This is a genomic window from Amycolatopsis sp. cg9 (assembly GCF_041346945.1).
Lineage (GTDB): Bacteria > Actinomycetota > Actinomycetes > Mycobacteriales > Pseudonocardiaceae > Amycolatopsis.
Genome location: NZ_CP166850.1, coordinates 6,015,006 through 6,130,348 on the forward strand (window position 1 = coordinate 6,015,006; position 115,343 = coordinate 6,130,348).

The 115,343-nt window shown below is 75.0% G+C and carries 32 protein-coding genes and 1 pseudogene (2 of these 33 cut by a window edge); 21 read left to right on the forward strand and 12 right to left on the reverse strand.

The genetic code is table 11. The features are described 5' to 3' along the window. Positions 1-270, reverse strand: the 5' end (the start) of a protein-coding gene (locus AB5J73_RS28360) for an ATP-binding cassette domain-containing protein (protein WP_370961712.1). It extends 702 nt beyond the left edge of the window; 270 of the gene's 972 nt are visible here — the first part of the coding sequence; the start codon lies at positions 268-270; its stop codon lies off the left edge, out of view. Next, entirely contained in the window at positions 267-1,664 is a 1,398-nt protein-coding gene (locus AB5J73_RS28365; protein WP_370961713.1) for a glycosyltransferase, read from the reverse strand. The genes AB5J73_RS28360 and AB5J73_RS28365 overlap by 4 nt, the downstream gene beginning before the upstream one ends. Positions 1,665-1,874: 210 nt before the next feature. Here AB5J73_RS28365 and AB5J73_RS28370 point away from each other — a divergent pair, with 210 nt between their 5' ends. The 5 genes and pseudogenes from AB5J73_RS28370 to AB5J73_RS28390 all read left to right on the forward strand — a co-directional run bounded on the left by AB5J73_RS28370 (position 1,875) and on the right by AB5J73_RS28390 (position 56,764). Further along, on the forward strand, positions 1,875-10,214 hold the full coding sequence (locus tag AB5J73_RS28370) for a type I polyketide synthase (protein ID WP_370961714.1): 8,340 nt from the start codon (positions 1,875-1,877) through the stop codon (positions 10,212-10,214). Further along, a complete protein-coding gene (locus AB5J73_RS28375) occupies positions 10,211-30,349 on the forward strand; it encodes a type I polyketide synthase (protein WP_370961715.1) in 20,139 nt (6,712 codons plus the stop codon). The genes AB5J73_RS28370 and AB5J73_RS28375 overlap by 4 nt, the downstream gene beginning before the upstream one ends. A 306-nt stretch (positions 30,350-30,655) precedes the next feature. After that, positions 30,656-50,203 (forward strand): type I polyketide synthase, encoded by a 19,548-nt coding sequence (locus AB5J73_RS28380; RefSeq protein WP_370961716.1) that lies wholly within the window; start codon positions 30,656-30,658, stop codon positions 50,201-50,203. A gap of 15 nt (positions 50,204-50,218) precedes the next feature. Next, positions 50,219-56,338: pseudogene (locus AB5J73_RS28385) on the forward strand (SDR family NAD(P)-dependent oxidoreductase); the annotation flags it as partial. 9 nt (positions 56,339-56,347) lie between these two features. Continuing rightward, positions 56,348-56,764 carry a hypothetical protein gene (locus AB5J73_RS28390; protein ID WP_370961717.1) on the forward strand — a complete coding sequence of 139 codons (417 nt, stop codon included), beginning with the start codon at positions 56,348-56,350 and terminating at the stop codon, positions 56,762-56,764. Between the two features lie 68 nt (positions 56,765-56,832). Here the strand turns inward: AB5J73_RS28390 and AB5J73_RS28395 are convergent, their stop codons facing one another. Further along, positions 56,833-57,612, reverse strand: a complete 780-nt coding sequence (locus AB5J73_RS28395) for a DUF2306 domain-containing protein (RefSeq protein ID WP_370961718.1) — start codon at positions 57,610-57,612, stop codon at positions 56,833-56,835. A gap of 521 nt (positions 57,613-58,133) precedes the next feature. Here AB5J73_RS28395 and AB5J73_RS28400 point away from each other — a divergent pair. The 3 genes from AB5J73_RS28400 to AB5J73_RS28410 all read left to right on the forward strand — a co-directional run bounded on the left by AB5J73_RS28400 (position 58,134) and on the right by AB5J73_RS28410 (position 87,535). Continuing rightward, entirely contained in the window at positions 58,134-85,241 is a 27,108-nt protein-coding gene (locus AB5J73_RS28400) for an SDR family NAD(P)-dependent oxidoreductase (RefSeq protein WP_370961719.1), read from the forward strand. Positions 85,242-85,340: 99 nt separating this feature from the next. Continuing rightward, positions 85,341-87,338, forward strand: a complete 1,998-nt coding sequence (locus AB5J73_RS28405) for a carbamoyltransferase (RefSeq protein ID WP_370961720.1) — start codon at positions 85,341-85,343, stop codon at positions 87,336-87,338. Continuing rightward, positions 87,335-87,535, forward strand: coding sequence for a hypothetical protein (locus AB5J73_RS28410; RefSeq protein ID WP_370961721.1), 201 nt, complete (start codon positions 87,335-87,337; stop codon positions 87,533-87,535). Before AB5J73_RS28405 ends, AB5J73_RS28410 begins: the two co-directional genes overlap by 4 nt. 33 nt (positions 87,536-87,568) lie before the next feature. Here AB5J73_RS28410 and AB5J73_RS28415 read toward each other — a convergent pair whose 3' ends face one another. The 3 genes from AB5J73_RS28415 to AB5J73_RS28425 all read right to left on the reverse strand — a co-directional run bounded on the left by AB5J73_RS28415 (position 87,569) and on the right by AB5J73_RS28425 (position 96,349). Further along, complete coding sequence (locus AB5J73_RS28415; protein ID WP_370961722.1) at positions 87,569-90,268, reverse strand: AAA family ATPase; 2,700 nt, start codon at positions 90,266-90,268, stop codon at positions 87,569-87,571. A gap of 5 nt (positions 90,269-90,273) precedes the next feature. Next, positions 90,274-93,384: an AAA family ATPase gene (locus AB5J73_RS28420; RefSeq protein WP_370961723.1), complete on the reverse strand. Its 3,111-nt coding sequence runs from the start codon at positions 93,382-93,384 to the stop codon at positions 90,274-90,276. Positions 93,385-93,544: 160 nt separating this feature from the next. Then, positions 93,545-96,349, reverse strand: a complete 2,805-nt coding sequence (locus tag AB5J73_RS28425; RefSeq protein ID WP_370961724.1) for an AAA family ATPase — start codon at positions 96,347-96,349, stop codon at positions 93,545-93,547. 318 nt (positions 96,350-96,667) lie between these two features. Here AB5J73_RS28425 and AB5J73_RS28430 point away from each other — a divergent pair, with 318 nt between their 5' ends. Then, entirely contained in the window at positions 96,668-97,108 is a 441-nt protein-coding gene (locus tag AB5J73_RS28430) for a PTS sugar transporter subunit IIA (protein WP_370961725.1), read from the forward strand. A 7-nt stretch (positions 97,109-97,115) separates the two neighbouring features. Here the strand turns inward: AB5J73_RS28430 and fbaA are convergent, their stop codons facing one another. Then, positions 97,116-98,147 carry a class II fructose-bisphosphate aldolase gene (gene fbaA, locus AB5J73_RS28435; RefSeq protein WP_370961726.1) on the reverse strand — a complete coding sequence of 344 codons (1,032 nt, stop codon included), beginning with the start codon at positions 98,145-98,147 and terminating at the stop codon, positions 97,116-97,118. A gap of 204 nt (positions 98,148-98,351) precedes the next feature. Between fbaA and eno the strand changes: the two genes are divergently transcribed. Continuing rightward, positions 98,352-99,635, forward strand: coding sequence for a phosphopyruvate hydratase (gene eno / locus AB5J73_RS28440; protein WP_370961727.1), 1,284 nt, complete (start codon positions 98,352-98,354; stop codon positions 99,633-99,635). Positions 99,636-99,765: 130 nt separating this feature from the next. On the opposite strand, the gene AB5J73_RS28445 is transcribed toward eno, so the two are convergent. After that, on the reverse strand, positions 99,766-100,374 hold the full coding sequence (locus AB5J73_RS28445; protein WP_370961728.1) for a MerR family transcriptional regulator: 609 nt from the start codon (positions 100,372-100,374) through the stop codon (positions 99,766-99,768). Between the two features lie 192 nt (positions 100,375-100,566). On the opposite strand from AB5J73_RS28445, the gene AB5J73_RS28450 reads away from it, so the two are divergent. The 5 genes from AB5J73_RS28450 to AB5J73_RS28470 all read left to right on the forward strand — a co-directional run bounded on the left by AB5J73_RS28450 (position 100,567) and on the right by AB5J73_RS28470 (position 105,339). Next, a complete protein-coding gene (locus AB5J73_RS28450; RefSeq protein ID WP_370961729.1) occupies positions 100,567-101,298 on the forward strand; it encodes an alpha/beta hydrolase in 732 nt (243 codons plus the stop codon). Beyond that, a complete protein-coding gene (locus AB5J73_RS28455; RefSeq protein ID WP_370961730.1) occupies positions 101,295-101,837 on the forward strand; it encodes a TetR/AcrR family transcriptional regulator in 543 nt (180 codons plus the stop codon). Before AB5J73_RS28450 ends, AB5J73_RS28455 begins: the two co-directional genes overlap by 4 nt. An 85-nt stretch (positions 101,838-101,922) precedes the next feature. Next, entirely contained in the window at positions 101,923-103,059 is a 1,137-nt protein-coding gene (locus AB5J73_RS28460; RefSeq protein ID WP_370961731.1) for an LLM class flavin-dependent oxidoreductase, read from the forward strand. Continuing rightward, positions 103,056-104,345 (forward strand): NtaA/DmoA family FMN-dependent monooxygenase, encoded by a 1,290-nt coding sequence (locus AB5J73_RS28465; RefSeq protein WP_370961732.1) that lies wholly within the window; start codon positions 103,056-103,058, stop codon positions 104,343-104,345. The genes AB5J73_RS28460 and AB5J73_RS28465 overlap by 4 nt, the downstream gene beginning before the upstream one ends. 76 nt (positions 104,346-104,421) lie before the next feature. Beyond that, positions 104,422-105,339, forward strand: a complete 918-nt coding sequence (locus AB5J73_RS28470; RefSeq protein ID WP_370973369.1) for an ABC transporter substrate-binding protein — start codon at positions 104,422-104,424, stop codon at positions 105,337-105,339. Between the two features lie 6 nt (positions 105,340-105,345). Here the strand turns inward: AB5J73_RS28470 and AB5J73_RS28475 are convergent, their stop codons facing one another. Continuing rightward, positions 105,346-106,161 (reverse strand): alpha/beta fold hydrolase, encoded by an 816-nt coding sequence (locus AB5J73_RS28475; RefSeq protein ID WP_370961733.1) that lies wholly within the window; start codon positions 106,159-106,161, stop codon positions 105,346-105,348. A 100-nt stretch (positions 106,162-106,261) separates the two neighbouring features. Here AB5J73_RS28475 and AB5J73_RS28480 point away from each other — a divergent pair, with 100 nt between their 5' ends. Together AB5J73_RS28480 and AB5J73_RS28485 are read left to right on the forward strand one after the other, a co-directional pair. After that, on the forward strand, positions 106,262-106,642 hold the full coding sequence (locus AB5J73_RS28480; protein ID WP_370961734.1) for a winged helix-turn-helix transcriptional regulator: 381 nt from the start codon (positions 106,262-106,264) through the stop codon (positions 106,640-106,642). A gap of 208 nt (positions 106,643-106,850) precedes the next feature. Then, on the forward strand, positions 106,851-109,871 hold the full coding sequence (locus AB5J73_RS28485) for a P-loop NTPase fold protein (protein WP_370961735.1): 3,021 nt from the start codon (positions 106,851-106,853) through the stop codon (positions 109,869-109,871). On the opposite strand, the gene AB5J73_RS28490 is transcribed toward AB5J73_RS28485, so the two are convergent. After that, complete coding sequence (locus AB5J73_RS28490; RefSeq protein ID WP_370961736.1) at positions 109,861-110,463, reverse strand: TetR/AcrR family transcriptional regulator; 603 nt, start codon at positions 110,461-110,463, stop codon at positions 109,861-109,863. The genes AB5J73_RS28485 and AB5J73_RS28490 overlap by 11 nt on opposite strands. Positions 110,464-110,548: 85 nt before the next feature. Between AB5J73_RS28490 and AB5J73_RS28495 the strand changes: the two genes are divergently transcribed. Beyond that, positions 110,549-112,018: an FAD-dependent oxidoreductase gene (locus AB5J73_RS28495; protein ID WP_370961737.1), complete on the forward strand. Its 1,470-nt coding sequence runs from the start codon at positions 110,549-110,551 to the stop codon at positions 112,016-112,018. On the opposite strand, the gene AB5J73_RS28500 is transcribed toward AB5J73_RS28495, so the two are convergent. After that, positions 112,015-112,647, reverse strand: a complete 633-nt coding sequence (locus tag AB5J73_RS28500) for a lytic polysaccharide monooxygenase (RefSeq protein WP_370961738.1) — start codon at positions 112,645-112,647, stop codon at positions 112,015-112,017. The two genes, AB5J73_RS28495 and AB5J73_RS28500, sit on opposite strands and share 4 nt — an antisense overlap. A gap of 158 nt (positions 112,648-112,805) precedes the next feature. Here AB5J73_RS28500 and AB5J73_RS28505 point away from each other — a divergent pair, with 158 nt between their 5' ends. Further along, complete coding sequence (locus AB5J73_RS28505) at positions 112,806-113,261, forward strand: MarR family winged helix-turn-helix transcriptional regulator (protein ID WP_370961739.1); 456 nt, start codon at positions 112,806-112,808, stop codon at positions 113,259-113,261. On the opposite strand, the gene AB5J73_RS28510 is transcribed toward AB5J73_RS28505, so the two are convergent. Beyond that, complete coding sequence (locus AB5J73_RS28510; protein ID WP_370961740.1) at positions 113,233-114,387, reverse strand: alpha/beta fold hydrolase; 1,155 nt, start codon at positions 114,385-114,387, stop codon at positions 113,233-113,235. The two genes, AB5J73_RS28505 and AB5J73_RS28510, sit on opposite strands and share 29 nt — an antisense overlap. A 186-nt stretch (positions 114,388-114,573) precedes the next feature. Here AB5J73_RS28510 and AB5J73_RS28515 point away from each other — a divergent pair, with 186 nt between their 5' ends. Both AB5J73_RS28515 and AB5J73_RS28520 read left to right on the forward strand, forming a co-directional pair. Then, positions 114,574-115,224, forward strand: coding sequence for an FG-GAP-like repeat-containing protein (locus AB5J73_RS28515; RefSeq protein ID WP_370961741.1), 651 nt, complete (start codon positions 114,574-114,576; stop codon positions 115,222-115,224). A gap of 67 nt (positions 115,225-115,291) precedes the next feature. After that, positions 115,292-115,343 carry the beginning of an RIP homotypic interaction motif-containing protein gene (locus AB5J73_RS28520; protein WP_370961742.1) on the forward strand. 341 nt of this gene lie beyond the right edge of the window, so only the first 52 of its 393 coding nucleotides appear in the window; its start codon is at positions 115,292-115,294; its stop codon lies off the right edge, out of view.

A 115,343-nucleotide genomic window follows, 5' to 3' on the forward strand; every position in this document is an offset into this window, starting at 1 on the left:
GACCGTGCCGCCGCCCTGGGCGACGTACCCGATGTGCCGCCGCACGCGCTTCTGCTCGGTGAGCAGGTCGGCGCCGGCGATCCGGGCCCGCCCGGCCGTCGGGCGCAGCAACGTCGTGAGCATCCGCATGGTCGTGGTCTTGCCGGCGCCGTTCGGGCCGAGGAACGCGACGATCTCCCCGGCCTCGACCCGCAGGTCGACGCCGCGGACCGCGGCGACTTCCCGGCCGTCGGCGGTGAAGGTGCGGGCCAGGCCCGCGGCCTCGATCACCGGGCCGGCTCGGTCGCGGCCGGCGTCCCGGCGGCGAGCGCGAGCAGCGCGTCGGCGGCCCCCGCCCGGCCGCGGCCCGGCTCGTGCTGCAGCCGGGCCATTTCCCGCGCCCGCGTGGTGAACGACGGGTTTTCCAGGACCTCGGTCAGCTTCGCGGTGACGTCGTCGGCGTCGATGCCGTGCGAGGAGTCGACCACCAGGCCGACGCCGGTGTCGCGCGCGCGGACGGCCTGGTCGTAGCCGTCGACGAACAGCGGCCGCAGCAGCAGCGGCTTGCCGAAGTAGAGACTTTCGATGTAGCCGTTGCCGCCGCCGTGGGTGAAGTGGGCGCGCACGTGCGGGTGGGCGAGGACGTCCAGCTGCGAGGGCAGCCACTTCTCGGCCCGCAGGTTCGACGGCAGCTCGTCGGCCGGTGGCAGCAGGTGCCACGACTGGGCGGGCAGCCGCCAGAGCACGGCGTGCTTGCCTTCGAGCCGCCGCGCTACCTCGACCAGGCCCTTGATCTCGGCTTCGCTCATCCGCACGACCGTGCCGAACCCGATGTACACCACCGATTCGTGCCGGTCGAGCCAGCCCTTGACGTCCTGCTCGTCGGGCAGTTCCGGCAGCGGCGGCACGATCGCGCCGAGCATCCGGAAGTGCGCCGGGATGTCGACCGGGTACTCCAGCTCGGCCAGCGAATAGACCAGCACGAGCGCGGCTTCGTCGATCCGGGAGGTGTACTTCGCGGCGAGCCGCGAGACGCCGAGCTCCTTGTTGGACTTCACGTACTCCACGACCCGCTTGCGCAGCAGGGAATCGGTGAAGTACAGCGCCTTGCGGCGGAACCCGAACCACGCGTTCGCCAAGCGCTGCCCGGCGGTCATTTCCAGCGGCAGCCCGGAGTGCGGGACGGGGAAGCCCGGCGGCAGCTTCGTCAGGTGGTTGCTCACCGAGAAGGGCACGCTCACGACGTGCGGGATCCGCTGCGTCACGGCCAGCTCGAACCCGGCGTGCAGCAGCGAGTCGATCACCATCGCGGCCGGCTCGACCTCGCGGACGACCTCGGTGAGCGCGCGGTAGGCCTGGTCGCGGAAGCGCGTGTCGAAGGTGTGCCGCATCAGCGCTTTGTGCGCTTTCCAGCGGGACTTCTGGGTGACCGCGTGGTAGGTCTCGTCGTCCCACTCCCCGGAGGACAGCTCGGGGATCGGTGCCCCGAGCGACCGGAACCCGACGCGGCTGCCGGTGCCGTCGGCGCCGATGGCTTCGACCTCGGCGCGGCGGTTGTCGAAGGTGGCGAAGTACAGGTCCGGGACCCCGCGCCGGGACAGTTCCGCCGCCAGCACGAGCAGGGAGTTGACCAGCCCGCTGTCGGGTGAGCTGACGAACAGGATCGGACGCCGTTCTCGGCTCATGGAGAAGCACCTTTCCTCGGCGGGAGCACACGACCGCCGCGACCGTAACAACGCCTTTTCCGTGAATCACCTAAATTCCGCCGCGGCTCCGCCCGGCCCGGGGTGCGAAGACTAAGGGTTTGCGGGCACCGGACGCGGTTGACTCCAGCGATGCGGAACCCCGGACCCGCGGTGCCGCGAGTCCCGGCCGGACGACACCGAGAGGCGAGGATGGCCAGCGAGAGCCAGCTGCGTGACTACCTCAAGCGCGTCACCGCCGACCTGCACCGGTCGCGCCGGCGCGTGCGGGAGATGGAAGCCGCCGCCGCCGAGCCGGTGGCGGTCGTCGGGATCGGGTGCCGGTTCCCCGGTGGGGTCGCGACGCCGGACCAGCTGTGGGACCTCCTCGACGGCGGCACCGACGCGATCGGGCCGCTGCCCGCCGACCGCGGGTGGTCCGCGCTGCTGGCCGGCGTCGACCGCAGCACGATCAGCCTTGGCGACGTCGACGCGTGGCGCGGCGGTTTCGTCGAGGGGGCGGACCGGTTCGACGCCGGGTTCTTCCGCGTCTCCCCGCGCGAGGCGCTCGCCATGGACCCGCAGCAGCGGCTCCTGCTCGAAGTCACCTGGGAGGCGCTCGAACGCGCCCGGATCGTGCCCGCGAGCCTGCGCGGCAGCCGCACCGGCGTGTTCGTCGGCACCAACGGCCAGAGCTACGGCAAGCTCCTGGCCGCGTCCGGGGAGACCGTCGAAGGCCACGCCGGCACCGGCACCACCGCGGCCGTGCTCTCCGGCCGCGTCGCCTACACCTTCGGCTTCGAGGGCCCGTCGGTCACCGTCGACACCGCGTGCTCGTCCTCGTTGGTCGCCGCGCACTGGGCGACGCAGGCGCTGCGCTCCGGCGAGTGCTCCCTCGCACTCGCCGGCGGCGTCACGGTCATGGCGACCCCCGAGGCGTTCGCCGAGTTCAGCAAGCAGGGCGGGCTCGCCCCGGACGGCCGCTGCAAGGCGTTCGCCGACGGCGCGGACGGCGTCGGCTGGGCCGAAGGCGCCGGGATCCTTGTCCTGGAAAGGCTTTCCGACGCCCAGCGCCACGGCCACCCCGTCCTCGCCGTCCTCCGCGGCACGGCCGTGAACTCCGACGGTGCCAGCAGCGGCCTGACCGTCCCCAACGGACCCTCGCAGCAACGCGTGATCCAGGCCGCGCTCGCCGCGTCCGGACTGTCCACTTCGGACGTCGACGTCGTCGAGGCGCACGGCACCGGCACCCGGCTCGGCGACCCGATCGAAGCGCAGGCCCTGCTGGCCACCTACGGCCGCGACCGCGAGCACGACCTGCTGATCGGCTCGGTCAAGTCGAACTTCGGGCACACCCAGGCCGCGGCCGGCGTCGCCGGGATCATCAAGGCCGTCCTGGCCATCCGCCACGGCGAGGTGCCGCGCACCCTGCACGCCGACCGGCTCTCGTCCGAAGTGGACTGGAGGGCCGGGGCCGTCCGGCCGGTGACCGGAACGGAAGCGTGGCCGGAGACCGGCCGCCCGCGCCGCGCCGCCGTGTCGTCCTTCGGGGTCAGCGGCACCAACGCGCACACGATCGTCGAGCAGGCCCCCGAATCCGAGCCGGCCGATCGCGGCCCGCGCGCCGCCGGACCGGTGCCGTGGTTCGTCTCCGCCCGGTCGGAACCCGCGCTGCGCGCCCAGGCCGAAGCGCTGCTGGCCGCCACCGCCGACGACGCCGACCCGGCCGACATCGCCTTGTCGACCGCGACCACCCGCACGGCGTTCGAGCACCGCCTCGCGGTCGCCGGAACGGGCACCGCGGCCCTGCGCGAAGGCTTGCGTTCCTGGCTCGAGCAGGGTGCCGCCGCGACCGTGACCACCGGAACGGCGTCGCGCGGCGAGACCGCGTTCCTCTTCTCCGGCCAGGGCGCGCAGCGGAGCGGGATGGGCACCGGGCTCGCCGAGGCCCACCCGGTGTTCGCCGAGACGCTCGCCGACCTCTCGGCACGCCTCGGCGTGGTCACGGACGACCGGCTCGACCGGACCGAGTACGCGCAGCCCGCGCTGTTCGCCTACGAAGTCGCCCTGTACCGGCTGCTGGAGTCGTGGGGCGTGCGCCCGGCGTTCCTGGCCGGGCACTCGGTCGGCGAGATCGCGGCCGCGCACGTCGCCGGGGTGCTCTCGCTCGACGACGCCTGCGCCCTCGTTTCGGCCCGCGCGAAGCTGATGGGTGCGCTGCCCGGGGGCGGCGCGATGATCTCGGTCCGGGCGTCCGAAGCGGACGTCGCCGCCGAGGGCGTCGACGTCGCCGCCGTGAACGGCCCGGAGTCGGTGGTGCTCTCCGGTCCCGAAGCCGCCGTCACCGCGGTCGCCGCGCGGTTCCCCGGGGCCCGGCGGCTCAAGGTGTCCCACGCGTTCCATTCGCGCCTGATGGACCCGATGCTCGACGACTTCCGTTCCGTGGTCACGAAGCTTTCCTTCGCCGAGCCGCAGATCCCGGTCGTTGCGGGTGGGGACGTCACCGACCCGGAGTACTGGGTGCGGCAGGTCCGCGACACCGTCCGCTTCGGCGACGCCGTCGACCGGCTCACCGGGGCCGGGGTGACGCGGTTCGCCGAACTGGGCCCGTCGGCCGTCCTTTCCGGACTCGTCGCGGGAGCGATCCCCCTCGCGCGGAAGGACCACGACGAAGCCACCGCGCTGATCGCCGGGCTGGCCGCGCTGCACGTCGCGGGCGGCACCGTCGACTGGGCGGCCGTGCACCCCGGTGCCCGCCCGGTCGACCTGCCCACCTACGCGTTCCAGCGCGAGCGCTACTGGCCCACGCTCACCCCGCGCACCGGCGACGCGGCCGGGCTCGGCCTCACCCCCGTCCGGCACGCGCTGCTCGGCGCCGCCCTCGACGTCGCCGCGAGCACCGAGACCGTGCTCACCGGCACCGTGTCCCCGGCCACCCAGCCCTGGCTCGCCGGCCGGACCTCGTTCCCCGGCACGGGTTTCCTCGAACTGGCCCTGCGCGCGGCCCGCAACCTCGGCTGCCCGGAGCTCGCCGAGTTCACCCTCACCGCACCGCTCGCCCTGGCCCCGAAGGACGTCGTCGCACTCCAGGTCCGCGTGGGCCCACCCGACGCCGACGGCCGCCGCCCCATCGACGTCCACTCCGCGAACGCCGCACTTTCACGTGAAAGTGCCGACCAGGGGTCCGCACTTTCACGTGAAAGTGCGGCCTTCGAGGCGGGCTGGACGCACCACGCCGGGGGCACCCTGGCCGCGGTCGCCGGGCCGGAACCCGCCGTGCTGGCCGAAGGCGCGTACCTGACCGACGTCACGCTCGACGGGGACGCGGGCGCCTTCGACCTCCACCCCCTCCTGCTCGCCGAAGCAGTGCAAGCGTGCGGCGAGGAACCGGTGACCTGGCGCGGGGTTTCCCTGCACGCGCGGGGACTGACCCGGCTACGGCTGCGCGTCGCCCCGCTCGGCGGCACCACGGTGAGCCTCGCCCTGCTCGACTCCGCGGACCGGCCCGTGTTCGCCGCCGCCGAGGTCGAGTTCGGCGGCCCCGTCACCGAGGTCGAAGCCGCGCCGGCCACGCCGGTGCGGGTCCCGGCGAGCCCGGTGGCCGGCGACTGGGCGGCGCTCGGTGAGGCCGACCGCGTCCGTGCGGCCGAAGACCTCGTCCGCACCACCGTCGCCGCCGTGCTCGGCCACGGCGACACCGGCGCGGTCGGCACCGGCGACCCCTTCACCGACCTCGGCTTCGACTCGATGATGTCGGTCGAGCTGCGCAACCGGCTCACCGCCGCCACCGCGCTCGACCTGCCGGCCACGCTCGTGTTCGACCACCCGACCCCGGCCGCCGTCGCCCGGCTGCTGCTGGCCGGGCTCTTCGGCGGCGACGAGCGCACCGGCCCGGCCCGCCGGCCCCGGGCACGCACCGACGACCCGGTCGTGATCGTCGGCATGAGCTGCCGGTACCCGGGCGGCGTCCGTTCGCCGGACGACCTCTGGACGATGGTCGCGAACGGCCACGACGCCGTCGGCCCGTTCCCGGCTGACCGCGGCTGGGACCTCGCGACGCTCGCCGCGGGCGCGTCCGCCACCACCTACGGCGGCTTCCTCGACGGCATCGACCGCTTCGACGCCGCGTTCTTCGGCATCTCCCCGCGCGAGGCCCTCGCGATGGACCCGCAGCAGCGCCAGGTCCTGGAAACGTCGTGGGAAGCCCTCGAGGACGCCGGGATCGACCCGCTCGGCCTGCGCGCCACCCCGACCGGCGTGTTCGTCGGCACCAACGGCCAGGACTACGCGAGCGTGCTGGCGGGCAGCGACGCCGACGTCGGGGCGCACGCCGGGCTCGGCAACGCCGCCAGCGCGGTGTCCGGGCGGGTGTCCTACGTGCTCGGTCTCGAAGGCCCGTCGCTGACCGTCGACACGGCGTGCTCCTCGTCGCTGGTCGCGCTGCACCTGGCGGCGCAAGCGCTGCGGGCGGGGGAGTGCGAGCTCGCGCTCGTCGGCGGCGTGCTCGTGATGTCGAGCCCGAACTACTTCCTCGGGACCAGCCAGCAGGGCGGCCTCGCGCCGGACGGGCGCTGCAAGGCGTTCGCCGAAGCCGCCGACGGCACCGGCTGGGCCGAGGGCGTCGGGATGCTCGTCGTGGAACGGCTTTCCGACGCCCGCCGCAACGGGCACGAGGTCCTGGCGGTGGTGCGCGGCTCCGCGGTCAACTCCGACGGCGCGTCCAACGGCATCACCGCGCCCAACGGCCCGTCGCAGCGCCGGGTGATCCGGGCCGCGCTGGCCGACGCCGGACTGTCCACTTCGGACGTCGACGTCGTGGAAGCGCACGGCACCGGCACCACCCTGGGTGACCCGATCGAAGCCCAGGCGCTGCTGGCGACGTACGGGCAGGACCGCGAAACGCCGTTGCTGCTGGGGTCGTTCAAGTCGAACATCGGCCACACCCAGGCCGCCGCCGGCGTCGGCGGGGTGATCAAGGTCGTGCAGGCGATGCGGCACGGCCTGGTGCCGCCGACCTTGCACGTCGACGCGCCTTCGTCCCATGTGGACTGGACGGCCGGGTCGATCGGCCTGGTCACCGAAGCGACGCCGTGGCCGGAGGTGGACCGGCCGCGCCGGGCCGGGGTGTCCGCGTTCGGCGTCAGCGGGACCAACGCGCACGTCGTGCTCGAAGAGGCTCCCGAAGCGCCCGCCCCGGCGCCGGAACCGCCGGCCGCCGTGGTGCCGTGGGTGCTTTCGGCCCGCAGCCGGACCGCGCTGCACGCCCAGGCCGCTCGCCTGGCCGGCGCCCGGTCGCCGCTCGCCGCCACCGGGCTCGCCCTCGCCACCCGCCGGGCCGCGCTGGAGCACCGCGCGGTCGTCGTCGGGGCCGACGTCGAGGAGATGCGCTCGGCGCTGGCCGGGAACCTCCTCGAGGGCACTGTGCGCGACGGTGGCACGGCGCTGCTGTGCACCGGCCAGGGCTCGCAACGGCTCGGCATGGGCCGCGGGTTGTACGACCGGTTCCCCGAGTACCGCGAGGCCTTCGACGAGGTCTGCGCCGAGTTCGGCGCCGGGCTGGAGGACGTCGTCTTCGGCGACGACGCGGCGCTGCTCGACACCACCGGCTGGGCGCAGCCGGCGATCTTCGCGGTCGAGGTCGCGCTGCTGCGGCTGCTGGACGCCTGGGGGGTCCGGGCCGACCACCTGGCCGGGCACTCGATCGGCGAGATCGCCGCCGCCCACGCGGCCGGGGTGCTCTCGCTGACGGACGCGTGCGCGCTCGTCGCGGCGCGCGCCCGGCTGATGCAGGAACTGCCGGCGGGCGGGGCGATGTTCGCCCTGCGCGCGAGCGCCGCCGACGTCGAGCCGCTGCTCGGCCCGGATGTCGCGCTCGCCGCCGTCAACGGGCCGTCGTCGGTGGTGATCGCCGGGACCGAAGCCGCCACGCTCGCGGTGGCGGACCGGTTCGAGAGGGCGCGCCGGCTCACCGTCAGCCACGCGTTCCACTCGCCGCTGGTGGAGCCGATGCTGGAGGACTTCGCCAAGGTCGTCGCCGGGCTGGACCTGCGGCCGCCGCGCCGGTCGCTGCTCTCCGCGGTGACCGGCCGGCCGGAACACGAGCTGTTCGCCACCGCCGGGTACTGGGTGGACCACGTGCGCCGGACCGTCCGCTTCGGCGAGGTCGTCGCGGACCTGGCCGGGCGCGGGGTCACGCGGTTCGTCGAGGTCGGCCCGGACGCCGTGCTGTGCGGGATGGCCGCCGAGACCGTCGAAGCCACGTTCGTGCCGCTGCTGCGCGCGGGCCGCGACGAGGAGACCACGATCGTCACCGCGCTGGGCCGGCTGCACGTCGACGGCCTCGAGATCGACTGGCACCGCTTCTTCGCCGGGGCCGACGCGCGCGGGGTCCGGCTGCCGACGTACCCGTTCGACGGCGAGCGGTTCTGGCCGGAGCCCGCGGCCGCGGTGCCCGTCGAGCCCGCGGACGGGTTCTGGGCCGCGATCGAGGGCACCGACGTCACCTCGCTGGCCGCGGAACTCGGCACCGACGCGGCCGAGCTGGCCCGGGTGCTGCCCGCGCTTTCCGCGCACCGCAAGGGACACGTCGACCGGACCACGACCGACGGCTGGCGGTACCGCGTCGACTGGCAGCCCTTCACGGGCACGGCCGCGCCACGCCGGGAGGACTGGCTGATCGCGGTCCCGGCGTCGCTCGACGGCGACGAACGCGTCGAGGTGCTGGTCGACGTGCTGGGCGCGGACACCGTCCGGCTGGTGGTGGACGGGCCGGACCGCGTGCCCCTCGCGGAGCGGATCACGGCGCTGCTGGAGACGTTCCCGAGCCCGGCGGGGGTGCTTTCGCTGCTCGCGCTCGACGAGACGCCCGCAGCGGAGGCGCCGTCGGTGCCCGCCGGCCTCGCGACCACGGCGGCCCTGGTGCAGGCCCTCGGCGACGCGGGTGTCGACGCACCGCTGTGGTGCCTGACCACGGGCGGCGTGCGGACCGGCCCGGCCGACGCGGCGGGCAGTCTCGCGCAGGCCGCGGTGTGGGGCCTGGGCCGGGTGGCCGCGATGGAGTACCCCGGCCGCTGGGGCGGGCTCATCGACGTACCGCCGGACTTCGAACCCCGCGCACTGACCCGCCTGCCGGGAGCGCTCGCGGCGGCGGGGGAGGAGGACCAGCTCGCCCTGCGCGCGACCGGCGCGCTGGTGCGGCGGCTCGTGCCCGATCCTGCGGGACCACCCGCCGGGCACGGGGGCGAGGTGCCCGCCGACGGCACGGTGCTCGTCACCGGTGGTACCGGCGCCCTCGGCGGCAAGCTCGCGCACTGGCTCGCCGACTCCGGTGCCGCCCACATCGTCCTCACCAGCCGCCGGGGGCTCGACGCGCCCGGGGCCTGCGAACTGGCCGACGAGCTCACCGCCACGGGCGCCCGCGTGACCGTCGCCGCTTGCGATGTCTCCGATCGGGACGGTCTGCGGCGGCTCATCGAGAGCCTGCCGCCCGAATTCCCCCTCCGCGGGGTCGTGCACGCGGCCGGTGTCCTCGACGACTGCGTGGTCGACGCCGTCGACCCGGGCCGGTTCGAAACGGTCCTGCGGCCCAAGACCACCGCCGCCGTGAACCTGCACGAACTGACCGCCGACCTCGATCTCGGCCTCTTCGTGCTCTTCGCCTCGATCGCGGGCACCGTCGGCGGGCCCGGGCAGGGCAGCTACGCCGCCGCGAACGCCGTGCTCGACGCGCTCGCCGAGCAGCGGGCCGCCGCCGGGTTGCCCGCGCTGTCGGTCGCGTGGGGGGCCTGGGGTGAGGTCGGCATGGCGGCCGACCCCGCCATCCAGGAACGCATGCGCCGCAGCGGGGCCGCCGCCCTCGCCCCGCGCCGGGCGCTGCTGGCCCTCACCGAAGCGCTGCGCCGCGGGGACACCTCGGTGACCGTCGCCGACATCGACTGGACGCGGTACGCGCCCGGCATGGCGCTCATGCGGCCGACGCACCTGCTCGACGGCATCCCCAGCGCCCGCACCGCCATCGAAGCCGCGCGCGAAGCCCCGGAGACCGCCGAGGCGCCGCTGGCCGAGCAGCTGGCCGGGATGCCGGAACCCGAGCGCGTCAGCACGCTGTCGAAGGCGGTGCGGACGGCCGCCGCGATGATCCTCGGGCACGCCTCGGGGGACGCGATCGAGCCCGAGGCGAAGTTCGGCCTGCTCGGCTTCGACTCGCTGAGCGCGGTCGAGTTCCGCAACCTCCTGGCCCGGCGCACCGGGCTGAACCTGCCGCAGGGCCTGGTCTTCGACCACCCGACGCCGCTCGCGCTCGCGCAGTACCTGCGTGCCGAGCTGGTGCCGGCCGACCGGCCCGCGGCCGATCCACTGGACGCCGAGCTGGCCGGCCTGGAACGGGCGGTGGCGGCCGGTGACCTCGACGAAACCCGCCGGGACGCGGTGTCCCGGCGGCTGCACCGCCTGCTCGACGGGCTGCGGCCCGACCGCGCGGCCGGCGAAGACGTCTTCGCGGCTTCGGACGACGAAATGTTCGACCTGCTCGGCAAGGAGTTCGGGATCTCGTGAGCACGCAGGATGGGCGAGCGCTGATGGACAACGAAGAGAAGCTCCGGCACTTCCTCAAGCGCGTCACCGTGGAGCTGCAGGAGACGCGCGAGAAGCTGCGGGAGGCCGAGACGGCCGACCAGGAACCGATCGCGATCGTCGGTCTGGGCTGCCGCTTCCCGGGTGGCGCGTCGACCCCGGAAGCGTTGTGGGACCTGCTGTCCGCCGGGCGGGACGCGATCACCGAGTTCCCCGAGGACCGCGGCTGGGACGTCGACCGGCTGCACGACCCGGACGGCGCCGCGCGCGGTACGTCCTACGTGCGCCACGGCGGGTTCCTGCACGACGCCGGCGACTTCGACCCGGCGTTCTTCGGCATCTCCCCGCGCGAGGCGCTGGTCATGGACCCGCAGCAGCGGCTGATGCTCGAAATCTCGTGGGAGGCGATCGAGCGCGCGGGCATCGACCCGGCGTCGCTGCGCGGCTCCTCGACCGGGGTGTTCACCGGCACGAACTTCCAGGACTACATCCACCTCGCCGCCGGCGCGGCCGAAGGCGCCGAGGACTACCTCTCGACGGCCAACGCCTCCAGTGTCCTTTCCGGACGCGTGGCCTACGCGCTCGGCTTGGAGGGGCCCGCGATCACCGTCGACACCGCGTGCTCGGCGTCGCTGGTCGCGATGCACCTGGCCGCGCACGCGCTGCGCCGCGGGGACTGCTCGCTGGCACTGGCCGGCGGCGCGACCGTGATGGCCACCCCGACGTTGTTCATCGCCTTCAGCCGCCAGCGCGGGCTCGCCCCCGACGGCCGCTGCCGCTCGTTCGCCGAAGGCGCGGCGGGCACCGGCTGGGGTGAAGGCGCGGGCGTGCTCGTGCTGGAGCGGCTGTCCGACGCCGAGCGCCACGGCCACCGGGTCCTCGCCGTGCTGCGGGGCAGCGCGGTCAACCAGGACGGTGCCTCCAACGGCCTGACCGCCCCGAGCGGCCCGGCGCAGGAACGCGTCATCCGCGCGGCGCTCACCGGTGCCGGGCTGACCCCGGCCGACGTCGACGCCGTCGAGGCGCACGGGACCGGGACCACGCTCGGCGACCCGATCGAGGCCCGCGCGCTGGCCGCCACCTACGGCCGGGACCGCGGCGGCGAACCGCTGTGGCTCGGCTCGGTGAAGTCGAACCTGGGCCACACCCAGGCCGCCGCCGGCGTGGCCGGGGTGCTGAAGATGGTCCTCGCACTGCAGCACGGCGTCCTGCCGGAGACCCTGGGCGTCGACGCGCCGACGTCGGCGCTCGACTGGGACAGCAGCGGGCTCGCGCTGGTCACCGGGACCCGGCCGTGGCCGGAGACCGGGCGGCCGCGCCGGGCGGGCGTCTCGTCGTTCGGGCTGAGCGGGACCAACGCGCACGTCATCCTGGAGCAGGCGCCCGCGGTCGAGGCCGTCGCCGAGCCGGCGCCGCGGGTACCGGGGGTGCTGAACTGGCCGGTGTCCGGCAAGAACGCCGCCGGGCTGCGCGGGCAGGCCGCCCGCTTGCTGTCCGTTGTGGACACGGAGACCCGGCTGCTGGACCTGGCTTACTCATTGGGTGTTTCGCGGGCCGCGCTGCCGCACCGCGCCGTCGTCACCGGGTCCACTGTGGACGACCTCCGGGCCGGGCTCGCGGCGCTGGCGGACTGGACTTCCGAGGCCGCGGCTTCGGGCGCGGTCGCGTTCCTGTTCACCGGGCAGGGCTCGCAGCGCGCCGGGATGGGCCTCGAACTGCGGGCCGCGTTCCCGGTGTTCGCCGAAGCGTGGGACGCCGTGTGCGCCCACCTCGACCCGGCGCTCGACGAGGTCGTGCGCACCGGTACCGGGCTCGACGACACGAAGAACGCGCAGGCCGCGTTGTTCGCGTTGGAGGTCGCGCTCTTCCGGCTCGCGGAGTCGTGGGGGCTGCGGCCCGACTACCTGCTCGGGCACTCCGTCGGCGAGCTGGCCGCGGCGCACGTCGCCGGCGTGTTCTCGCTGGAAGACGCCTGCGCGCTGGTCACCGCCCGCGGCCGGCTCATGCAGGAGCTGCCGGCCGGCGGTGCGATGCTCGCCGCCGAGCTCACCGAAGCCGAAGCCCTCGCCCTGATCACCGGCCCCGGGGTCTCGCTGGCCGCGGTCAACGGGCCGGACTCCGTGGTGTTCTCCGGGGACGCGGCGGCCATCGACGCCCTCGAGGCCGCGCTGAGCGAGCGCCGGACCAAGCGGCTGCGGGTCAGCCACGCCTTCCACTCGGCGCGGATGGAGCCGATGCTCGGCGAGTTCGCCGCCGTCGCGCGCCGGATTTCCTACGGCGAAGCGACTTTGCCGATCGTTTCGAACCGCACCGGCCGGGTCGCGACCGCCGGGGAGCTGCAGGACCCGGCCTACTGGGTTTCGCACGTGCGGGACACCGTCCGCTTCGGCGACGGCGTGCGGTGGCTGGCCGAGCGGGACGTCACCCGGTTCGTCGAACTGGGTCCCGACGGCGTGCTGTCCGCCATGGCGAGCGGCGCCGGTGACGACGTCAAGGGCGTGCCGCTGCTGCGAGCCGGGCGGCCGGAGGAGCAGTGCATCGCGGCCGCGCTCGGCACCCTGCACGTCGCGGGAGTCCCCGTGGACTGGGCCGGGTTCTACGCCGGCACCGGCGCGCGGCTGATCGACCTGCCGACGTACGCCTTCCAGCACCAGCGCTACTGGCCCGAGGCGACACCGCCGGGCGCGGTGGCGACCGATCCGGGCGGGCTCGGCCTGACCGCGGCCGGGCACCCGCTGCTCGGCGCGGCCACCGGCCTGGCCGACGGCGAGGGCCACCTGTTCACCGGCCGGCTCTCCGCGGCGGCGACGCCGTGGCTGGCCGACCACGTCGTCCTGGGCTCGATCCTGTTGCCCGGCACGGCTTTCCTGGAGCTGGCGATGCGGGCAGGCGACAGCGTCGGCTGCCCGCGGGTGGCCGAGCTGACCCTGGAAGCGCCGCTGGTCCTGTCCGCACGCGGCGGCGTCCGGCTGCAGCTGCTCGTCGGGGCCCCGGACCACGCCGGGCGGCGCGCGTTCACCGTCCACTCGCGACTCGAGGACGAACCCGATGACACGGCCTGGGAGCGCCACGCCGGCGGCGTGCTCGCCCCCGGGGCCGCGGAACCGGTGCCGCTGCCGTGGCCGCCCGAGGCCGCCGAGGAGGTCGACCTCACCGGCTTCTACGACGGCCTGGCGTCGGCCGGGTTCGGCTACGGCCCGGCCTTCCAGGGCCTGGAGCGCGTCTGGCGCCGGGGCACCGAGGTGTTCGCCGAGGTGACCGCCCCGCGGCCGGCGGGCGCAACCGACGCCTACGGCCTCCACCCGGCGGTCCTCGACGCGGCCTTGCACGCCTTGGGCGCGGCGGACCGCGGCGAGGACGCCGACCGGCTGCTGCCGTTCGCGTGGACGGGCGTGACGCTGCACGCCCCGGGCGCCTCGGCGCTGCGGGTCCGGATCGACGCGGCCGACCCGGTGTCGGTGGCGCTCGAGGTCACCGACACCGCGGGCGAACCGGTGGCGTCGGTGGAGGCGCTCGCGCTGCGCCCGGTCGCCGCGGGCACCGGCGCGGGCCGGAAGGCGCGGCACGAGTCGCTGTTCACCGTGGACTGGGTCCCGGTCCCAGCCCCAGCGCCCGCCGAGCTGAAGGGGACGTTCCCCGCATCTGGTGAGCTGAAGGGGACTTTCCTCGCAGCAGGTGAGACGAACGTCCCCTTCAGCCTGTACCGGCCGGAGGTACGCGGCGAAACCCCCGAAGCCGTCCGCGAGACCCTGCGTGAGGTCCTCGAGACCGTGCAGAACTGGCTGGAAGACGAGCGTTTCGCCGACTCCCACCTGGTCGTCGTGGCCAGTTCCACCGACCTCGCCACCGCGCCGATCTGGGGGCTCCTCGGCTCAGCGCAGGCCGAACAGCCCGGCCGCATCACGCTCGTCGACACCGGCGACGACGCGCTGCTCGCCGCCGCCGTCGCGCTGGGGGAGCCGAAGGTCGCCGTCCGCGAGGGAAAGCTGCACGTCCCGCGGCTCGGCCGGGCCGCCGTCGCGCCCGCGGCCGAAGGCCGCTTCGACGGCACCGTCCTCATCACCGGCGGCCTCGGCGGCCTCGGCTCGCACCTCGCCCGGCACCTGGTCGCCGAGCACGGCGCCCGCCGCCTGCTGCTGCTCGGCCGCCGCGGCCCGGACACCCCGGGCGCGGCCGAGCTGATCGCCGGGCTGGGGGTCGAAGCCACCGCCATCGCCTGCGACGTCACCGACCGCGAAGCCCTGGCCGCGGTCTTCGCCGAGCACGAGATCACCGCCGTCGTGCACACCGCGGGAGTCCTCGACGACGCCACCTTCGGCACGCTCACCCCGGAGCAGCTCGACGCCGTCCTGCGGCCCAAGGTCGACGCGGCCTGGCACCTCCACGAACTCGCCGAGCACGCCGAGACGTTCGTGCTCTTCTCCTCCGTGGCCGGGGTGTTCGGCGCGGCCGGGCAGGGCAACTACGCAGCCGGCAACGCCTTCCTCGACGCCCTCGCCGCCCACCGGCGCGCGCACGGCCGCCCCGCCGTCAGCCTCGCCTGGGGCGCGTGGGAGACCGGCATGGCCGGCACCCTCACCGACGCCGACGTCGACCGGATGACCCGGGCGGGCACCCCGCCGCTGGCCCTGGGCCAGGGCCTCAGCCTGTTCGACGCCGCCCTCGGCGCGGACGACGCCCTCCTCGCGCCGGTCCGGCTCGACCTCGACACGCTGTCCGCCGCGCCCGAGGTGCCGCCGCTGCTGCGCCGCCTGGTCCGCGGCACCGCCCGTCGCCGGGCCCGCGCAGACTCCGGCCTCACCGCCCGGCTCGCCGGGCTGGGCCCGGCGGACCGGCAGCGCGCGCTCGTCGACCTCGTCCGCACGCACGTCGTCGGCCTGCTCGGCTACAGCTCGATCGGCCAGGTCGAGCCCGGGCAGTCCTTTGCGGACCTCGGCTTCGACTCGCTGTCGGCGGTCGAGCTGCGCAATGCCGTGCAGGCCGAGACCGGGCTGCGGCTGCCCGCGACGCTCGTCTTCGACTACCCGACCGTCCTGGCACTGGCCCGCCACCTGCACGACGAGCTGGTCGGCACCCTGGACGCGGTCCAGGCGCCGGCGCGGACGACACCGGTCGAGGCCGACCCGGTCGTCATCGTGTCCATGGGCTGCCGCTACCCGGGCGGCATCACCTCGCCCGACGAGCTGTGGGACTTCGTGCTCGCCGACGGCGACGGCGTCTCCCGCTTCCCGGGCGACCGCGGCTGGCCGGTCGACGCGCTCTACCACCCCGACCCCGACCACGCGGGCACCAGCTACACCCGCGAAGGCGGCTTCCTCGACGACGTCGCCGGGTTCGACCCGGGCTTCTTCGGCATCTCCCCGCGCGAGGCACTGGCGATGGACCCGCAGCAGCGCCAGCTGCTCGAGACGTCGTGGGAGGCCCTGGAGCGCGCCGGGATCCGGCCGGAAACCCTGCGCGGCAGCCGCACCGGTGTCTACGCCGGGATCATGTACCACGACTACCTCGGCGCGAACGTCGAGTTCCCGGCCGACTCGCTCGGCTACCTCGGCACCGGCAACGCGGGCAGCGTGCTCTCCGGGCGCCTGTCCTACGTGTTCGGCCTGGAGGGGCCGTCGGTCACCGTCGACACGGCGTGCTCGTCCTCGCTGGTCGCGCTGCACATGGCCGCGACCGCGCTGCAGCGCGGCGAGTGCGAGCTGGCCCTGGCCGGCGGGGTGACCGTGATGGCGACCCCGGGGACGTTCATCGACTTCAGCCGCCAGCGCGGGCTCGCCGCCGACGGCCGGTGCAAGTCCTATGCGGACGCCGCCGACGGCGTCGGCTGGTCCGAAGGCGTCGGCATCCTCGTGCTGGAACGGCTTTCCGACGCGAAACGCAACGGCCACCCGGTCTTGGCGGTGGTCCGCGGCAGCGCGGTCAACTCCGACGGCGCGTCGAACGGCTTGACGGCGCCGAACGGCCCGTCGCAGCAACGCGTGATCCGCCAGGCGCTGTCCGCCGCCGGTCTGTCCACTTCGGACGTCGACGTCGTCGAAGGTCACGGCACCGGGACCACCCTGGGCGACCCGATCGAAGCCCAGGCGCTGCTGGCCACCTACGGCCAGGACCGCGACGAGTTCCGGCCCCTGCTGCTCGGCTCGATCAAGTCGAACCTGGGACACACCCAGGCCGCCGCGGGCGTCGCGGGTGTGATCAAGTCCGTCTACGCGCTGCGGTCCGGCGTCGTGCCGAAGACCCTGCACGTCGACACCCCCTCGTCCCATGTGGACTGGACGGCCGGCGACATCGAGCTGGTCACCGCGACCCGGCCGTGGCCGGAGACCGGACGCCCGCGCCGCGCGGCGGTGTCGTCGTTCGGCATCAGCGGCACCAACGCCCACGTCGTGCTGGAACAGCCCCCGGCCGCCGAGCCGGAAGCCGCTTTCGCCGGCCGGCCGGCGCCGTGGCTGCTGTCGGCGCGCACCCCGGAAGCCCTGCGGGCGCAGGCGAGCCGGCTCCTGGCCCTCGACCCCGGTGACGCCGCCTGGTCCTTGGCCACGACGCGCACCACGTTCGAGCACCGCGCGGTCCTGACGGGCGACCCGCTGGCCGCCCTCGCCGCACTGGCCGACGGCACCGACGCACCCGGGCTCGCGGTCGGCGAAGCGGTTTCCGGCGCCCGGACGGCGTTCCTGTTCACCGGCCAGGGCGCCCAGCGCGCCGGGGCGGGCCGCGAGCTGTACGAGCGGTTCCCCGTGTTCGCCGCCGCGCTCGACGAGGTCTGCGCGCACTTCGGCCCATCGCTGCGGGAGCGGATGTTCGACGCCGACGCGTCCCTGGAGCCGACGGACGTCGCTCAGCCCGCGCTGTTCGCGATCGAGGTCGCGCTGTACCGGCTCGTGCGCTCGTGGGGCGTCACCCCGGACCTGCTGCTCGGGCATTCGATCGGCGAGCTGGCCGCCGCGCACGTCGCCGGGGTGTTCTCCCTCGAGGACGCCTGCCGGCTCGTCGCCGCACGCGGCCGGCTGATGGCCGCGCTGCCCGCCGGTGGTGCGATGGTCGCCGTCAACGCGCCCGAAGCCGTCGTGGCGGAAGCACTGGACGACCGGGTGTCGATCGCCGCGGTGAACGGGCCGGAGTCGGTCGTCATCTCCGGTGCCGAAGCCGCCGTGACGGAAATCGCCGCCGCGTTCGCCGCGGACGGGCACCGGACCCGCCGCCTCGACGTCAGCCACGCCTTCCACTCGCCGCTGATGGACCCGATGCTCGACGAGTTCCGCGCGGTCGCGGAGACGATCGAGTACGCGCCCGCGGACCTGCCGGTGGTGTCGAACCTGACCGGCGCGGTCGCCGGGCCCGAACTGTCCACAGCGGACTACTGGGTCCGGCACGTCCGCGGCGCCGTCCGGTTCGCCGACGGCGTCACGACCCTGGCCGCCGACGGCGTCACGGCGTTCCTGGAGCTCGGCCCGGCCGGGGTGCTGAGCGCGCTGGCCGCGGAAACCCTGCCGCCGGAAGCGGTCGCCGTCCCGTGCCTGCGCCGCGACCGCGGCGAGGAGGAGTCCGCCGTCGACGCGCTCGCCGCGCTGCACCTGCACGGGGTCGCCGTCGAGTGGGCGTCCTACCTGGACGGTGGCCGGCGGGTCGAGCTGCCGACGTACCCGTTCCAGCACGAGCGGTTCTGGCCGCGGGTGGCCCTGCTGACCGGCGGCACCGGCCTCGACGCCGTCGCCCACCCGCTGCTCGGCGGCGGCATCGAGCTGCCCGAGTCCGGAGGTTTCCTCTACACCGCAAGGCTTTCCCTCGCCGCGCACCCGTGGCTGGCCGGGCACCGGATCGCCGGTTCGGTGCTGCTGCCCGGGACCGCGCTGCTGGAGCTGGCGGCCGCGGCCGGCGAGCAGGCGGGCTGCCCGGCCGTCGGCGAGCTGACCCTCGAAGCGCCGCTGGTGCTGGGGGACGAGGCCGGCACGCACGTCCAGATCGCGGTCGGTGCGCCCGGCGCGGACGGCGAGCGGCCGATCTCGATCTACTCCCGCCGTGAAGACGCGCCCGACGAGCTGTGGACCCGCCACGCCGGCGGCACGCTGCTCGTGACCGGTGAGCCGGCCGCGCCGGTCACCCGCCCGGCCGACGCCACCGGGATCGACCTCGACGGCCTCTACGACCGGTTCGCCGACCAGGGCTTCGAATACGGGCCGGCGTTCCGGGGCCTGACCGCCGCCTGGCGCCACGGCGAAGACGTCTACGCCGAAGCCGAACTGCCGGAGGACGAGCCGGCCGAGACGTACGGCCTGCACCCGGCGCTGCTCGACGCGTGCCTGCACGCGACCTCGTTCAGCCCGGCCGTGCGGCCCGGCGCCCTGCCGTTCTCGTGGGCGGGCGTCACCGTGCACGCCGCGAGCGCGACCGCGGTGCGGCTGCGCGTCTCGCCCGCCGGGGACGACGCCGTGTCCTTGCACCTGACCGACCCTGGCGGCGAGCCGGTCGCGACCGTGCGTTCGCTGGTGCTGCGGCCGCAGTCCGCGACCCCGGCGCTCGACCGCGACGCGCTGTTCCAGCTCGACTGGACCCCGATCGCCGTCGGCGCCCCGGAAACGGCCGCGGTGTCGGTCGCCGGCGTCGACCCGCTCGGCTTGTCCGCCGGTTTCCCCGCCGCCACCCGGCTTTCCGGCCCCCTTGACGCCACCGAGGGTGTCGTCCTGTGGCCGATCGCCGGTACCGAGCACGCCGATGTCGTCCGGGAGACGCACGAACTGACCACGCACGTCCTGGGCCTGCTGCAGGACTGGCTGGCCGAGGAGCGGCCCGCGCGGCTCGTGCTCGTGACCCGGGGCGCGACGACCGGCGCCGACCTGCCCGCGGCGGCCGTCTGGGGCCTGGTCCGCACCGCGCAGGTCGAGCACCCGGGCCGCGTCGCGCTCGTCGACCTCGACGGCACCGACGCGTCCCTGGCCGCCCTCCCGAACGCCCTCACCACCGGCGAACCGCAGCTCACGCTGGTGGCCGGCGAACCCCGCGCGGCCCGCCTCGCCCGCGCCGACCCCGCACTTTCACGTGAAAGTGCCGACCAGGGAGCCGCACTTTCACGTGAAAGTGCGGGGTGGGATCCGGACGGGACCGTGCTGATCACCGGGGGGACCGGGGGGCTCGGCGGGTTGTTGGCGCGGCACCTGGTCGCCGAGCACGGTGCCCGGCACCTGCTGCTGGTCAGCCGCCGCGGGCCGGCCGCCGAGGGCGCGGCCGAGCTGGTCGCCGACCTGACCGCCGCCGGTGCCCAGGTCGACGTGCGGGCCTGCGACATCGCCGACCGCGACGCGCTGCGGGCCCTGCTCGGCGGCGTCTCGCCGGAGCACCCGCTGACCGCGGTCGTGCAGACCGCCGGCGTCCTCGACGACGGCGTCCTCGGCTCGCTCACGCCCGAGCGGCTGGCGACCGTGCTGCGGCCCAAGGTCGACGCGGCCTGGAACCTGCACGAGCTGACCCGCGACCTCCCGCTGGCCGCGTTCGTCTCGTTCTCCTCGGTCGCCGGCACGTTCGGCGGCGCCGGGCAGGCGAACTACGCGGCCGCCAACGCCTTCCTCGACGCGCTCGCCCTGCGCCGCACCGCCGGCGGGCTACCGGCGCAGTCGCTGGGCTGGGGCCCGTGGGCCGCGGCGACCGGGATGACCCGGACGCTCAGCGACGCCGACTTCGAGCGGATGGCCCGGCTCGGCATGCCCGTGCTGCAGCCCGAGCAGAGCATCCGCCTGTTCGACCGGGCGCTCACCACCGAACGCGCGGTGCTGCTGCCGGTCCGCCTCGACCTCCCGGTGCTGCGCTCGCAGCCGGAGATCCCGCCGCTGCTGCGCGGGCTCGTCCGCGTCACCGGCCGCAAGCAGGCCGGCCGCGGATCCGCCGGGCTGCTCCGCCGCCTGGCCGGGCTGACGCCGGAAGAACGTGCCGAAGCGCTGCTGACGCTGGTGCGCGAACAGGTCGCGCTGGTGCTCGGGCACGCCGACGCGACGGCCGTCCCGGCCGCGAAGACGTTCCAGGAACTGGGTTTCGACTCGCTGACCGCGGTCGACCTGCGCAACAAGCTGACCGCCGCGTCCGGGGTCGCGCTGGCCGCCACCACGGTGTTCGACTACCCGACGGTGACCGCGCTGGCCCGCCACCTCGCCGAGCAGCTGGGCGACGGCGACGGCAACCGCACCGAGGCCGCCCCGGTGCGGGTCGCGGTGACCGACGAGCCGATCGCGATCGTCGCGATGAGCTGCCGCTACCCGGGCGGCGTCACCACCCCCGAACAGCTCTGGGAGCTGGTCACCGGCGGCGCCGACGCGATCACCGAGTTCCCGGCCGACCGCGGCTGGGACGTCGACGCGCTCTACGACCCCGACCCGGACCACCCGGGCACGTCCTACACACGCCACGGCGGCTTCCTGCACGACGCGGCCGAGTTCGACGCCGCGTTCTTCGGGATGAGCCCGCGCGAGGCCGTCGCCACCGACACCCAGCAGCGGCTGCTCCTGGAAGTCTCGTGGGAGGCGTTCGAGCGGGCCGGCATCGACCCGCGCAGCCTGCGCGGCAGCCGGACCGGCGTGTTCGCCGGCGTGATGTACAACGACTACAACAGCCTCGTCGCGGGCGCTGACCTGGAGGCCTACCAGGGCAACGGCAGCGCGGGCAGCGTCGCTTCCGGCCGCGTCGCCTACGTGCTCGGGCTGGAGGGCCCGGCGGTCACCGTGGACACGGCGTGTTCGTCGTCGCTGGTGGCGTTGCACTGGGCGGCGCAGGCGCTGCGCTCGGGGGAGTGCTCCCTGGCGCTGGCCGGGGGTGTCACCGTGATGTCGACGCCGGGGACGTTCGTCGGGTTCTCGCGCCAGCGCGGGCTTTCCCCGGACGGCCGCTGCAAGTCCTTCGGGAACGGCGCGGACGGTGTCGGCTGGTCCGAAGGCGCCGGAATGCTGCTGCTGGAACGGGTTTCCGACGCCAAGCGCAACGGGCACCCGATCCTGGCCGTGGTCCGAGGGAGTGCGGTCAACTCCGATGGCGCGTCGAACGGCTTGACGGCGCCGAACGGCCCGTCGCAGCAACGCGTGATCCGCCAGGCGCTGTCCGCCGCCGGTCTGTCCACTTCGGACGTCGACGTCGTCGAAGGCCACGGCACCGGGACCACCCTGGGCGACCCGATCGAGGCCCAGGCGCTGCTCGCGACCTACGGCCAGGAGCGGGAAACGCCGCTGCTGCTCGGTTCGGTGAAGTCGAACATCGGCCACACCCAAGCCGCGGCCGGTGTCGCGGGCGTGATCAAGGTGGTCACCGCGCTGCGGCACGGGATCGTCCCGCCGTCGTTGCACGCCGCGGAAGTGTCCTCGCACGTGGACTGGGCGGCCGGGGACGTCGAGGTCGTCACCGGGAACCGGCCGTGGCCGGAGACCGGGCGGGTGCGGCGCGCGGCGGTGTCGTCGTTCGGCATCAGCGGCACCAACGCCCACACGATCATCGAACAGGCGCCGGAACCCGTGCTCGCGGAGGCGCCGCCGGACGCCGGGGTCGTGCCGTGGCCGGTGTCGGCCACGACCGACCGCGCGCTGCGGGAGCAGGCCGCGCGGCTGGCCGGCCTCGACGCCAACCGCGTCGACGCCGGGTACACCCTCGCCACCGGCCGGGCCGCGTTCGACCACCGCGCGGTGGTCTTGTCGGAGCACCGCGCCGAACTGTCCGCCGCGCTGGCCGCGCTGGCGGCGGGCGAGCCGCACCCGGCCGTCGTGACCGGGCGCGTGGTCGAATCGGCGAAGCTCGCCGCGCTGTTCGCCGGTCAAGGTGCCCAGCGGCTGGGCATGGGACGGAAGCTCTACGCGCGCTACCCCGTGTTCGCGCGGGCGTGGGACGCGATCGCCGAGCAGCTGCCCGGCGAGTGGGCCGGGATCGTCTGGGGCGAAAACTCGCGGCGGCTCGCGGACACGGCCGCGGCGCAACCCGCGCTGTTCGCCCTCGAAGTCGCGCTGTACCGGCTTTTCGAGTCGTGGGGCGTGCGGCCCGACCACGTGCTGGGGCACTCGGTCGGCGAGATCGCGGCCGCGCACGTCGCGGGCGTGCTGACCCTGGCCGACGCGTGCACGCTGGTGCGGGCGCGCGCCGAGCTGATGGGTGCGCTGCCGGCCGGTGGCGCGATGGTGTCCGTGCGCGCCACCGCCGCGGAAGTCGAACCGCTGCTGGGCGACGACGTCGCGATCGCGGCGGTCAACGGCCCGGACGCCGTGGTGCTCGCCGGCGCCGAAGAAGCGGTGCTCGCGCTGGCCGAACGGTTCGAGAAGGCCAAACGGCTCGCGGTGAGCCACGCGTTCCACTCGCCGCTGATGGACCCGATGCTCGCGGACTTCCGCGCGGTCGCGGAAGGTCTCACGTACTCGGCCCCGCGGATCCCCGTGGTTTCGACGGTCACCGGAGCGCTCGTCACGGATTTCACCGCGGACCACTGGGTGGACAACGTGCGCCGGACGGTCCGTTTCGCCGACGGCGTGACGGCGCTGCACGAGCACGGCGTGCGCGTGTTCGCCGAGTTCGGCCCGGACGGCGTCCTCTCCGCGATGACGGCGGGCACCCTCGCCGACGCGGTCACGGTTCCGTTGCTGCGCAGGGAAACCCCCGAGCCGCGGGCCGCGCTGGCCGGGCTCGCCGGCCTGCACGTGGCAGGCGCGCGGGTCGACTGGCCCGCGGTGCTGCCGGGCGGCCGGCGCGTGGACCTGCCGACGTACGCGTTCCAGCGCGAACGGTTCTGGCCCCGCGGCGGGGCGTCCCCGCGCGGGGACGCGACGGCGGCCGGGCTCGGCGTCGGCGGCCACCCGATGGTCGGGGCCGTGGTGCGCCCGGCCGGGTCGGGGGAGGTGCTCCTGACGAGCCGGCTGTCGGTGTCCGGGCACCCGTGGCTGCGCGGGCACGTCGCCGGCGGCGCGGTGGTGCTGCCCGGCACGGTGTTCGCGGAGCTGGCGCTGCGGGCCGGCGACGAAGCCGGGACGCCGTGCCTGGACGACCTCACGCTGGAGGCGCCGCTGGTGCTGCCCGAGCGGGGCGGGGTCCAGCTGCAGCTGCGCGCCTCCGCGCCGCGCGAGGACGGGCGCCGGACGCTGTCCGTCCACTCGCGACCCGAGGACGGCGACGACCTGACGTGGGTTCAGCACGCCACCGGCGTGCTCGGCCCGCGCCGTGCGGCGGCGGGTGCCTTCGCGTGGCCGCCCGCCGGTCCGCCGGTCGACCTTTCCGGCCACTACGAGCGCTTGGCCGACGGCGGCTTGTCGTACGACGGCACGTTCCGCGGCCTGCGGGCGGCGTGGCAGTCCGGCGACGAGGTGTTCGCCGAGGTGGCGCTGCCCGCGGACGACGCGGGGGAGGCGGGCGCGTTCGGCCTGCACCCGGCGCTGTTCGACGCGTGCCTGCACGCGATCGGCCTGCTCGGCGGCGAGGCCGGATTGCCGTTCGCGTGGGAGGGCGTGCAGCTGCACGCCACCGGCGCGGCTTCGGTCCGGGTGCGGATCACGCGGGCGGCCGCGGGGGTGTCCCTCGCGATCGCCGACTCCGCGGGCGAGCTGGTGGCCGAGGTGGCCACACTGCGCCTGCGGCAGCCGACCGAGGTTCGACAGGTGAGCCAGGAGAACCTGTACCGGCTCACCTGGACCCCGCTGGCCGCGGCAGCCGGCGACCTGGGCTCGGCGGGGGTGCTGCTCCCGCCGGCACCGGCTTCGGCCGGTGGGCTGGGTTCCGGCGCACCGGGCGACGCTTCGCCAGCAGCGGCTTCGGCCGGCGGCCCTGGCTCCGGCGCACCGGGCGAGGCCTCCCTCGCGGCCGATGCCGGCGTTCTCGGGGCGGCGGACGTACTGCCCGGCGCCGTAACCTTCGCCGACCTCGATGCCGCCGCCACCGCCGCGCCCGATCTCGTTGTCCTCCCGCTGCTCGACCCGCCCGGTGACGACCCCGCGGCCGCGGCCCTCGACGTCACCACCTGTGTCCTGGACCTCCTCCAGCGCTGGCTCGCCGACGACCGCCTCCGCGAAACCCGCCTCGCCGTCCTCACCCGCGGGGCCACCGAGGGCAACCCGGTCGCCGCCGCGGTGTGGGGCCTGGTCCGCTCCGCCCAGGCCGAGCACCCGGGCCGGTTCACGCTCGTCGACCTCGACGACACCGGCGACCTCCTCGAAGCCGCCCTCGCGGCTGACGAACCCCAGGTCGCCGTCAAGAACGGGCGGGTGCACGGCGGGCGGCTCGCCCGCGTCGCGGTCCAGCCCGAAGCACGGGAATTCGGCGACCCCGACGGCACCGTCCTCATCACCGGCGGCACCGGCGGCCTGGGCGCGGTCTTCGCCCGCCACCTCGCCGCCGAGCACGGGATGCGGCGGCTGCTGCTCGTCAGCCGCAGCGGAGGCGATCCCGCCGAAGTCGCCACCCTCGTCGCCGAACTCGCCGCGCACGGCACCGAAGTCAGCACCGCCGCGTGCGACGTCGCCGACCGGGACGCGCTCCGGGCTCTCCTCGACGGTCTCGAGCACCCGCTCACCGCCGTCGTGCACAGCGCCGGCGTCCTCGACGACGGCGTGCTCGGCTCGCAGACCGCCGAGAGCTTCGAGCGCGTCCTGCGGCCCAAGGTCGCCGGTGCCTGGAACCTGCACGAACTGAGCGGGGACCTGCGATCGTTCGTCGTGTTCTCCTCGGTCGCCGGCACCGTCGGCACCGCCGGCCAGGCCAACTACGCCGCCGCCAACGCCTTCCTCGACGCCCTCGCGCGGCACCGCCACGTAAAGGGCCTGCCCGCCACCTCGCTCGGCTGGGGCCCGTGGGCGTCCGGCAGCGGGATGACCAGCGACCTGTCCGACGCCGACCTCGCCCGGATGGCCCGCGCGGGCACCCCGGCCATCCCCGCCGAGCTCGGCACCGCGCTGTTCGACGCCGCGCTCGCCGCCGGCGTCCCCGACGTCGCCCCGGTCCGGCTCGACCTGCCGGTGCTGCGGGCGCTGGGCGACGTCCCGCCGGTGCTGCGCGGCCTCATCCGCGTCCCGCTCAAGCGGTCCGCGGCGGGCGCCGAAGCGGCCGTCGGGCTGGTCCAGCGACTCGGCGCGCTCGACGCCGCCGGGCGCACCCGCGCCGTCCGCGAACTGGTCACCACCCAGGTCGCTCAGGTGCTCGGGCACGCCGACGGCGGCGCGATCGACGCCGGCCAGACGTTCCAGCAGCTCGGCTTCGACTCCCTGACCGCCCTCGAACTGCGCAACCGGCTCGACGGCGCGACCGGCGTCCGGCTCGGCGCCACCGCCGTGTTCGACTACCCGACCGTCGCCGCCCTGGGCGAGCACCTCCTGGAGGCGCTGCTCGGCTCCGGCGCGGTCGCCGACGAGGCACCGGCCCCGGCCGCGGTGGCCGGCGACCCGATCGTCATCGTCGGGATGAGCTGCCGCTTCCCGGGCGGCGTGGAGTCGCCCGAGGACCTGTGGCGGCTGCTCACCGAGGAACGCGACGCCATCACGGCGTTCCCGGCCAACCGCGGCTGGGACGTCGCCTCGCTCTACCACCCGGACCCGGACCACCCGGGCACGACCTACACCCGCGAAGGCGGCTTCCTGCACGACGCGGGCGACTTCGACCCCGAGTTCTTCGGCATGAACCCGCGGGAAGCGCTCGCCACCGACGCCCAGCAGCGGCTGCTGCTGGAAACGGGCTGGGAGGCCGTCGAACGCGCCGGCATCGACCCGGTGGGCCTGCGCGGCAGCCGAACCGGCGTGTTCGTCGGCGTGATGTACAACGACTACGGCCTGACGCTCAACCACCTCGCCGACACCGACGGCTACGAAAGCAACGGCAGTTCCCCGAGCGTCGCCTCGGGCCGCGTCGCCTACACGTTCGGCTTCGAAGGCCCGACGCTGACCGTCGACACGGCGTGCTCGTCGTCGCTGGTCACCCTGCACCTGGCCGCGCAGGCGCTGCGCAGCGGGGAATGCGAGCTGGCTTTGGCCGGCGGCGCGACCGTGATGGCGACGCCGGGCACGTTCATCGGCTTCAGCCGCCAGCGCGGGCTCGCCGCGGACGGGCGCTGCAAGGCGTTCTCCGACGACGCCGACGGGCTGGGGTTCGCCGAGGGCGTCGGCATGCTGGTGCTGGAGCGGCAGTCCGACGCGATCCGCAACGGTCACGAGATCCTCGCCGTCGTCCGCGGGAGCGCGGTCAACTCCGACGGCGCGTCCAACGGCCTGACCGCTCCGAACGGCCCGGCGCAGCAACGCGTGATCCGCCAGGCCCTTTCCGCCGCGGGGCTGTCCACAACGGACGTCGACGCGGTCGAGGCGCACGGCACCGGTACCGCGCTCGGCGACCCGATCGAGGCGCAGGCCCTCATCGCCACCTACGGGCGCGAGCGCGAAAACCCGCTGCCGATCGGCTCGGTGAAGTCCAACATCGGGCACACCCAGGCCGCGGCCGGGGTCGCCGGGATCATCAAGATGGTCCTCGCGATGCGCCACGGTGTCCTGCCGCGCTCGCTGCACGTCGGGACCCGATCGTCCCATGTGGACTGGGACGACAGCGGCGTCGAGGTGCTGGCCGCGGCCCGGCCGTGGCCGGAGAGCGGCCGCGTGCGGCGCGCGGCGGTCTCGTCGTTCGGCATCAGCGGCACCAACGCCCACGCCGTGCTCGAAGCCGGCCCGGCACCGGTACCCGTGCCCGAACCGGCGCGGCCGCCGTCGATCGTGCCGTGGGTGCTCTCCGGCCGGACCGCCGGTGCCCTGCGCGGCCAGGCCGAACGACTGCTGACGCACCTCGACGGCCAGGACGTTTCCGCCGTGGGCCGCGCGCTGGCGGGCCGGACGCCGTTCGCGCACCGGGCCGTCGTCGTCGGCGAGGACCGGGCCGGGCTCGTCGCCGCGCTCACCGCGGTGGCGGCGGGTGAAGCGGCCCCGGACGTCGTGACCGGGCGCGCGTTCGGCACGCGCACCCCGGCGTTCGTCTTCCCCGGCCAGGGTTCGCAGTGGGCCGGGATGGCCAAGGACCTGCTCGCCGCGTCGCCGGTGTTCGCCGCGACGATGGCCGAGTGCGCCGCCGCGCTGGCCGAGTTCGTCGGCTGGTCCCTGTTCGACGTCCTCGACGACGCCGAAGCCCTCGAAGAGGTCGACGTCGTCCAGCCGGCGCTGTGGGCGGTGATGGTGTCGCTCGCCGCGCTGTGGCGCGAGTTCGGCGTCGAACCCGCCGCGGTCGCCGGGCATTCGCAGGGCGAGATCGCCGCCGCGTGCGTCGCGGGTGGACTGTCCCTTCAGGACGGTGCTCGCGTGGTCGCCCTGCGCAGCCGCCTGATCCGGCAGAAGCTCGCCCGCACCGGCGTGATGCTGTCGGTGGTCGCGCCGGTCGATGACGTCCGCGCGCTCGTCGGCGACGACGTCTCGATCGCCGCGGTGAACGGGCCCAAGCTGGTCACCGTCTCCGCCGACGAGACCGCCATGGCGAAGCTGGAGAAGCGGCTTTCGGCGGCCGGCATGATGCGCTGGCGGCTGGCCGGGGTGAACTTCGCCGCGCACTCCCCGCAGGTCGAGCTGCTCGAAGACGACCTGCTGGAGCTGCTCGCGCCGGTGACCCCGCGCAGCTCGGCCGTGCCGTTCTACTCGTCGGTGACCGGCGGGCTGCTCGACACCGCGGAGCTGGACGCCCGGTACTGGTACCGGAACCTGCGCCAGACCGTGCTGTTCGGCGAGGCGGCCGACGCGATGGTGGCTGGCGGGGCGAGCGCGTTCGTCGAGCCCAGCCCGAACCCCGTGCTGAAGATGGCGCTCGAACAGACCATGGACCGCACCGGCGAACCGCTGGTGTTCCAGGAAACGCTGCACACCGGTGAAGGCGACTGGCGCCGGGTGGTCACCGCGGTCGCCGGGGCGCACGCCCAAGGCGTCACGGTCGACTGGGGCGCCTTCTACGAACGCGTCGGCGTCACCGCGCGGGTCGCGCTGCCGACGTACGCCTTCCAGCGCAAGACCTACTGGCCCGAGCCGGCCCCGCAGGCCGTCCCCGAGGGCGGCGAGAGCGCGGCCGACGCGCGGCTGTGGGGCCTGGTCGCGGCGACCGACGGCGAGGTGCTCGCCTCGGCGCTGGAGGTCGACCGGGCCGCGCTGGACGCCGTGCTGCCCGCCCTGGCGTCGTGGCGGGAGAAGCTGCGCACCGAAGCCGCCGTCGACCGCTGGTGGTACCGCATCGACTGGACCCCGCTGAAGCCCCCGGCGGGCGCCGCCGGGCCGGGCCGCTGGCTCGCCGTCGTCCCCGGGGACACCGGCGAGTGGAGCACCCGGGTGCTGGGCGCGCTGCCCGGTGACGTCACCGTCCTCACCGTGACCGACCCCGACCCGGCCGCACTGGCGGCGCGGATCGGGGAGCTGCCGGGGACGTTCGACGCCGTCGTGTCGCTGCTCGCGCTGAGCACGCGGCCGATCGCCGCGGCGCCGACCGCGCCGCCGGGCGTCGTGCTCACCGCGGTGCTGGTCCAGGCACTGGCCCGGGCCGAAGTGGAAGCCAAGCTGTGGTGCCTCACCCGCGAGGCGCTGCCGGTCGAGGGGCGGCACGCGGCCGCGGACACCGTCGGCCAGGCGGCGGTCTGGGGCTTCGGCCGCACCGTCGCGCTCGAACGCGCGGCGGCCTGGGGCGGCCTGGTCGAGCTGCCCGCCGAACCCGGCGAAGCCGACCTGCGGAACCTGCCGCACGTGCTGGCCGGGCTCGGCGGCGAAGACCAGATCGCCCTGCGCGACGGCCGCTTGCTGGGCCGCCGCCTGCGGCGCACCACGGCGGCGGAAACCCCGTCGGTCACCCCGGCGCTGGCCGGGCCGGGCACGGTGCTCATCACCGGCGGCACCGGCGCGCTCGGCGTCGAGACGGCCCGCTGGCTGGCCGACGCCGGTGTCCGGCGGCTGGTGCTGACCAGCCGCCGCGGCCCCGGCGCACCGGGCGCGGCCGAGCTGGTCGAGGAGCTGACCGGCCGCGGCGCCGAGGTGTCGGTGGTGGCGTGCGACGTCGCCGACCGCGACCAGCTGGCCGCGGTGCTGGCCGCGGTCCCCGAGGCGGACCCGCTGCGCGGGGTCGTCCACGCCGCGGGCGTCGCCCAGGACGGCGCCGACGTCGTCGCGCTGACCCTGGCCGAGGTCGAGGGCGTCCTGAGGTCCAAAGTGGAGGGTGCGCGGCACCTGGACGAGCTCGTCGGCGACCGGGAGCTGGACTTCTTCGTGCTGTACTCGTCGGTGTCGGGCATGCTCGGCAGCGGCAAGCTCAGCGCGTACGCCGCCGCGAACGCCTATCTGAACGCGCTGGCCGAGGACCGCGAACGCCGCGGCCTGGCGGGCGTGTCGATCGGCTGGGGCGTGTGGGGCGAGGCCGGCATGGCGATGCAGGGCGACATGCTCGAACACATGCAGCGCCACGGCCTGGTGCCGCTGGTCCCGGAAGAGGCGATGGTGGCGTTCGGCCGGGCCCTGAGCGTCCGTGGGTCGGTGCTGGCGGCGGACTTCGACTGGAACCGCTTCGCGCAGACGTTCACGCTGCCCCGCGAAAGCCCGCTGCTCAGCGAGCTGCCGGAGGTCCGCCAAGCGCTGTCGGCGGCCGGCACCGAACGCGACGCGGTGGTGGCCGAGGCGACGCTGCACGAGGAACTGGCCGGCCTGGATCCGGCGGAGCGGCGGGACGCGCTGCTCCGGCTGGTCCGCACGGTGGCGGCCGAGCTGCTCGGCTACGGCGAACCGGGCGACATCGAGCCGTCCCAGGCGTTCCGCGACATGGGCGTGGACTCCCTGGCCGCGGTGGAGGTCCGCAACGTCCTGGGCGAGCGCACCGGCCTGCGGCTGCCGTCGACCCTGGTGTTCGACCACCCGACGTCCCAGGCGGTGGCGGCGCACCTGCACCGCGAGCTGTTCGGCGACGAGGACACCGTCCCGGCGTCGGCGGAGGAGGCCCGGGTCCGCAAGTTCCTGGCGTCGGTGTCGTTCGACCAGCTGCGTTCGCTGGGCCTGATGGACCTGCTGTCGGAGGCGGCGGAACGCTCGGACCGCCCGGAGGAGGCCACCCCGGAGTCCGAGGACGGCGACGTGGGCGACATGGACGCGGACGACCTGGTCCGCTTTGTCCTGGGCGGCGACCAGGACTGACCCCTGGGCTCACGGAGGCGGCACTTTCCCTACGAAAGTGCCGCTTTCGACGTGCCCGGCAAGCGCCCCAATGTGGCGTTCGGTGCGTTGGACGCACCGAACGCCACATTGGGTGCGCTGGACGCAACCAATGCCACATTGGGGCGCTCGGGGTGGGCCGCTGGCCGGGGGCAAGTCTGGGGGTTTCCGGGCTGGGCGTGCGGTTGACTCCCCGGGCAAGTGGACGTTCGCTCGGCGCCGGTCCGGAGAGGAACGCCGTCGCGGTGGCGTCACCCGGGTAAGAACACGCTCACCCTGGAGATGTTTATGCCGGCCGGGTCGGATCGAGTCGTCGAAGCACTGCGCGTCGCCGTGCAGGAGAACAAGCAGCTGCGGCGCCAGAACACCACGCTGCTCGCCGCGGCGGCCGAACCGGTCGCCGTCGTCGCCATGAGCTGCCGGTACCCGGGCGGTGTGCAGTCGCCCGAGGACCTGTGGCGGCTCGTCGACGACGGCGTCGACGCCGTCACCGGGTTCCCCGAGGGGCGCGGCTGGCCGGAATCGCGGCACCAGGGTGGTTTCCTGCACCGCGCCGGGGACTTCGACCCCGCCTTCTTCGGCATTTCGCCGCGCGAGGCGCTCGCCATGGACCCGCAGCAGCGGATCGTGCTCGAGCTGGCCTGGGAGGCCTTCGAACGCGCCGGCATCGACCCGCGCGAGGTCGAGGGCGGCACCGGCGGCGTCTTCGTCGGGGCCGGGTCCATGGGGTACGGCCGCGGGCTCGCCGCGCTGCCCGACGGCGTCGAGGGCTATCTGGTCACCGGCACCGAATCCTCGGTGATCTCCGGCCGGATCGCCTACTTCTACGGCCTGGAGGGGCCCGCCGTCACCGTCGACACGGCGTGCTCGTCGTCGCTGGTCGCGGTGCACTGGGCCGCCCGGGCGCTGCGGGCGCGGGAGTGTTCCTTCGCCCTCGCCGGCGGCGTCGCCGTGATGGCCACGCCCGGTCTCTACGGCGAGTTCGACCGCCAGGGCGGCCTGGCTTCCGACGGCCGCTGCAAGTCCTTCGCCGAGGCCGCCGACGGCGCCGGGTTCTCCGAAGGCGCCGGGCTCCTGCTGCTGGAACGGCTGTCCGACGCCCGCCGCAACGGCCACGAGGTGCTCGCCGTCATCCGCGGCTCCGCGGTCAACTCCGACGGCGCGTCCAACGGCCTCACCGCGCCCAACGGCCCGTCCCAGCAGCGCGTGATCCGCCAGGCCCTGGAAAACGCCGGGCTCACCACCGACGACATCGACACCGTCGAGGCCCACGGCACCGGCACCGTGCTGGGCGACCCCATCGAGGCGCAGGCGCTGCTGGCCACCTACGGCCGCGAGCGCGCGGGCGACCCGCTGTGGCTCGGGTCGTTCAAGTCGAACGTCGGGCACACGCAGTCCGCCGCCGGCGTCGGCGGGATCATCAAGACCGTCCAGGCCATGCGCCACGGCGTCCTCCCGAAGACCCTGCACGTCGACGCGCCGACGTCCCACGTGGACTGGACGGCCGGGCGGGTCTCCCTGCTGACCGAGCCGCGGCCGTGGCCGGAGACCGGGAAACCGCGCCGCGCCGCCGTTTCGTCCTTCGGCATCAGCGGCACCAACGCGCACCTGATCCTCGAACAGCCGGTCCCCGAACCGGTCGAAGCCCCCGAGCGCCGGGAGCCGCCCGGCTACCTGTGGCCGGTGTCCGGGCGCACGCCGGACGCGCTGCGCGAGCAGGCCGCCCGGCTGCTCGCCCACCTCGACGCCCGCCCGGAGCACACCCCGCTCGACGTCGCGCACTCCCTCGCCACCACGCGCGTCGCCTTCCCGCACCGGGCCGTGGTCACCGGCGCGGGCCGCGACGAGCTGCTGACCGGCCTGCACGCGCTCGCCACCTCCGCAGCCGCTCCCGGCGTGCACACCGGCTCGGCCGGGCACCCCGGCGCGTCGGCGTTCCTGTTCACCGGCCAGGGTTCCCAGCGCGCCGACATGGGCCGGACGCTGGCTTTCCCGGCGTTCACCCGGGCGCGCGACGAGATCCTCGCGCTGCTCGACCTTCCAGGCGAGTCCACTGTGGATGAAACCGGCGTCGCGCAGCCCGCGCTGTTCGCCTTCGAGGTCGCGCTCTTCCGCCTCCTCGAATCCCTGGGCGTGCGCCCGGACTTCGTCGCCGGGCACTCGGTCGGCGAGATCGCCGCGGCCCACGTCGCCGGGGTGCTGTCCCTGCGTGACGCGGTCAAGCTCGTCACCGCCCGTGGCCGCCTGATGCAGGCGCTGCCCGCCGGCGGCGCGATGGTCGCGATCCAGGCGGCCGAAGCCGACGTCCTCCCGCTGCTCACCGCCGACGTCTCGATCGCGGCCGTCAACGGGCCGGAAGCGGTGGTCGTGTCCGGCGCCGAGGCGGCGGTGCTCGCCCTCGCCGCGCGGTTCGAAAAGACCAAGCGGCTCTCGGTGAGCCACGCGTTCCATTCGCCGCTGATGGAGCCGATGCTCGACGACTTCCGCGCGGTGCTGGACACGCTGACCTTCGCCGAACCGGCGATCCCGATGATCGCCTCCGGTGACGTGTCCACAGTGGACTATTGGGTGCGGCACGTCCGCGACGCCGTCCGCTACGCCGACACGGTCGCCGACCTGACCGGCCGCGGCGTCACCACGTTCCTCGAAGTCGGCCCGGACGCGACGCTCTCGGCGATGACCGCCGAGCTGACCGGCCCGGACACCGACTGCATCCCCACCGTGCGCCGCGGCCGCGACGAAACCGCCACCCTGCTTTCGGCGCTGGCCCGCTGGCACGTCCGCGGCGGCGCCTTCGACTGGACGGCGTGGCACGACGGCACCGGAGCCCGCGTCGTCGACGTGCCCACCTACGCCTTCCAGCGCCGCACCTACTGGCTCGAGGGCGGCACCGGCGGCGACCTCGGCCAGGCCGGGCTCGACCCGGCCGGGCACCCGCTGCTCGGGGCGGCCGTCGAGCTGCCCGAGTCCGGCGGGTTCCTGTTCGCCGGTGAGCTGTCCGTGCGGCGGCAGGCCTGGCTCGGCCAGCACGAGATCCTCGGCGCGAAACTCCTGCCCGGCACGGCGTTCCTGGAACTGTCGGGCCGGGCCGGGGCGCAGGTCGGCTGCGCCCGCGTCGAAGAGCTGACGTTCGCGGCGCCGCTCGTGCTGCCCGCGGCCGGGGGCGTGCGCGTGCAGGTCGTCGCCGGCCCGGCCGCCGAGGACGGCAGCCGCTCGGTCAGTGTGTACTCCCAGCAGGACGACGCCTGGGTGCGGCACGCCGCCGGCCGGCTCGGCGTCGGCGGCGCCCCCGCCGCGGTCCTGCCGGGGGAGTGGCCGCCCGCCGGCGCCGAACCCCTGGACCTGGCCGGCTTCTACGAAGGCCTGGCCGAGAAAGGACTCGGCTACGGCCCGGCGTTCCAAGGGCTGCGCGCGGCCTGGCGGCACGGTGACGAGATCCTGGCCGAAGTCGCGCTGCCGCCGGAACACGAAACCGAAGCCGCGTCGTTCGGCCTGCACCCGGCCCTGCTGGACGCCGTCCTGCACGCCTCCGCGTACCTCGGCCGCGATGGCCTGCCGTTCTCGTGGACCGGCGTCGGCGTGCAGCCCGCGCACGCCACCACCCTGCGCGCCCGGCTCACCCCGGTCGGCGAGAACGCCGTCGCGCTCGCCGTCACCGACCCCGCGGGCACACCGGTGCTCGCCGCCGACGCGCTGACCTTCCGCCCGGTCGCGGCCGGGGAACTGCGGGCGACCCGGCACGAATCCCTGTTCCGTCCGGTGTGGACACCCGCGCCCGCGGTCGCCGTCACGCACCCCGCCGACGACGCGGACTGGGTGGTGCTCGGCACCGGGCTGGGGTTCGCCACCCCGGCCGTCTTCCCCGACCTCGCGACCGTCCGGATCGGCGGGGTGCCGTCCGTCGTCCTCGCCCCGGTGCCGTCCGGTGACGGCGACGCGGCCGCCGCGCACGCGGCCACCTCGTGGGCCCTCGAACTGCTGCAGACGTGGATCGCGGAGCCGGACTTCGCCCGGTCGCGCCTGGTCTTCGTCACGTCCGGGGCCGTCCCGGCCGCCGACGGTGACCTCGTCGACCCGGCCGCCGCGGCGGTCTGGGGCCTGGTCCGTTCGGCGCAGGCCGAGCACCCCGAGCGGTTCGTCCTCATCGACGTGGATGAGCCGGCGCAGCTGACCGCGCCGCTGCAGCGCGTCCTCGACTCCGGCGAAACCCAGGCCGCCCTGCGCGACGGCGGGATCGTCCTGCCTCGGCTGGCGCGCCTCCCGGTCGGCGACGGCCCGGCCGCGCACTTCCCCGACGGCGCCACCGTCCTGGTCATCGGCGGCACCGGCGGGCTCGGCGCCCTCGTGGCGAAGCACCTGGTCACCGCGCACGGCGTCCGGAACCTGCTGCTGGCCGGCCGTCGCGGGCCCGACGCCCCTGGCGCGCCCGAACTCCGTGCCGAGCTGACCGCGCTCGGTGCCGAGGTCACCATCGCCGCGTGCGACGCCGCCGACCGGGACGCGCTCGCCGCGCTGCTGGCCGAGCACCCGGTCGGCGCGGTCGTGCACGCGGCCGGCGTCCTCGACGACGGTGTCGTCGAAACCCTTACCCCCGAACGCATCGCGACCGTCTTCCGCGCGAAGGTCGACGCGGCCTGGAACCTGCACGAGCTGACGGGCGACCTGGGTGCGTTCGTCCTGTTCTCCTCCGCCGCCGGTGTGCTCGGCAGCCCCGGGCAGGCCAACTACGCCGCGGCCAACGCCTACCTGGACGCCCTAGCGCAGCGGCGTCGCGCCGAAGGACTGCCGGGCCAGTCCCTGGCCTGGGGTGCCTGGGCCGGGGACGCCGGCATGGCGGCCCGGCTGTCCGACGCCGACCACCGCCGCCTCGCCGCCGCGGGCCTGCCACCGCTCGACCCGGCCCAGGGCCTGGCGCTGTTCGACGCGGCACTGTCCGAGGCCGAACCCGCCGTCCTGCCGATGCGGGTGGACACCGGCGCCCTGCGCGGCCGCCCGGGCGTCCCGGCGCTGCTGCGGTCGCTCGTGCCCGGCGGTGCCGCGCCGGGCCCGGGCCGCCCCGCGGCCGCGCTGGCCGACCGCCTCGGCGGGCTCACCGAGGCCGACCGCACCCGGGCCCTGGAAGACCTGGTCCGCGCCGAAGCCGGGCTCGTGCTCGGCTACGCGGCCACCGACACCGTCGACGGCCGGAGTGCGTTCAAGGACCTCGGCTTCGACTCGCTGACCGCCGTCGAGCTGCGCAACCGCCTCGACGCGGCGACCGGCCTGCGCCTGCCCGCCACGCTCGTCTTCGACTACCCGACACCGGAAGCGCTCGCCGCGCACCTCGGCCGCGAGCTGTCCGGCGCGGTCGCGGAGGAGACGGCGGTGACCGCGCGGCCGGTGTCCGACGACCCGATCGTCATCGTCGGCATGGGCTGCCGCTACCCGGGCGGGGTCGGCTCACCCGAAGACCTGTGGCACCTGGTCGATGCCGGCGTCGACGCGGTCTCCGGCTTCCCGGTCAACCGCGGCTGGGACGTCGAGCACCTCTACCACCCGGACCCCGACCACCCCGGTACGTCCTACACGCGCCACGGCGGGTTCCTGCACGAGGCGGGGGAGTTCGACCCGGCGTTCTTCGGGATGAGCCCGCGCGAAGCCCTGGCCACGGACTCGCAGCAGCGGCTGCTGCTCGAAGTGTCGTGGGAAGCCGTCGAGCGCGCCGGTGTCGACCCGGTGTCGCTGCGCGGCTCGCGGACCGGCGTGTTCGTCGGCGTGATGTACTCCGACTACGGGATGCTGCTGCAGGGCAGCCCGGAAGCCGAGGCCTACCAGGGCAACGGCAGCGCGCCGAGCGTCGCCTCCGGCCGGATCGCCTACACGATGGGCCTCGAAGGCCCGACCGTCACCGTCGACACCGCGTGTTCGTCGTCGCTGGTCGCCCTGCACTGGGCCGCGCAGGCCCTGCGCCAGGGGGAGTGCTCGCTCGCGCTGGCCGGCGGGGTCACGGTCATGTCGACGCCCGGCTCGTTCGTCGCCTCCAGCCGCCAGCGCGGGATCGCCGCCGACGGCCGCTGCAAGTCCTTTTCGGACACCGCCGACGGCGTCGGCTGGTCCGAAGGCGCCGGGATCCTGGTGCTGGAGCGGATGTCGGACGCGCGCCGCAACGGCCACGAGATCCTGGCCGTGCTGCGCGGCTCCGCGGTCAACTCCGACGGCGCGTCCAACGGCCTGACCGCGCCGAACGGCCCGTCGCAGCAACGCGTGATCCGCCAAGCGCTCGCCGCTTCCGGTCTGTCCACTTCGGATGTCGACGTCGTCGAGGCGCACGGCACCGGGACCACGCTGGGCGACCCGATCGAAGCGCAGGCCTTGCTCGCGACCTACGGACAGGACCGGGAAAACCCGCTGCTGCTCGGCTCGATCAAGTCCAACATCGGGCACGCCCAGGCCGCCGCGGGGGTCGCCGGGATCATCAAGGTGATCCAGGCGATGCGCAACGACACGCTGCCGCGCACGCTGCACGTCACCGAACCGTCGACGCACGTCGAGTGGGCCGCCGGCAACGTCGAGCTGCTCACCGACGCACGGCCGTGGCCCGCCGAAGCCGGTCGCCCGCGCCGCGCCGGTGTCTCGTCGTTCGGCATCAGCGGCACCAACGCCCACGCGATCATCGAAGAACCGCCCGTCGTCATCCCGGCCCGCGACGAGGCCGAGCGCGAGCTGCCGTGCGTCCCGCTGGTGCTCAGCGGCCGCACGCCGGAAGCCCTGCGCGACCAGGCGGCCCGGCTCCGGGACGTCGACGCGGACCCGATCGACCTCGGGTACTCCCTGGCCACGACGCGCTCGGCGTTCGACCACCGCGCCGTCGTCTTCGCCCCCGAAGGGCTCGCCGCGCTCGCCGAAGGCCGCCCGTCGCCACTGGTCACCGCGGGCGAGGCGAAGGGCGTGCCGAAGGTCGCGTTCGTCTTCACCGGCCAGGGCGCGCAGCGGCCCGGCATGACCCGCGGCCTCTACGACACCTTCCCGGCGTTCGCCACCGCGCTCGACGCCGTCCTCGACCGCCTCGATCCGCGGGTGCGCGAAGTCCTCTGGGGCGAGGACGCGGAAGCGTTGTCCCGCACCGGGTTCGCGCAGCCGGCGTTGTTCGCGGTCGAGGTCGCGCTCGTGCGGCTGCTGTCCGCGTGGGGCGTCCGGCCGGACTTCGTCGGCGGCCACTCGGTCGGCGAGATCGCCGCCGCGCACGTCGCCGGGGTGCTGTCGCTGGACGACGCGTGCGCGCTGGTCACGGCCCGCGCGTCGCTGATGCAGGACCTCGAGCCGGGCGGCGCGATGGTCGCCGTCCGCGCCACCGAAGCCGAAGTCGCGCCCCACCTGAGCGAAGAAGTTTCGCTCGCGGCGGTCAACGGCCCGGACTCGGTCGTGCTGTCCGGAGTGGAGAGCGCAGTGCTCGCCGCGGCGGAGCACTTCGCCGACACCAAGCGGCTCACCGTGTCGCACGCGTTCCACTCGCCGCTGATGGACCCGATGCTGCCCGCGTTCCGGGACGCCATCGCCGGGCTCGCCTTCGAATCGCCCGCTGTCCCGATGATCGCCGAGGGGGACGTCACCGACCCGGAACGCTGGGTCGCGCACGTCCGGGAACCGGTGCGGTTCGCCGACACCGCCGAGCAGCTGCGCGGGACCGGCCTGATCGTCGAAATCGGCCCGGACGCGGTCCTGTCCGCGATGACCGGCGGCATCCCGGTGGCCCGCCGCGGCCGCGACGACGTCGAGACCTTGGTCGGCGCCATCGGGAAGCTGCACGTCTCCGGCGTCCGGATCGACTGGTCCGCCTTCTTCGCCGGGACCGGCGCCCGCCGGGTTCCGCTGCCCACGTACGCGTTCCAGCACGAGTGGTTCTGGCCCTCGGCCGCCGCACCCACCGGCGAGACGGCCGACGCCGAGTTCTGGGCCGCCGTCGACCGGGGCGACGCCGCGGGACTGGCCGCGCGGCTCGACGTCGACGACGCTTCGGTGGGTGCGCTGCTGCCCGCGTTGTCCTCCTACCGCCGTTCGCGCCACGAAGAGTCCGTTGTGGACAGATGGCGCCACAAGGCGACGTGGGTCCCGGTCGCCGCGGCCCGGCCCGGCAGCGGATCGTGGCTCGTGGTAGTCCCGGCCGCGCTGGCCGACGACCCGTGGGTCACCACCGTCGCCGGGTACTTCGACGGCGAGCCCGTGGTCTTCGACGGCACCATCGCCGACCGCCTGCGCGACCGAGAGTTCGACCACGTCCTTTCCCTGCTGGCCCTGGACGAAACCGGCTTCCCCGGCGTCCCGGCCGGGCTCGCCACCACGGCCGCGCTGCTGCAGGCCCTCGGGAACACCCCGCTGTGGTGCGTGACCCGCGAGGCCGTCGCGGTGGCGCCCGGTGACCCGGTGGCCCGGCCCGCGCAGGCCGCCGTGTGGGGTCTCGGCCGCACCGCCGCACTCGAACTCCCGCAGCGCTGGGGCGGTCTCGTCGACCTGCCCGGCGAACTGGACGCCGAGGTGCCCCGGCGGCTCGCCGCCGCGCTGACTGGCGACGGCGGTGAAGACCAGCTCGCGATCCGCGCGGCCGGGCTGTTCGGCCGGCGGGTCGTCGCCGCGCCCCCGGCACCGGGCCGCGTCCCCGAGCCCGGCGGCGGGACCACCCTCATCACCGGCGGCACCGGCGCCCTCGGTGCCGCGATCGCCCGCCGGCTCGCGAAGACCGGCCGGACCCTGGTGCTGCTCAGCCGCCGCGGGCCCGACGCTCCCGGTGCGCGCGAACTCCGCGAAGAACTCACCGCCCTCGGCGCCGACGTCACCATCACCGCGTGCGACGCCGCCGACCGGGCGGCCCTCGCCGCCGTGCTGGCGGACGTGCCGGACCTGACCGACGTCGTCCACACCGCCGGGGTCCTCGACGACGGCGTCCTCGACACCCTCACCCCGGACCGCTTCGAAGCCGGGTACCGCGCCAAGGCCGAGGCCGCGTGGAACCTGCACGAACTGACCGCCGACCTGCGCGGCTTCGTGCTGTTCTCCTCCGTCGCGGGCACCTTCGGCTCGGCCGGCCAGGCGGCTTACGCGGCGGCGAACGCCTCCCTCGACGCCCTCGCCGAGCACCGCCGCGGGCTCGGCCTGCCCGCGACGTCCATCGCCTGGGGCCCGTGGGCAGGCGGCGGCATGCTCGCCGCCGACCCGGGCGTGGCCGAGCGCGCCCGCCGCGGCGGTCTCAACCCCCTGGACCCGGAACGCGCGGCCGCCGCGCTGGACCGGGCACTGGCGGACACCACCGTCGTCGTCGCCGACATCGACTGGACCCGCTACGCGCACGTGCTGCGTCGCGGCCCGCTGCTCAGCGGCATCCCGGCCGCGGCGCGCGTCGAAGCCCCGCGCGGGGACGAAGAACTGCGCGCCCGGCTCGCGGCCGTCCCCGAGGACGACCGGTTCGACTTCCTGCTCGGGCTGCTGCTGGAGCAGGTCGCGGTGGTGCTCGGCCACAGCGGCACCGGGGGAGTGGCACCCGACCGTGCGTTCCGCGACCTCGGCTTCGACTCGCTCACCGCCGTCGAGCTGCGCAACGTCGTCGCGCTGGCGACCGGCCTCGACCTGCCGCCGTCGCTGGTGTTCGACCACCCGACGCCCGAGATCCTCACCCGCCACCTGCTGGGCGAGCTGGCCGGGACGCTGGCCGAGACCACCGCACCGGTGCGCGCGGCGGCCGACGACGACCCGATCGTCATCGTCGGCATGGGCTGCCGGTTCCCCGGTGGCGTCCGCGGCCCCGAAGACTTCTGGCGGCTGCTTTCCGGTGGCGAGGACGGCATCACCGGCTTCCCCGAGGACCGCGGCTGGGACCTCGCCACCCTCGCCTCCGGCTACGAGTACGCGCTCACCGGCGGCTTCCTCGACGGCGTCACCGACTTCGACGCCGATTTCTTCGGCATCTCGCCCCGCGAGGCGCTGGCGATGGACCCGCAGCAGCGGCTGCTGCTCGAAGTCTCCTGGGAGGCCCTCGAGCGCGCCGGGATCGACCCGGCGACGCTGCACGGCGGCGACACCGGTGTGTTCGTCGGCACCAACGGCCAGGACTACGGCAGCCTGCTCGCCACCTCCGGCGAGGACGTCCAGGGCCACCTGGCCACCGGCACCACCGCCAGTGTCCTTTCCGGACGGTTGTCCTACACGCTCGGGCTGGAAGGGCCTTCGGTCACCGTCGACACCGCGTGCTCGTCGTCGATGGTCGCGCTGCACTGGGCCGCGCAGGCCCTCCGCCGCGGCGAGTGCGCGACCGCGCTGGCCGGTGGCGTCACGGTCATGGCCACGCCGAACTCCTTCGCCGAGTTCGCCCGCCAGGGCGGCCTCGCCGCCGACGGCCGCTGCAAGCCGTTCGCCGACGGCGCCGACGGCACCGGCTGGTCCGAAGGCGCAGGCATCCTCGTCGTCGAACGGCTTTCGACCGCGCGGGCGCAGGGACACCCGGTGCTCGCCGTGGTCCGCGGCACCGCCGTCAACTCCGACGGTGCGTCCAACGGCCTCACCGCCCCCAACGGCCCCGCCCAGCAACGCGTGATCCGCCAGGCACTCGCCGACGCCGGACTGTCCACATCGGACGTCGACGCGGTCGAGGCGCACGGCACCGGCACGGTGCTCGGCGACCCGATCGAAGCGCAGGCGCTGCTGGCCACCTACGGCCGCGACCGCGAGGAACCGCTGTGGCTGGGCGCCGTCAAGTCCAACCTCGGCCACACCCAGGCCGCGGCCGGGGTCGCCGGGATCATCAAGATGGTGCTCGCCCTGCGGCACGGGGAGCTGCCGAAGACGTTGCACGTCGACGAGCCGTCGAGCCGCGTCGACTGGACCGCGGGCGAGGTCCGGGTGCTCACCGAGCACCGCGCCTGGCCGGAATCCGGGCGCCCGCGCCGCGCGGGTGTCTCGTCGTTCGGGCTCAGCGGCACCAACGCGCACGCGATCCTCGAACAGGCCCCGGTTTTCGACGACGTCGTCGCCGAAGAACCCGCGACCGCGCCGCTGCTGCTGTCCGCGCGCACCCCGGAAGCGTTGTCCGCGCAGGCCGCCCAGCTGCACGCGCTGCTCAGCGACCGCGCTCCGGCGGGGATCGCCCGGGCGCTCGCCACCACCCGCACCGCGTTCCCGTACCGCGCGGCGATCGTCGGTGACCCCCTCGGGCAGCTGGCCGCGCTCGCCGAGACACCTGTTGTGACTCCCGCGCGGGCTCGCGCCAAGACCGCGTTCGTCTTCGCGGGTCAGGGCGCGCAACGGCCGGGCATGGGCGCCGAGCTGTACCGGCGCTTCCCGGTGTTCGCCCAAGCCTTCGACGCCGTGTGCGCCCACCTCGGCGAGGAACTGCGAGACGTCGTCTTCGCCCAGGACGGCACGCGGCTGGACCGCACCGACTGGACGCAACCGGCGACGTTCGCCCTCGGCGTCGCGCAGTACCGGCTGCTGGAGTCCTTCGGGGTCAAGCCGTCCTGGCTCGCCGGGCACTCGGTCGGCGAGATCGCCGCCGTGCACGTCGCCGGGGTGCTGTCCCTCGAGGACGCGTGCACGCTCGTCGCCGCCCGCGGCCGCCTGATGGCCGCGCTCCCGGCCGGCGGCGCGATGGCCGCGGTCCGCGCCCCCGAAGCCGAAGTCCGCGAATTCCTCGTGGACGGCGTGACGATCGCCGCGGTCAACGGGCCCGCGGCGATCGTGGTCGCGGGGACCGAAGCCGCCGTCACCCGGACCACCGACGCGCTGGCCGCAGCCGGGCACCACGTCCGGCGCCTCGCGGTCAGCCACGCGTTCCACTCGCCGCTGATGGACCCGATGCTCGAGGACTTCGCCGAAGTGCTGGCGGGCCTGGAGTTCGGCGAGCCGCGGCTGCCGATCGTGTCCACGGTGACCGGTGAACTCGCCGACCTGAGGACGCCGGAGTACTGGCTCGCGCACGTCCGCGAGCCGGTCCGCTTCGCCGACGCCGTGCGCGTGCTCGGCGAACTGGGCGCCGCCGCCGTCGTCGAGCTGGGCCCGGACGGGTCCCTGTCCGCCGCCGCGAGCGAAGTCCTCGGCTCCGGCGTCGCCTGCGTCCCGCTGCTGCGCCGCGACCAGGCCGAGGAGACCGCGTTCGTGACGGCGCTGGGCCGGCTGCACGTCGCCGGGGTGCGGGTCGGCTGGCCCGCGTTCTTCGGCCCGGCCGGCGGGCCCGGCCCGGAGCTGCCGACCTACCCGTTCCAGCGCGAACGCCACTGGCCGCGCACCTCCGGCGCGGTCCCCGGCGACCTCGGCTCCGCCGGCCTCGACGCCGCCCGGCACCCGCTGCTCGGCGCGGGCGTCGAGCTCCCGGACTCCGGCGGGTTCCTCTTCACCGCCCGGCTTTCGCTGCGCACGCAGCCGTGGCTTGCCGACCACTTCGTGCTCGGCGCGGCCTTGCTGCCCGGCACGGCTTACCTCGACCTCGCGATCCGCGCGGCCGACCGGGCGGGCTGCGACCGCGTCGACGAGCTGACCCTCGAAGTCCCGCTGGTCCTGCCGGCCGAAGGCGCGGTGCGGCTGCAGGTCGTCGTCGGCCCGGCCGGTCCCGCGGGCGACCGCGCCCTGGCCGTGTACTCGAGCCCGGCCGGCGGCGGCGAGCAGCCGTGGACGCGGCACGCGAGCGGTCGCCTCGGCACCGGCACGGCCACCCCGGACGACTCGGCCGCTTGGCCGCCTCCGGAAGCCGAAGCCGTGGCCCTGGAGGGGTTCTACGAGCGGCTCGCCTCGGGCGGGTTCGGCTACGGGCCGCTGTTCCGCGGGCTCAAGGCCGTCTGGCGCACCCCCGGGGCGGTGTACGCCGACGTCGTGCTGCCCGAGGAGGCCGAGCGGGACGCGGCCGCGTTCGGGCTGCACCCGGCGTTGCTGGACGCGGTCCTGCACGCCGCCGAGCACGCCGGACTGACCGATGTGGACGGGGGACGGCTCCCGTTCGCCTGGAGCGGCGTCACGCTGCACGCGGGTGGCGCGGCGGTCGTGCGGGCCAAGCTGACCCGGCTCGGCGAGGACTCCGTCGCCATCGAGCTGCGGGACGCGGCCGGCGACCCGGTGGCGTCGGTCGGCTCGCTCGTGCTGCGCCCCGCGGCCCCGGCCCGGACCCAGCCCGTCGACTCGCTCTACCGCCTGGACTGGGTCCCGATCCCACGGCCGGCCGAGGAAGCCGAGTTCGTCGTCCACCACGTCCCGGCGGGCGGGCCCGGCGGGGTGCGCGGCGCGACCGCCGACGCGCTCGCCGTGCTGCAGTCCTCTGAAGACAACCAGCTGGTGTTCGTCACGTCCGGAATGGACGATCCCGCCGCCGCGGCCGTCTGGGGCCTCGTGCGCTCGGCGCAGCGCGAACACCCGGGCCGGTTCTTCCTGTCCGATGTGGACGAGCACCCCGGGTCGCTCGCCGCGCTGCCCGCCGTCGTGGCGTCCGGCGAACCGCAGACGATCGTGCGCGGCGGCGAGATCAGCGTCGCCCGGATCGCCCGCGTGCCGTACGCCGACGACGTCGTCCCGCCGAAGTGGGACGAAGGCACCGTGCTCATCACCGGCGGCACCGGCGGGCTCGGCGCCACGCTCGCCCGCCACCTGGTGACCACCCACGGCGCCCGGCGGCTCCTGCTGGTCAGCCGCCGCGGCGCGAACGCCCCCGGCGCGGACGAACTGATCGCCGACCTGACCGCGGCCGGTGCCGAGGTCGACGTCGCCGCGGCCGACGTCGCCGACCGCGCCGAACTGGCCCGCGTGCTGGACGGCGTCGACCTGTCCGCCGTCGTCCACACCGCTGGTGTCCTCGACGACGGCATCCTCGGCTCGCTCACCCCCGAGCGGCTCGACACCGTGCTGGCGCCCAAGTTCGACGCCGCCTGGCACCTCGACGAGCTGACCCGCCACCTCGACCTGACCGCGTTCGTCGTCTACTCCTCGGTCGCCGGCACGTTCGGCGCGGCCGGGCAGGCGAACTACACCGCGGCCAACGCGGCCGTCGACGCGCTCGTCCGGCGCCGCCGGGCCCGCGGGCAGCAGGCGCTTTCCCTCGGCTGGGGCGCGTGGTCGCGGGCCGGCGGCATGACCGCCACCCTCACCGACGCCGACCTGCGGCGGATGGCCGCCACCGGCCTGCCCGCGCTCGAACCGGAACACGCCCTCGCGCTGTTCGACGCGGCCTGCGCGAGCGGCCTCGACACCGTCCTGCCGGTCCGCCTCGACTTCGCCGCGCTCAGCGCCCTGCCCGAGGTCACGCACCTGCTGCGCGGCCTGGTCCGCACCCCCGCCCGGCAGCCGGCGGCCAACCTGCCGCGCCTGGACGGCCCGCTCCTCGGCCTCACCGGCGCCGAACGGTCCCGCGCCGTGCTCGACCTCGTCCGCGCCCAGGTCGCCGCCGTCCTCGGGCACACCGGCACCGCCGGGGTCGCCGCCGACCGCCCGTTCCGCGAACTCGGCTTCGACTCGCTCACCGCGGTCGAACTGCGCAACCGGCTCGACGCGGCGACCGGGCTGCGGCTGCCCGCCACCCTCACGTTCGACTACCCGACCCCGGCCGAGCTGGCCGCGTTCCTGCTCGGCGAGGTCGACGTCCCCGAGCCGGTCACCCCGGCGGCCGCGGTCGACGGCGACCCGATCGTCATCGTCGGCATGGGCTGCCGCTACCCCGGCGGTGTCGGCTCGCCGGAAGACCTGTGGACCCTGGTGGACCAGGGCGTCGACGCCGTCACCGACTTCCCGGCCGACCGCGGCTGGGACGTCGACGGCCTCTACCACCCGGACCCCGACCACCCGGGCACGTCCTACACGCGCAGCGGCGGGTTCCTGCACGAGGCCGGGGAGTTCGACCCGGCGTTCTTCGGGATGAGCCCCCGCGAGGCCCTCGCGACCGACTCCCAGCAGCGGCTGCTGCTGGAGGTCTCCTGGGAGGCCGTCGAGCGGACCGGCGTCGACCCGCGTTCGCTGCGCGGCTCGCGCACCGGCGTGTTCGTCGGCGTGATGTACTCCGACTACGGGCTGCTGCTGCAGGGCAGTCCCGACACCGAGGGCTACCAGGGCAACGGCAGCGCGCCGAGCGTCGCCTCCGGCCGGGTCGCCTACGCGTTCGGGCTGGAGGGCCCGACGCTGACCGTCGACACGGCGTGTTCGTCGTCGCTCGTCGCCCTGCACCTCGCGGCCCGCGCGCTGCAGAACGGGGAGTGCTCCCTCGCGCTCGCCGGCGGTGTCACGGTGATGTCGACGCCGAGCACCTTCATCGGCTTCAGCCGGCAGCGCGGCCTGTCCGCCGACGGCCGCTGCAAGTCCTTTTCGGACAGCGCCGACGGCGTCGGCTGGTCCGAGGGCGCCGGGATCCTGGTGCTGGAGCGGATGTCCGACGCGAAACGCAACGGTCACGAGATCCTCGCCGTCGTCCGCGGCAGCGCGGTGAACTCCGACGGCGCGTCCAACGGTCTCACCGCGCCGAACGGCCCGGCCCAGCAACGCGTGATCCGCCAGGCCCTCGCCGCGGCCGGTCTGTCCACTTCGGACATCGACGTCGTCGAGGCGCACGGCACCGGGACCACCCTCGGTGACCCGATCGAAGCCCAGGCACTGCTGGCCACCTACGGCCGTGACCGGGACGAGCCCCTGCTGCTCGGGTCGATCAAGTCGAACCTCGGGCACACCCAGGCCGCGTCCGGCGTCGCCGGGATCATCAAGGTGGTGCAGGCCATGCGCGCAGGCTCGCTGCCGCGGACCCTGCACGTCACCGAGCCGTCCACGCACGTCGACTGGTCGGGCGGTGCGATCGAGCTGCTCACCGAGCCGCGGGCCTGGCCCGACCGCGGCCGTCCGCGCCGCGCCGCCGTGTCGTCGTTCGGGATCAGCGGCACCAACGCCCACACCGTCCTCGAAGCGCCGCCGGCCGCGCCGGTCCCACCGCGCGCCGCACCGGCGCCGTCGCCGCTGGCTTGGCCGTTGTCCGCGCGCACCCCGGAAGCGCTGCGGGAGCAGGCTTCCCGGCTGCTCGCGCACCTCGCCGGGCACCGCGACGCGAGCCCGGCCGACATCGGGTTCGCGCTGGCCACCACCCGGACGCAGTTCGCCGAACGCGCGGTCGTCACCGGCGGCACCCGCACCGACCTGGAGACCCGCCTGGCGGTGCTGGCCCGCGGCGGCAGCGTCCCCGGGCTGGTCACCGGGACGGCGGGGGAGCAGGTCGCCGCGTTCCTCTTCGCCGGGCAGGGCAGCCAGCGCGCCGGCATGGGCCGCGACCTCCACGAGCGCTTCCCGGTGTTCGCCGAAGCGCTCGACACCGTCCTCGCGCGGCTCGACCGGGAGCTGGACCGCCCGCTGCGCGAGCTGCTCTTCGCCGAGGAGGCGGGAGCGCTCGACGAGACGCAATACGCGCAGCCCGCGCTGTTCGCCTTCGAAGTCGCGCTGTACCACCTGGTCCGCTCGTGGGGGGTGACGCCGGAGTACCTGGCCGGGCATTCGATCGGCGAGATCGCCGCCGCGCACGTCGCCGGGGTGTTCACCCTCGACGACGCCTGCACGCTGGTCGCCGCGCGCGGCCGGCTGATGCAGCAGCTGCCCGGGGGCGGCGCGATGATCGCCGTGCAGGCCACCGAAGCCGAGGTCCGGCCGCTGCTGGCCGGCCGCGAGGACGAGGTCGCGCTGGCCGCGGTCAACGGCCCGGCGTCGGTCGTGGTGTCCGGCGCCGCCGGCCGGGTCGAGGAGATCGCCGCGCACTTCGCCGCCGACGACCGCAAGACCCGGCGGCTGCGCGTCAGCCACGCCTTCCACTCGCCGCTGATGACCCCGATGCTCGACGACTTCCGCAAGGTCGTCGCCGGGCTGACCGCGGCCGAGCCGCGGGTCCCGATCGTCTCGACGGTCACCGGCGACCTGGTCACGGCGTCGACGCTGGCTTCGGCCGAGCACTGGGCCGAGCAGGTCTGGCGGCCGGTGCTGTTCGGCCCGGCCGTGCGGCGGCTGACCGAGCTGGGGGTCACCGCGTTCGCCGAGATCGGCCCCGACGCCACGGTGTCCGCGATGGCCGCGGAGTCCCTCGGCGCGCGGGACGTCGCGGTCCCGTTCCTGCGCCGCGACCGGTCCGAAGCCGACGCGGTCGTCGAGGCCCTCGGCCGGCTGCACGTCGCCGGGGTCGCCCTCGACTGGCCCGCGGTGTGCGGCCCGGACGTGCGGGTCGTGCCGCTGCCCACCTACGCCTTCCAGCACCAGTGGATCTGGCCGGGCGGCGGCCTTTCCCAGGCCGGCGACGTCTCCGCGGCCGGGCTCTGGGCGGCCGGGCACCCGCTGGTCGGTGCCGCGGTCGAGCTGCCGGACTCCGGCGGCCTGCTGTTCACCGGACGCCTCTCGCTCGCCGCCCAGCCGTGGCTGGCCGGGCACACCGTCGGCGGGGCCGTGGTGGTCCCCGGCACGGCGCTGCTGGAGCTGGCCGTGCGCGCCGGCGACCAGGCCGGCTGCCCGCGCGTCGACGAACTGACGCTGGAGGCGCCGCTGGTCGTCCCGGACGGCGGCCGGGTTGTCGTCCAGGTCGCCGTCAGCGGCGCGGAGGACGGCGTCCGCACCCTGCGCGTCTACTCCCGCGACGAAGGCGAGCCAGGTGCGGCCTGGACCCGGCACGCGAGCGGCACGCTGGTGTCCGCTGTGGACGAACCGGCCGCCGCTTGGCCCGAGTGGCCACCGGCGGGTGCGGAAGCCGTTGCCCTGGAAGGCTTCTACGACACGATGGCCGACCGCGGCCTCGGGTACGGCCCGATGTTCCAGGGCCTGACCCGGGCCTGGCGGCACGACGGCGACGTCTACGCCGAGGTCGCCCTGGCCGAGGACGACCACGACACGGCCGCGCGGTTCGTCGTCCACCCCGCCCTGCTGGACTCCGCGCTGCACGCCGCGTCGCTGCTGGAGGTCGGGGGCGGCCTGCCGTTCAGCTGGTCCGGCGCCGCGTTCCTCGCCTCCGGCGCGACTTCGCTCCGGGTCCGGCTCCGGCCGGTCGACGGCGCGGTCGAGGTCACCGCGACCACGCCGGACGGCACCCCGGTCGTCGCCGTCCGCTCGCTGGCGCTGCGGGCCGTGCCCACCTTGGCGTCCCCGGCGCCGACCGGATATCGGCTCATCTGGCCCGCTCTGCCCGAAGTCCCGCTGCCACCCGGCACATCCCCGGTGACGTTGCTCCGGGTGCCTTCCGCGGAGGGACCGGTCCCGGCCGCCGTCCGCGCGGTCACGGCCCAGGTGCTGGCGGACGTCCAGCGTGCGCTCGCCGACGAGCCGACCCTCGTGGTCGTCACTCGCAACGGCGTCGCGGTCGAGCCGGCCGAGCACGTCGACCTCGCCCACGCCGCCGTCTGGGGCCTGCTGCGCGCGGCCCAGCTGGAGAACCCGGGCCGGATCGTCCTCGTCGACTCGGACACCGGCGAAGTCCCGGAGACAGCCCTCGCGGCCGCCCTCGCGGCCGCCGAACCCCAGGTCGCCCTGCGCGCCGGTCACCTCCACACCGCCCGGCTCGCCCCCGCACTTTCACGTGAAAGTGCCGACCTGGGCCCCGCACTTTCACGTGAAAGTGCGGCGTCCTGGGAGCCGGACGGGACCGTGCTGATCACCGGCGGGACCGGTGGGCTGGGTGCGGTCTTCGCCCGGCATCTCGCCGGACGCGGGGTGCGGCACCTGCTGCTGCTCGGCCGCCGCGGCGAGGACGCGCCCGGTGCCGGTGACCTCGTCGCCGAACTGGCGGAGCTGGGCGCGCGAGCCCGGGTCGTGGCCTGCGACGTCAGTGACCGGGACGCGCTCGCGAAGGTCCTGGAAGAGGTCGAGCCGACCGCGGTCGTGCACGCGGCGGGCGTCCTCGACGACGGCGTCCTCGGGGCCCTGACCCCGGAACGCCTGGACACCGTCTTCGCCCCCAAGGTCGACGCGGCCTGGCACCTGCACGAACTCACCGCACCCGGCACCCGGCTGGTCTTCTTCTCCTCGATCGCGGGCACCCTCGGCGCGGCGGGCCAGGCCAACTACGCTGCCGCCAACGCCTTCCTCGACGCGCTCGCCCACCAGCGAGCCGCCGAGGGCAAGGCCGGGGTCTCGATCGCCTGGGGTGCGTGGAGCACCGGCATGGCCGGCGCGCTCACCGACGCCGAACTGGCCCGGATGCACCGTTCCGGCCTGCCGCCACTGTCCACGGCGGACGGTGTCGCACTGTTCGACGCCGCACTGGACACCGGCTCGCCCGCGGTCGCGGCCCTGCGGCTCGACCTCGCCGTGCTGCGCGGCCAGGACCCGCTCCTGCCCGCCCTGCGCGGCCTGGTCACCACCACGCCGAGGCGCACCACCGCCGCCGAGCCCGGCGGCGACCTGGCCGCCCGGTTGGCCCCGCTGCCGGCCGAAGAACGGCTCCCGGTCACGATCGGGCTGGTCGGCAAGCAGGTCGAGGCCGTGCTCGGGCACGACGGCACGATCGGGGCCGACGTCAGCTTCACCGACCTCGGCTTCGACTCGCTGACGTCGGTCGAGCTGCGCAACCGCCTGGAAGCCCGCACCGGCCTGCGGCTGCCCGCGACGCTCGTCTTCGACCACCCGACGATCACCCGGGTCGCCGAGTTCCTCGTCGCCGCCGCGCTCGGGGACGGCGCCGCCGCCCGCCCGGCGCTGGCCGAGATCGAGAAGCTGGAAAGCCTGCTGTCGGCCGTGGCCGCCGACGACGACGCCCGGGCGGCGATCACCGTGCGGCTGCAAGCCCTGCTCGTCAAGTGGACCGGACCCGGCGACGCGGGGGAGACCCCGGCCGCCGGCGCGCTGGGCGCCGACGAGCTCCTCGCGTTCATCGACAACGATCTGGGGGTGAAGTGACCCGTGGCGACCGAAGCCGAGCTGCTCGACTACCTCCGCCGGGTGACCGCCGACCTGCAACGCACCCGCGAGCGCCTGGTCGCCGCGGAGTCCGCGGGCGACGAGCCGATCGCCGTGGTCGGCATGAGCTGCCGCTACCCCGGCGACGTCGACACCCCCGAAGCCCTGTGGCGGCTGGTCGACGACGGCACCGACGCCATCTCCGGCTTCCCGGACGACCGCGGCTGGCCGCTGGCCGACCTGCTCGGCGACGTCGGCGGGCCCGGCACGTCGGCCACCGCGGAGGGCGGCTTCCTGCACGGTGCGGGCGGGTTCGACGCGGCGTTCTTCGGGATGAGCCCGCGCGAGGCGCTGGCCACCGACCCGCAGCAGCGGCTGCTGCTCGAAACCGCATGGGAGGCCTGCGAAAGCGCGGGCATCGACCCGCTTTCCCTGCGCGGCAGCGACACCGGCGTGTTCGTCGGCGTGATGTACAACGACTACGCGATCGCGCTGCAGGGCGTCACCGAGGACCTGGAGGGCTACCAGAGCAACGGCAGCGCCGGCAGCGTCGCTTCGGGGCGCATCTCCTACACCTTCGGGTTCGAAGGCCCGACCGTCAGCGTCGACACCGCGTGCTCGTCGTCTCTGGTCACCCTCCACCTGGCCGCCCAGGCCCTGCGCCGCGGCGAGTGCTCCCTCGCACTGGCGGGCGGGGTCGCGATCATGTCGACGCCGATGGTGTTCATCGAGTACAGCCGCCAGGGCGCGCTCTCGCCGACCGGCCGCTCCCGCGCGTTCGCCGAGGGCGCCGACGGCACCGGCTGGTCCGAAGGCGTCGGCATGCTGGCGCTGGAGAAGCTGTCCGACGCGCGGCGCCACGGCCACGAGGTCCTGGCCGTGCTGCGGGGTTCCGCGGTCAACTCCGACGGCGCGTCCAACGGCCTCACCGCTCCCAACGGCCCGTCGCAGCAACGCGTGATCCGCGCCGCGCTGGCCGACGCCAAGCTGTCACCGTCCGATGTGGACGTCGTCGAGGCGCACGGCACCGGCACGGCGCTCGGTGACCCGATCGAGGCGCAGGCGCTGATCGGAGTCTACGGCCAGGACCGGCCCGAGAACCGTCCGTTGTGGCTCGGCTCGCTGAAGTCGAACATCGGGCACACCCAGGCCGCGGCCGGCGTCGGCGGCGTGCTGAAGATGATCCTCGCCATGCGCAACGGCGTCCTGCCCCGCACCCTGCACGCCGAACAGCCGTCCACCAAGATCGACTGGACCGCCGGCGACGTCGAGCTGCTCACCGAACCCCGGCCGTGGCCGCGGACCGGGGCACCGCGCCGGGCCGCCGTGTCGTCCTTCGGCGTCAGCGGGACCAACGCGCACGTCGTCCTCGAACAGGCCCCGCCCGTCGAACCCGCCGCCGCCGTCGCGGCGGAGCCGGCCGCGATCCCGTGGGTGCTGTCGGCGAAGTCGCCGGAAGCCTTGGCCGCGCAGGCTGCCCGGCTGCTGGCCCACCTCGACGAGCACCCCACGCAGCCGCTGTCCGGGATCGCCCGCACGCTGCTGGCCCGCAGCCGCTTCGACCACCGTGCCGTCGTCGCCGGGACCGGGCACGCCGCCCTCCGCGAAGGGCTGTCCGCGCTCGCGGCCGGCGTCCCGGCGCCGACCGTGGCCACCGGCACGGTGACGTCCGCGCCCGGCCCGGTGTTCGTGTTCCCCGGCCAGGGCTCGCAGTGGCCCGAGATGGCGGTGGAGCTCCTCGAAACCCAGCCGGTCTTCCGCGCCCGCGTCGAAGAATGCGCCGAAGCCCTGGAGCCGTACGTCGACTGGTCGCTGCTGGACGTCCTGACCGGCGTCGAAGGCGCGCCCTCGGTGGACCGGGTCGATGTCGTGCAGCCGGTGCTGTTCTCGGTGATGGTGTCGCTCGCGCACCTCTGGCGCTCCTACGGCGTCCGGCCCGCCGCGGTGCTCGGGCACTCGCAGGGCGAGATCGCCGCCGCGTGCTTCGCCGGGGTGCTGTCGCTGCCCGAAGCCGCGCGGATCGTGACCCTGCGCAGCCGCCTGATCGGCGACCGGCTGGCCGGGCACGGCGGCCTGCTGTCGGTGATGGCGTCGGAAGCCGAAGTCGGCGAGCTGCTCGGCGACTTCGCAGGCACCTTGTCGATCGCGGCGGTCAACGGGCCGCGCACGGTCACCGTGGCCGGCGAGCCGGAAGCGCTGACCACGCTGGAAAAGCGCCTCTCGGCGGCCGGGCTGATGCGCTGGCGCGTCGAGGGCGTCGACTTCGCCGCGCACAGCCCCCAGGTGCGCGTGCTGCACGACGAACTCCTCGACGTCCTGGGCGAACTGCACCCCGGTGAGTCCGCGATCCCGTTCTTCTCCACGGCCGACCAGCGCTGGCTCGACGGCCCCGAGATGGACGGCGAGTACTGGTACCGCAACCTGGAACGCACCGTCCGGTTCGATGCCGGGGTCCGCGCCGCGCTCGACCGCGGCGCCCGCCACTTCGTCGAGATCAGCCCGCAGCCGGTGCTCAGCCTCGGCCTGCAGGCGCTGCTGGAGCAGTCGGGCACCGGGGCGACGGCGTCGGCGACCCTGCTGCTCGGCCACGGCGGCCCGGACCGGTTCCTGGCCGCGCTCGGCGCCGCGTTCGCCCGCGGCGCCGACGTCGACTGGCAGCTCCCCAACGGCGACCGCGTCGCCCTCCCGACGTACCCCTTCCAGCGCACGGACTTCTGGCCCCGCGGCACGCTGCAGGTGACCGGCGACATCACCGCGCTCGGCCTCGCCGCCGCCGGCCACCCGCTGCTCGGCGCCGTGACGGCGTTGCCCGACACCGAAGGGTTCCTCTTCACCTCGCGGCTCTCGGTCCCGACGCACCCGTGGCTGGCCGAGCACACCTTCGGCGGCGCGGTCCTGCTGCCCGGCACGGCGTTCCTGGAGCTGGCCGTCCGCGCCGGCGACGAGGCCGGCTGCCCGGTCGTCGACGAGCTGACCCTGGCCGTGCCACTGGTCATCCCGCCCGGGCAGGCCGTGCGCACCCAGGTGGTGCTCGGCCCGCTGACCCCGGCCGGCCGCCGCACGCTGTCCGTCTACGCCCGGCCCGACGCCGGCGACGAGCCGTGGACCTGCCACGCCACCGGCGTGCTGCGGGCGGGCGAAGTGCCCGAGGCGGGGGACTTCCCCGCCGAATGGCCGCCGGACGGGGCCGAGCCGATCGACTTGACCGGGTTCTACGAGCAGGCCGCCGAGCACGGGTTCGGCTACGGCGCGCTCTTCCGCGGCCTCGAAAAGGCGTGGCGGCACGGCGAAGACGTCTACGCCGAAGTCGCGCTGCCGGAAGCCAACCGCCCCGAAGCGGCCGCCTGCGCCCTGCACCCCGCGCTGCTCGACGCGGCGCTGCACGCGGCGTCGTTCACCGGCGAAGGCCGCAGCAGGCTGCCCTTCTCGTGGACCGACGTCGAGCTGTACGCGGTCGGCGCGTCCCGGGCCCGCGTGCGGATCAGCCCGACCGGCACCGACGGCGTCCGCGTCGACCTCGCCGACACCACCGGCACGCCGATCGTCTCGGTCGGCTCGCTGCTGCTGCGGGCGGCCGGCGCCATCGAGACCGCCCCGGCCCACGGCGACAGCCTCTTCCGCTGGGAGTGGCAGCCGGTGCCGGCCCCGGAGCCCGGCCGGCTCGCCGACGGCACGTGGGTCGTCGCCGGCGCCGACGAGTACGGGCTGACCGGCGCGGTCTACACCCTCGGCCGCGCGGTCGAGACGTTCCTCGGCCTCGGCGCGCTTTCCCGCGCCCTCGACGACGGCCTGCCCGCACCCCAGGTGATCCTGGTGCCGCTGGTGCCGGTGCGGCCGGAGAACGACCGCGACGCCGCCCGCGACCTGACGAAGTGGGTGCTGGGCGAGGTCCAGGCGTTCCTCGAGGAGGACCGGCTGCGCACCACGCGGCTGGTGTTCGTCACCCGCGGTGCCACCGAGGACGCGCTCGCCGGCGCGACCGCGTGGGGCCTGCTGCGGTCGGCGCAGACGGAGAACCCCGGCCGGATCGTGCTGGCCGACCTCGAACGCGAAGGCGACCAGTCCATCCGCGACCTGCTGCCGCTGCTGCCCGGCCTGCTCGCCTCGGGCGAGCCCCAGGTGGTGCTGCGCGACGGCGTCCCGCACGTCGGCCGGCTGACCCGCGCCCGCGGCGGGGAATCCACTGTGGACTGGACCGCGGCGGGGAAGGTACTCGTCACCGGTGGTACCGGGGCACTGGCCCGGGCGGTCGCGCGGCACCTGGTCGCCGAGCACGGCGTCCGCGAACTGCTGCTGGTCAGCCGCAGCGGGCCGGACGCGCCTGGCGCGGCGGAGTTCGCCGCCGAGCTGGCCGCCACTGTGGACATCCGCGCCTGCGACGTGTCCGATCGGGACGCGCTGGCCCGGCTGCTCGAGGCCGAACCCTCGGTGCGGGCGGTCGTGCACACCGCCGGCGCGCTGGAGGACGGCGTCCTCGGTTCGCTGACCCCGAAGAAGCTCGACACGGTGTTCGCGCCGAAGCTCGACGCGGCCTGGCACCTGCACGAGCTGACCCGTGACCGTGAACTGACGGCGTTCGTCCTGTTCTCCTCGTTCGCCGGGTTGGCGGGCAACGCGGGGCAGGGCAACTACGCCGCCGCAAACGCTTTCCTCGACGCCCTCGCCCGCCATCGGCGCGCCCTCGGCCTGCCGGGGACGTCGATCGCGTGGGGTACCTGGGCCGGGGACCGCAGTGTGATGGCCGCGCAGCTGGACGAGACCAGCCGCCGCCGTCAGGAACGCGGGGGAGCGCTGGCGCTGTCGCCCGAGCAGGGGGTGGCCCTGTTCGACGCCTCGCTGGCCCGCCCGGAGCCGGTGCTCGCCGCCATCCGGCTCGACCTGGCCGCGATGCGCGCGGCCGGCGAGGTGCCGCGGCTGATGCACGCGCTGCTCCCGCCGCCGTCCCGCCGCTCGGCGGCCGCGGCCGAACAGGACACGGGCTCGTTCGCCCGGACGTACGCGCAGCTGCCGTCCGGCGACCGGCCGGGCGCGGTGCTGGAGCTGGTCCGCGGCCTGGCCGCCGCGGTGCTCGGGCACCCGGGCGCGGCCGCCGTCCCGGCCGACGGCAGCTTCCCGGAGCTGGGCTTCGACTCGCTGACCGCGATGGACCTGCGCAACCGCCTCCAGACCGCGACCGGCCTGATCCTGCAGGTCGGCGTGGTGTTCGACCACCCGACACCGGACGAGCTGGCCGCCCACCTGGCCGCCGAGCTGACCGCGGAAGCGGCGTCCGGCGAGGGCGCGGCGACGGTGTCGGTGCAGGCTCCGGAGACGATCGCGGGCCTGTTCACCGACGCGCTCAAGGCCGGGCGGCAGGCGGACGCGATCGCGTTCCTGCGCGCGGCGGCGACGTTGCGCCCGAAGTTCCGCACGCCCGAGGAGCTGACCCGCCCGATCCGCCCGCTCCGGCTGGCCCGCCGCGACCCGGACGCCCCGCCCGGCCCGCACCTGATCTGCGTCCCGGCGCTGGTGGCGATGGCGGGGGTGCAGCAGTACTCGCTGTTCGCGGCGTCCTGCCGCGGCCGCCACGACGTCTCGGCGATCCCGATCCCCGGCTTCTCCGACGGCGAGGCGCTCCCGGCCGACCGCCAGGCGCTCGTCGAAGCCGAGGCCGACGCGATCTCGGCGTACACCGGCGGCGAACCGGCGATCGTGCTCGGCGTTTCCACCGGCGGCCTGCTGGTGCACGCGATCGCGACCGAGCTGTGCCGCCGCGGCACACCCCCGGCCGGTGTCGCGCTGCTGGACCCGTACGCGGTGGACAGCGAGTTCGTCGCGAGCGCCGGCGGCGGCCTGATGCAGGGGCTGTACAAGCGCAACCAGCAGTACACCGAGGTGACGAGCGCGGGCCTGTCGGCGATGGCGTGGTGCTTCGACCTGATGGAGGGCTGGGAGCTGGGCCCGCTGCCGTGCCCGACGCTGCTGGTCCGCGCGTCGGAGCCGATCGTGGCGGCGCAGGAGTCGGTGGACTGGCGCTCGGCGTGGGCCCACGCGGACACCGTGACGGACGTGCCGGGCAACCACTTCACGATCGTCGAGGAGCACATCGCGGACGCGGTCGCGGCGGTGCGGGCCTGGCTGCCCCCGGTCGGCTAGCGTGCGGGGGTGCCCGGCCTGCTCGACACCCTCCGCGAGTTCCCCTCGGCAGCGGTGACCGACGAGATCGGCGCCCTGTCGAGGTGGCGGCTGAGCGGACGGGACTGGCAGGCCACCGTGCTCGTCGAGCCGGGCCGCTGGCTCGGGCTGGCGTTCGAGGCGCGCGATCCGGCGACCGGCCGGCGCGCCACCTACGACCTCGACACCGACGGGCAGCTCGGCTACGCGGCGGAGGTCGAACGCGACATCGTCGAATTCCTCGGCAACCTGAGGCGGGGACGCGTTCTGCGCGGGCGCGACGGGCGGAAGTTCGTGCTCGTCTTCCCCCTGGACGGTGCCTACGTCCGGGTCGTGCGGGGACGCTTCCTGACTCGCGCTTCGACGCACGCCACCCGCCCCGGCGGTGACTTCGTCCCGCTGGGCTGAGCGCGCGAAGAAACCCCGGCACCTGGGGTCGTGCCGGGGTTCTCCGCCGCGGGAAGGCAGCCGCGAGACTAGGGGACGGGGTCGGGGGTGGGGCGTTCCAGCACGGGCGTCTTCGTGTCCGCCGCGAGGGCCGGCTCGACCGGCACCGCGGCCTTCGCCGCCGCGCGCTTGGCCGCCTGGCGGCCCAGTGCCCGGTAGCGCGCCCGGTGGTTGAACCACTCCGCGATCAGCAGGTTGACCACCCACGGCACCCACGACGTCAGCGTGGACACCTGGTCCTGCACCGCCGGCGGGCCGTCGACGCCCATCGTGAACACCTCGGGCTCCAGCCACAGGATGGCCGGGCCCAGCCAGAAGCGGGACGCCAGGATCGAGAAGCACAGCGCGAAGCTGCGCAGCATCCACTCGCGGTGCTCGACGATCCGGCCCTGCCGCGCCCGGCGGAAGCCGACGATCGTCGTGCCCAGCCACAGCAGCCCCAGCAGCGCGTTGCCCGCCTTCTGGCCCGGGCCGTGCGTGAGGAACGGCGTGATGGTCAGGATCGCGAGCCCGGCCGGCAGCGCGCCGCCCAGGACGTAGACGCGGCCGGAGATCCGGTGCAGCTTCGGGTTGCGGTTGCGCAGCCACGGCCAGACCTGGATCGCCGCCGTCACGAACGCGACCGACCCGAAGACGATGTGCGCCACCAGCAGCGGGTAGTAGAACGGCAGGTCGAGGCGGGTGGCCGCGGTCGACTTGCTCGGGTCGAAGCCCAGGTAGTTCGGCAGCCGGAACGCGAGGAACCCGAACACCAGGAAGTAGAAGGGGACGATCCAGGGGCGTCTCAACGCCCGTCCGATGCTTGCCATGGCCTGCCTTCCTTCGGGACATCCGGCGCGACGAGCATGCCGCCGCGAAACCACGGAAAACCGCAGACTTCGCGGGTGCGGCGGGCGTGCGGGTCCCGGCACCGCCCGGCCGCCGACCTCGCGAGGCCACACCGCCCGGCGCTCGGCGTTGGGCCCCGCGCGGGTTCTCCGCAGCTCGGCTGGGGCCGCCCCGACCGGCGGGCTTCCTCTGCTCGGCCTCGGTCGCGGCGCGCGTCCGGTCCCCGGCCTCACTCGGGTTGCCGACGCGCCTGTGGGTGTCGCGAATGACTCATTCGGGACGTCAGCGGTCCCGAATGAGTCATTCGCGACCTCGCCGCGCGGATTCCCGCCACCCGAGCGTCTTGCATGACTCAGTCAAGACTTCCGCGCCCGGGGCGATCTCTGGGGAAAAACCGGCCCCGTCCCCGGCATAGTCGCCTTCGACCTGAACCCCGGCGGTGGCTCCGGCGTCGCGAAGGCGGCCGGGCGCCCGCCCGAACCGGATCACTGGGAGCGCCGCGGTGGATCGAGCCGAGCACGTTGTCCGCGAAGGTGCCGTCGCGATCGTGGGACTGGCCTGCCGCCTGCCCTCGGCGCCCGCGCCCGGTGCCTTCTGGACCCTGGTGCGCGACGGTGCCGACGGCACGACCGAGGTCCCGCCGGACCGCCGCGCGTCCGTCCCGCCCGGGACCCGACGCGGCGGGTTCCTGTCCGAAGTGGACACCTTCGACGCCGCGTTCTTCGGCATCCCGGCCCGCGAGGCCGCGACCATGGACCCGCAGCAGCGGCTCGCCCTCGAACTCGGCTGGGAAGCCCTCGAAGACGCGCGGATCGTCCCGAAGACCCTCGAAGGGTCCTCGACCGGCGTCTTCGTCGGCGCGAGCGCGGACGACTACGCCACGCTGCTCAAGCAAGGCGGCCCGAAAGCGATCGGGCACCACACGCTCACCGGGCAGAGCCGCGCGGTCGTCGCCAACCGGATCTCCTACGCCTTCGGGCTGCGCGGGCCGAGCCTGTCGGTGGACACCGGGCAGTCGTCGTCGCTGGTCGCCGTGCACCTCGCCTGCGAAGCCCTGCGCAGCGGCGAAGCCGAACTGGCGCTGGCCGGCGGCGTGCAGCTGAACCTCGCCCCGGAGAGCACGATCGCCGCCGACCGGTTCGGCGGTCTCTCGCCCGACGGCCGGTGCTACACCTTCGACGCGCGCGCCAACGGTTACGTCCGCGGGGAGGGCGGCGGCTTCGTCGTCCTCAAGCCCCTCGCCGCCGCGCTGCGGGACGGCGACCGCGTCCACTGCGTCATCGAAGGCGGCGCGGTCAACAACGACGGCTTCAGCGAAACCCTCACCACACCCAGCGCCGAAGCCCAGGAAGCCGTCATCCGGGCCGCGCTGCGCCGCGCCGAGGTCGACGCCGGCGCCGTCCGGTACGTCGAGCTGCACGGCACCGGCACCCGCGTCGGCGACCCCCTCGAAGCGGCCGCGCTCGGCGCCGTCTTCGCCCCCGGCCGCGGCGAGGACCCGCTGTGGGTCGGCTCGGTCAAGACGAACATCGGTCACCTCGAAGGCGCCGCGGGCATCGCGGGCCTGCTGAAAGTCGCGCTTTCGCTGGCACACGGCGAAGTCCCGCCCAGCCGCAACCACGAGCACCCGAACCCGGCCATCCGCTTCGACGACTGGCGCTTGCGCGTCGCGCTCGAACCGGTGCCCTGGCCGGAAAACGCCTACGCGGGGGTCTCCTCGTTCGGCATGGGCGGCACGAACTGCCACCTCGTCCTCTCCGCCGCTCCCCCGGCCCCGGAGCCGCTCCCGCGCACACGCGAAGAAGCTCCCTGGGTGCTGTCGGCCCGCACCCCGGGCGGCCTGCGCGGCCAGGCCGCCGCGCTGACCTCCCTCGACGCCGACCCGCTCGACGTCGCGCACTCCCTGGCGACCACCCGCAGCGCGTTCCCGCACCGGGCCGTCGTGCTCGACCCCGCCGCCCTGCCCGCGCTCGCCGCCGGTGAGCCGTCGGCCGACGTCGTCACCGGGACGGCCGGCGAGCACCGCCTCGCGATCCTGTTCCCCGGCCAGGGCGCCCAGCGGCCCGGCATGGGCCGCGCGCTGTACGAGCGGTTCCCCGTGTTCGCCGAAGCGCTGGACGAAATCTGCGCGCGCTGCGACACCGAACGCCCGCTGCGGGACGTGCTGTTCGCCGAACCGGGCTCGGCCGACGCCGCCGTGCTCGCCGAAACCGGGCACACCCAGCCCGCGCTCTTCGCCTACGAAGTCGCGCTGTACCGGCTGTTCGCCTCGTGGGGCGTCGAGCCGGAGTACGTCGCCGGGCACTCGGTCGGGGAGATCGCCGCCGCCCACGTCGCCGGCGTGCTGTCGCTCGACGACGCCTGCGTGCTGGTCACCGCCCGCGGCCGGCTGATGGGCTCGCTGCCACCGGGCGGCGCGATGGTGTCCGTCCGCGCCGCCGCCGGCGAGGTCGAGCCCCTGCTGGGCGACGACGTCGTGCTCGCCGCCGTCAACGGTCCTGCCCACGTCGTGCTCGCCGGTCCGGAAGCGCCGGTGCTGGCGCTGGCCGCGCGGTTCGAGGCCGACGGCCGCAAGGTCACCCGCCTGGCCGTCTCGCACGCGTTCCACTCGCCGCTGATGGACCCGATGCTGGCCGAGTACCGCCGGGTCGTCGAGCAGCTCGACCTGCGCGCACCGCGACGGCCGATCGTCTCGGCGGTGACCGGCCGCGTCATCCGCCAGGCCCAGCTGTGCGACCCCGGGTACTGGGTCCGCCAGGCGCGCGACACCGTCCGCTTCGCCGACGCCGTCACCGCGTTGTCCCGGCAGGGGATCACGGCGTTCCTCGAGCTGGGTCCGGACGGCACCCTCACCTCGCTGGTCCGCGCCTGCCTGGAAAACCAGGCCCTCACGGTGCGGTCGTCACGCTCCCGGCGCCCGGAGGACTTCGGCGCCGTGGCGGCGCTGGCCGAGCTGCACGTCCACGGCGTCGACGTCGACTGGACGACGCTCACCGGCGGCGGCCGCCCGCTCGACCTGCCGACCTACGCCTTCGACCGCGAACGCCACTGGTTCGACGCACCCGAGCCGGCACCCGCCGCGCCGGCCGTCGACCGCGACCTGCTGAAGCTCGTGACCGCCGAAGCCGCCGCGGTCCTCGGCGCCGCGGCCGACCCCGGCACGTCCTTCCGCGAGCTGGGTTTCGACTCGGCGATGACCGTCGACCTCGCCGTCCGGCTCGGCGCCGCCACCGGCCGCACGCTGGCCACGACCGCGCTGTTCGACCACCCCACCGCTCGCGAGCTGGCCGAGCACCTCGCCGGGGCCGCGCCCGTGACCGCACCCGAGATCGCCTCGTCGGGGGACGCGGACCCGGTGGTCGTCGTCGGCCTCGGCTGCCGCTACCCGGGCGGCGCCGGTTCCCCCGAAGAACTCTGGCGGCTGGTCGAGTCCGAAGTGGACGCGATCACCGCGATGCCCGCCGACCGCGGCTGGCCGGCGTCGGTGCTCGGCACCGGACGGCCGGGCGGCTTCCTCGCCGACGTCGCCGGGTTCGACGCCGGCCTGTTCGGCATCTCGCCGCGGGAAGCGCAGGCGATGGAACCCCAGCAGCGGCTGGTGCTCGAAGTCGTCTGGGAAACCCTGGAACGCGCCGGCATCGCGCCGTCGTCGCTGCGCGGCACCCGCACCGGCGTGTTCGTCGGCGCCACCGCGCAGGACTACGGCCCGCGGCTGGCCGAAGGCACCGGCGACGCCGAGGGGTACGTGCTCACCGGCACCTCGCCGAGCCTGGTCTCCGGCCGGGTCGCCTACGTCCTCGGCACCGGCGGCCCGGCCGTCACCGTGGACACGGCGTGCTCGTCGTCGCTGGTCGCGCTGCACCTGGCCGTGCGGTCGGTGCGCTCGGGGGAGACGTCGCTGGCCATCGCCGGCGGCGTCACGGTGATGGCCGAGCCGGGCATCTTCGTCGAGTTCGCCAAGCAGGGCGGCTTGTCGGAAGACGGCCGCTGCAAGGCGTTCGGCGACGGCGCGGACGGCACCGGCTGGGCCGAGGGCGTCGGGATGGTCGTCGTCGAACGGCTTTCGCGCGCCCGCGAACTCGGGCACGACGTCCTCGCGATCGTGCGTGGCTCCGCGGTCAACTCCGACGGCGCGTCCAACGGCCTCACCGCGCCCAGCGGCCCGGCGCAGCAGCGCGTGATCCGCGAGGCCCTCGGCGACGCGGGCCTGGCGCCCGGCGACGTCGACGTCCTCGAAGCGCACGGCACCGGCACCCGGCTCGGCGACCCGATCGAAGCGCGTGCCGCGCTCGCCGTCTACGGGCAGGAGCGGGAAACGCCGCTTTTGCTGGGCTCGATCAAGTCGAACATCGGGCACACGCAGGCCGCGGCCGGGATCGCCGGCGTCATCAAGATGATCGCGGCGATGCGGCACGGCGTCGTGCCCCGGACGCTGCACGCCGAAACGCCGTCGTCCCATGTGGACTGGACGGCGGGCGCGATCGACCTGGTCACCGCGGCCCGCGAGTGGCCCGAGGCCGGCCGCCCGCGCCGCGCGGCCGTGTCGTCGTTCGGCATCAGCGGCACGAACGCGCACCTGATCCTGGAGCAGGCCCCGGCGGAACCGGTCGCCGAGCCCACGCGCGAAGTCGTCGCCACCGCCGTCCCGTGGGTCGTCTCGGCGCAGTCCGAAGCGGCGTTGCGCGCGGCCGTGGACCGGATCCGGACGCTCGACGCCGACCCGGCCGACGTCGGGCATTCCCTGCTCACCACCCGTTCTTCGTTCGACCGCCGGGCCGTCGTGCTGGGCGGGGCCGAGATCGCGAGCGGCACCGCGCCCGCGGTCGCACCCGCCGTCGCCGCGGTGTTCGCCGGGCAGGGCACCCAGCGCGTCGGCATGGGCCGCGAGCTGGCCGCGCGGTTCCCGGCCTTCGCGGCCGCGTATGACGAGGTCTGTGCCCACTTCCCGGCCGAGGTGGCCGAAGCGATCCGCACCGAAGACCCGGCCGTGCTGGACCGCACCGGCGTCGCCCAGCCCGCGCTGTTCGCCCTCGAAGTCGCGCTGTTCCGGCTCGCCGAGTCGCTCGGCGTGCGCGCGGACCGGGTCGCCGGGCACTCGATCGGCGAGCTGGCCGCGGCGCACGTCGCCGGGGTGCTCGACCTGCCGGACGCGTGCGCGCTCGTCGTCGCGCGCGGCCGCCTGATGGAGGCGCTGCCCGAAGGCGGCGCCATGATCGCGCTGCAGGCCACCGAGGACGAGGTCCGGCCGCTGCTCACCGGCGGCGTCGCGATCGCCGCGGTCAACGCGCCCGGATCACTGGTCGTCTCCGGCGAAGAGGACGCGCTGCTGCGGCTGGCGGCGTCCTTCGAGGAGGCCCGGCGGCTTTCGGTGTCGCACGCGTTCCACTCGCCGCTGATGACGCCGATGCTCGACGACTTCCGCCGGGTGGCCGAAGGACTGACGTTCCACGAGCCCGCGCTTCCGGTCGTCTCGACGGTCACCGGCCGCCCGGCCGGATCCGGCGAGCTGACCGACCCCGGCTACTGGGTCGCCCAGGTCGTGGCGACCGTGCGCTTCGCCGACGCGCTGGAGTCGTTGCGGGACAACGGAATCGGGATGTTCGTCGAGTTCGGACCGGACAGCACCCTCGCCGGGCTGGTCGCGCGCACCCTGCCGGACGCGGCCCCGGTGCCGCTGCTGCGCTCGGACCGTCCGGAAGAGACGGCGTTCGCGACCGCGCTCGGCCGCCTGCACGTCCTCGGCGCCGAACTCGACTGGACGGCGTTCTACGCCGGCACCGGCGCCCGCCGCGTCGCCCTGCCCACCTACCCCTTCCAGCACGAACGCTTCTGGGTCACCGCGCGGCCCGCCGCCCGCCCGGTCGGCCGCTCGGACCACCCGCTGCTCGGCGCGGCCGTCGAACTGCCCGGTGAGGACGGTGTCGTGCTCACCGGGCACGTCTCGCCGGACGCGCTGCCGTGGCCGGCCGATCACGTCGTCGAAGACCGGATCCTGTTCCCCGGCACCGGGTTCGCCGAACTCGCGCTGCGCGCCGGCGCCGAACTCGGCTGCGGCGCGCTGGCCGAGCTGACCCTCACCGCGCCGCTGCCGCTGCCGCTGGCGGGTGACGGCGTGATCGTGCAGGTCCGCGTCGGCGCCGACGACGGCGGCCGCCCGGTCACCGTGCACTCCCGCACCGACGGCGGCACCTGGACCGAGCACGCGACCGGCCGCCTGGTCCCGGCCGTCGCGGCCCCGGTGCTCCCGGCCGGCGAACGCGGGGAAGCGATCGACGTCGGCGAGCTGTACCCGACCCTGGCCGCGGCCGGGCTGGCCTACGGGCCGGCGTTCCGCGGCGTCCGCGCGGCCTGGCACGAGGGCGACGACCTGTGCGCGGACCTCGTGCTGCCCCAGGAAGCCGGCGACCCGGCGGGTTACCTGCTGCACCCGGCCCTGTTCGACGCCGCCCTGCACCTGGTCCCGTTCCTCGGGCTCGACCCGCGCCCGCGCGCCCGGCTGCCGTTCGTCTTCTCCGACGTCGGCCTGCACGCGGCCGGCGCGTCGGCCCTTCGGCTGCGGATCCGCCGGCTCGGCCCGGACACCGTGACCCTGGCGGTGACCGACCCCGAAGGCACGCCGGTCGCCACCGTCGGGTCCCTCGTGCTGCGGCCCCCGGCCGACGCGGCCCCGGCGGTGGCGCCGCTGCTGCGCGTCGAGTGGACCCCCAAGGACCTCGGCGCCCCGGCCGAGCTGACCTGGGCCGTCGTCGGCGCGGACGAGCAGGGACTCGGCGCGCTGCTGGCCGGGCGCCACGCGGTGCCTTCCGCGGCCGACGTGCTGCTGATCCCGGTCCCGGACCCGGTCGGCTTGCCCGTCCCGGACGGCGTCCGGCTGGCGACGTCGACGGTGCTGAGCCACCTGCGCGGGCACCTCGAGGACGACAAGCGGCTGGTGTTCGTCACCCGCGGCGGCCCGGCCGCCGCGGCAGCCGAAGGGCTCGTCCGCTCGGCCCAGGCCGAACGGCCGGGCCGGTTCTTCCTGCTGTCCGGCGTGCCCTCGGCGGCGGAGCTGGCCGCGCTCCCGACGTCCGGCGAGACCGAGGTCCGGATCCGCGACGGCCGCGTCGAAGTCCCGCGCCTCGCGCCGGTGGCCGCCGCCGAGCCCGGCCCGGTCGACTGGGGTACCGGCGCCGTCCTGATCACCGGCGGCACCGGTGGTCTCGGCGGGCATCTCGCCCGGCACCTGGTGACCACCCACGGCGTCACGCGGCTGGTCCTCGCCGGTCGCCGGGGCGCCGCGGCCCCCGGCGCCCGTGAACTGGCCGACGAGCTGACCGCGCTCGGCGCCGAGGTCGACCTGGCCGCCTGCGACGTCTCCGATCGCGACGCCGTCGCCGCGCTGTTCGCCGCGCACGACATCACCGGCGTGGTGCACGCCGCCGGGGTCCTCGACGACGGCGTGCTCGACGCCCTGACCCCCGCCCGGCTCGCCCGCGTCTTCGCCCCGAAGGTCGACGCGGCCTGGCACCTGCACGAGCTGGCGCCGGAGCCGGCCGCGTTCGTCGTGTTCACGTCGGTGTTCGGCGTGCTCGGCAACGGCGGCCAAAGTGCCTACACCGCGGCCAACGCGGCCCTCGACGACCTCGTCCGCACCCGCGCCGCCGCCGGGCTCCCGGCCCGCGCGATCGCGTGGGGGCCGTGGGCGCGCGAAAGCGGGATGACCGGCACGCTGTCCGACTCGGGCCTGCGCCGGATGGCCCGCGCCGGGCTGCCGACGCACACCGTCGAGGAGGGCCTGGCCTGGTTCGACGCGGCGCTCGCCGGGGCCGAGCCCGCGGTCGTCGCCGCGCACGTCGACCGCGCCGCCCTGCGCGCGCTGGACGTCGTGCCGCCGGTGTTCCACCGCCTGGCCCCGCCGCGCCCGCGCCGCGCGGCCGCGGCGCCGACCGACTTCGGCGCGCTCGTCGTGGCGACGGTGGCGAACGTCCTCGGGCACGCGTCCGCGGCGTCGGTCGACTCGTCGCTGACGTTCCGCGAGCTGGGCCTGGATTCCCTGACGTCGGTGGAACTGCGCAACCGCCTCGCCGACGCGACCGGGCGCCGGCTGCCCGCGACGCTCGTGTTCGACCACCCGACCCCGGACGCCGTCACCGCGTTCCTCGAAGAAGGCCTCTCGCTGCGCCCGGCCCGGGTCGCCGCACCGCGCGGCGACGACCCGATCGTCGTCGTCGGCATGGCCTGCCGGTACCCCGGCGGGGTGGCGTCGCCGGAAGACTTCTGGGAGCTGCTGACCGAGGGCCGCGACGGCATCACGCCGTTCCCGGCCGATCGCGGCTGGCACGTCCCCGGCGCCGACTTCGAAGGTGGCTTCCTGCACGAGGCCACCGGCTTCGACGCCGACTTCTTCGGCATCTCGCCACGGGACGCGCTCAGCGCCGATCCGCAGCAGCGGCTGCTCCTGGAAGTCTCGTGGGAGGCGTTCGAACGGGCGGGCATCGATCCGACGTCGCTGAAGGGCTCAGACACCGGCGTCTTCGCCGGGGTGATGTACCACGACTACGCGGCGATCGCGCAGGATCCGGAGGCGCGCGGCTTCGACGTCAACGGCACCGCCGGCAGCATCGCCTCCGGCCGGGTCGCCTACGCGCTCGGCTTGGAAGGCCCGGCGGTCACGGTGGACACGGCGTGTTCGTCGTCGCTGGTGGCCTTGCACTGGGCGGCGCAGGCGCTGCGGTCGGGGGGTTGTTCGCTGGCGCTGGCCGGTGGCGTCACGGTGATGTCAACCCCGGCGACGTTCCTCGACTTCGCCCGTCAAGGCGGTCTCGCGAGCGATGGCCGCTGCAAGTCCTTTTCGGACGCCGCGGACGGCACCGGGTGGTCCGAGGGCGTCGGTCTGCTCGTGCTGGAACGGCAGTCCGACGCCGTCCGCAACGGGCACCGCGTCCTGGCCGTGCTGCGCGGGTCCGCGGTCAACTCCGACGGCGCGTCGAACGGTCTCACCGCACCGAACGGGCCGTCGCAGCAACGCGTGATCCTCGCCGCGCTGGCCGAGTCCGGACTGTCTGCTTCGGACGTCGACGTCGTCGAGGCGCACGGCACCGGCACGACTTTGGGCGACCCGATCGAGGCACAGGCGCTGCTGGCCACCTACGGCCGGGACCGCTCGACGCCGGTGCTGCTGGGTTCGGTGAAGTCGAACATCGGCCACACCCAGGCCGCCGCCGGGGTCGCCGGGATCATCAAGATGATCCTCGCCATGCGGCACGGCGTCGTGCCCAAGTCGCTGTGGGCCGGGACGCCGTCGTCCCATGTGGACTGGGAGTCGGGGGCGGTCGAGCTGCTCGCCGACGCCCGGGAGTGGCCGGTCGCGGACCGGCCGCGGCGGGCCGGGGTGTCGTCGTTCGGGATCAGCGGCACCAACGCCCACGTCGTCATCGAGGCCCCGGCCGCCGCTCCGGTGCCCGCTGCCGCCGGGCGTCCGCTGGTGCCGTGGGTGCTTTCGGCGCGGTCGGAAGACGCTTTGACGGACCAGATCGCCCGCGTCACCACCGCTTCCCCCGCGCCGCTCGACGCCGGGTTCACCTTGGCGACCGCGCGCGCCCGGTTCGCCCACCGCGCCGTTCTGGTGGCCGGTGCCGGCGGGGTGCGTGAGGTCGCCAGGGGTGTCCCATCGCCGGGACCGCTGGCGTTCCTGTTCACCGGGCAGGGCGCGCAGCGGATCGGGATGGGCCGGGACCTGGCCGCGGAGTACCCGGTGTTCGCGGAAGCCTTCGACGAGGTCTTGGCGTCCTTCGAGCCCGCCGTGCGCGCGGTGGTGTGGGGTTCCGACGCCGGAGCGCTGGCCGAAACCGGAGTCGCGCAACCGGCGTTGTTCGCGATCGAAGTGGCGCTGGCCCGGCTGCTGGCGTCGTGGGGCGTCCGCCCGGACTTCGTCGCCGGGCACTCGGTGGGGGAGATCGCGGCCGCGCACGTGGCCGGGGTGCTGTCCCTCGCCGACGCGTGCACCCTGGTCGCCGCGCGCGGCCGCCTGATGCAGGCCCTGCCGCGCGGCGGGGCGATGGTGGCCATCGAGGCGTCCGAAGAGGACGTTCTCGGCGCGCTGATCGACGGCGCCGACCTGGCCGCGGTGAACGGCCCGCGGTCCGTGGTGGTCTCCGGCACCGAGACCGCGGTCCTCGAAGTGGCGGCCCGCTTCGGCAAGTCCAAGCGGCTCGCGGTGTCGCACGCGTTCCACTCGCACCTGATGGACCCGATGCTGGCCGAGTTCCGCGCGGTCGTCGCGGAACTGTCGTTCGCGCCACCGGAGATCCCGGTGATCGCGGCCGGCGACGTGACGTCCCCGGAGTACTGGGTCGGGCACGTGCGCGCGACGGTCCGGTTCGCCGACGCGCTCGCCTCGCTGCGGGAAGCGGGCGTGACGGCGTTCGCCGAGATCGGCCCGGACGCGGTGCTGGCCGGCCTGGTCGACGACCCGGCCGCGGTGGTCACCCCGGTCCTGCGCCGCGACCGCCCGGAGCCGGTCTCGATCCTCGAGGCGCTGGGCCGCCTGCACGTGGCGGGGTCCACAGTGGACTGGACGGCCTGGTTCGCCGGCTCGGGCGCGCGGGTGATCGACCTGCCGACCTACCCGTTCCAGCACCGGCGCTTCTGGCCGTCGGCTCCGGGGCACCCGCTCCTGGGCCCGCCCCTGGACCTGACCGACGGCGGCCTGGTCCTGACGAGCGTCCTCACGACGGCGACCCAGCCGTGGCTGGCGGACCACGCGGTCCACGGAACCCCCGTCCTCCCGGGCACGGCGTTCGCGGAGCTGGCCCTGGCGGCGGGCGCGGACCTCGGCGTCGAGGAACTGACGATCGAGGCACCGCTCGCCTTGACCGCGGACCGCCGGCTGCAGGTGCGGCTGGGTCCCGCGGACGACGACGGCGTGCGCGAGTTCGCGGTGTCTTCGCGGCCGGACGGGACGGACGAGCCGTGGGTGCGGCACGCGACCGGCCGGCTGGTGCCGGAAGTCGCGGTGGCCGAGGACTTCCCGGACACCTGGCCGCCCGCCGGCGCCGAACCCCTCGACCTCACCGGCCTCACCGACCGCCTCGCCGCCGACGGCCTCGGCTACGGCCCTGCCTTCCCCGGCCCCACCTTCGCCTGGCGCCGGGACGGCGAGATCTTCGCCGAAGTCGCCCTCGCCGAACCGCAGCGCCCCGACGCCACCGCCTACGGCCTCCACCCCGCGCTCTTCGACGCGACCCTCCGGCTCGCCTCCCTCCTCGACCCCGGCCTCACCGGCAGCGTCCCGTTCTCGTGGCACGGCATCGCCCTGCACGCCACCGGCGCCGCCGCCCTCCGCGTGCGGCTCACCCCGGCCGACGGCGGCCTCGGGCTCACCGCCACCGACCCGGCCGGCACCCCCGTCGTCGCCGTCGAGCGGCTCGTCCTCCGCCGCCCGGGCGCGGCCACCGCCCCGCAACCGCTGCTGCGCCTCGACTGGACACCCGTCACGCCCCAGGCACCCCCGGCCGACGTCCTGACCGTCGCCACCGGGGACCTGACCGACGTCCCGCGGTCGCTGCGCGAGGTCACCGCCTACGTCTTGACGCAGCTCCAGGAGGCGCTCACCCACGACCGCACCCTGGTCGTCGTGACTCCCGCCGGCGATCCGGTCGCGGCCGCCGCCGGTGGCCTGGTCCGTGCCGCCCAAGCGGAACACCCGGGCCGCTTCGTGCTCGTCGAGACCGACGGCTCCCTCGCCCCGGCCGTCGCCGCGGACGAGCCCGTCCTGAAGATCGACGGCGGCCGCCTCTTCGCCGCGCGGCTCGCCCGCGTCACCGCGACCCCGGCCGAAGCTCCCGAGCGCGCCGGCACCGCCCTCATCACCGGCGGGACCGGCGGCCTCGGCAGCGCCGTCGCCCGCCACCTCGCCGGGCGCGGCCGCCGCGACCTGCTGCTCGTCAGCCGGTCCGGCACCGCCGACCCCGCACTGCTCGACGACCTCGCCGGGCTCGGCGCCCGCGTCGAGGTGGCCGCCTGCGACGCCGGCGACCGCGGCGCCCTCGAACGGCTCCTCGACGGCCGCGAGATCACCACCGTGGTCCACGCCGCCGGCGTCCTCGACGACGGCACCCTCGCCGCCCTCACCCCGGACCGCTTCGAAACCGTCCTGCGCGCCAAGGCCGACAGCGCGTGGTACCTCCACGAGCTGACCGCGCCCGGCACCGAGCTGATCTTCTTCTCCTCCGTCGTCGGCACGTTCGGCGGCGCCGGGCAGGCGAACTACGCCGCCGCAAACGCTTTCCTCGACGCACTCGCCCGCCGGCGCCCGCACACCGTGTCCCTCGGCTGGGGCCCGTGGGAATCCGGCAGCGGCATGACGTCGACGCTGTCCGAAGTGGACCTGCGACGGCTCGCCGAAGCGGGGATGCCGCCGGTCACCGTCGAAGCGGGGCTCGCCCTGTTCGACGCCGCCCGCGGCGCCGGCGAGCCCGCGCTCCTCCCGCTGCCGCTCGACCTCGCCGCCGTGCGACGGCAGCCGGAAATCCCGCACGTCCTGCGCGGCCTGGTCCGGCCGGGCCGCCGCCGCGCCGCGGCCGGTTCCGCGGCGGCCGGCGACCTGGTCCGCACGCTCGCGCCGCTGCCCGCCGCCGAACGCGCGGACGCCCTCGCCGGACTGGTCGCCACGCACGTCGCGCTCGCACTCGGGCACGCCGACGCCGCCGCGATCGACCCCGCCCGCGCGTTCTCCGACCTCGGCTTCGACTCGCTCAGCGGCGTCGACCTGCGCAACCGCCTCGCCGCGGCCACCGGCCTGCGCCTGCCCAGCACCCTGGTGTTCGACCACCCGACCGTCACCGCGCTCGCCGCGCACTTGCTGGCCGAATTGTTCGACGCCGGCACGCCGGTCGCCGAAACGCGCCGCGCGGTCACCGGCGACCCGATCGTCATCGTCGGCATGGCCTGCCGCTACCCGGGCGGGGTCCGCACGCCCGAGCAGCTCTGGGAGCTGGTCCGCGACGGCCGCGATGCCGTTTCGGAGTTCCCCGCCGACCGCGGCTGGGACCTCGACGCGCTCTACGACCCGGACCCCGCGCACCCCGGCACGTCCTACACCCGCCACGGCGGCTTCCTGCACGACGCGGCGGAGTTCGACGCCGAGTTCTTCGGGATGAGCCCGCGCGAAGCCCTCGCCACGGACGCCCAGCAGCGGCTGCTGCTCGAGACGTCGTGGGAGGCCGTCGAACGCGCGGGCATCGACCCGGCGAGCCTGCGCGGCACCGCGACCGGCGTGTTCGCCGGGGTGATGTACCACGACTACAGCAGCCTGCTCAGCGGCAGCGAAGACGCCGAGGGCTACTTGACGAGCGGCAGCGCGGGCAGCGTCGCGTCCGGCCGGGTGTCCTATGTGCTCGGTCTGGAAGGCCCGGCGGTCACAGTGGACACCGCGTGCTCGTCTTCGCTGGTCTCACTGCACCTCGCCGCGCAGGCCCTGCGGTCGGGGGAGTGCGACCTCGCCCTCGCCGGGGGTGTCACGGTGATGGCGACGCCGTCGACGTTCGTCGAGTTCTCCCGGCAGCGCGGCCTGTCCGCGGACGGCCGCTGCCGCTCCTTCGGCGACGGCGCCGACGGCACCGGCTGGGCCGAAGGCGCCGGGATGCTGCTGCTGGAACGGCTTTCCGACGCCGAGCGGAACGGGCACCGGATCCTGGCCGTGGTCAAGGGTTCCGCGCTCAACCAGGACGGCGCGTCCAACGGCCTCACCGCGCCGAACGGCCCGTCGCAGCAACGCGTCATCCGGGCCGCGCTGGCCGCCGCCGGTCTGTCCGCTTCGGACGTCGACGCGGTGGACGGCCACGGCACCGGCACGCCGCTGGGCGACCCGATCGAGGCGCAGGCGCTCATCGCGACCTACGGGCGGGACCGCGAAACCCCGTTGCTGCTGGGCTCGGTGAAGTCCAACATCGGGCACACGCAGGCGGCCGCGGGGGTCGCGAGCGTGATCAAGATGGTCCTCGCGATGCGGCACGGCGTGCTGCCGCGAACCCTGCACGCGGACACGCCGTCGTCGCGCATCGACTGGGAAGACGGCGGGGTCACCCTGCTCGGCGCCGCGACCGGGTGGCCCGAACGCGGCCGGCCGCGCCGGGCGGCGGTCTCGTCGTTCGGGATCAGCGGCACCAACGCCCACGCCATCCTCGAACAGCCTCCGGCCGCTCCGGACGAGCCGCCCGCGGTGCCCGCGCCCGCGGTCGTGCCGTGGCCGCTGTCGGCCAAGTCCGAGGCCGCGTTGCACGCACAGGCGGCGGCCTTGGCCGCGTTCGCCGACGCGCCGCTCGACGCCGGGCACACGCTGGCCCGCCGGTCGCGGTTCGCGCACCGGGCCGTGGTGCTCGCGACCGACCCGGCGACCACCCGGGACGCCTTGACGCTCGACCACCCGGCCGTCATCACCGGTGCCGCGGTGCCCGGCAAGACCGCGTTCCTCTTCAGCGGCCAGGGCGGCCAGCGCGCCGGCATGGGCCGCGAACTGGCGCGGCGGTTCCCGGTGTTCGCCGAGGCCTACGACGCCGTCCTCGCGGAGTTCGGTCCCGAGGTCGTGGCGGCCGTGCGCGGGGACGACCAGGAGCGGCTGGACCGCACGGAGTTCGCGCAGCCCGCGTTGTTCGCGCTGCAGGTCGCGCTGCTGCGGCTGGCGGAATCGTGGGGTGTCACGCCCGACGCCGTCGCCGGGCATTCGATCGGCGAGATCGCGGCCGCGCACGCCGCCGGAGTGTTCTCCCTGGCCGACGCGTGCCGCCTGGTCGCTGCCCGCGGCGCGCTGATGCAGGCGCTCCCGGACGGCGGCGCGATGGTCGCCGTCGTCGCCAGCGAGGACGACGTCCGCCCGCTGCTGAGTCCGGACGTCGCGATCGCCGCCGTCAACGGGCCGCGGTCGATCGTGCTGTCCGGGACGGCGGAAGCGGTCGGCGCGGTGGCCGCGCGGTTCGAGAAGACGCGGCGGCTGACGGTGTCGCACGCGTTCCACTCGCCGTTGATGGAGCCGATGCTCGCGGCGTTCGCGGAAGTACTGAGCGGAATCACCTTCGAGCCGCCGCGGCTGCCGTTCGTGTCCACCGTGGCGCACGGTGCCGAGCCGGCCTCAGTGGACTACTGGGTGCGGCACGCGCGGGAGGCGGTCCGGTTCGCCGACGCCGTCACGGCCCTGACCGGGGCCGGGGTGACGCGGTTCGTCGAAGCGGGCCCGGACGGTGTGCTGTCCGCGCTGGTCCCGGACGGGCTCGCGGTGCCGCTGCTGCGCCGCGACCGCGGGGAAGAAGCCGCGTTCGTCGAGGCCGCGGCCCGGCTGTTCGTCGCCGGCGTCGACGTCGGCTGGCCGGCCGGCGGCCGTCCGGCGGACCTGCCCACGTACCCGTTCCAGCGCGAACGGTTCTGGCCCGCGCCACGACCGGTCCGCGCGGCCGGCTCGCCGGCGCACCCGCTGCTCGACGACGTCGTCGCACTGGCCGGGTCGGACGAGGTCGTGCTGACCGGCCGGCTGTCGGTGGCCGCGCAGCCGTGGCTGGCCGAGCACGTCGTGGCGGGGGCGCCGCTCCTGCCGGGCACGGCGCTGGCCGAGCTGGCCATCCGCGCCGGCGACGAGTGCGGCTGCCCGCGGATCGACGAGCTGACCATGGCCGTCCCGCTGGTGATCCCCGCCCGGGTGCAGGTGCGCGTCGGCGAGCCGGGGACGCACGGCACCCGTGCGGTGACCATCCACTCACGACAGTCCGAAGAGGACTCTTGGACCGAGCACGCCACCGGAACGCTGAGCGCCGCGCCGCCCGCTCCCGCTCCCGCCGCCGGCGCCTGGCCGCCCGCGGACGCGGAACCGGTCGCGCTGGAGGACTTCTACGCGGACTTCGCGGCGGACGGCTTCGAGTACGGCCCCCGGTTCCGCGGCCTGCGCGTGGCCTGGCGCCGCGGTGACGAGGTCTTCGCCGAGGTCGCGCTCGACGACGAATTCCACGCCGAGGCAGCGGAGTTCGGCCTGCACCCGGCCTTGCTCGACGCGGCCTTGCACGCCCTGACACTGCGCCAAGGCACGCCGTCGCGGGTGCTCCCGTTCTCGTGGCGCGGGGTGTCCCTGCACGCGTCGGGCACGGTGGCCCTGCGGGTCCACGTCCGCGGCGACAGCCTGTCCCTGACCGCCGCGGATGGCACCCCGGTGGCCACGATCGACGCCCTGGACCTGCGCGAACACCGCCCGGCGGCCCAGCGCACCGACGCGTTGTTCACCCTGGGCTGGACCCCGGTGCCCGCCCCCGCCGCTTCCCCCGCGGTCCTCTGGGGCGAAAACCCGTTCGGCCTCGCGCTGCCCACCGCCGAGGACCTCGGGGCCCCGGTGGTGGCGACGTGCCTGGCCGGTGGGGCGGACGTCCCGGCTTCGGCGCACGACCTGACCCGCCGGGCGCTGGAGCTGGCCCAGCGCTGGGTCGCGGAGTCCGAGACGGGCAAGCTGGTGTTCCTGACCCGCGGTGCGACGGACGGAACAGACGTCCCGGCCGCCGCGGTGTGGGGCCTGATCCGCGCGGCCCAGTCGGAGCACCCGGGCCGCTTCGGCCTGGTCGACTTCGACGACTCCACGTCGCCCGAACTGCTCCTCTCCGCTCTCGCGAGCGACGAACCCCAGCTCGCCCTCCGCGACCACACCCTCCTCGCCGCCCGCCTCACCCCCGCACTTTCACGTGAAAGTGCCGACCTGGGCCCCGCACTTTCACGTGAAAGTGCGGGCTCCTGGGGCCTCGACGGGACCGTCCTCGTCACCGGCGGCACCGGTGGGCTCGGCGCCGTCATCGCCCGGCACCTGGTCGCCGAGCGGGGGACGCGGCGGCTGCTCCTCGTCAGCCGCCGCGGTGCCGACAGCCCCGGCGCGGCCGAGCTGGTCGGCGAACTCACCGAAGCCGGTGCCGAAGTCACCGTCGCCGCCTGCGACGTCGCCGACCGGGAAGCGCTCGAGGAACTGCTTCGCGACCGCGAAATCACCGCTGTCGTCCACGCCGCCGGGGTTCTCGACGACGCGCTCCTCGCCGACCTCACCCCCGAACGCCTGGCCGCCGTCCAGCGGCCCAAGGCCGAATCCGCGTGGTACCTGCACGAACTCATCCCGGACCACACCACCCTCGTCCTCTTCTCCTCCGTCTCCGGCACCCTCGGCCTCCCCGGTCAGGGCAACTACGCGGCCGCCAACGCGTTCCTCGACGCCCTCGCCCGCCACCGCCCGAACACGGTGAGCCTCGCCTGGGGACCCTGGGTCCCCACCTCCGGCATGACCGCCGGCCTCGGGGACAGCGGGCTGAACCGGCTCGCACGCGCCGGCTACCCGCCGCTCACGATCGAACAGGGCACCGCGCTCTTCGACGCCGCTCTCGCCGCCGGAGCGCCCGTCGTGCTGCCCGTCCGGCTGGACCGGGCCGTCCTGCGCCGCCGCGAAGACCTCCCGTACCCCTTGCGCGGCCTGGTGCGCGCCGCCCCGCGCCGGGTGGCGGAACGGCGGCTGCGCGACCGCGCCGAAGCCGGCATCGTCGTCGCGAACGAGGTCGCGCACGTCCTCGGCCACCGCGGCACCGAGCGGATCACCGCCGCCAAGTCGTTCGCCGAACTCGGCTTCGACTCGCTCACCGCCGTCGAGCTGCGCAACCGGCTCACCGCCGCCACCGGGCTGCGGCTGCCCGCGACGCTCGTCTTCGACTACCCGACCGTCGGCGCGCTCGCCGACCACCTCGCCGGCGACGCACCGGCCGAGCCGGCACCGGCGGCGAAGGCCGTCGACGGCGACCCGATCGTCATCGTCGGCATGGCCTGCCGCTACCCGGGAGGTGTCGAGTCGCCCGAAGACCTCTGGCGGCTGGTCGAAACCGGCGGCGACGCCGTCTCCGGCTTCCCGGAGAACCGCGGCTGGGACCTCGCCGCGCTCTACGACCCGGACCCCGCCCACCCCGGCACGTCCTACACGCGCCACGGCGGGTTCCTGCACGACGCGGCCGACTTCGACGCCGGCTTCTTCGGCATGAGCCCGCGGGAGGCCGTCGCGACCGACGTCCAGCAGCGCTTGCTGCTCGAGACGTCCTGGGCCGCGGTGGAAAGCGCGGGCGTCGACCCGTCGTCGCTGCGCGGCAGCGCCACCGGGGTGTTCGCCGGGGTGATGTACGGCGACTACAGCCGCCTGCTCGACGGCGGCGAAGACGCCGAGGGGTACAAGACCAGCGGCAGCGCGGGGAGCGTGGCCTCCGGCCGGGTCGCCTACACCCTCGGTCTCGAAGGTCCCGCGGTCACCGTGGACACGGCGTGCTCGTCGTCGCTGGTGGCGCTGCACTGGGCCGCCCAGGCCCTGCGGTCCGGCGACTGCGACCTCGCCCTCGCCGGCGGTGTCACGGTGATGTCGACACCGGCCGCGTTCGTCGAGTTCTCCCGCCAGCGCGGGCTCGCGGCCGACGGCCGCTGCAAACCGTTCTCCGGCAGCGCCGACGGCGTCGGCTGGTCCGAAGGCGTCGGCGTGCTCGTCCTGGAACGGCTCTCCGACGCCGAACGCCACGGCCACGAGATCCTCGCCGTGGTCAAGGGGTCCGCGGTCAACCAGGACGGCGCGTCCAACGGTCTCACCGCTCCCAACGGTCCTTCGCAGCAACGCGTCATCCGCGCCGCGCTCGCCGGTGCCGGTCTGTCCGCTTCGGACGTCGACGTGGTCGAGGCGCACGGCACCGGGACGACCCTGGGCGACCCGATCGAAGCCCAGGCACTGCTGGCGACCTACGGCCAGGACCGGGAAACCCCGCTGCTGCTGGGGTCGGTGAAGTCGAACATCGGGCACACGCAGGCCGCGTCCGGGGTCGCCGGGATCATCAAGGTGGTCCAGGCGATGCGCCACGGCGTCGTGCCGCGGACCCTGCACGTCACCGAACCGTCCGGCCACGTCGACTGGACGGCGGGCGCCGTCGAGCTCGCCACCGCCGAAACGGCCTGGCCCGATCGCGGCCGCCCCCGCCGCGCCGGCGTGTCGTCCTTCGGCATCAGCGGGACGAACGCCCACGTCATCCTGGAGCGGCCCGAGCCGCGCCCGGTGCCCGAGCGGCCCGCGGCGCCCGAAGTGCCGTGGCTGATCAGCGCCAAGACACCGGAAGCCCTGCGCGCGCAGGCGAACCGGCTCGCAGTCCACATCGGACAGCGTGACCCCCGTGACGTCGCGTGGACGCTCGCCCACGGCCGTGCCCGCTTCGACGAGCGAGTCGTCGTCTTCGGCGAAGACGCACTGGCCGCGCTCGCCGCGGGCACCGAGCACCCGGACGTCGTCACCGGCGCGCCCGCGCCGGGCCGGACCGCGTTCCTGTTCTCCGGCCAGGGTTCCCAGCGGCTCGGCATGGGCCGCGAGCTGGCCGCCGACCCGGACTTCGCCGCCGCGCTCGACGACGTCCTCGCCGAACTCGACCCGGCGGTCCGCGCCGTCATGTGGGGCGACGACAGCGCCGCGCTGGAGCGGACCGAATACGCGCAGGCGGCGTTGTTCGCCGTCGAAGTCGCGTTGTTCCGCGCGGTGACCGCGCGGGGCGTCCGCCCGGACTACGTCGCCGGGCACTCGATCGGCGAACTCGCCGCCGCGCACGTCGCCGGGGTGTTCTCCCTGGCCGACGCGGCCCGGCTGGTCACCGCCCGCGGCCGGCTCATGCAGGCCCTGCCGCCCGGCGGGGCGATGGCCGCCCTGCGGGTCACCGAAGCCGACGTCCGGCCCCTGCTCGTTGACGGCGTGGACATCGCCGCCGTCAACGGCCCGCGCTCGGTCGTGATTTCCGGCCCCGAAGCCGCCGTCGCGGCCGTCGCGGCGCACTTCGGCGACGCCAAGCGGCTCCCGGTGTCGCACGCCTTCCACTCGTCCCTGATGGACCCGATGCTCGCCGAGTTCGGCGCGGTCGCGGCCGGGCTGACCTACCACGAGCCCGTGATCCCCGTGGTGGCGAACGGCAGCGTCACCGATCCGGCGTACTGGGTGCGGCAGGTCCGCGACACGGTCCGCTTCGCCGACGCCCTGCGCGCGCTGCGGGCGTGGCACGTCGACAAGTTCGTCGAGCTCGGCCCGGACGCCGTCCTCACCGGGCTCGCCGCGAGCGACGACGCCGTGGCCGTGCCGCTGCTGCGCCGCGGCCACACCGAGCCCCGCACCTTCCGCACCGCGCTCGCCCGCCTCTTCGCCGCCGGCCTGCCGGTGGCGTGGCCGGGCCTGGCCGACGGCCGCGCGGTTCCGCTGCCGGGCTACGCCTTCCAGCACGACCGGTTCTGGCCCGCGGCCCGCCGCGGCGCCGGCGACCCCGCGGGCCTCGGGCTCGGCGCGGCCGGGCACCCGCTGCTCGGCGGCGTGGTCGACCTCGCCGACGGCGGCGGCCGCCTGTTCACCGGCCGGCTATCCCTGGCCGCGCAGCCGTGGCTGGCCGACCACACCGTGCTGGGCTCGACCGTGCTGCCCGGTGCGGCCTTCGCCGAACTGGCGCTGACCGCGGGCGCCGTGCGCGAACTGGCCCTCGTCGAGCCGCTCGTCGTCCCGGCGGACGCCGCGGTGCACCTGCAGGTCCGCGTGGCCGAGGCGGGCGATGACGGGCTGCGCGACGTCGGCGTGTACTCCCGCGCCGAGGGCAGCAACGGCGCCTGGACCCGGCACGCGACCGGTGTCCTCGAACCGGACCCCGGAAGCACCCCTCGCGACGTCAGCCTCCCGGACGACGCCGAGCCCTTCGACCTCGGCGGCGCCTACGACCGGCTGGCCGCGCTCGGCCTCGGCTACGGTCCCGCGTTCCAGTGCCTGCGCCGAGCCTGGCGCCACGGCGACGACGTCTTCGCCGAGCTGAGCCTCGGCGACGAACCGGCCACGGCGTTCGGGCTGCACCCCGCGCTGCTCGACGCCGCCCTGCACGCGGTCGCGCTCACCGCCGGGCACGACCGGCCGCACGTGCCGTTCGGCTGGCGCGGGGCCCGGCTGCACGCCACCGGAGCGACGCTCCTGCGCGTCCGCGTCACCCCGGCCGGCGCCGGCACGGTCGCACTGTCCTTTGTGGATCTCGACGGCGCACCGGTCGCCGAGGTCGACGAGGTGGTGTTCCGGCCCGCGGCCGCCGCCCGCACCCAGGACGCGCTGTTCCGGCTGGGCTGGGTCCCGGCCACCCCGGCCCGCCGCGAACCGCGGGACCGGGTCGTCGTCGCGGCCGATGGTCCCGCGCACGCCCTGGAGCTCGTCCGCGACTGGCTCGCCGAACCCCGGGACGCCGAACTCGTCTTCCACACCACGGGCGCCACCGACGGCACCGACCTCGAAGCCGCCGCCGTGTGGGGGCTGGTCCGCGCGGCGCAGGCCGAGCACCCGGGCCGGTTCGCGCTCGTCGACAGCGCCGATCCGGCCGACACCGGGCTGGCCGCGGGGGAACCGCAAGCCCGCGTCCGCGACGGCGTCGTCGAGGTTCCGCGGCTCGCGAAGGCGTCCGTCGAACCGGAGTCGCCGGGCTGGGATCCCGACGGCACCGTCCTGATCACCGGCGGCACCGGCGGCTTGGGCCGCCTGCTGGCGAAGCACCTGGTGACCGAGCACGGGATGCGCCGCCTGCTGCTGCTCAGCCGCAGCGGCGAGGCCGACGTCACCGACCTGACCGAGGCCGGCGCCGAGGTGACCGTCGCCGCCTGCGACGTCACCGACCGGGAAGCGCTCGCCGCGGTCCTCGACGGCCACCGCCTGACCGCCGTCGTGCACGCGGCCGGCGTCCTCGAAGACGGCACGGTCGAAACGATGACCGCCGAGCAGTTCGACCGCGTGTGGCGCCCGAAGGCCGAAGCCGCGTGGCTGCTGCACGAGCTGACCGCAGACCTCGACGGGTTCGTGCTGTTCTCGTCGGTCGCGGGCACGATCGGCGGCGCGGGACAGGCGAACTACGCCGCCGCCAACGCCTACCTCGACGCCCTCGCCGAGCACCGCGCCGCGCGGGGCCTGCCCGCGGTGTCGCTCGCCTGGGGCCCGTGGACCGGGGTCGGCGGCATGACCGCGGAGCTGAGCGGCGCCGAAGTCGCGCGGATGACCCGGGCCGGGATCACCGCGCTGACCGCGGAAGACGGCCTCGCGTTGTTCGACGCGGCCGTCGGCGCCGGGATCCCGGCGCTGGTGCCGGTCCGGCTGGCCGCTACGGCGTCCGGTGAAGTCGGGGCCCCGCTGCGGGGGCTCGTCCGGCCGGCCGCGCGCCGGGCCGCCGCCGCGGGCGAACTCGCGGCCCGGCTCGCGGGGCTCCCGGAAGCCGAGCGCCACGACGTCGTCGCCGACCTGGTCACCGCGCAGGTCGCCGCCGTGCTCGGGCACGCCGACCGCACGGCCGTGGAGCCGTCCCGCGCGTTCTCCGCGCTGGGCTTCGACTCGCTCACCGGCGTCGAACTGCGCAACCGGCTCGCCGGCGCGACCGGCCTGCGGCTGCCCACGACGCTGGTGTTCGACCACCCGAACAGCGCGGCGCTCACCGCGTTCCTGCTCGCCGAGCTGACCGGCGCCGAAGCGGCCGTCCCCGAAGCCCGCCCGGTCCGCGCCCGCGACGACGACCCGATCGTCGTGGTCGGCATGGGCTGCCGGTACCCCGGCGGCGCCGCGTCGCCCGACGAGTTCTGGGACCTGGTCGCCGGCGGCCGCGACGCCGTCGGCCCCTTCCCCGCCGACCGCGGCTGGGACCTGTCCGCGCTCTACGACCCGGATCCCGACCACCCGGGCACGACCTACGCGCGGGCCGGCGGGTTCCTGACCGGTGCCGCGGACTTCGACGCCGCCTTCTTCGGCATGAGCCCGCGCGAAGCCGTCGCGACCGACGCGCAGCAGCGGCTGCTGCTCGAGACGTCGTGGGAGGCGCTGGAACACGCGGGGATCGACCCGGCGACGCTGCGCGGTTCGGCGACCGGCGTGTTCGCCGGCGTGATGTACAGCGACTACGGCGGCCTGCTCGCCGGCAGCGATTACGAAGGCCAGCAGGGGAACGGCAGCGCACCGAGCGTTGCGTCCGGCCGCGTCGCCTACGCGCTCGGCCTGGAAGGCCCGGCGGTCACCGTGGACACGGCGTGCTCGTCGTCGCTGGTGGCGCTGCACTGGGCCAGCCAGGCACTGCGGTCGGGGGAGTGCTCCCTGGCGCTGGCCGGCGGGGTCACGGTGATGGCGACCCCGGCGACGTTCGTCGAGTTCGCCCGCCAGCGCGGGCTTTCGCCGGACGGGCGCTGCAAAGCGTTCTCCGACGACGCCGACGGCACCGGCTGGGCCGAAGGCGTCGGCCTGCTGGTGCTGGAACGGCGGTCCGACGCGCTGCGCAACGGGCACCGGATCCTCGCCGTGGTCAAGGGTTCCGCGGTGAACCAGGACGGTGCTTCGAACGGTCTGACCGCGCCGAACGGCCCGTCGCAGCAGCGGGTCATCCGCGCCGCGCTGGCCGGCGCCGGGCTGTCCACTTCGGACGTCGACGTGGTGGAGGCGCACGGCACCGGCACCGCACTGGGCGACCCGATCGAGGCACAAGCGCTGCTGGCGACCTACGGCCAGGACCGGGAAACGCCGCTGCTGCTGGGTTCGGTGAAGTCCAACATCGGCCACACCCAGGCCGCCGCCGGGGTCGCGGGCATCATCAAGATGATCCAGGCGATGCGCCACGGCGTCGTCCCGGCGAGCCTGCACACCGGCACGCTGTCGTCCCACGTGGACTGGGACGCGGGCGCCGTCGAGGTCGTCACCCGAAGCCGGGCCTGGCCGTCGGTGGCGCGGCCGCGGCGGGCCGGGATCTCGTCGTTCGGCATCAGCGGCACCAACGCGCACGTGATCATCGAGCAGGCACCCGAGGTTCCCGCCGCGGCCGAAGATCCCGCGGGGACGGCAATCTGGCCCTTGTCCGCGCGGTCAGCCGCGGCGCTGCGGACCCACGCGGCCCGCTTGGCGTCCACTGTGGACGAGCTGCCCGCCGGCGACGTCGGCCGGGCGCTGACCCGGCGCGCGCGGTTCGCGCACCGCGCGGTCGTCGTGTCCGAGCGGCCCGCCGAAGCGCTGGCGGCCTTCGCCGCCGGTGAGCCGTCGCCGGACGTCGTCGAAGGCGTGGCCACGGCCGGCCCGACCGCGTTCCTGTTCTCCGGGCAGGGCGCGCAGCGGCCGGGCATGGGCCGCGAGCTGGCCGCACGCTTCCCCGTGTTCGCCGCCGCTCTCGGCGAAGTCCTCGACCGCCTCGACCCGGCCGTCCGGTCCGCCTGGGACGACGAACGGGTGCACCGCACCGAACACACCCAGCCGGCGCTGTTCGCGTTCGAGGTCGCCGCCGCGCGGCTGCTCGAATCGCGGGGCGTGCGCCCGGACTTCGTCACCGGGCACTCGGTGGGGGAGATCGCGGCCGCGCACGTCGCCGGCGCGCTCACCCTCGACGACGCCTGCGCGCTGGTGTCGGCCCGCGCCCGGCTCATGGGCGCGCTGCCCGAAGGCGGCGTGATGATCGCCGTCCGGGCGTCCGAAGCGGACGTCCGCCCGCTGCTGGGCGAGGGCGTCGACCTCGCCGCCGTCAACGGGCCCGCGTCGGTCGTGCTGTCCGGCCGCGAAGAGGCCGTCACCGCGGTCGCGGACAAGTTCGGCGAGCAGCGGCGGCTGCGCGTCTCGCACGCGTTCCACTCGCTGCTGATGGACCCGATGCTGGCGGAGTTCGGCGAAGTCGTCGCCGGGCTCACCTTCGCCGAACCGAAGATCCCGGTGCTCGCTTCGGGCGACGTCACCGACCCGGCGCACTGGGTCCGGCACGTGCGCGACACCGTCCGGTTCGCCGATGCCCTGGACCGGCTCGCCGGGGCGACCCGGTTCGTCGAGGTCGGCCCGGACGCGGTGCTGGCGGGCCTGGTCGACGTGCCGGACGCGGTCGTCGTGCCGGTTGCCCGCCGCGACCGCGCCGAGGAGCGGACGTTCCTCACCGCGCTGGCCCGCCTGCACGTCTCCGGGCTCGACGTCGACTGGACCACCGACGGGCCGCGCGCCGACCTGCCCGCCTACCCGTTCGAGCACCGGCGGTTCTGGCCACCGGCCCGCCCGGCCGGCGACCCGCGCGGCGGGCACCCGGTGCTCGGCGCGGCCGTCGAGGTGGCCGGAACCGGCACACTGGTCAGCACCGGCCGCCTGTCGGCGGCCACCCAGCCGTGGCTGGCCGACCACACCGTCTTCGGGACGACCCTCGTGCCCGGCACGGCGTTCCTCGACCTGGCCCGCCACGCCGGCGCCGAGGCGGGCTGCGCGCGCGTCGGCGACCTGACCCTGCTGGCGCCGCTGATCCTCACCGGCGGGGTCACCGTGCAGGTTTCCCTCGGCGCGCCCGGCGCCGACGGCCACCGCCCGGTGGAGATCCACTCCCGCGGCGACGACGGGGCGTGGACCCGGCACGCGACCGGCGCCGTCACCCCGGACGTCCCGCCGGCGGACTTCGAAGCCGGGGACTGGCCGCCGGTGGCCGCGGTCCCGGTCGCGCTGGACGGCGCCTACGAAGGACTGGCCGAGCGCGGCTTCGCCTACGGCCCGGCGTTCCAGGGCCTGAAGGCGCTGTGGCGGCACGGCGATGAGCTGTTCGCCGAGGTCCGCATCGCCGACGCCGAGGGCTTCGGCCTGCACCCGGCACTGCTCGACGCCGTCCTGCACGCCCAGCTGGTGGCCGACCCCGACGGCCCGCCCGCGCTGCCGTTCACCTGGCGCGGGGTGGCGGTGCACCGGCCCGGCGCGACCGACCTGCGCGTCCGGCTGGCCCCGGCGGGGCCGGACACGATCGCGCTGGCGATCGCCGACGCGGCCGGCGCGCCGGTGGCGTCGGTCGAGGGCCTCACCGTCCGCGAAGCCGGGCAGCCGCGTGCCGCGCACCTCTACCGGCTGAACTGGACACCGATCGCCGCCGCGCCCGCCGACGTCGTCACGGCGCCCGGGTACGCGCTCGCCGACCCGGCCCGCGCGCTGGCCGAACTGGCCGTGGTGCCCGGGTTCGCCGAGGTGGCCGTCCCGGCCGGAGCCGACATCCGCGCCCTGACCGCCGAAGTGCTGGCGCTCGTGCAAGCGTGGCTGGCCGACGCGCGCTTCGGCCCGGCGAAGCTGGTCGTGCGGACGCGGGGTGCGCTCGACGGCGAAGACCTCGCCGCGGCCGCCGTCTGGGGCCTGGTGCGCTCCGCGCGGCAGGAGAACCCGGACCGGTTCGTGCTCGTCGACTCCGACGGATCCCTGGCCCCGCGGGACTTCCTCGGCAGCGGCGAGCCCGAACTGTCCATTGTGGACGGAGTGGTGTCGGCCGCGCGGGTCGGCCGGGTCACGCCGGGCGAGCCCGGTACCGGGTGGGACCGCGACCGCGCGGTGCTCGTCACCGGGGGCACGAGCGGCCTCGGCGCGCTGGTCGCCCGCCGCCTCGCCGCCGACGGGCACCGGCACCTGGTCCTGGCCGGCCGGTCCGGCCGGGCCGAACCCGGCCTCCTCGACGACCTGGCGGAGCTCGGCGCCCGAGCCGACGTGCGGGCGTGCGACGTCGGTGATCGCGCGGCGGTCGCGGCGCTGCTCGACGGCCTCGACCTCACCGCCGTGGTGCACGCGGCCGGCGTCCTCGACGACGGCGTCGTCGGCGCGCTCACGCCGGAGCGGTTCGACACCGTGCTGCGGCCGAAAGCCGACGGTGCCCGGCACCTGCACGAGCTGACGGCCGGGCGCGACCTCGCCGGGTTCGTGCTGTTCTCGTCCCTGGCGGGCACGTTCGGCGGGGCCGGGCAGGCGAACTACGCGGCCGCGAACGCGGTCCTCGACGCGCTCGCCGTCCACCGGCAGCGCCGTGGCCTGCCCGCGGTGTCGCTGGCCTGGGGACCGTGGACGGCCGAGACCGGCATGACGGCGGCCCTGCCCGAAGCGGAGATCCGGCGGCTGGCCCGCGCGGGCGTCGGGCTCCTCGCCGCCGACGACGGCCTGGCCGCGTTCGACGCCGTCCGCGCGGGCGCGGATCCCGTCGTGGTGCCGGTGCACCTCGACCTGCCCGCGCTGCGCGCCCTCGACGACGTCCCGCCGGTGCTGCACACCCTCGTTCCGCCCCGGCGGGCCACCGCCCGCCCGGCGGCGGCCGGGCCGGACCTCGCGCCCCGGCTGGCCGGGCTCGGCGCGGCCGAGCGGATCGAGCTGCTGCTGGACGTGGTCGCCGACGCCGTCGCGGTCGTGCTCGAACACGACGACCGGGACAGCGTCGGGCCGGACCAGGCGTTCACGGAGCTGGGCTTCGACTCGCTGACCGCGGTCGAGCTGCGCCGGCGCCTGACGGCGGTGACCGGCCTCGCGCTGCCGGCGACGCTGGCGTTCGACCAGCCGACCCCGCGCGACCTCGCCCGGCACCTGGCCGAGCTGCTCGCCCCGGACGTGAAGCCGGAGCAGGCGATCCTGGCCGACCTGGCCCGGCTGGAGCAGGCGTTGCGGGACACCGCGATCGACCCCGGCGCGCACGAGGAGATCACCGCGCGCCTGGAGCGGGTGCGCGGTGCGTGGAGCGGCCGCGAGGACGTCGACGGCGGCTTCGACTTCGACGAGGCCAGCGACGACGAGATGTTCGCGCTGCTGGACGAAAAGCTGGGAGCCGGCGACTGACCGCAAGCCGATCACGGATTCTCGCGGGAAAACCCCAGTCCGCGTTGCCTACGCTTCGCCAATCGTCCCAGTCCTTAGGAAAAAGATTGGCGAACCGCGATGCTGATTCTGGGAATAAACGGCAACTTCTCGGCCGAAGGCGAAGAGATCGCCCGGGTCGAGGAGTATTCGTTCCACGACTCCTCCGCGAGCTTGATCCGGGACGGCGAACTGGTCGCCGCGGTCGAGGAGGAGCGACTCAACCGGATCAAGCAGACCACGAAGTTCCCGGCCAGAGCCGTGCGCGCGTGCCTGGCGAAGGCGGACGTGAGACCCGAGGAGGTCGACGCGGTCGGGTTCTACGTCACCGAGGACTTCGCCGACAGCACCCTCAACGAGCTCTACATGCGCAATCCGCGCGTCCCGGCGCGCTATTCCCGGGAATTGATCAAGGAACGCTTCGCGAAAGACCTCGGCTGGCGGCTGCCCGACGAAAAGCTGCTGTTCTTCAACCACCACTACAGCCACGCCCTCTCGACCTACACCCGCTCGGGCTTCGACGACGCGCTCGTGCTGGTCGCCGACGGCCGCGGCGACTGGGAGTCCACCAGCGTCTACAAAGCGGTCGGCGGCAAGCTCGAAGTCCTCGCACAGGTCCCGGCGATGTTCAGCCTCGGCCTGCTCTACAGCCTCGGCACCTGGCGGCTCGGGTACGGCGTCGGCGACGAGTACAAGGTGATGGGCCTGGCGCCCTACGGCGACCCGAGCGTGCTCCGCCCGCAGCTGGAAAGCCTCTACGGCCTGCTGCCGGAAGGCCAGTTCTACTTCACCTTCCGCCCCGCGGGCTACCACTACATGCAGGACTTCTACGCCGACCCGGCGCTGGCCCTGCGGCGCAAGGGCGAGGAGTTCACCCAGGACCACAAGAACTTCGCCGCCGCACTGCAGGAGGCGCTGGAGAAGATCCTGACCCACGTGCTGGCGCACTGGGCGAAGGAAACCGGGCTGCGCAAGCTGGCCTTCGGCGGCGGGGTCGCGCACAACTGCAGCTTCAACGGGAAACTGTTGCGCGGCGGTCTGTTCGACGAGGTCTTCGTCCACCCGGCGTCGCACGACGCGGGCGCGGGGGAGGGCGCGGCACTGGCCGCGCACGAGCGGCTCACCGGCTCCCTGCCCGCCCCGATCCGGTTGCGGCGCGCGGACCTCGGCCCGGACGTCGGGACGGCGGCGGAGATCGAGACCGCGCTGAAGGCGTGGTCGGGCGTGGTCGAGTTCGAGGCGCGCGACGACGTCACGACGTGGTCGGCGGGGCAGCTCGCCGAGGGCGCGGTGCTCGGCTGGGTGCAGGGCGCGTCGGAGTTCGGGCCGCGCGCGCTCGGGTACCGCAGCATCCTCGCCGACCCGCGGCCGAAGGAGAACCAGACGCGGATCAACGCGATCGTCAAGAAGCGCGAGAGCTACCGGCCGTTCGCGCCGTCGGTGACCGCCGAAGCCGCCTCCGGGTACTTCGAGATCCCCGAGACGCGCGGGAACTTCGACTTCATGTCCTTCGCGCTCCAGGTGCGACCCGAACGCCGTGAAGAGCTCGGCGCGGTCACCCACGTCGACGGCACCGCGCGGGTCCAGGTCGTCGAAGCGGACGCGAACCCGCGCTTCCACGCGCTCATCGAGGAATTCGGGCGGGTGACCGGCACGCCGGTGGTGCTCAACACGTCGTTCAACAACAACGCCGAGCCGATCGTGCAGACCGTGGCCGACGCGGTGACCACGTTCCTCACCACCGACCTGGACTACCTGGTGGTCGGCGACTTCGTCGTCCGCCCGGGCCTCGACCGGACCGCGGCGCTGGCCGAGCTGGTCTTCTCGTTCCGCCCGGTGACGCGGCTGCGCACGACGGCCCGCGCCGACGGTGACGCCGCCCCGGAGACGGTGCACCAGGTGTACCTCGACTACCCGGGCGGCCCCGAGCTCACGGTGCGCCCGGAGACCCACGAGCTGCTGACCCGCCTCGACGGCCGCACCCGGATCGGCGACCTGGCACCGGAGCTGACCCCGGCGGTGGCCGCCGAGCTGCAGGAACTGTGGAACCTGCGGTACTTCACGGTCGCCCCGGCATGACGGCGACCGTGACCGCCGACGCGGTGGCCGAGGCGTACCACCAGTGCCGGGACGCGACGGAGCTGCTCGGCGGCCTGGTCCTCGACGCCGGCGGCGCGCGGACGTCGGAGCAGGCGTTGCGGGAGGCCCTTTCGGCGACCCGCGCGGCGGTGGCGGCGGTCCGCTTCGCCCTGGTGGCGGACCACGGCCGGCCGTGAGCCGGCGGGGGCTTCCCGCGCGGGAAGCCCCCTTCAGCCCATTGTGGAGCGGGTGCCCAGCACCGACGCCAGCTGGGCCCGGCCGTCGATCTTCAGCTTGCGGTACAGGCTCGTCAGGTGCTTCTCGACCGCCCGGCGGCTGATGCCGAGCTCGACGGCGATCTCGGTGTTCGTCCGCCCGCCCGCCGCCAGGCGCGCCACGGTCGCCTCGCCCGCGGTCAGCTCCGCGGTGGCCCGGGGCAGCTCCGCGTGGCCGAACGTGCCGTCCTCGCGGGCTTCCAGCCGGCCCGCGCCGCAGCTTTCGGCCAGCTCCCGCGCGCGGGCCAGCAACCGCCGCGCCGCCGCGGGTTCCGTCTCGCGCAGGCACGTGCCGAGGTCGGCGCACGCCTTGGCCGCTTCGAGCTCGTCCGGCGCACCGTCCAGCAGCTCGACGGCCTCCCGCAGCAGCTCGGCCGCGCGCGGCCGGTCGGCCAGCGCGGCGAGCACTCGCAGCGACCGCCCGACGGTCGTGGGCGCACCCCACGCGACGGAGTGGCGGTGGTGCTCCTCGGCGAGCTGCCGCGCCTGGCCGGTCCGGCCGAGCCGCCGGGCCAGCAGCGCCGCCGACCCGCGCCACGCGTAGATCGCCGGGTTGCGCCAGCCCGCCCGGTCCAGCACGCGGCCGCGGTCGAGGAACTGCGCCAGCGCCGCGTCCGGGTCCTCGCGCGCGGCCAGCATCCCGCGCAGGCCGCGCCGGACCGCGAACACCGCGAGGTCGTCGGTGTCGGGCAGGCCGCCGAGCACGTGCCGGGCCAGGTCGCGGCGGCGCGCGGAGTCCGCGACCAGCGCCAGGGTCGTGGCCGGCAGCGCCAGCACGTCGTAGCCACCCGGCTCGGCCGCGCGGAACGCCCGTTCCGCCGGCTCCGCGGCTTCGGCGAACCGGCCGCGCGAAAGCAGTGCCAGCGCCTGGTGGACGTCGACGAGCACGCGCGTCGCCGTCGTGGCCCGCGGCCCGCCCGCCGACGCCAGCCACGGCGCGACGGCGTCCGGGCGGCCGGCGGCGATCAGGACCAGCGGGACGATCCGCAGCGCGGTGCCGGCCCGGACGGTCCGCGCCGGCTCGTGGTCCAGCAGGACGCCGGCGTGGCGGGCGGCTTCGCCGGCGGTGACGTGCCCGCCGAGGGTGGCGGCCAGGAGCAGCACCGCGCGCAGTTCCCGCTCGCCGGCGTTCCGCGGCGGCCCGGTCAGCTGCCGCAGCCGCCGCGCCGCCGCGGCCTTCCGGCCCGGCTCTTCGAGCGCGGCGAACCAGTCCCGGGCTTCCAGGCGCGGCGCCAGGCCGGGGTCGTCCGCGGCGGTCGCCGTCCGGACCAGCTCGGTCACCAGCGGCCCGCGCGCGGCGGCGGTGAGCGGGATCCGGGCGACCGCGTCGGCCCGCTCCCGGCCCGCGGGCAGCAGCGGCGCGGCCTGCACCAGGTACCGCACGGCCGCGCGCGGATCGGGTTCGGCGGCGGCCAGTTCGGTGAGCAGCCGGGCCCGGCCGGGATCGCCGGGCGGCACGTCCAGCAGCGCCCGTCGCAGGTAGCGCGCGGCCAGGTCCGGGGCACCCCGGCGCTGGGCGGCGACGGCCGCGGTGCGCAGCGTCGCGACGTCTTCGCGGCCGCGGAGGGTGTCGACGCTGAGCAGCTGCGCGGCGACGTGCTCGGGCGGAAACCCCTGCGCGGTCAGCAAAGCCGCCGCCGCCCGGTGCGCGTCGGCGGCGTCGGCCGCGCTGCGCGTCTCCTCGACCACCCGCACCAGCGCGGGTTCGGGGACCAGCCGCCCGTCGACGGCGGTGCTCAGCCACGCCTCCCCGAGCAGGGAACCGGCTTCGGCGCACGCCGCCGCGTCCAGCCCGGCCAGCCGCGCGACCAGCTCGGGTTCCGCGTGCCGGCCGAGCGTCACGACCGCCCGCGCGAGTGCCTCGACCTCCGGCTCCCGCCGGACCAGCAGCCGCAGCCGTTCCCGGCGCACGGCGGCGCCGAGTTCGCGCAGCGGCACGCAGTCCGCGGCCCGGCCGCCCAGCCGGTGGGCGAACGCGCGGGACAGCAGCTCGTCGAGCTCCTTCGGCCGCCCGCCGGTGAGCTCGTGGCAGGCCGCCGCGAACGCCGGGTCGGTCCCGCCGCCGATCCGGGCGGCGGCCACCCGGCGCGTGCCGTCCGGGGACAGCGGCCGCGCCCGCACCCCGGTCCCGGCGCTCCGTTCGATCTCCGGCAGCGCCGGTGCGCGCGGTGCGTCCGGCAGCACCACGGCGAGCAGCACCCGCGTCCCGCGCAGCCGTCCGGCGAGGAAAGCCAAGGCCCGCACCGAAGGTTCGTCGGCCCAGCGCAGGTCGTCGACCAGCACCACGACCGGCTCGTGGGCGGCCAGTGAAAGCAGCAGGACGTGCAGGCCGTGGAGCAGCGGCACGGCATCGGCGCAGGACGTGCCGGCCGCGCACCGGAGCAGCTTCCCGGCGAGCGGCGGCAGCGCGGCTTCGCACGGATCGCCGTGCAGCGGCAGGACGAGCTGCCGCACGACGCCGAAGGGGAAGTCCCGCTCGGCGGCCGCCCCGCCCGCCCGCAGCACCCGCGCGCCCCGGCGGGTGGCGAGGCGGCCGAGCAGCCGCAGCAGCGCCGTGCGGCCGGTCCCGGTTTCCCCGCGCACCGCGACGACCCCGCCGTCCGTCCGCAGCGCGCCGGCCAGGGCGGCTTCCTGCGGTTCGCGTTCGAACAGCACCCGCGTCAGCCTCCCGGCGTCCGGGTGGGCCAGTGGTCGGCGAGCGCCGCCCGGCCCTTGAGCCCGAGCTTGCGGTACACCTTGGTCAGCCGCAGTTCGACGGTCCGCAGCGCGATCGACAGCTCCCGGGCGATCTCGCGGTTGGCGAGCCCGCGGGCCGCGAGCTCGGCGACGTCGCGTTCGGCCGGGGAGAGCGCGTCGGGGCGGGGCACCGGGAACCGCGGCGCGGGCAGCGGATCGGCGGGCCGCCGCGGCGCGGGAACGGCCCGTCGGCTCCCGGCGGCGCCCCGGTCCCGCAGCGCTTCGAGCGCGGCGGCCGTACCCCACCGTTCGGCGAGGGCCAGCTCTTCGGCGGCCAGCGCGGCGGCGGCCCCGTGGTCCCCGAGCCGGCGCAGCGCGAGGCTCGCGGTCGTGCGCCAGAGGGCGACCATCGGGTTGACCCACCCGCGCGAGCGCAGGACGCGGCCGCACTCGAGGGCCGCGTGGAGCGCGGCGGCCGGGTCGTCTTCGGCGAGGGCGAGTTCCGCCTCGGCGTGCCGCAGGAACGCGGCGGCCGCCCCGTGGTCACCACCCCGCGGCAGCGGCTCGGCGCCGAGGTGCCGCGCGTGTTCGAGCCGCCCGAGCCGCAACTGCGCGGTGATTTCGACGGCGGCCCGCACGGGCACGGCAAGGGGGTGCCAGCACCGTACGGGCAGCTCCCGATCAGCGGCAGCGAGATCGCGCAGCGCCTCTTCGGCACGATCATCCCGCAGCGCGGCGGCAGCCCGGTGCACGAGCGCCTGAGCGGCAGCGGCCCGGGCATCCCGCCGCCGCGCGGCGGAGACAAGGACGGTCAACCCCTCGACGGCATCGACCAGAGCCCCAGCCCAGAGCAAGGCCCGGCAGGCGGCGATCCGCGGCATGAGCGGCGCCTCTTCTCGCACGACGAGAGCACGAGCGGCGAGGTCGAGCACGGCCCCCCGCTGTTCCCCGCGCACGGCAAGCCGAAAGGCGGCAATCCCGGCGGCGGCGGGGTTTTGGGTGCCGAGGGTGTCCGGGTCGAGTGCTGCCTGGTTTTGGCGGGGCAAGCCGAAGGGGGCGGAGTGCTCGCCTTTGCCGGCTGCGGCCGGGCCGGTCGTGTTGGTGGCTTCGGCTGGGCGGCCTGTGTCCGGAGCAGCTGTGCCCTGGCCGACTGCACCCGAACCGGCCGCGGCTGGGCCGGTCGTGTCCGGTCCGGCTGTGCCCGGGCGGGCAGTGGCGGGGTGGGCTGTGCCTGGCCCGAATGCGTCCGGGCGAGCTGTGTCCGGGTGGGTTGCGGCTGGGCCGGTCGTGTCCGGTCCGGCTGTGCCCGGGCGGGCAGTGGCGGGGTGGGCTGTGCCTGGCCCGAATGCGTCCGGGCGAGCTGTGTCCGGGCCGATGGTGTCGAGGCCGGCCGGATCGGGGCCGGGCAGTGGGGGGACCGGCATTTCCGGGTCGGCCGCGGCTTCCTCCCTGGCGAGCCGGCCCAGGGCGGCCAATGTCGGGTCCACAGTGGACGCCCGGCCCGGTTCCGCGACCAGGCGGTGCACGGTGTCGGCGTCGCCGCGAGCCAGGAGGAGGTCCGCCGCCGTGGCGGCTGCCGGGAGGGTGGCCAGTGCCGGTTCCGCCAGGACCTGGACCAGGCGCCGGTCGGCGTGGTCGGGTTCGCGGCGGACGACCGCCGAAGCCAGGCGGACCAGCAGCGCCGCTCGCTCGGCCGGGGCGGCGGGCTCGGTCAGCGCGCGCCGCAGGGACTCGGCCGCCGCCACCGGGTTGCCCTGGGCCGACCACTGCTCCGCCGCCTCCTCGAGCACCGCCCGCGCCCACGGCTCACCGACCGGCGGTGCGGAGCGCAGCAGCTCCGCCGCGACCAGCGCACCCGCTCCGGTGCGGTGCGCCAGTTCCGCGCCCCGCCGGTACAGCCCGTCCCGTTCCGGCTCGGTCAGCTCCGCCAGCACGTCCGCCGCCAGGTGCGGCTCCGCCGGACGCCCGTCCGCCACCAGCCCACTCGCCTCCAGCGCGCTCAACGCACCGGGCACGTCCGCCGCCGCCACCTCGGCCAGCCCGACCGCCGCGACGACGTCCAGCCGCTCCGAAACCGACATCGCCCGCAACAGGGTCAGCGCCGCCGCGGGCAGCCCCCGGCGGATCCGGGCCGCCCGCGCCGAGACCACCGCCCGCCCGGCAGCCGCCACCCGCGCCGGATCCCACCGCCCACCCGGCACGGCCCACCCAGCAGCAGCCGCCCTCACCGGATCCCACCGCGCACCCGGCTGATTCACCGCTCGCCCGGCAGCCGCGGTCCACGGCGCGGCTGAAGTCACGGCCGGCCCGGCCACCTCCGGCTGTGCGGCGATGTCGTGCGGCCCCGCAGGCCTGGTGACCTCGTGCTGCCCCGACCAGGTGGCCGCCGCCTGGCGCTCGGCCGGCCCCGCCGGAGTCACAACCCGCCCGGTGCCCGCCCCTACCGAATCCCACCGCGGGCCCGCATCCTCCGACCCCGTCGCCCACTGGGCGGCCAGCTCGTGCAGCACCGCCGGGCGCCCCCGGACGACGTCGAGCACCGCCGTCTCCACCTCGGCCGGCAGCTCGCCCAGCACCCGCCGCACCAGCGTCGCCGTCTCCGCCGGCGTCAGCGGTGCCAACGGAATCCCTTCGGCGAACGGCTCGTACGCGGTCGCGACCAGCAGCACCGGCACGTCGCCAGTCCGCCCGGACATCTCCGCGAACCACCGCAGCGACCACTCGTCCGCCCACTGCAAGTCGTCGACGGCCAGCACCAGCGCCCGTTCCGCGGCAAGCCCGGCGAACGCGTCGCACAGCCGCCCGGCCGCGCGCTCGCGCTCGTCGAGGCACGCGCTCACCAGGTCGCCGAACTCCGCCGGGGGCACCAGTGCCGCCGCGAGCTGGGTCACCGCTCCGAACGGGACTCCGTCCGGGACGCACGAAGCCGACGCGCCCGGTGCCGCGGCGAGCACCCGTGACAGCAGCGCCGTCCGCCCGGTTCCCGCCGCGCCCGAGATCCCCGTCGTCGCCCCGCGCCCCCGCGACAGTCCCGCGACCAGGTCGTCGAGCACGCTCATCGCGCGTTCCCGGCCGACGAGACGCGGTTCGCGCACGGGACGACCTCCTCCGGCGGCCGGTCGACGTCGACCCGGGCCGAGGGCAGCCTAAGCCGCCTCGGCGGCCACTACACCGGGCCGGGCGCCGGAGCCCGGAGCTCTGCCCGCGCGGCCAGGATTCCCGGGGACAGGCGGGCAAACCGCGACCGACCGTGACTCAGTGGTCGCGCAACGCTTCCGCCAGTTCGGCGCGGCCGCCGATGCCGAGCTTCCGGTAGACGCTCGTCAGGTGCACCTCGACCGTGCGCTGGGTGATGAACAACGACTCGGCGATCTCCCGGTTGGTCGCGCCCTCCGCGGCCCGCTCGGCCACCCGCCGCTCGCTGCCGCTCAAGGCGTCCGACGGCGAATCGGTGCCGTGGCGCATCCGGCCGCCCGCCTCGGCCAGCGCCGGCAGCGAAAGCCCGAGCTGCTGCTTGTCCCGGCTCAGCACGGAAAGGTCGATCGACCGGCGCAGCCGTTCCCGCGCGCCCTCGGCGTCGCCGCGCGCCAGCAGCCGCCTGCCGAGGTGGTATTCGGCCTTCGCCTGCTCGATCTTCGCGGGCGAATCCGCCAGGAGCTCGGCCGCGTCGCGCAGCCGCTCGATCGCCGCGTCGCCGGCGGCGAGCACCCCGCGCGACGTCTCGAGCATGCCCAGCGCCCGGTTGGTGCCCCAGCGGCGGACCGCGGGTTCGACGCCGTCGAGCACCGCCTCGCCCTCGGCGGTCCGGCCGAGCCCGGCCAGCAGCTCCGCCGACTCGTACCACCACGGCGCCAGCACGGGGTTGCCGATCCCGTTGCCCGCCAGGCTTTCCCCGCATTTGCGCAGCACGGCGAGCGCGCCTTCGGCAGCACCGGAGGCGGCCCGGGCGCGGGCCTTCGCGATCAGGTACCAGTGGTACTCGAGCGTGAAGTGCTCGAGCCGGGGCCGCACGATCGCGGCCAGCGCCGCCTCCGCCCCGGCCGGGTCGCCCTGGCGCACCAGCAGCGAGCCCAGCACGGTCTGCGGCATCGCCGTGCCGGGTGCCCAGCGCTCCTGCGTGATGACGTCGAACGAGTACTGCGCGTCCGCCAGCGCGTCGGTGAGGTTGCCGCAGAACTGGTGGACGAGCGCGCGCGTGGTCGCGCCGAGGACGTAGGTCCACCCCTGGCCGCGGCGCTGCGCGTGGTCGAGCACGCCGCCGAGCGCCGCCAGCGCGGGCTCGGGCCGGTCGGCGAGGTAGAGGGTGAGCACGGCGCCGAGCACGGCCCAGCCGCCCGGGGCGACGTCGCCGATGCGCAGCACCTGGGCGGCCTGGGCGACGACTTCGGCGGCGGGACGGCCCTGCAGCGTGCCCAGCGACGAGAGCATGCCGAGCAGCTCGCGCTCCTCGGCGGTGTCGCCCGGCGGCGGGACGACGTCGCGCAGCCTCGCCCCGACCTGGGCGACCGTGGCTTTCTCGTCCAGCCCGGACAGCAGCAGCGCCGACTGGCCGACCATCCGCAGCGCCCGGTCGGCGGGGGAGGGGTCGGGACCGGCCACCGCGTCCAGCGCGTCGGCCACCTCCGTCGCCAGCGCGTAGGACCGCCGGGAGTTCTGCGCGCCCAGCGAAACCATGACGTACTGCATGACGATCGGCACCCGCCGCCGCGGGTCGGCCACGAGCCCGAGTGCGCGCTCCAGGTGCCGCAGCGACCCCGCCGGGTCGGTCTGCCCGAGCACCCGGGACAGGTGGACGAGCACGGCGACGTCGTCGGCGTGGGCCCGCAGCACCTGCTCCAGGTACCGCGCGGCCGCCGCGGGGGCGCCCCGGCTCTCGGCCGCCGCGGCCGCTTCCCGCAGCACGGTGACCATCCACGGCTGCGGCGGCCCGTCGAGCACCAGCAGGTGGACGGCGACCTCCTCGCTGGAGCGGCCGCTGTCGTTGAGCAGCGTGGCCGCGCGCTCGCGCAGCCGGGCCAGCTCGGCCGGCTCCGCGGTGTTCAGCGCCGCCGCGCGGATCAGGTCGTGGGCGTAGTCCAGCCGGTCCGGTTCGAGCAGCTCGCCGTCGCGCAGCGCCTGCACGGCGTGGCGCGCCGGCCCGGGCCGGGTGCCGGCGAGCGCGGCGATCGTCTCCAGCTCTTCACCGCCCAGCACCGCGATCGCGCGCGCGACGGCCAGCGCGTCCGGGGACAGCCGGTCCAGCAGCGGGCGGACCACGGCTTCCCGGCCGAGCTCCTCGAGTTCGCCGACGTGCCCGGCGTCCGGCGGCACGCGGTCGCGCAGCGCGCCGACCACGCGGTCGAGCAGGAACGGGTTGCCACCGGTGATGTCGACCGCGTGGCGGACGAACTCGGGGTCCGGGGCCGCGCCGAACCCGGCCGCCAGGACGTCGGCGACCGCGCCGGCGGCCAGCGGCGCGAGGTCGACCGCGAGGCAGTTCGCGGCCGTGCCGAGCTCGGCGAGCACCGCCGGGCCCGGCCCGTCGGACCCGGTGCGCTGGGTCATCAGCACCAGCACCGGCAGGTCTTCGGCCCGGCGCAGCAGGAAGCCGAGCCACCGCAGGGAAGTCTCGTCGCACCACTGGACGTCGTCGACCGCGAGGACGACCGGGCCGCGGGCGGCCAGGCCGGCCACCAGCCAGTAGAGGCCGTGCATGACCGAGTAGGTGTCGGCGGTGCCGTCGGCGCGGTCCGGGACGAGCGCGGGCAGGGCGAACCGGGCGCTGCCGGTGAGCAGGCCGGCCTCGCCGGCGTCGCCGCGCGGCCACAGTGGACCGAACAGCGCCCGGACCGCTTCGTAGGCCCCGGAGCCGGTGTCGGCGCAGGTCACGGTGAGCACGGTGGCGGCGGTCCGGTCCAGCTCGTCGAGCGCGGCGGCGAGCAGCCCGGTCTTCCCGATCCCGGCGGGCCCGCGCAGCAGCACCGCCTGCCCTTCGCCGAGGGCGGCGGCGCGCGCCCGGTCGGTGAGCACCCGCAGTTCCCAGTCCCGGCCCGCCAGATCCGGCCGTCGTGATCCCCGCACACCACTCCGAACAGCCACAGTTCTCCCGTCCGCGCGCGATCGCCGGAGCCCGTTCCGGCGTTCCCAGCCTGGCCCATCGGCCGGACGCGCGCGGCACCGGGCCCCGCCGGCCGCGGAACCCGGATTTCCCCGGACTTCGCCGGAAAAGCTTGACAATGCCGCCGTGTAATGAATTCGAAGTATTTTCGCGTAATTCTTTCGAATGGTGTGACGCGCGACCGGGTTTTCCCCGGATCGCGTTCGCGTGGCGTACCGTGAGCGCGCACGACGACGTGACCAGGCCGTCTTTTCTCCGCATCCCCAGGGAAGAACCAACCAGTGACGAACGAAAAAGCGCTGCCCTTGTCCGTGCGCTCGGTGGAGCTCGGCGTCCGGGCGGCCACCCGCTGGGAAGCCTTGGCGCACATCGGGAATTCCCTCGAAGGCTCCGGCTCCGTCCACACGGGATACCGTGACTCGCTGCACGCGCGGGAACGCCGTGCGTCGACCTACCTCGGGCACGGGATCGCCGTTCCGCACGCTTTGCACGTCCACGACTACCTGCTGGTGAATCCGGGGCTGGCGTTCACCCGGTTCACCGTTCCCGTGCCGTGGGACGGCGAACGGGTTTCGCTGTGCATCGCGATCGCCGCGTCGGCCGCCGAGCACGTAGAAATCCTCTGCCGGCTCACCGCGCTGCTCGTCCACCCGACGCACCTGGACGTCCTGCGCGCGTCGGAGGATCCGGGGGAAATCACCCGGATCCTCCGGGAAGCGTGAAAATCGGTTACTTCAGCCGGGTGCCGGCCGACCCGAGCGCTTCGCAGGCTTCGACGATCCGGGCCGCCATGCCGGTCTCGGCGGCCTTGAGGTACGAGCGGGGGTCGTAGACCTTCTTGTTGCCGACCTCGCCGTCGATCTTCAGGACGCCGTCGTAGTTCTTGAAGAAGTGGTCCACGATCGGGCGGGTGAACGCGTACTGGGTGTCGGTGTCGACGTTCATCTTCACCACGCCGTAGGACACCGCTTCGCGGATTTCCTCCGGCAGCGAGCCGGAGCCGCCGTGGAAGACCAGCTCGAACGGCTTCGACCCGGCGTCGAGGCCGAGCTTCTTCGCCGCGGCTTCCTGGCCGCCCTTGAGCACGTCGGGGCGGAGCTTGACGTTGCCCGGCTTGTACACGCCGTGGACGTTGCCGAAGGTCGCCGCGAGCAGGTAGCGGCCCTTCTCCCCGGCGCCGAGGGCGTCGATGGTCTTGAGGAAGTCGCCTTCGGCGGTGTAGAGCTTTTCGTTGATTTCGGCTTCGACGCCGTCTTCTTCGCCGCCGACGACGCCGATCTCGACCTCGAGGATGATGTGCGCGGCCGCGGTCTTGGCCAGCAGCTCGGTGGCGATCTCGAGGTTTTCGTCGAGGTCGATGGCGGAGCCGTCCCACATGTGGGACTGGAAGAGCGGGTTCTGGCCGTTCTTGACGCGCTCGGCGGAGATCTCGATGAGCGGGCGGACGAAGCCGTCGAGCTTGTCCTTGGGGCAGTGGTCGGTGTGCAGCGCGACGTTGACGTCGTAGCGCGCGGCGACGACCTGGGCGAACTCGGCCAGCGCGGTCGCGCCGGTGACCATGTCCTTGACCTTCTGGCCGGAGGCGAATTCGGCGCCGCCGGTGGAGAACTGGATGATGCCGTCGCTCTCCGCCTCGGCGAACCCGCGGATGGCGGCGTTCACGGTCTCGGACGAGGTCACGTTGATGGCGGGGTAGGCGAACTCGCCATCCTTGGCGCGGTCGAGCATCTCGCGGTAGACCTCGGGGGTGGCGATGGGCATGCTGCGCTCCACTTCGGACTCGGGGTGGGTTCCGGCGGAACGCTAGCGGCGCGATGCTGGGGTTTTCCCCAGTGGCGGCCCGGTAGAACGGTGGTACCGGTCCGGCCGGTGGCAGGTGACGACGTCGTCCCGCCCGTGCCGTGTTCGTCCCGCCGGCCCTTCCCTGAACCCGAAGTGCGACCTCGTCGTGCGCTGAGGAGCGAAATGACTGCCATCGTCCAAGTCACCGGCCGGGAGATCCTGGACAGCCGCGGCAACCCGACCGTCGAGGTCGACGTCGAGCTGGCCGACGGGTCGTTCGGGCGTGCGGCGGTGCCCTCGGGGGCGTCGACGGGCACGCGCGAGGCCGTCGAGCTGCGGGACGGCGATCCGGGCCGGTTCCTGGGCAAGGGGGTCCGGAAGGCCGTCGCCGCGGTGAACGGCGAGGTGGCCGCGGCGGTCGTGGGTCTCGACTCGCGGTCGCAGGTCGAGGTGGACCGGGTGCTGTGCGAGCTGGACGGCACGCCGAACAAGGCGCGCCTCGGCGCGAACGCGATCCTCGGGGTGTCGCTGGCGGTGGCGAAGGCGGCCGCGCAGGCGCACGTGCTGCCGCTGTACCGCCACCTGGGCGGCGAGGGCACGTACCGGCTGCCGACGCCGATGATGAACATCGTCAACGGCGGTGCGCACGCCGACAACGGCATCGACTTCCAGGAGTTCATGATCGCGCCGGTCGGCGCGTCCAGCTTCGCCGAAGCGGTCCGGGTCGGGGCCGAGGTCTTCCACACGCTGCGGGGGATCCTGCGCGAAGCGGGCCACAACACGAACGTCGGGGACGAGGGCGGCTTCGCGCCCCAGCTCGACACGGCCGAGCAGGCGCTGGACTTCGTGGTGCGGGCGATCGAGCGGGCCGGGTACGTGCCCGGCGACGACGTGGCGCTGATGCTGGACCTGGCGGCTTCGGAGTTCTACGAGGACGGGGTCTACCACTACCGCGGCGAAGGCGTGAAGCGCTCGGCGTCCGAGCACGCCGGCTACCTGCGCGACCTGGTCGCCCGGTACCCGATCGCGTCCATCGAGGACGCCATGGCGGAGGACGACCTGGCCGGGTGGCAGCTGGTGACCCGGGCGCTGGGGGAGGAGATCCAGCTCGTCGGCGACGACGTCTTCTGCACCAACGTGGCGCTGCTGTCCGAGGGGATCGAGCAGGGCGTGGCCAACGCGATCCTGGTCAAGGTCAACCAGATCGGCACGCTGACCGAGACGCTCGACGCGGTCGAAGTGGCCTCGCGCGCCGGGTACGGCGTCGTGCTGTCGCACCGGTCGGGTGAGACCGAGGACACGACGATCGCCGACCTGTCGGTCGCGGTGGACTGCGGCCAGATCAAGACGGGCTCGCTTTCCCGGGCCGACCGCACGGCGAAGTACAACCAGCTGCTGCGGATCGAGGAGGACCTGGGCGAGGCGGCGGAGTACGCGGGCCGCGCGCCGCTGATCCGGAGGCGCTGAGCGGGCCGGCGCCGGGGCGGGTCTGCCGGGCTAGGTGGTGCGAGCCCGGATGCACCCAATGTGGCGTTCGGTGCGTCAGACGCAACCAACGCCACATTGGGGCGCATCCACCGGCGCGGGGGCCCGGGGGTCAGGCTTCGGCCGGGGCCGTGCCCAGCGCGTCGACGAGCGCGAAGTGCCGCAGCCCGGCGAAGAGCCGTTCGCCGAGCAGGGTGGTGATGAGCGCGGTCTCGGCGGGGCGCCGGGCCGGGCCGACGTCGTCGATCAGGGCCGCGTCGACGGCGGCGACCTCGCGGGCGAGGGCGGCGTACTCGGCGAGCTTCCCGGAGACGGCGTCGTGCCCGAGGCCGTGGCAGACGGCCAGCACGGTGACCAGGTTCGCCACGGCGGGATCGGTGTCGTCCGCCGGCGCGCCGAGCAGTTCGCCGACGCGTCCGAGCGCCCACGCCCGCGCCGGCGGGGAAACCGGCCGGACGGTGACCCGGCCGTCCTGCGCGACGCCGAGCACGACCCGCGCCGCGCGGCCGGCGTCGAGCGCCCCGAGCACGTCGGCCACCTCGGCCAGGGAAAGCCCGCCGATCTCGCGCAACGCGCAGACGAGCCGCAGCCGCTTGACGTGCTCGGGGGTGTACTGCGCCTGGTTGGGCCCGACCCGGCGGCCCGCGGGCAGCAGGCCCTCGCGCAGGTAGTACTTGACGGTCGCGACCGGAACACCGGTTTCCGCGCTGAGCTCGGCCATCCGCATTGCGCCCGGTTCCGCCCTTCTCCGCCCGCACCCGCGGGGGAGCCCAGTGAACCGCCCGCGGGCGGGCCCGGCCCAGCGCCGGGCGCGAAGTCTGGTGGGATGCCCAGATTTCGGGCCCGCTCGGTTAACCGGGACACTGTCCCATATAGTAACCGGGACAGTGTCCCACTTGAAGGGTGATCGCTCATGACGACGACGTACGTGCTGGTCCACGGTGCCTGGCACACCGGGCAGTGCTGGGCGCGGGTGGTGCCGCGGCTGGCGGCGAGCGGGCGCCGGGTCTTCACCCCGACGCTGACCGGCTACGGCGAGACCGCGCACCTGCTCGGCCCGGACGTCGGGCTCGGTACGCACACCGCCGACGTCGTGCGGCTGCTGGTCGAGGCCGATCTGCACGACGTCGTCCTGGTCGGGCACAGCTACGCCGGGCTGGTGATCTCCGCCGTGGCCAACCAGGTGCCCGAGCGCGTCGCGCGGCTGGTCTACCTCGACGCGATGGTGCCCACCGACGGGGAGAACGCCCTCGACGTCATGCCGGTCACCCGCAGCATGCTCGGGAACGGCTGGCGCGTGCCGCCGCTGCCCGAGCTGCCCGCGCCGTTCGGGCTGTTCGGCGTGACCGATCCCGGGGACGTGGCCTGGGTGCGGACCATGTTGTCCGACCAGTCGCTGCGCTGCCTCGAAGAGCCGGTGGCCATGGACAACCCGGCCCTCGCCGCGATCCCGCGCACCCACATCCACTGCACCGTCAAGCCCGAGGGGTTCGACCGGCGTCCGGTGCCCGCCGTGCAGCCGAACGGCGAGCCCGCGGACGTGCGGGAGCTGGCCGCCGGCCACGACTGCATGATCACCGAGCCGGCGGGGCTCGCCGCGCTGCTGCTGGACGTCGGGGAGCGGGCCGGTAGCCTGCGGGCGTGAAGCGTGCCGACGCGCGGCGCAACGCCGAGAACGTCCTGGAAGCCGCCGCCGCGGTGTTCGTGACCTCCGGTGTCGAAGCGCCGATCCGGGAGATCGCCGCCCGGGCCGGGGTCGGGACGGCGACCATCTACCGCCACTACCCGACCCGCGCGGACCTGATCCTCGCGGTGTACCGGCTGCAGGTGGAGTCGCTGGCCGAGGCCGGCCCGGCGCTGCTCGCGAGCGAACCGGGGCCGCACCGGGCGCTCGCGGCGTGGATCGACCGGTTCGTCGGCTTCGTCATCACCAAGCAGGGCCTCGCGTCGGTGCTGCAGTCCGACGAACCGTGCTACGACCCGCTCCACGCCTACTTCCTGGAGCGCCTCGGCCCGGTGTGCGCGCAGCTGCTGGACGCGGCCGCGGACGCCGGCGAGATCGCCCCCGGCCAGGACCCGTACGAGCTGATGCGCGGCGTCGGCAGCCTGTGCGCCGGCGCGGGCGCCGCCTACGACCCACGTCACCTCGTGCGGCTCCTGGTCAACGGGCTCCGGCGCGCCTGAGCCGTCCGAAGGGTGGAACGCCCGCCGCCGGCCGGACCGGTTTCTGCACGATGACCGCGTACCCCCGGCGCGAGCGAGGAACGCGATGAGATTCCAGGTCCTGGACATCCTGCCCCACCTGACGAACCCGGTGACCGGCCGCCTGATCCGCACCGACGAGCGCTTCTCGCAGGCGCTCACCTCGGCGCGCTACGCCGAGGAGTTCGGGTTCGACGCCGTCGCACTAGGCGAACGCCACGCCGGGCACTTCCTGAGCAGCGGCGTGACCGTGCTGCTGGGGGCGATCGCCGCGACGACGAGCCGCGTCCGGATCCAGACCGGCGTCTCGGTTCTGTCGGTCCACGACCCGCTGCGCGTCGCGGAGGACTACGCCACCGTCGACCAGCTGTCCCGCGGCCGGCTGGAACTGGTGATCGGCAAGGGCAACGAGCTGCGCCAGCTGCCGATGTTCGGCATCGACAACGGCGACCAGTGGGACGCGCTCGCGGAGAAGTACGAGCTGCTGCGGCGGCTCTGGCGCGAGGAGGACGTCACCTGGACCGGCCGGTTCCGCTCTCCGCTGCACGAGGTGACCAGCCTGCCGCGCCCGTTCGCCGGGGCGCCCCGGGTCTGGCACGGGTCGGCGACGACGGCGACGTCGGCCGAGCTGGCGGCCCGCTGGGGCGATCCGCTCTTCTCCGCGAACGCGATCCAGCCGCGGGACAACTACACCGTGCTGATCGAGCACTACCGCAAGCACTACGCCGAACACGGCCACGACCCGCGCTTCGCCTACGTCGGGGCCGGGGCCGGGTTCCTGTACCTGGCCGACACCACGCAGGAAGCGCGGGAGGCCTTCGGCCCGACCTACGAGCGGATCGTCGAGTTCTTCAACCGGCCCGGGAACCACACGCCGGGCAACGCGATGGAGTTCCCGACCATCGACGACGCGATCGCGCGCGGCCCCGTGCTGGTCGGCAGCCCGCGGCAGATCACCGAGAAGATCCTGTGGTGGCACGAAGCCTACGGGCACGACCTGCAGTCCTTCAGCCTGCCCACGATGATCCCGCACGAGCAGCAGCTCGCCATGCTCGAACGGTTCGCCGCCGAGGTCGTGCCCGTCGTCCGCGCCGCGGCACCGACGACACTGTGGACAGAACACGACCCGTACGGCGGCCGCCCGGCCGTCCACGGGCGCACCGCCGCCGACGCGGCGAGCACGATCGAAGGAGCCGCGCTGTGACCGGGAAGTCCCTGCACTTCAACGCTTTCATCTGGCCGAACGGCTACCACGAGTCCGCGTGGCGCGTGGTCGGCGACGACGTCCGCGGGGTGCTCGGGCTGCCGTACTACGCCGGCATCGCGCGGACCGCCGAGCGCGGTCTGATGGACTCGATCTTCCTGGCCGACAACATCGCCATCGCCGAATACCGCGTGACCCACCTGCCGCAGACGCAGTTCGACCCGATCGCGGTGCTGTCCGCGCTGGCCGCGGTGACCGAGAAGATCGGCCTGATCGGCACCGGGTCGACGACCTACAACAAGCCGTGGGAGCTCGCCCGGCGGTTCGCCACGCTGGACCACCTCAGCGGCGGCCGCGCGGGCTGGAACATCGTCACCACGATCACCCCGCTGGCCGCGGCGAACTTCGGCGAGCGGGCCCACCCCGACCACGCCGACCGGTACGAGCGCGCGCACGAGTTCGTCGACGTCGTCACGCGGGCGTGGGACAGCTGGGACGCCGACGCGATCGTCGGCGACCGCGAGCAGGGCGTCTGGGCCGACCGCGCCAAGCTGCACGCGCCGCGGTTCCACGGCAAGTTCTACGACGTCGAGGGCGTGCTGCCGTTCCCGCGGTCGCCGCAGGGGTGGCCGGTGCTCGTCCAAGCGGGACAGTCGGCCGCCGGGATCGGGCTCGCGGCCCGGTACGCGGAGCTGGTGTTCTCCGGCCCGCCGTCGCTCGAGGCGGCGGTGAAGTTCCGCGCCGAGCTGGGCGCCCAGGTCGTCGCGGCGGGCCGGGACCCGTCGCGGGTGCGCGTCCTGCCCGCGCTGATGGTGACCCTCGGCGGCACCGAGGCCGAGGCGAAGGCGCGTGCGCAGCGGCTGGAAGAGCTGGCCAGCCCGGAGTTCCGCTGGCAGAACGCGTTGTACACCGCGGGTCTCGACCCGGACGCGTTCGACCCGGACGCCCCGCTGCCCGCCGAGCTCCGGGCCGGCGGCGGTTCTTCGCGCCTGCAGCAGCTCGCGGCGGCCGCGCGGGAGCGGCCCGAGGCCCCGCTGCGCGAGATTGCGGCGCGGATCACCGGGGGAGCGGGGCAGGTCCACTTCGTCGGCACGCCGGAGCAGCTCGCCGACCACGTGCTCACCTGGCAGGACGCCGGCGCCGTCGACGGGTTCACCATCATGGGATCGACGCTGCCGTACGAGCTGACCGCGTTCGTCGACCACGTGGTGCCGATCCTGCAGGCCAAGGGCCGGTACCGGACCGAGTACGCGGGCTCGACGCTGCGTGAGCACCTGGCCGGGTGAATCCCAGTATGTGGTTTCTGTCGGTGGTGCTGGTTAGTGTCCTGACCGTCCGATCTTGACGACAGGAGTGTGGGACGTGGGCTGGACCCGGAACATCCGAGTGGCCGCGCTGGTGGCGGTGGCCGCTCTGGGCCTGACAGCGTGCGGCGGCGGGGACGACAAGCCCGCCGCGGCGGGCAAGGGCGGGGCGCCGATCGTCGTCGCGTCCTTCAACTTCACCGACAGCCAGATCCTGGCCGAGATCTACGCGGGCGCGCTGGAAGCCAAGGGCTACCCGGTGACGAAGAAGCTGAACCTGGGCTCGCGGGAGCTGATCTACCCCTCGCTGAAATCGGGCGAGCTGCAGTTCATCCCGGAGTACCAGGGCTCCGCGATCGCCGCCGGCTTCGGCAAGGAGCCGGTGAAGGACGCGAAGGGCGAGCACGAGCAGCTGGCGAAGCTGCTCGAACCCAGTGGCGTCTCGCTGCTGGACTACGCCGCGGCCGAAGACAAGAACACCTACATCGTGAAGGCGGACCTGGCCCAGTCGAAGGGCCTGGCGACCATCGGCGACCTGAAGAAGCTCGACAAGGTCGTGCTCGCCGGCGGGCCGGAGTGCGAGAAGCGCGCGACGTGCTTCAAGGGCTTCACGGACGTGTACAAGCTGACGAACGCGACGTTCCAGACGGTCCAGGAGCTCGGCCCGCGCGTGCAGCAGCTCGATTCCGGTGCGGTCACGGTGATCCCGGTCGACTCGGTGAGCCCGCTGGCCGGCGACCCGAAGTACGTCGCGCTGAAGGACGACCTGGCCATGGTCCCCACCGAGAACGTGGTCCCGGCGGTGAACAAGAAGGTCCTCGACGAACGCGGCGCCGACTTCGCGGCGGCGGTCGACGCCGTGAGCGCGAAGCTGACCACGGAAGGGATGCGCGACCTGAACAAGCGCGTCGACTCGGACGGTGAGAAGGCCGCGGACGTGGCGAAGGACTGGCTGTCGCAGCAGGGCCTCGGCTGACGCCGGTCAGCCGAGCAGGAGCGGGAGGAGGGCGTCGGGGCGGTCCAGCGGGACGATGTGCCCGCAGTCCTCGATCAGGTGCTCCGTGAGGTCGTCGGCCACCGGGCGCAGCTGACGCGCGAGGGCGTCACCCACGGGGTGCGCGCCGATCGCGGTCGTGGGCACGGTGAGCCGGCCGCCCGCGACGGCGCCGGCGATCTGCCGCGCGCTTTCCGGCATGGCGCGGTAGTGGCCGAAAGCGCACCGCAGCGCCTCACGTCCGGTGTAGGCCGCCGTGAAGTGGTCCCGGATCGCGGGCGGCACGCCGCGCCCCAGGGTGCCGGCGTCGAGGAACCAGTCGACGTACTCGGCCTCGTGCCCCGCGAGCACCGTCTCGCCGAGCCCGGGGACGCCGTGGAACCCGAACCACCACGGCGGCCCGCCGGCGAGGAAGTCCTCGGCGCCGGGCAGCCGCCCGAGCAGCGACTCCAGGAGCACGAGCCGCCGCACCCGAGCGGGCCGCCGCATCGCGAGCAGGAACGCGGGCGGTGCGCCCGCGTCGATGCCGGCGACCGTCGCGTCCGCTGCGCCCAGCGCGTCGAGGAGCGCTTCGGCGTCGTCCGCGAGGGTGCCCGCGTCGTAGCCGTGCCCGGCGCGGGTGCTGGCCCCGAGCCCGCGCAGGTCCGGCGCGATGACCCGGTACCGCCGGGCGAGGTGCGGGACGACTTCGGTCCACAGCCGCCAGGTGTGCGGGAAGCCGTGCAGGAGCAGGAAAGCCGGTCCCTCCCCGGCGACGGCCACGTTCACCTCGATGCCGTTCGCCTTGACCCGCCGCTCGCGCACGTGACCTCCCGGAATTGGTTACCATTGGTTACCAGCTGAGCGTAAGTAACCGGCGAGACCGGGCCAAGACGGCACTTCCCCGACAGGTGGTGAGCTCCAGGTGACCCCCTCACCGAAAGGCAGGCGCGGCGACCTCTTCGACCCCGCCTGCCCGACCCGCAAGCTCCTCGACCGCATCGGTACGAAGTGGACGTCGATGGCGGTCAAGGTCCTGGCCGAAGCCGCGCCGGCCGAGGTGCGGTTCGCGGAGCTGCAACGCAGGATGCCGGGCGTCTCGCAGAAGATGCTCTCGGCGACCCTCCAGAGCCTCGTCCGCGACGGCTTGGTCGCGCGCCGGGTGGAGCCGACCGTGCCGCCGAAGGTGCACTACCGCCTGACCGAGCTGGGCCTGTCGCTCGAGGTCCCGCTCGCCGCGCTGCGAACGTGGGCGGAGGAGAACATGGCGGCGATCGACCGGGCCAACGCGAGCGCGGGGGAGTGAAACCGCGCCCACGGTGAGTGCGGCCGAAAAGGTCGATCTCACCTGTTTGGCTCATGATTCGCGCATCGAACCGGCTGCGTGATTCGTCGGGGGTCGCGCCTGGTGGTGGGGGACCTCCGATGTCGTCGTACGCACTACAGCCACCGGCCCGCGGACGTGCGCCGGTAGGGGCTGAAACGAACGGTCGGCGGCGGGCGACTCACCGGGGGTGAACGACACCCCGCCGACGGTCGAGCAGCTCATCGAGGAGTCGGGCCGCACGCCGGGCCCTCGAGTCGCCGAGTTCGCCTCGCTGGCGTGGGCGGTGCAGCACTACCGGCGGAGAACGGGCGCCAGCGACACCTCCGGGATCACCCGCTCCACCGCGCTCTGGGCGCTGATGACGACCGACGAGGGCATCCTGCGGACGGTGCGGGACGCCGGTGGGGATCGCGCGCGGCTCGGCTCCCTCCTCGGTCTCCCGGCTGGTCTGGACCTGACCGGCGAAGAGGGGGCGGTCACGCACGCAGCGTTCGCCCGGGCGCTGAGCACCCACCTGCGGTCGCTGCCCGGCGATCAGCCGGTCGTCGGCCTCGCCGACATCGCGATCGCGATCGCGCGGTCGGCCCTCGAAGATCGCGGTGGAGCGCTGCCCGACCGGCTGAAGCAACTGGGCGTCCCGGCCGGTTCCCTCTTCGACCGGCTCTCGCTGCTCGTCACGCGGAACGACCGCAGGATTCCGCTGTCGCGCAGCATGCAGGCGGTGGCGAGCAGCCTTCCCCCGACCGACCTGACCACGTTGGACATCGTCCGGGCGATCGCCCGGCGGCACCCGGAGTACGCCGGCGGCCGATTGGACGGGGTGATCACGCGGAGTCCTCGCCGGCAGCGCGACTGGGACGAGTGGTACGAGCTCGTCGCGCGCTGGTTCGACGCGGAGGCTGTCGCGAAGACCCGCCACGAGGTGCTCGACGGCCGGTTGTTCGTGCTCGGGCTGGGCCTTTCCGCCCCCAATCTCCTGGATGCGCTCAAGAGCGAAGGAGCCTGGACCGCGTTGATCACGGAGGTCGACGAGGCCGTGGCCCCACCCGGCTCACCCGTCTGGCCCGTCCTGAACGGCGTCCGCTTCGCCCACGGCTACCGCAACGACGGCACCGGCGGCGCCGACCAGCTGGACGTCCAGGGCTACGTCGACGCCGTCTGCGAAGTCATCACCGACCCCGACGTCACGCCGCCGCTGTCCATCGGCCTCTTCGGCAAGTGGGGCACCGGCAAAAGCTTCTTCATGGAGAAGATGCGGGAACGGATCGCCGGCCGCGTCCCCGGCGACGACGAATTCACGGTGGTCCAGGTCCGGTTCAACGCCTGGCACTACGCGGACACGAGCCTCTGGGCGAGCCTCGCGATCGAGATCTTCGAACGCCTGGCCGACCCCGAGCCCGTCGATCCCCGTGAACGGGAGCACTGGCACCGCAGTCACGGCGACGCCCACCGCGCCGAACGTGAAGCGCTGCTGTCCGAGCTCGAAACCTACCGCGACGCCAAGTCCACTTTGGACGCCGAGCGCACGCAGCTGGAACACGAGCGCCGGCAGCTCGTCACCCGGCGGCGCGAGGCGGAGGAGAAGCGCGCAGCGGAGATCAAGCGGGCGCCGCTCACCGAAGTCGCCAAAGAACTCGCGAACGACCCCGAAGTCCGGGCCAAACTGCAGGACATCTCGATGGAGCTCGGGTTCGAGCCGGCCATCGACGAGCTCACCGGACTGGGCAAGGACCTCCGCACCACGGCCGGGTACCTGCCGGCGGTCTGGCGCGGGGTCCGGTTCAAGTCCTTGTTCGCGACGCTCGCCGCCGCGTTCGCCGTGCTGGCCGTGCTCACCATCGCGCTCGCCGGGCGCGGGGGAGTGGAGTGGCTCTACTCCCTGGGCGGGACCGCCGCCTCGATTGTCGGCGTCACCCAGCTGATCCGGCCCGCCGCGAAGCGGGTCAACACCGCGCTCGGGCACGTCCAGGACGCCATCCGGATCACGAGCGAAGTCCGGGAAACCCTGCGCAGCAAACGAAGCCGCGAAGAACGCGTCCTCGACCTCAAGCTCGCCGACGCCGAACACGCCATCGCCGAGGCCACCCAGGCGATCACCGCCCTCGACGAGAAGATCGCCACGACCAAGGCCGCCGCCGAGGCGCTCTCCGTCGGGCGGAAGCTGTTCGAGTTCCTGAACGATCGCGCTTCGGGGTACCAGAAGCACCAGGGCGTGGTCGGCACGCTGCACCGCGACTTCCGCTTCCTGGACGCCCTCCTGCGCAACCACCGCCGAAGCGTCGAGGCCGGCGTCAAACCCGTCTCCCGGGTCGTGCTCTACATCGACGACCTCGACCGGTGCCCGCCGGCCAAGGTCCTCGAGGTGCTGGAAGCCGTCCACCTGCTGCTCGCGCTGGAGCTGTTCGTGGTCGTCGTCGGCGTGGACCCGCGGTGGCTGAGCAGCAGCCTGTGGCACCAGTACCGCGACCTCGCGGCCGGCGGCGATCCCCGCGCGGACGCCTACCTGCGCGGCATGCCGGTCGAATACCTGGAGAAGATCTTCCAGATCCCGTTCACCCTGCCGGAAATGGAGCCCGAAGCCTACGCCCGGCTGATCGGGAGCGTCGCGGACCTGCCGCTGCCGCCCGCGCCGGCGCCGGCGGACCCGCGGGACACGATCGACGCCGGCCGGCCGGTCGCGACCACCGGCGAAGAACGCACGCCGGTCCGGGCCCGGCTGGACGTCGAGCCCGGCTCCGCGGCCGCCGCCGGTCCGGGGGAGCGCATCGGGCTCACCGAGCCCGAGGTCGAGTTCGCCCAGCAGCTGGGCGCCCTGGTCACCAGCCCGCGGGCGGCGAAGCGGCTGATGAACACCTACCGGCTGATCCGGGCGACCCGGCACGTCGGGTCGCGATCGCGCTTCCTCGGCGGGGACGGGCGGCCGGGTGAGTTCCAGGCCGTGCTGACCCTGCTCGCGGCGGTCGCCGGCCACCCGGCGCTGGCCGACCGGCTGCTCGTCGCCCTCCAGGACGCGGACGGGGACAGCTGGGCGGGCTTCGTCGCGCAGCTGGCGGACGACACCGGGCCCGGCGAACTGACGCACGACTTCGCGGAGTGGGCGGGCCTGCACCGCGGCCTCGAAGCGAGCCTCCGGCCGGGCACGCTCGACGACCTCGGCACCTACCGGCGCTGGGGCCCGGTGATCGCGCGGTTCGGGTTCACCCTCTAGCCCGCTCGACCAGCGGCAGGAACAGCTCGTCGACGATCGCCCGGATGCGGGCGGGCGATGGCGGCTTCAGCTGCATGAGCAGGTCGTGGCGCACCAGGTCGAACGGCATTTCGAGCAGGGTGTCCGGCAACCGCTCGAGGTCGATCTCGCCGCGGTCGTGGGCGCGCCGGTAGACGGCCCGTTCGCGCGGGAGTGCCTCCACGCCCATCATCTTGGTCCGGACCTGTGCGGGGGTCAGGCCGGTGCTCGCCAGCAGCCCCGAGAACGCGGTGGCCGCGGCGATGGCGAAGAACGCGGCGCGGGTTTCGCCCAGCGCCGTCAGCCCGGCGATCAGGTCGCCGCGCAGGGTGCCGGTGTCGGGGACCGCGACCGGGTGGGTGGCGCCGTAGTGCTCGATCGCGGCCAGCACGACCTCGTCCTTGTGGGCCCAGCGGCGGTACAGCACGGCCTCGCTGGTGCGCGCGCGGACGGCGATCGACTCCATCGTCAGGCGCGCGTACCCGGTCTCGACCAGCTCGTCCCAGCCGGCGGCGAGCAGTTCGGCTTCGAGTTGCTTGCCGTGCCGTCGACGGCGGGCGGGTTCGGGGGACACCCGCCCACGATAGAAAGCCTTTCCTTTCTTGACAACCTGGGCTAGCCTGCAAGAAAGTCATTCCTTTCTTGTGGGAAGAGGGACGATGTCACCCGAAGTGCTGATCGCCGGTGCCGGCCCGACCGGGCTCACGCTGGCCTGCGAACTCGCTCGCGGCGGCGTCCCGTTCCGCTTGGTCGAGGCCGCCCCCGGCCCGCGGCCCGGCTCGCGCGGCAAGGGGGTCCAGCCGCGCACGCTCGAGGTGTTCGACGACCTCGGCGTCGTCGGCCGCGTGCTCGCCCACGGCCGGCTGGCCATGCCGATCCGGTCGACCGCGCCCGGCGGCGAAGTGACAATGAGCGGCGCCGGACCCCTGCCGGAGCACCCCGGCATCCCGTACCCGGCCGGCCTGATCACGCCCGAATGGCGGGTCGAGGAAGCACTGCGGCTGTGCCTGGCGGAACTCGGCGGCGAGGTCGAGTTCGGCACCGCGCTCGACGGCTTCGAGCAGGCGGACGACGGCGTGTCGGCGGCGCTCGTCAAGGACGGCGCGACCGAGACGGTCACCGCGCGGTGGCTGGTGGGGTGCGACGGCGGCCACAGCGTCGTGCGCAAGCGGGCCGGGATCCCGTTCGAGGGCGAGACCCGCGACGAGGTGCGGATGATCGTCGCCGACGTCCGCGCCGAGGGGCTCGACCGCGACACCTGGCACATGTGGCGGCACGAAGAAGGGCTCGTCAACCTCTGCCCGCTGCCCTCGACCGACGTCTTCCAGTACCAGGCCTCCGTCGGGCCGGGGCAGGACGCCGGGCTCGATCTCGCGAACCTGCAGCGGATCCTCGAGCGGCGCAGCGGCCGCACCGGCATCCGCCTCGGCGAACCGGAGTGGGTTTCGCTGTGGCGCGCCAACGTCCGGCTCGCCGGCCGCTACCGCGAGGGGCGCGTGTTCCTCGCCGGCGACGCGGCGCACATCCACTCGCCGGCCGGCGGGCAGGGGATGAACACCGGCATCCAGGACGCGCACAACCTCGGCTGGAAGCTGGCGGCGGGCGCGTCACCGGTGCTGCTCGACAGCTACGAGGCCGAACGGCGGCCGGTCGCCGCGGACGTGCTCGCGCTGTCCGACGCCCGCCTCAAGCAGGCGATCGAGGAGAAGCGCGTCCCGATCCGCCGCGATGCCAGGACGACCCAGCTCGCCGTGCACTACCGCGGCTCGGCACTGGCGCGCGACGACCGCGACGAGACAGCCGCGTTGCGCGCCGGCGACCGCGCCCCGGACGCGACCGGTCTGTTGACAGTGGACGGTCCGCGCCGGCTGTTCGACCTGACCCGCGGCAGCCGCTTCACGGTGCTGGACTTCGGGTCCGCGGCCCTCCCGGCCGACCCGCGGACGTTCCGCGTGGTGGAGCGACCGGCCGGTGCCGGCGAAATCGCCGACACCGCCGGTCACCTCGCCGCGGCCTACGGCGCGACCGATCGCACCCTCGTGCTGATCCGCCCCGACGGCCACGTGGGCCTCATCTCCGACACGGGGGACGGCGAGGCGGTTCCGGCCTACCTCGCCGCGCTCCGCTAGCCGAAGTTCACGTCACTGCACCACATGTACGTCTGGTCCAGGTGCGAGGCCTGCCAGATCGTGAACACCACGTGGCGGCCCCGGTAGGCCCCGGACGTCTGGACGGTGAACGTGATGTCCTTGGCGGGGGCGTACTTCCCGGTCTGGGTGACGAGGTCGAGGTTGCCCCAGCCGAGGCGCTGGGTGGTGGGGTCGAACCCGTTCTTGCTCACGTAGACCCGGAAGTAGTCGGCGCCGTGGCTGGCCTGGTCGTACAGGTGCATCGAGAAGCTGCTGCCGAGGCTGGTCGCCTTCCAGGCACCGGGGGTGTTGAGGGAGTTGTTGCGGGACAGGGCGTTGCTGCAGAGCTGCCCGTCGGGGGTCGAGCTCTGGAAGTTGCCGCCGAGCCCGTCCCGCAGCGCGCTCATCCAGTTCCACATGGTGTCGGCGTTGGCCTGGAAAGCCTGCCAGCACATGGGGTCCTGCTGCTGCATGGCCGGGTTCGTGTGCTGGCTGCCCCAGTCCGTCCAGCACTGGTAGGCGCGGGTGGCGGGGCTGACGATGGTGCCGTGTGCCGACGCCGCCGGAGTCCAGACGAACAGTCCGGCCAGCGTGGCGATGATCAGCGCGAAGATGCTGCACTTGCGCATGGATGGGCCTCCATTCTCGGCGATGAGCGGTGCTGATCCATGTGGGAGCGCTCCCAGTGCGGAAGGGAGCTTATCGGCGAATCGGGCAAAGTTCAACCAACAGTCACGGGGAACTGTTGGACTGTTCCGCACGCGAGGCGGGTCGTTAAGGTGGTGACGTGGTGACCCGGGCGGAGCGGAACGCGACGGACCCCGATCTCGGCGTCCTGTCCGGCCGGCTCCTGTTCGCCGTCCAGCGGGAGCTCTTCGCCACGCTCGCCGCCCAGGGCTTCGACGACCTGAAACCCCGGCACGGCGCCGTGCTCGCGTACCTGGACGACGGCGGTGTCCGGGCGACCGAGCTGTCCCGGTCGGCCGGACAGCACAAGCAGATCATCGGGACGCTCGTCGACGAGCTGGAAGCCCTCGGCTACGTGGAACGGCGGCCCGACCCGCATGACCGGCGCGCGAAGCTGATCTGCCCCACTGCGCGGGGGCTCGCCCAGATGCGCGCGGCCGACGCGATCATGGCCGCCATCCAGCGGCGGCACGCGGAGCGCGTCGGGCCGCGGGACTACCAGGAGTTCAAGCGGGTGCTCATCGACATCACCGAGCACCAGCGCGGCCGGTCCTGAGCCCGATCCACTCGGCGACGGCCGGCCAGACCGGGTGGGCGGGGCGGACGACGTCGAAGTGGGTCCCGCCGTCGACCTCGACGTAGCGGCCCTCGCCGGCCTTCTCCGCGTAGCGGCGGCTCCAGTCGGCGGGGACGGCCTCGTCCGCGGTGCCGTGCACGGCCAGGACCGGCACGCCCGCGTCGGCCAGTTCGAACGGCGACGCCCAGCCGCGGCGTTCCGGGTCGTGCCCGCCGAGGAGGAGCGGCACGACCCCGGCGCCCGCGGTCCCGGCGATCGGGCCCCACAGCTCCGGGCGCGTCGGTTCGGGGGCGTCCTTCGGCGGCTCGGCCGCCGGGTCGGCGAGGACGGCACCGAAGCCGGCCGCGTCGGCGGCTTCGAGGTCGAGCGCACCGGCCAAGGTCACCAGGCCGACCGGCGTGACCTTCGGGCCGGCGCCCGGCGCGGCCGGCGGGAGCACACCGCGGTGGGCCGCCCACGCGGCGAGGTGCCCGCCCGCCGAGTGCCCGAGCAACACCACGCGGCTCGTGTCGAGCGCCGGGTCCATGCCGTCGAGGGCGTCGACCGCGGCGGCGACGTCGAGGAACGTCCCGGGCCAGCCGCCGCCGGGCTCGCCGATCCGCCGGTATTCGACGTTCCACACCGCGTACCCCCGGGCGACCAGGTCGTCGGCCACGCCGGTGAGCTGGCGGCGGTCCCAGAGCGCGGTCCAGTAGCCGCCGTGGACCAGGGTCACGACGGGGAAGGGCCCGGTGCCCTCGGGGAGGTACAGCTCGCCCACCTGGGACGGCTCGGGGCCGTAGGCGATGGTGCGCACGCGGCGCGGGCCGTCCTCGGCGTCGTCGTAGCGCACCCCGCGCTCGGCGCCGACGAGCCCGCCGATGGTGCCGAAGAAGGCGGCGATCGCGGGCAGGTTCGCGCCCTTCGCCTTCGACTCGTCCCACGCCGCGTCGTCGGTCCACTCGACGAAGTCCAGCCAGGTGTGCTCGTCGACGCGGACGAGGCGCGCGGAGCGGAACCCGCGCCGGTCGGCCCGGAAGGCCGCCACCATGCCCGGACGCGCGTCCAGCATCGCCTGCGTGTTCTCCGGTGCCACGGTGAAAGTGGTCATTTCGATGACGGACATCCCGGCTCCTCGTTCGCTCCTGATAGTCAAGATTTATGACTAAATGCGGCCGTCCGGCATTCCGTCGCGGCGCGGTTGCGTTTGTGTGGCACATCACACTCCCGGCGCACCTGATGATCACGTGGTCGTCTTTCTTCGTGAGAGCACTTCCGGTGAAAAGATCACCGGAAGACGGAGGGAGATCTCATGAACCGCACCGGAATCGTCCGCACCGCCGCCGTCACCGGCGTGGCCGCCGCCGCGCTGAGCCTCGCCGCCGCCGTCCCGGCGCTGGCCGCGCCCGGCCCCGTGACCACCGCGGCCGACCTCGACGGCGACGGGGAGCCGGAGACCGTCACCGCGCAGCAGACGGGGGACGACCAGCTGATCTCGGCCACGGTGCACGGCACCTACACCTCGATCCACCTGCCGGCGGACAGCCAGTTCGGCGTCGAGGCCCCGCGGGTGACCGACCTCAACGGCGACGGCCGCGCCGAGCTGGTCGTGACCCAGTCGGTCGGCGCCAACACGACGTTCTTCTCCGCGCTGCACTTCGACGGCCGCAACCTCAGCCCCGTCGTCGGCCCGGACGGCCAGCCGTTCTCCTTCGCGGAAGGCGGCGGCGTCGCCGCCCACCTCGGCTACGGGTGCACGCCGTTCGAAGGCGGCCGCGCGGTGGTCGTCGTCGCCAGCGAGAACGACGACGTCAGCCGCCCGGCCGAGCAGTTCACCTACTCGGGCACCCGCACGGTCTACACCCTGCGCGACGGCGCGCTGAGCGTCCAGGAGTCGACGCCGGTCACCGCCCGGCCCGCGACCGACCCGCTGCTCGCCGTGGACGAGGCCGGCTGTTCCTGACCGGCGGCCTGGCCGGCCGGCGGCCGCCCCGGCACACTGGTCCTCCTTCGGAGCGCAGGGAGGCGCGATGATCGGGGATCTGCTGGACGTGGTGGCCGCCGGACTGGCCGCGGGCGCGG

Coding starts and splice junctions, on each gene's coding strand:
- AB5J73_RS28365 (WP_370961713.1), bottom strand. CDS start 1,664: ATGAGCCGAGAACGGCGTCCGATCCTGTTCGTCAGCTCACCCGACAGC.
- AB5J73_RS28370 (WP_370961714.1), top strand. CDS start 1,875: ATGGCCAGCGAGAGCCAGCTGCGTGACTACCTCAAGCGCGTCACCGCC.
- AB5J73_RS28380 (WP_370961716.1), top strand. CDS start 30,656: ATGCCGGCCGGGTCGGATCGAGTCGTCGAAGCACTGCGCGTCGCCGTG.
- AB5J73_RS28395 (WP_370961718.1), bottom strand. CDS start 57,612: ATGGCAAGCATCGGACGGGCGTTGAGACGCCCCTGGATCGTCCCCTTC.
- AB5J73_RS28405 (WP_370961720.1), top strand. CDS start 85,341: ATGCTGATTCTGGGAATAAACGGCAACTTCTCGGCCGAAGGCGAAGAG.
- AB5J73_RS28410 (WP_370961721.1), top strand. CDS start 87,335: ATGACGGCGACCGTGACCGCCGACGCGGTGGCCGAGGCGTACCACCAG.
- fbaA (WP_370961726.1), bottom strand. CDS start 98,147: ATGCCCATCGCCACCCCCGAGGTCTACCGCGAGATGCTCGACCGCGCC.
- eno (WP_370961727.1), top strand. CDS start 98,352: ATGACTGCCATCGTCCAAGTCACCGGCCGGGAGATCCTGGACAGCCGC.
- AB5J73_RS28445 (WP_370961728.1), bottom strand. CDS start 100,374: ATGGCCGAGCTCAGCGCGGAAACCGGTGTTCCGGTCGCGACCGTCAAG.
- AB5J73_RS28450 (WP_370961729.1), top strand. CDS start 100,567: ATGACGACGACGTACGTGCTGGTCCACGGTGCCTGGCACACCGGGCAG.
- AB5J73_RS28460 (WP_370961731.1), top strand. CDS start 101,923: ATGAGATTCCAGGTCCTGGACATCCTGCCCCACCTGACGAACCCGGTG.
- AB5J73_RS28495 (WP_370961737.1), top strand. CDS start 110,549: ATGTCACCCGAAGTGCTGATCGCCGGTGCCGGCCCGACCGGGCTCACG.
- AB5J73_RS28500 (WP_370961738.1), bottom strand. CDS start 112,647: ATGCGCAAGTGCAGCATCTTCGCGCTGATCATCGCCACGCTGGCCGGA.
- AB5J73_RS28510 (WP_370961740.1), bottom strand. CDS start 114,387: ATGTCCGTCATCGAAATGACCACTTTCACCGTGGCACCGGAGAACACG.
- AB5J73_RS28515 (WP_370961741.1), top strand. CDS start 114,574: ATGAACCGCACCGGAATCGTCCGCACCGCCGCCGTCACCGGCGTGGCC.